Here is a 112843-nt window from a genome sequence, read left to right as displayed (position 1 = left end):
GTCGTGACGACACTCCGCCGCCTGCCGCCCGGTCGGGGCGGGAGCGATCGGGCCGGGAAGTTGCGATCGGTCCTGTGTTCTCGGCGACTTGGGTATGCGCCGGCGCACGCGGTGATAGCGGCGAAGTACTCGCGAAAGATTAGTGGGCGGCGCCGCTATTGCCGGACGGGGTGGCCGGTGGGGGGTAATCGCACGGTGATCATGAATACGGTCGCTTCGATAGTCATGCAGGGCGGGAGGCGGACGCTATCGAGCGAATCAGGACACAAAGGGGCGGCAGGCGTCCGCATTTCGGGCGCAGAACGAGGTCAGGCCACCCCTCGACGGGCACGCTGGGTGACCAAGGTCACGCGGCTGCAATTCGAGGGATGGCCTGAACCAAATGCACGGGAGACGCGCGGGAGAGGTGCGGGATACGTGCCGGAGATCGCTACGGAAGGCGGCCCCGACGAATACCCCGGGTAATGCTCAGAGAAAGCTCAAATCACGCTCGGATTCCGGAGATCAGGGTCCTCAGGAACGGCACGTCGACCTCTTCGAGCGAGCGGACCACGACCCGGCCGGGCAGCGCGGGGATCGGCGTGACGGAGGGCACGGCGACGACCCGGCAGCCGGCCGCCTCCGCGGCGGCGACGCCGGTCGCGGTGTCCTCGATGACCGCGCACAGGGTGGGATCCGCGCCGACGCCGCGGGCGGCGGTCAGGTACGGCTCCGGGTGCGGCTTGGTGCGGGCGACCTCGTCGCCGGCGACGCTGAGGTGGAAGCGGTCGCGGCCGAGGGACTCCAGGACGCGGTCGATGATCCGCCGGTGGGAGGCGGAGACCAGGGCGGTGGGGATGGCGTGCCGGGAGAGTTCGGCGAGGAGCCGCTCGGCGCCGGGCATGAGCGGCACTCCGCGGTCGATGCGCTGCTCGAACCGCTCGTTGAGCAGCACGGTCAGCTCGTCGAGGGTGATGTCGGCGCCGGTGGACTCGATCAGGTACCCGGCGCTGCGCGTCATCGGTCCGCCGACCACGATGTCCCGCCATGCCTCGTCGAGCCGGTGTCCGAGGTCGGCGAAGACCTCGACCTCGGCGTCCCACCAGAAGCCCTCGGTGTCGACGAGGGTCCCGTCCATGTCGAGGAAGACCGCCTGGAGGGCGGAGCTGCCATTGGCGCGGAACAGGGACGCGGGGACCGTACTGGTCATCCGGCACACCTCCATGGAGGGACGGAAAGGCCGGCCCCCACTCCCGGTACGGGGAGGAGGACCGGCCTGCACTGGACCGACAAGTGTACGTCCCGATCTCCGCCGGCGCCGATATTTGACGCCGGCGATCGGCGGAGGGTCATCGGAGCGTCACCGGAGCGTCACCGGGCGTTGAAGTACTTCGCCTCGGGGTGGTGGAGGACGATGGCGTCGGTGGACTGCTCGGGGTGGAGCTGGAACTCCTCGGAGAGGTGCACCCCGATCCGCTCCGGCTCGAGGAGCGCGGCGATCTTCGCGCGGTCCTCCAGGTCGGGGCAGGCGCCGTAGCCGAGGGAGAAGCGGGCGCCGCGGTACTTGAGGGCGAACATGTCCTCGACGGCGTCCGGGTCCTCGCCGCCGAAGCCCAGCTCGGCGCGCACGCGCGCGTGCCAGTACTCGGCGAGGGCCTCGGCCAGCTGCACGGAGAGGCCGTGCAGCTCCAGGTAGTCGCGGTAGGAGTCGGAGGCGAAGAGCTCGGCGGTGGCCTCGCCGATCCGGGACCCGACGGTGACGACCTGGAGTCCGACGACGTCCGTCTCGCCCGACTCCTCGGGGCGGAAGAAGTCCGCGAGGCAGAGGCGGCGGCCGCGGCGCTGGCGGGGGAAGGTGAAGCGGGTCCGCTCGTTGCCCGCGTCGTCGAGGATGATCAGGTCGTCGCCCTTGGAGACGCACGGGAAGTAGCCGTGGACGACGGCCGCCTCCAGCAGGTTCTCGGTGTGCAGGCGCTCCAGCCAGCCGCGCAGCCGCGGCCGGCCCTCGGTCTCCACCAGCTCCTCGTACGTCGGTCCGTCGCCGGCCCGGTTCTGCTTGAGGCCCCACTGGCCCTTGAAGAGGGCGCCCTCGTCGAGCCAGGAGGCGTAGTCCTTGAGCGGGATGCCCTTGACCACGCGGGTGCCCCAGAACGGCGGGGTGGGGACGGGGTTGTCGACGGCGACGTCGGAGCGGCCGCCGGGCTCGGGCTCGTCGACCTGGAGCGCGGCGGTGGCGCCCTTGGCGACCCGGCGCTGCTTCAGCTCGGGGAGTACGGCTCCGGGGACGCCGCGCTTGACGGCGACGAGGGCGTCCATGAGGCGCAGGCCCTCGAAGGCGTCGCGGGCGTAGCGGACCTCGCCCTGGTAGATCTCGTGGAGGTCCTGCTCGACGTAGGCCCTGGTCAGGGCGGCGCCGCCGAGGATGACGGGGTACTTGGCGGCGAGCTCGCGCTGGTTCAGCTCCTCCAGGTTCTCCTTCATGATCACGGTGGACTTCACGAGGAGGCCGGACATGCCGATGACGTCGGCGCGGTGTTCCTCGGCGGCTTCGAGGATGGCGGAGACGGGCTGCTTGATGCCGATGTTGACGACGTTGTAGCCGTTGTTGGAGAGGATGATGTCGACGAGGTTCTTGCCGATGTCGTGGACGTCTCCGCGGACGGTGGCGAGGACGATGGTGCCCTTGCCGTCGGCGTCCGACTTCTCCATGTGCGGTTCGAGGTGGGCGACCGCGGTCTTCATGACCTCGGCGGACTGGAGCACGAACGGCAGCTGCATCTGGCCGGAGCCGAAGAGCTCGCCGACCGTCTTCATGCCGTCGAGGAGGGTGTTGTTGACGATGTCGAGGGCCGGGGTGGTGGTCAGGGCCTCGTCGAGGTCGGCCTCCAGGCCGTTCTTCTCGCCGTCGATGATCCGGCGCTTGAGGCGCTCCTCCAGGGGCAGCGCGGCCAGCTCCTCGGCCTTGCCGGCCTTGAGGGACTTGGCGGTGGCGCCCTCGAAGAGGGCCATCAGCTTCTGGAGCGGGTCGTAGCCCTCGGCGCGCCGGTCGTAGATCAGGTCGAGCGCGGTGGTGACCTGCTCCTCGTCGAAGCGGGCGATCGGGAGGATCTTCGAGGCGTGGACGATGGCGGAGTCCAGGCCGGCCTTCACGCACTCGTCGAGGAAGACCGAGTTGAGGAGGATGCGGGCGGCCGGGTTGAGGCCGAAGGAGATGTTGGAGAGTCCGAGGGTCGTCTGGACGTCCGGGTGGCGGCGCTTCAGCTCGCGGATCGCCTCGATCGTGGCGATGCCGTCCTTCCGCGACTCCTCCTGACCGGTGCAGATGGTGAAGGTCAGGGTGTCGATGAGGATGTCGGACTCGTGGATGCCCCAGTTGCCGGTGAGGTCGTCGATGATCCGCTCGGCGATGGCGACCTTGTGCTCGACGGTACGGGCCTGGCCCTCCTCGTCGATGGTGAGGGCGATGAGCGCGGCGCCGTGCTCCTGCGCGAGGCGGGTGACCTTGGCGAAGCGGGACTCGGGGCCGTCGCCGTCCTCGTAGTTGACGGAGTTGATGACCGCTCGGCCACCGAGCTTCTCCAGACCGGCCCGGATGACGGGCACCTCCGTGGAGTCGAGCACGATCGGGAGGGTGGAGGCGGTGGCGAAGCGGCCGGCCAGCTCCTCCATGTCGGCGACGCCGTCCCGGCCGACGTAGTCGACGCAGAGGTCGAGCATGTGCGCGCCCTCGCGGATCTGGTCGCGGGCCATCTCGACGCAGTCGTCCCAGCGGGCCTCCAGCATGGCCTCGCGGAACTTCTTGGAGCCGTTGGCGTTGGTGCGCTCGCCGATCGCCATGTACGAGGTGTCCTGGCGGAACGGGACGGTCTGGTAGAGCGAGGCGGCGCCGGGCTCGGGGCGCGGGTCGCGCGCGCCGGGCGTGAGGTCGCGGACGCGCTCGACGACCTGGCGCAGGTGCTCGGGGGTCGTACCGCAGCAGCCGCCGATGAGGGAGAGGCCGTACTCGCGGACGAAGGTCTCCTGGGCGTCGGCGAGCTCGGCCGGGGAGAGGGGGTAGTGAGCGCCGTCGGAGGTGAGGACGGGCAGGCCGGCGTTGGGCATCACCGAGAGCGGGATGCGCGAGTGGCGGGCGAGGTAGCGGAGGTGCTCGCTCATCTCGGCGGGGCCGGTGGCGCAGTTGAGGCCGATCATGTCGATGCCGAGCGGCTCCAGGGCCGTCAGGGCGGCGCCGATCTCGGAGCCGAGGAGCATGGTGCCGGTGGTCTCGACGGTGACGGAGACGATGAGCGGCACGTCGGCGCCGAGCGCTTCGAGGGCGCGGCGGGCGCCGATGACGGACGCCTTGGTCTGGAGGAGGTCCTGGGTGGTCTCGACGATGAGCGCGTCGGAGCCGCCGGCCAGCAGGCCCTCGGCGTTCTCCTGGTAGGCGTCGCGCAGGACCGTGTACGGAGCGTGGCCGAGGGTCGGCAGCTTGGTGCCGGGGCCGATGGAGCCGAGGACCCAGCGCTGGCGGCCGTCGGCGGCGGTGAACTCGTCGGCGACGTCGCGGGCGACGCGGGCGCCGGCCACGGACAGCTCGTGGACGCGGTGGGCGATGTCGTACTCGCCGAGGGCGGCGTGGTTGGCGCCGAAGGTGTTGGTCTCGACGCAGTCGACGCCGGCGGCGAAGTACTCGCGGTGGACCGAGGCGACGATGTCGGGCCGGGTGAGGCTGAGGATCTCGTTGCAGCCTTCGAGGTTCTCGAAGTCCTCGAGGCTGGGCTCCTGGGCCTGGAGCATGGTCCCCATGGCGCCGTCGGCGACGACGACGCGGCTGGCGAGTGCGGCGCGGAGCGCGGCGACGCGGCTCCGGCTGTCGGCGGAAGGGGTCGGCAACGAGGCCATGAAGGGGCTCCCTGGGCTGCGACGGCTGTCGGCTTTGCACCCTGGGCACAGGGTGCACGGGGTCAGCGTAACCGTGGTTCGGCCGGGGCGGACACGGTGTCCCACGTGACGGACGGCATCCTGTGTGCGAGGACTCCCGGTGAGGCCCCTTCTTCGAGGACACTGTCAGGTGCGAGGCAAGGTCGGCATCGACCGATAGTGTTCAGCATTGTCGAACGTCGGTATGTGTGCGTACGTGAGGGAGAAGGGCCGGGCGATGGCGAAGAACATCCAGTCGCTTGAACGGGCGGCGGCCATGCTGCGACTGCTCGCGGGCGGCGAGCGCCGGCTCGGCCTGTCCGACATCGCGTCCTCCCTGGGGCTGGCCAAGGGCACGGCCCACGGCATCCTGCGCACCCTCCAGGCGGAGGGCTTCGTGGAGCAGGACGCGCCCTCGGGGCGATACCAGCTGGGGGCGGAGCTGCTGCGGCTCGGCAACAGCTATCTGGACGTGCACGAGCTGCGGGCGCGGGCGCTGGTGTGGACGGACGACCTGGCGCGGTCCAGTGGCGAGAGCGTGCACCTGGGGGTGCTGCACCAGTCGGGCGTGCTGATCGTGCACCACGTCTTCCGGCCGGACGACAGCCGGCAGGTGCTGGAGGTGGGGGCGATGCAGCCGCTGCACTCCACGGCGCTGGGCAAGGTGCTGTCGGCGTACGACCCGGTGGCGCACAGCGAGGTCGTGGAGGTGGAGCGGGAGCCGTTCACGCCGCGTACGGTCACGGGCCTGGCGGACTTCGAGTCGCTGCTGGACATGACGCGGGCGCGCGGCTGGGCGGCGGACGTGGAGGAGACGTGGGAGGGCGTGGCCTCGGTGGCGGCGCCGATCCACGACCGGCGCCGGATGCCGGTGGGCGCGGTGGCGGTCACCGGGGCGGTGGAGCGGCTCTGCCCGGCGGGCGAGCTGCGCCCGGAGCTGGTGGCGGCGGTGCGGGACTGCGCCCGTGCGGTCTCCCGGGACCTGGGGGCGGGCCGCTTCTGAGCCCGCGCCCCCGCGGCCGGTGAGCCGGCCCGCACGGAGAGCGAACCCGTCGGTAACGATCGCGTTATCGGCGGGTTTTTCGTTTCCCAGAGTCTTGACTCGCTGTTAACCCCGGGGCAAAACTTCCGTGCATCGGTCGGCATTGCCGAACACCTACCGGCAATACGCGCTAGAGTGTGGCAGTGCCAAGGGCCGTGGACGCCCTCACACGAGGGCGCGGACCACCGGGGCGAACCGGGGTTCGCCCATCCCCTGGACGAAGGACAAAGGAGTCGCGGGTGTCCAGCTCCGACATCTTCCTCGGCGAGACCATCGGTACCGCCGTACTCATTCTTCTCGGCGGCGGCGTCTGCGCCGCCGTGACGCTCAAGAGCTCCAAGGCGCGCGGAGCGGGCTGGCTCGCGATCACCTTCGGGTGGGGCTTCGCCGTGATGACGGCCGTGTACATGACCGCTTCCCTCTCCGGGGCCCATCTGAACCCCGCCGTCACGGTCGGCATCGCCGTCAAGGACGGCGCGTGGGGCGACGTGCCCGTCTACCTCGCCGGCCAGCTGCTCGGCGCGATGATCGGCGCCGCCCTGGTCTGGGTCGCCTACTACGGGCAGTTCCGGGCCCACCTCACCGACCCGGAGACGGTCGGCGAGAAGCCCGCCGAGGGCCCCGGGCCCGTGCTCGGCATCTTCTCCACCGGCCCCGAGATCCGGAACACCTGGCAGAACCTCGCCACCGAGATCATCGGCACCGTCGTGCTCGTCCTCGCCGTCCTCACCCAGGGTCTGAACGACAGCGGCAAGGGCCTCGGCACCCTCGGCGCCCTGATCACGGCCTTCGTCGTGGTCTCGATCGGCCTCTCGCTCGGCGGCCCGACCGGTTACGCGATCAACCCGGCGCGCGACCTCGGCCCCCGCCTCGTGCACGCCCTGCTCCCGCTGCCCAACAAGGGCGGCTCCGACTGGGGCTACGCCTGGATCCCCGTCGCCGGTCCGCTGATCGGTGGAGCCCTCGCCGCGGGTATCTACCACCTCGCGTTCGCCTGAGCCGTACACCCGTACCCGTAACGCCGAAGAGCCACGAGCCGTCCTTCCCAGACCTCCCTTGGAGCACACCGTGACCGACGCCCACACCGCCGGCCCGTTCATCGCCGCCATCGACCAGGGCACCACCTCCTCCCGCTGCATCGTCTTCGACAAGGACGGCCGGATCGTCTCGGTCGACCAGAAGGAGCACGAGCAGATCTTCCCGAAGCCGGGCTGGGTCGAGCACGACGCCACCGAGATCTGGACCAACGTCCAGGAGGTCGTCGCCGGAGCCATCGTCAAGGCCGGCATCACCGCCGCCGACGTCAAGGCCATCGGCATCACCAACCAGCGCGAGACCACGCTGATGTGGGACAAGCACACCGGCGAGCCCGTCCACAACGCGCTCGTCTGGCAGGACACCCGCACCGACGCCCTCTGCAAGGAGCTCGGCCGCAACGTCGGCCAGGACCGCTTCCGCCGCGAGACCGGCCTCCCGCTCGCCTCCTACTTCTCCGGCCCCAAGGTCCGCTGGCTGCTCGACAACGTCGAGGGCCTGCGCGAGCGCGCCGAGCGCGGCGACATCCTCTTCGGCACCATGGACTCCTGGGTCATCTGGAACCTCACCGGCGGCACCGAGGGCGGCGTCCACGTCACCGACGTCACCAACGCCTCCCGCACCCTCCTGATGAACCTGCACGAGATGGCCTGGGACGAGCGCATCCTCCAGTCCATCGACATCCCGGCCGCCGTCCTCCCCGAGATCCGCTCCTCCGCCGAGGTCTACGGCACCGTCAAGGGCGGCGTCCTCGACGGCGTCCCCGTCGCCTCCGCGCTCGGCGACCAGCAGGCCGCCCTGTTCGGCCAGACCTGTTTCGCCGAGGGCGAGGCCAAGTCCACGTACGGCACCGGCACCTTCATGCTGATGAACACCGGTGACAAGATCATCAACTCCTACAGCGGCCTGCTGACCACCGTCGGCTACCAGATCGGCGACCGCAAGCCGGTCTACGCCCTGGAGGGCTCCATCGCCGTCACCGGCTCGCTCGTCCAGTGGATGCGCGACCAGATGGGCCTGATCAAGTCCGCCGCCGAGATCGAGACCCTGGCCTCCTCCGTCGAGGACAACGGCGGCGCCTACTTCGTGCCCGCCTTCTCCGGCCTCTTCGCCCCGTACTGGCGCTCCGACGCCCGCGGCGTGATCGCCGGCCTCACCCGGTACGTCACCAAGGCGCACATCGCCCGTGCCGTCCTGGAGGCCACCGCCTGGCAGACCCGCGAGATCACCGACGCCATGACCAAGGACTCCGGCGTCGAGCTGACCGCCCTCAAGGTCGACGGCGGCATGACCTCCAACAACCTGCTGATGCAGACCCTCTCGGACTTCCTGGACGCCCCCGTGGTGCGCCCCATGGTCGCCGAGACCACCTGCCTCGGTGCCGCCTACGCCGCCGGTCTGGCCGTCGGCTTCTGGCCGGACACCGACGCGCTGCGCGCCAACTGGCGCCGTGCCGCGGAGTGGACCCCGCGCATGGACGCCGACAAGCGCGACAGCGAGTACAAGAACTGGCTCAAGGCCGTGGAGCGCTCCATGGGCTGGCTCGAAGAAGAGAAGTGACGAGGAGTAGACCGAGATGACCACCCCGCAGACCGTTCCCGCCCTCGGAACGCACCCGGCCGCCGGCTCGCTTCCGACCCGCGCCGAGACCAGAGAGCAGCTTGCCAAGGCGACGTACGACCTCCTGGTGATCGGCGGCGGCATCCTGGGCATCTCCACCGCCTGGCACGCCGCGCAGTCCGGTCTGCGGGTGGCCCTGGTGGACGCCGGCGACTTCGCCGGCGCCACCTCCTCGGCCTCCTCGAAGCTCCTCCACGGCGGCCTGCGCTACCTCCAGACCGGCGCGGTGAAGCTCGTCGCCGAGAACCACTTCGAGCGCCGCGCCGTCTCCCGGCAGGTCGCCCCCCACCTGTCCAACCCGCTCACCTTCTACCTGCCCGTCTACAAGGGCGGCCCGCACGGCGCCGCCAAGCTGGGCGCCGGAGTCTTCGCGTACTCCGCGCTCTCCGCCTTCGGCGACGGCGTCGGCCACCTCCTCTCCCCCGCCAAGGCGGCCCAGGACGTGCCGGAGCTGCGCACCGACAACCTCAAGGCGGTCGCCGTCTACGGCGACGACCAGATGAACGACGCGCGCATGGCGCTCATGACGGTCCGCGCGGCCGTCGACGCCGGAGCCGTCGTCCTCAACCACGCCGAGGCCACCGGACTCCGCTTCACCCAGGGCCGGGTCACCGGCGCCGAGCTCCGGGACCGCATGTCCGGCGAGGAGTTCGGCGTCACCGCGCGGCTCGTCCTCAACGCCACCGGCCCCTGGGTCGACCACCTGCGCCGGATGGAGGACCCCAACGCGGCCCCCTCCATCCGCCTCTCCAAGGGCGCCCACCTCGTCCTCAAGCGGACCGCCCCGTGGAAGGCCGCGCTCGCCACCCCGATCGACAAGTACCGGATCACCTTCGCCCTCCCCTGGGAGGACATGCTCCTGCTCGGCACCACCGACGAGGCGTACGAGGGCGACCCGGGCGAGGTCGCGGTCAACGAGAAGGACACCGCCCAGATCCTGGACGAGGCCGCCTTCTCCATCCGCGACCAGCAGCTCGACCGCTCCCTCATCACCTACGCCTTCGCCGGCCTGCGGGTGCTCCCGGGCGGGCCCGGCGACACCTCCAAGGCCAAGCGCGAGACGGTCGTCACCGAGGGACGCGGCGGGATGCTGTCGGTCGCCGGCGGCAAGTGGACCACCTTCCGCCACATCGGCCGCACCATCATGAAGAAGCTGGAGGCGCTTCCGGGCCACCCGCTGGGCGAGGACTACGAGTCGGTCTCCACGCTCCCGAAGCGGCTGCCGCTCCCGGGCATCGCCAACCCGAACGCGGTCGCCCACCGGCTGCTCGTCGACGGCCCGGCCCCCGGCCCGCGGATGGCCGCCGACACCGCCAAGCACCTGGCCACGCACTACGGTTCGCTCTCCTTCGACATCGCCCGGATGGCGAACGAGAACCCCGAACTGGCCCGCCGGATCCACCCGGACGCCCCGGAGATCTGGGCGCAGGTCGCCTACGCCCGCGACCACGAGTGGGCCGAGACGGCCGACGACGTGCTGCGCCGCCGCACCACCCTGACCATCCGCGGTCTCGCCACCGACGAGATCCGCGGCGAGGTCGACGCGATGCTGCGCGACCGGTAGCCACGGGCGCCACGAGCCGAGGGGCGGTCTTCTCCGGGGAGGGAGAAGGCCGCCCCTCCCCCGTGTCCGGGCCCCCGCACGCGCGCGTGCCCGCGGTCCGTGTGCGGGGCCCCGTTCATGGGTAGTCGATCAAGGCCGCACGGGTTTTCGGGCGTGCCCGAGGGCTGCGGCCGGGCCTCCGGAAAGCCGTAAGGTTGGTCCGTACGACACGAACTTCGAAGAAGGAGGCGCTGGGTGATCGAGCTCGAGGGAGTACCCGAGCTGATCGACCCGGTCATGGTGGCCGCGTTCGAGGGCTGGAACGACGCCGGCGACGCCGCCTCCACCGCGGTCGCTCATCTGGACCGGGAATGGAAGGGCGAGGTCTTCGCGGCGCTCGACGCCGAGGACTACTACGACTTCCAGGTCAACCGTCCGACGGTCTTCCTGGAGAACGGCGTCCGGAAGATCACCTGGCCGACGACCCGGCTCTCCGTGGTCCGGATCGGCGGCGAGAAGCCGCGCGACCTGGTCCTGGTCCGGGGCATCGAGCCCTCGATGCGCTGGCGCTCCTTCTGCAACGAGCTGCTGGGCTTCGCGCACGAACTGGGCGTGGAGATGGTGGTGATCCTGGGCGCGCTGCTCGGCGACACCCCGCACACCCGCCCGGTGCCGGTCAGCGGCGTCACCTCCGACCCGGACCTGGCGCGCACGATGGACCTGGAGGAGACCCGCTACGAGGGCCCGACCGGCATCGTCGGGATCCTCCAGGAGGCGTGCACGCACGCGGGCGTGCCGGCGGTGAGCCTGTGGGCGGCGGTGCCGCACTACGTGTCGCAGCCGCCGAACCCGAAGGCGACGCTGGCGCTGCTGAACCGTCTTGAGGACCTGATCGGGCTGCGGATCCCGCTGGGCGAGCTGCCCGAGGACGCGCGCGCGTGGCAGCTGGGGGTGGACCAGCTGGCGGCGGAGGACAGCGAGGTCGCCGAGTACGTGCAGACGCTGGAGGAGGCCCGGGACACCGCGGAGCTGCCGGAGGCGTCGGGCGAGGCGATCGCCCGCGAGTTCGAGCGGTATCTGCGGCGGCGCGATCCGGGCGCGGGCCCGGGACCCGGCGGTCCGGGGGCCGGTCCCGGAGTGGCGACGGAGAGCGGGGACACCTCGTACCTGCGGGATCCGGGCAGCGGCCGGACCCGGCCGCCGAAGCCCGATCTGGAGCCGGAACGGCCGGAGCAGCCGGAGCAGACGGAGTCCGAGCGGCCGGAACAGGCGGAGTCTGAGCGGCCGGAACAGGCGGAGTCTGAGCGGCCGGGACAGTCGGAGCGGCCGGAGCCCGGGCCTGAGGCCCCCGAGGGGTCCGGCGGGGACGGCGACGAGGACTGAGAGAAACGAGGGAGGGGGATGGCCGGCGGCCATCCCCCTCCCTCGTTTCGTCCGTGCCTACAGGGCGACGCCGAGCAGCGCGTCGACCGTGCGGGAGGCGAGACCGGGGGCGGCCTCGTCGTCGCCGCCGTCCGCCTCCTGGCGGGCGGCCCAGCGGTCGACCGCGGCGAGCGCGGCCGGGGTGTCGAGGTCGTCGGCGAGCGCCTCGCGGACCTCCTCGACCAGGGCGTCGGCGGACGGGCCGTCGGGCCGGGAGACCGCGGCGCGCCAGCGGCCGAGGCGGTCGACCGCGTCCTGGAGGACCTGGTCGGTCCACTCCCAGTCGGCGCGGTAGTGGTGGGCGAGGAGGGCGAGCCGGATGGCGGCCGGGTCGACGCCCTCACGGCGGAGCGCGGAGACGAAGACCAGGTTGCCCTTGGACTTGGACATCTTCTCGCCGTGCAGGGCGACCATGCCGGCGTGGACGTACGCCTTGGCCATGGGGAACTCGCCGGTGAGCGCCTGGGCGTGCGAGGCGCCCATCTCGTGGTGCGGGAAGATCAGGTCGGAGCCGCCGCCCTGCACGTCGAAGCCCATGCCGAGGTGGTCGAGGGCGATGGCGACGCACTCGATGTGCCAGCCGGGGCGGCCCGCGCCGAGGCTGCCGCCGTCCCAGCTCGGCTCGCCCTCGCGGGCGGCCATCCACAGCATCGGGTCGAGCGGGTTCTTCTTGCCGGGACGGTCGGGGTCGCCGCCGCGCTCGGCGGAGAGGTGCCGCATGAGCTCGGTGTCGTAGTGCGAGACCTCGCCGAAGTGCGGGTCGGCCTCGACGGAGAAGTAGATGTCGCCGTCGAGCTCGTAGGCGGCGCCGGAGTCCCGGAGCCGTTCGACCAGGGGGATGATGGACGGTATCGACTCGACCGCGCCGACGTAGTGGCGCGGCGGCAGCATCCGGAGGGCGGTCATGTCCTCGCGGAAGAGGGAGGTCTCGCGCTCGGCGAGGCCGACCCAGTCGATGCCGTCGCGGATCGCGCGCTCCAGGAGCGGGTCGTCCACGTCCGTGACGTTCTGGACGTAGTGCACCTGCCGCTTGGTGTCGAGCCACACGCGCTGGACGAGGTCGAACGCGTTGTAGGTCGCCGCGTGACCCATGTGGGTCGCGTCGTACGGCGTGATGCCGCAGACGTAGATACGGGCGACGGGACCGGGGGCGAGGGTCACTCGTCCGCCGGTCGCGGTGTCGTGGATCCGGAGGTCGCGGCCCTTGCCGGGAAGGGCGGGGACCTCGGAAGCGGGCCAGGCATGCATGACCCGAGCGTAACCGGACAGCCGTTTCGGATACGAACCGGATCCGGAATCTTGTCCGATCATGCGCTCTTGCGGGTGAGCGGCGTGTGTGCATACCCCCCAGGGGTGCGGGGAGCTCCTGGCGGGGGTGGCCGAAAACCGGCGGTTCCTAGACCGGCGGCCAGGGGATCGCGGGCCACTGCCCGGAGGGTTCCGGGTGCCGCCCGGAGGCCAGCAGGGCTTCGACCCGCTCCCGTACGGCGGACACCTCGGCGGCCGTGAGCAGTTCCCCCAGCCGGGTGGCGAGGGGCCCTCCGGGGGCCAGCGCGGCGCCGAGGCCGGTGAGGACCTCCGTGGCCTCCTGGGGCAGCTCCTGGCCCGCCCAGCCCCACAGCAGGGTGCGGAGCTTGTCGTCGACGTGGAAGGAGACGCCGTGGTCGATGCCGTACAGCCGGCCGTCGGGGGCGGGGAGCAGATGGCCGCCCTTGCGGTCGCCGTTGTTCATCACCGCGTCGAGGACGGCGAGGCGGCGCAGCCCGGGGGTGTCGGCGTGGACGAGGAGCGCGGTGCGGCCCTCCCCCACCTCGGCGGGGCCGACGGCCTTCCAGCCCTCGCCGGCCTCCTCGTCCTCGGTGAGGGCGAGCAGCCGGGCCTCCGGGTCGGCCTCGACCCAGAGCTGGACCATGCCCTCGCCGTAGGGGCCGTCACGCAGCACGGTGGGCGGGACGAGACCCCAGCCGGTGGCCTCGGAGAGCTCGTACGCGGCGACCTCGCGCTCGGCGAGGGTGCCGTCCGGGAAGTCCCACAGGGGGCGCTCCCCCGCGACCGGCTTGTAGACGCAGGCGGCCTCGCGGCCCTCGTGGGCGATCGTGCAGTAGAGCACCGCGTTGGACGCCTCGCGGACCTGCCCCCGGACGGTCAGCTCACCGCGGGCGAGCAGCTCGGTGTCCGGCGGGAACTCGGGGCTGCTGCTCATGCTCCGCGGCGGTATCCGTTCTGGCGGGGGCAGACGTGGCCCTCCGGGTCCAGCGGCAGGCTGCACAGCGGGCACGGCGGGCGGCCGGCGTTGACCACGTCCAGGGCCCGCTTGGCGAAGGCGCGGGCCTGGGCGCCGCTGAGGCGGACGCGGAGCATCGGCGGGCCGTTCTCCTCGTCCTGGAGCAGCCGCTCCTCGGCCGCGGCGAGGTCCTCCTCGGAGTCCGCGTCGAGCTCGACGAGGGCCTGGGCCTCGACGATCATGCGCTGCTCCTCGCCGTCCCAGGCGAGCGCCATGGTGCCGACCCGGAACTCCTCCTCTACGGGAGTGTCGAGGGGGGCGGTGTCGGCGATGTCGACGGGGGCCACGGCCGGGACCGGGGCGTTGCCGCCGGTGCGGCGCAGGACCTCGTCGAGGAGTTCGTCGATGCGCTCGGCGAGCGCGGCGACCTGGGTCTTCTCCAGGGCCACGCTGGTGACCCGGCCGGACGCGGACGCCTGGAGGAAGAACGTCCGGCGGCCAGGCAGCCCGACCGTACCGGCCACGAAACGCTCCGGCGGGTCGTAGAGGAACACCTGACGGGACACGCTTCCGGCTCCCTTGACTGTCGACTGTCGTACTGCAACGGCGAGTCCACCCTACTGCGCGGGAGGATCACGGTGCGCCCGCGCCGCCCCCCACCTCGGCCGTCCCACTGGTGTCGGGGGCCTCGCGGGGGGCGAGCGCGGCGAGGTCGCCGGTGTCGCCGAGGCGGACCAGGAAGGGGCGCAGCCGGGTGTAGCGGATCACGGTGAGCGAGCAGGGGTCGACGTGGATCCGCTGGAAGAGGTCGAGGTGGAGGCCGAGGGCGTCGGCGACGAGGGACTTGATGATGTCGCCGTGCGAGCAGAGGGCGTAGACGGCGTCCTCGCCGTGCTCGGCGTCGATCCGGGCGTTCCAGTCGCGGACCGCCTCGACGGCCCTGGCCTGCATGGCGCGCATGGACTCGCCGCCGGGGAAGGCGGCGGCGGAGGCGTGCGCCTGGACGATCTCCATCAGCGGTTCGTCGTTCAGTTCGCTGAGCTTGCGGCCCGACCAGTCGCCGTAGTCGCACTCGTTGACCCGCTCCTCGACGTGCAGCGGGAGCTCCGGGCGGGCGTCCAGAAGCGGCTGGAGGGTCTCGCGGCAGCGCTGGAGGGGGCTGGAGACGGCGGCGGCGAGCGGGATCCCGGCGAGCCGGGCGGGCAGCGCGGCGGCCTGGGCGGCCCCGCGCTCGTCGAGCGCGACACCCGGCGTGCGCCCGGCGAGCAGTCCGGAGGTGTTGGCGGTGGAGCGTCCGTGCCGGACGAGGATCAGCGTGGCCATGACGGCCAGCCTACGGCGCACGCGCGCGTGGAGGGCGGCGAGCGGGGACACGCGCGCGTGGGCGCTGAGAGCGGAGGCACGCGCGTGCGCGGGGGGTGCGCGGCGGGGCGGTGGGCACGCGGGCGTGCGGGGTGGGAGGGTCCGGGGGAGAATACGGCGCGTGATCGTCGACTCTGCCCTCTATCGCGACGGACGCCGGACGGATGGCACCGGCGACCTCTCCCAGGCCCTGGCCGAGGCCCGGGCCTCCGGCGACGCCTTCCTGTGGGTGGGTCTGTACGAGCCGTCGGAGGCCGAGTTCGACCATGTGGCCTCGGAGTTCGCGCTGCATCCGCTGGCCGTCGAGGACGCGCTGAAGGCGCATCAGCGGCCCAAGCTGGAGGTCTACGACGACTCGCTGTTCGTGGTGCTGAAGCCGGTGCTGTACGAGCCGGAGAGCGACCGGGTCTCCTCCGGGGAGCTGATGCTGTTCCTGGGCGACTCGTTCGTGGTGACGGTCCGGCACGGCGAGGGCGCGCCGCTGGCGGCCGTGCGCAAGCGTCTGGAGACCCATCCGGAGGTGCTGCGGCACGGTCCGACGGCGGTGCTGTACGCGGTGAGCGACGCGGTGGTGGACCACTACCTGGACGTGGCGGGCGAGCTCCAGGTGGACCTGGAGGAGCTGGAGGCCGACGTCTTCGCGCCGGGCGGGACCGGGACGGTGAACACGGCGGAGCGGATCTACACGGCGAAGCGGCAGGTGCTGGAGTTCCGGCGGGCGTCGGGGCCGCTGGCGGGGCCGATGGCCCGGCTGACGGCGGGCGCGGTGCCGTTCGTGCACGAGACCGCGCAGCCGTTCTTCCGGGACGTCAACGACCATCTGCTGCGGGCCAACGAGCAGGTGGAGGGGCTGGACCGGCTGCTGTCGGACGTGCTGTCGGCGCACCTGGCGCAGATGGGGGTGCGGCAGAACGACGACATGCGGAAGATCTCGGCGTGGGCGGCGATGGCCGCGGTGCCGACGATGGTGGCCGGGATCTACGGCATGAACTTCGACCACATGCCGGAGCTGCACTGGACGTGGGCGTACCCCGCGGTGATCCTGCTGATGGCCGGGATCGAACTGAGCCTGTACCGCCTGTTCAAGCGGCGCGGCTGGCTGTGAGCCGGCCGCGCCGCGGGCCGGGTCAGAAGGCCGGGGCGGGGGCGGCGGGGCCGCCGAGGGCGTCGAGCCGTTCCGGCATCCGCAGGCTGATCATCTTGTGCCAGCCGGCCGCGCGCTCGTAGGCGTACATGCCGTGGATGCCCGCGGCGAGCGCCGCGCCCTTGGCCTTCGGCCACTTCAGGATGCGGCCCATGTGGCCCATGACGGCGAGGCTGACGTCCCGGTAGATCTGGATCTCGGCGAGCGCCGACTCGCGCAACGTGGTCTGGATGAGGCGGCCGTGGCCGGCCCGGGCGAGCCGGAGCAGTTCCTCGTGGCAGTACGCGAGGTGGTTGGCCTCGTCGTTGTCGATCATGTGGATGGCCTTGCCCAGCTCCGGGTGGTCGCCGAAGTACGTGACGAGCATGTCCATCTGGTCGGCCGCGCGCTGCTCGGTGACCCGGCTGTGGGCGAGGTAGACGACGATGTCCCGCTCGGTCAGCGGCTCGTCGCCGCGGAGCTTCTCGTGGGCGAGGCCGATGCCGCGCTGTTCGAGGAGCATCGTGTAGTCGGTCTCGGGCGGGACGGGGACGGGTTCGAGGCCCCGCTTGCGCAGCAGCGCGTTGAAGATGCGCCCGTGCTTGTCCTCGTCGGCGCCGTGCCGGGTGATCTTCGGGGTGAGGTCCCGCATCGCGGGGGCGACGAGGGCGGCGATCCGGGCGTTCTCCCAGCCGCCCTGCGTCTCGCCGCTGGCGGCGATCGAGCAGAAGAGCCGGAACGCCTCGTCGTCGTCGATGATTTCCTGGAACAGGCTCTTGGCCGTGAGCATCGCTGCCACCTCCATGCGGACGACCGCACTCCGCGCGTCCGGGGAGACCGAGTCAAGTGCGGTCGGGGACGGCGGGCAACAGGAGGACGCCGCGATGTCGGCCGAAAGAGTGAGAGGCGGGGCCGTAACCGGGGGCGCGGTGACGCGTTGAAGGGCATGACGGCCGTGGCGGGGAAGACCCCCGAGCCCCCACCACGGCCGCAGAACGTTCCTCCGCTCCCCGCCCCTCCGGATGCCGCTCCCCTACGCCAGGCCGGCCCGCTCCAGGGCGTCGACGCCCGCGCGCAGGGCGGTGAGTCGCTCGTCGAGGGTGAAGCCGGCGGGGGCGAGGGTCAGGGTGGTGACACCGGCCTCGGCGTAGGCGGTCATGCGGTCCGCGATGCGGTCGACGGTGCCGAGCAGGGCGGTCTGGTCGATCAGGGAGCGCGGCACGGCCGCCGCGGCGCCCGCCTTGTCGCCGGCCAGGTACTTGTCCTGGATCTCGGCGGCCTCCTTCTCGTAGCCCATGCGCCGGGCGAGCTGGTTGTAGAAGTTCTGCTTGCGGCTGCCCATGCCGCCCACGTAGAGCGCGGTGTACGGGCGGAAGACGTCGGCGAGCGCGTCGACGTCCTCGCCGAGGGCGAGCGGCAGCGTGGGACAGACGTCGAAGCCGTCCATGGTCAGACCGGCCTTCGCGCGGCCCTCCCGCAGGGGACGCAGCGCCGTCTCCTCCAGGTGCTCGGCCGAGGGGAAGATCAGCAGGGCGCCGTCGGCGATCTCGCCGGTCTGTTCCAGGTTCTTCGGGCCGATCGCGGCGATGTACAGCGGGATGTGCTCGCGCTGCGGGTGGACGGTCAGCTTGATCGGCTTGCCCGGGCCGCCGGGCAGCGGCAGCGTCCAGTGCTCGCCCTCGTGCGTCAGGCGCTCGCGGGACATCGCCTTGCGGACGATCTCCACGTACTCGCGCGTGCGGGCGAGCGGCTTGTCGAACTTCACGCCGTACCAGCCCTCGGAGACCTGCGGGCCGGAGACGCCGAGGCCGAGGCGGAACCGGCCGCCGGAGAGCGAGTCCAGGGTGGCGGCGGTCATCGCCGTCATCGCGGGCTGGCGGGCCGGGATCTGCATGATCGCCGAGCCGACGTCGATCCGCTCCGTCTTCGCGGCGACCCAGGAGAGCACGGTCGGCGCGTCCGAGCCGTACGCCTCCGCCGCCCAGCAGACGTCGTAGCCGAGCCGGTCGGCCTCCTGGGCGACGGCGAGGTTGTCGCCGTCCATGCCGGCGCCCCAGTAGCCGAGGTTGATGCCGAGCCGCATTTCCACGCACCCCTTACCCATCGGTAACGTCTCTCGGTCCGGACTCTAGCGCGCCCTCCCCGCATCCGTCAGGAGCCGGACGCCACGCCGTCGTCCACAGGTTCTGTCCACAGGGTCTCTCCGCGTGGAGCCCTGGCCAGTAGTGTCCCGCCCATGGAGCAGAGGCATCTCGGACGTACCGGCCTGCGCGTCTCGCGCATCGGGCTCGGCACGCTCACCTGGGGGCGGGACACCGACGAGCACGACGCGGCCGAGCAGTTGAAGACGTTCTGGGACGCGGGCGGCACGCTCGTGGACACCGCCGACGTGTACGGCGGCGGCGAGGCGGAGTACCTCCTCGGGCGGCTCATGGAGCGGCTGGTTCCGCGGCGCGACCTGGTCCTGTCGACCAAGGCCGGCAGCGTCCCCGACCCGGACCGCCGCACCGACGGCTCGCGCGGCCATCTGCTCGCCGCGCTCGACGCCTCCCTCGCCCGGCTCGGCACGGACCACGTCGACCTGTGGCAGCTGCACGCCTACGACCCGTACACACCCCTGGAGGAGTCGCTCCAGGCCCTCGACATCGCGGTACGCAGCGGCCGGGCGCGGTACGCGGGCGTGGCGAACTTCTGCGGCTGGCAGCTCGCCAAGGCGGGCACCTGGCAGCTGGCCGGCGACCGCACCCGGATCGCCGGGGCGCAGCTGGAGTACTCGCTGCTCCAGCGGGGCGTCGAGCGGGAGGTGCTGCCCGCCGCCGTCGACCTCGGCATAGGGCTGCTGCCGTCCTCCCCGCTGGGCCGCGGGGTGCTCACCGGCAAGTACCGCGGCGGCACCCCGGCCGACTCCCGGGGCGCGTCGGAGGCGCTGGCGCCGTTCGTGGAGCCGTACCTCGACGAGGCCGCGAGCCGGATCGTGGAGGCGGTCAGCACCGCCGCCGACGGGCTCGCCACGAGCCCGCTGCACGTGGCGCTCGCCTGGGTCAGGGACCGGCCAGGCGTCACCGCGCCGATCATCGGCGCGCGCACGGCGCGCCAGCTCACGGCCGCGCTGTCGGTGGAGGGCCTTAGTCTTCCTGACGAGATCTGCCGGGCTTTGGACGATGTGTCCGCGCCCGTGCACCGCTATCCGGATCACGACTGGAGCACCTTGTGACCGAGCCTTCCGGGGAGACCGCGCCCGAGGCACCCGAGGACGTGACGCCCGCCGCCGAGGCCGCTGACCTCCCCGAGTCGTCGGACGCCTCCGAGTCCCCCGAGTCCCCCGACGCCCCTGAGTCGGCCGAGACCGCCGAAGCCTCCGAGGCCGCCGACGCCTCCAAGGAGGAGGCGCCGGAGGTGAGCGAGGCGCAGGCGGAGCTGGCGGCGCAGCGGGAGCTGCGGGCCAGGATCGAGGCGCGGAAGGCCGAGAAGTCCGGGACCGTGGAGAGCGGGGCCAAGCTCAGCGGCACGGCCGCCGACCTGCTCGCCGCCGTGCGGGCCGTCGAGGGCGGCTCCGCGTCCGGCGGCGCCTTCTACGAGCCCGCGCCCGAGCCCCCGCGCGCGCCCCGGCCGCCCGAGACCACCGTCCGTCCCGCCCCCGCGGCCCCGCTCGCGCCCACGGCCGGCGCGCTGGCCGGGGTCCGCGAGGTGCTGGCCCGCGGCGGCGCGCCCGAGGCGCTGGCCGGGCAGGTCGCCGCCGCGCTCGGCGAGCAGGCCGCCGAGGCCCTGGCGGAGGACCCGTGGCGGCTGCTGGCCGTCGCCGGAGTGCGGCCGGAGCAGGCCGACGGCTTCGCGCGGGCGCTGCTCGGCAGCGCCTGCGGTCCGGACGATCCGCGCCGGGCCGTCGCCCTGACCGTGTGGCTGCTGGACCGGGCCGCGCTCCAGGGCCACACCGCGCTCACCCTCGACGAAGTGGCCGCCGGGCTCTCCCGGCACGAGGTCCCCGACCCGGAGAAGGCCGTCGGCACGGCGATCTCCGAGGGCGCCGTCCTAGTCTTCCAGGAGGAGGACGCGGAGGAGGCCGGCGTACCGGAGGAGTTCGAGGATTCCGAGGAGGGCGCGGAGCCCGAGGAGGACGGCGGGAGCGAGGAAGGCCCTGCGGAGCCCCCGCTGCTCGGTCTCGACCGGTACGCGCTGGCCGAGGAGAGCCTCGCGGACGGTCTGGCCCGGCTGGTGCGCACGGTCACCGCCGAGGAGTGGGAAGGCGGCGAGCTGGAGCGGGCCGCCGGCGGCCACGGTCTGGTGCTGCACACCGGCGGCGAGGCCGCCCGCGCCGAGCCGCTGGCGCTGGCCGCCGCCGCCCGGGAGCGCGGCCTGCGCGTCCTGGTCACCGTGCACGACGCCGAGCGCCTGGGCGACGAGGAGCGGGCCGCCGGGACGGCGGTGACGCTCGCCGCGCTGCTCTCCGGGACGGCCGGACCGGGCCGGGACGAGGAGGGCTCGCTCGCCCTGGACCTGCTGGTGGTGCTCGACGCGCCGCAGCTGGACGTGGAGACGGGCGCGATGCTCGTCGAGGCCCTCCCGGACGGCTGTCGGCTGGTCCTCAGCGGCGATCCGGACGTCCTCGGGTCGGCCGGTCCCGGCGCGGTGTTCGCCGACGCGCTCGCCGCCCGCGTCTGCCCCCGGGTGGCCTCCCGCCGCCCCGACCCCGGCCCGCTGGGCGAGCTGGTCTCCGGGATCGGCATCGGTGAGCTGAACCAGGTCGAGGCCCCCGGCAAGGAGGTCGTCATCGTCCCCGTGCGGGACGCCGGGGAGGCCGTGCACCGCACGGTCCAGCTGGTCGCGGACTCGGTGCCGCGCGCCTTCGGTCTCTCCGCCGGGGAGACCCGGGTGATCACGGTCGGCCACGGCGGCTCGGCCGGGACGCGCGCGCTCAACACCGCCCTGAAGCAGCGGCTGAACCCCGGCCCCGGCCGCTTCGGCGGCTACGACCCGGGCGACCGGGTGGCGTACGCACCGGCGCCCGGGCGGACGGTGACCGGCACGGTCCTCGGGGCCGACGCCGAGGGCCTGCGGCTGAGCACTGGGGACGGCGAGGTCGTCGTGCCGAAGGAGCGGGTGGAGTCGGCGCTGCGGCACGGCTGGGCGCTGACGGCGCACCAGGCGGCCGGCGGCCGGTGGCCCGCGGTGGTCGTGGTGCTGCCGGGCGACGCGGCGCCGGGCCTGAGCCGGCCCTGGGTCTACACGGCCTTCGGCCGGGCGGAGCGTCATCTGTCGGTCGTGCACGGGGTGGACCAGGCGCTGCCCCGGTCGGTGGCCGAGGTTCTCGCCCCCGCGCGGACGACGCGGCTGCGGCCGCTCCTGACCGCCCTCCTGGCCGCCACCGACGAGGCGTGAGGGCTCCCGCCACCCGCGGGGAGTGAGGGCTGCCGCTTAGCGCGACGCCGGAGGGCCGGGACATCGCCGTCGATGTCCCGGCCCTCCGGCGTCCTCCCCGCGCGCGTCAGCGGTCGGCGCCCCCGCGGACCTCTCCGCCGGCCGCCTCGGTCTCCCGCTTGTCCTCCACGCCGTCCAGGTGATCCGCGTCGTCCTCGTCGTCGAAGACGGAGCTGATGTCGAAGCGGCAGACGATCCGCTCCGGGTCGGCCTGCTCGAAGGGCGCCGCCAGCCACTCCCCCGGTTCCGGGGACTCCCCGGCGGCGGTGACCCAGAGCGTGGAGTCGCCCTCCTCCAGGCCGAACTCCTTGTGCCGGGAGGCGATCTCGTCGGGTTCGTACTCCCCGAAGAGGACGCCGAGCGCGGCGGCGGTGCCGTGCGGCCCGTCCTCGTCGTGGTCGAGGTCGGCGACGCGCCGGGCCTGCGCCACCAGCCGGCGCGGCTCGGCCACGGCGTAGTCACGCCGGATCAGGACGCTCAGGGCGTGCGGTTCGTCAGGTCCGGCGTAGGGCGGCAGCCCGTCGTCGGCCCCGGGGATCTCGAAGGGGGTCACCTCGTCGTAGCGGTCGTAGAGGAGTTCGTCGTAGGTCTCGGCGGCCGCGGCGAGCGCGTTGAACGCCTCGTACACCGCCGTGTCGTCGTCCCCCGTGCGGCGTTCGACCGCCTCGAGGTGACGGTCCAGTGCGGTCTTGACCGCCTCTGCGGCGGCACGTACCTCGGCAGCGGTGGGCTGCGCAGCATCAGACATGGGACAGACGCTATCCGTACCAGGCCGGTGCCCGCACAATAGATGCGATGCCGGAATACGAATTTGTCGACGTGTACGTGCCGCGTGGACTCTCCCGCAAGGAGACCGCGCGGCTTCTGACCGATCATGCCGAGTACGGACACTGGGAGTTGGACCGGCTGGTCCTGCGGAGGGACGGGAGCCGCAGAGTGCGGCTGAAGCGCCGGATCATCCGTCAGATCCGCGCCACCTGGTGACGGACGCGAAAGGGGCCCCGCACGGCGCGGGGCCCCTTCGCGTTCCGGCCGGTCCGGATCAGGCGCCGCGGCGCGAGCGGCGGTAGACCAGCGAGCCGGCGAGGAGCATCCCCGCGGCGGCCGGCACGATCAGGCCGAGCGGCGCGGACGACCCGGTCTCGGCGAGCTCGTCCGACGACGAGGCCGGCGGCGGCGTGAGCTGCGCCCCGGGCTGGTTCGACCCACCGTCCGAGCTGGGCGGCACACCGGGCGAGCCGGGGGTACCGGGAGTGCCGGGAGTCCCCGGCGTACCAGGAGTCCCCGGGGTTCCGGGAGTGCCCGGGGTGCCCGGCGTACCGGGAGTCCCCGGCGTACCAGGAGTGCCGGGGGTACCGGGCGTACCAGGGGTCCCCGGAGTACCGGGAGTCCCCGGCGTACCAGGGGTCCCCGGGGTACCGGGGGTGCCCGGGGTTCCAGGAGTGCCGGGGGTGCCGGGCGTGCCGGGGGTCTCCGGCTCCTCGCCGTAGCCGCCGGGCTCCTCGCCGTACCCACCCGGCTCCTCGCCGTATCCGGTGTCGGGGTTCTGCCCGTTGGCGCAGTCGTTGCCCGTGGTGGGGTTGCCGAGGCCGACGCCCGTGACGTTGTTGCCGCAGACGTTCACGGGCGCTTCGACGGGTACGACCACGGTGTTGCCGGAGGCTACGCCCGGGGAGTCGCTCGCGTGCGCGCCGCCTCCCGCGCCGGGGCGGGCCTGCGCGGGGATGTTGGCGCAGGTGTTGCCCATCGCCGGGTTGAGCACCCCGACGACGTTCACGGTGTTGCCGCAGGCGTTGACCGGGGCGTGGACGGGGACCTGGACGCTGTTCCCGGACGCGACGCCGGGTGAGTTCGTGGCCGAGCCGCTCGCACCGGAATCCGCCTGCGCGATGCCGCCGCCGAGCGCGAAGACGCCTCCGGCCGCCGCGACGGTGATGATGCTCTTGCGCGTGACCTGTCGCATAGCTTGCTTACCTGCCTTCTCGGCAATTCGCCTGATCGGCGTGGGATGAGGGCCACCGGGCCCGTGCCCGGGGCGGAATCGCCACCGGCCCCGGAGTGCATGGCACGCACTCCGGGGCCGGACGGCTCACGCCCTCAAGGGGCGGGGCACAACGTCAGGCGTTGACGCAGGTGTTGCCGAAGGCGGGGTTCAGCAGGCCGATCACGGACACCGTGTTGCCGCAGACGTTCACGGGAACGTGAACCGGGACCTGCACGACGTTGCCCGAGAGGACACCGGGGGAACCGATGGCCGCACCCTGGGCACCCGCGTCGGCGACGGCCATGCCCGCGCCCGCGAGAACGAGACCGCCGGTGGCAGCCGCAGCAGCGACGACCTTCTTGATCATTATTCCTCCTAGTTGACAATGCGGCCCCAGCCGCGGACCGCAACACCTGTAACGAGGGGGAAGGGAGGGGGCTACGAGCCCCCGGGGTCATTCACTCTTTCCGGTCACGATCAAACGCGCTGCCGAATACGGGGGCCCGCCGGCCCCCGGTCGGCACGCGCCGGTCCCCCGGTCAGCAGGCGTCGAGGAAGCGGTCCAGGACGCGCACGCCGAACTTCAGGCCGTCGACGGGGACGCGCTCGTCGACGCCGTGGAACATGCCGGCGAAGTCCAGCTCCGGCGGCAGCTGGAGCGGGGCGAAGCCGAAGCAGCGGATGCCGAGGTCGTCGAAGGACTTCGCGTCGGTGCCGCCGGAGAGCATGTAGGGGACGGCGCGGGCGATCGGGTCCTCGGCGCGCAGGGCGACCTGCATGGCGTCGACGAGGGCGCCGTCGAAGCTGGTCTCCAGGGCCTTGTCGGCGTGCACGTCCTCGCGCTTCACGCGGGGGCCGAGGATCCGGTCGATGTCGGCCAGGAACTCCTGCTCGTGGCCGGGCAGGAAGCGGCCGTCGACGTGGGCGGTGGCCTGGCCGGGGATGACGTTCACCTTGTAGCCGGCGCCGAGCATGGTGGGGGCGGCGGAGTTGCGCAGGGTGGCGCCGACCATCTTGGCGATGCCGCCCAGCTTGGCCAGGGTGGCGTCCATGTCCTCGGGGTCGAGCGGGGTGCCGAGGGCGTCGGACAGCTCGTCGAGGAAGCTGCGGACGGTCTTGGTGACGCGGACCGGCCACTGGTGGCGGCCGAGCCGGCCGACGGCCTCGCAGAGCTCGGTGATGGCGTTGTCGGAGTTGGTCATCGAGCCGTGGCCGGCGGTGCCCTCGACGGTCAGCCGCATCCAGTGCATGCCCTTCTGGGCGGTCTCGACCAGGTAGAGGCGCAGGTTCTCGTTCACCGTGAAGGAGAAGCCGCCGACCTCGCCGATGGCCTCGGTGACGCCGTCGAAGAGGTCCCGGTGCTTGTCGACCAGGTGGCGGGCGCCGTAGGTGCCGCCCGCCTCCTCGTCGGCGAGGAAGGCGAGGACGATGTCGCGCGGGGGCTTGCGGCCGCTGCGCAGCCGGTCGCGGACGACCGCGAGGGTCATCGCGTCCATGTCCTTCATGTCGACGGCGCCGCGCCCCCAGACGCAGCCGTCGGCGATCTCGCCGGAGAAGGGGTGGTGGGTCCAGTCCTCGGCGTTGGCCGGGACGACGTCGGTGTGCCCGTGGATGAGCAGGGCGGGCCGGGACGGGTCCTCGCCCTCGATGCGGGCGACGGTGGAGGCCCGCCCCTTGTGGGACTCGATGATCTTCGGGTCGAGGCCCACCTCGGCGAGCTTCTCGGCGACGTACTCGGCGGCGGCGCGCTCGCCGGGGCCGGAGTGGTCGCCGTAGTTGCTGGTGTCGATGCGGATGAGGTCCCGGCAGAGGTCGACGACCTCGTCCTCACCCGAGACGGTCCGGCCGGTGTTCGACTCGCTCACGCTGCTTCCTCCCACGACGTGCCCCACGTGCTTGCTGGTGGTCGCCCCCATCCTGCCGCGCTCCCGCCCCGGCGGCGCAAGGGCGTCCACCGGCCGACACGCCCCGGACACATGCCGAGACCGGGTGTCCCGGTGGGGCGGAAGGGGCTGGTGGGGCGGGCGAGGGGGTGGTGATCGGCCACCCGAATGTTTGCTATGGTTTTCCTCGTCGGAACGGCCCAGGGCCGCGAGACACACACCCTGTCCGGGTGGCGGAATGGCAGACGCGCTAGCTTGAGGTGCTAGTGCCCTTTATCGGGCGTGGGGGTTCAAGTCCCCCCTCGGACACCAGTGGAAATCCCGGTCGAGTTCACTCGGCCGGGATTTTCGCATGTCGGGACGACGGTGAGGCGGGCGGAGCGGTGCGAAGGAAGAGGGTGCCGGCCGCGCCGCTGCCGCAGCGGGACGGGGTCGATCCCGTACGGCTCCGGCTGCCGCAGGACCCGGAGGGCGCCTGGCCGACCGTGGGGGCGTATCTGCTCGGGCGGTACGGGGCGGCGGTCGGGGCGGAGCGGATCGGCGCGATGCTGGACGCGGGGCGGTTCGTCGGGGCCGACGGGCGGGCGGCGGCGGCCTCGGAGCCGTACGAGCCGGGGCGGTGGCTGTGGTTCCAGCGGGATCTGGCGGCCGAGGAGCGGGTGCCGTTCGAGATCGGCGTCGTGTACCGGGACGAGCGGATCCTGGTGGCGGACAAGCCGCACTTCCTGGCGACGACCCCGCGCGGGCGGCATGTGACGCAGACGGCGGTGGCGCGGCTGCGGGCCGAGCTGGGACTGCCGGCGCTCCAGCCGGCGCACCGGCTCGACCGGCTGACGGCGGGCCTGGTGCTGTTCGTGGTGCGGCCGGAGGACCGGGGGGCGTACCAGCTGCTGTTCAAGGAGCGGCGGGTGCGCAAGGAGTACGAGGCGGTGGCGGCGTACGACCCGGCGGTGGAGCTGCCGGTGACGGTGCGCAGCCGGATCGAGAAGGAGCGGGGGGTGCAGGCCGCCCGGGAGGTGCCGGGCGAGCCGAACGCGGTGAGCCGGATCGAGCTGGTGGAGCGGCTGGGCGGGTACGCGCGGTACCGGCTGCTGCCGGAGACCGGGCGGACGCACCAGCTGCGGGTGCACATGAACGCGCTGGGGCTGCCGATCCTGGACGATCCGCTCTATCCGGTGGTGCGTGAGGACGGGCCGGAGGACTATCGGCGGCCGCTGCGACTGCTCGCGCGGGAGCTGGAGTTCACCGACCCGTTCACGGGCGGGGAGAGGCGGTTCGTCAGCCGCCTCTCGCTCAGTGGCCCCGCTTGAGCCACTCCTCCAGGTGCGGGGCCTCCGCGCCGATGGTGGTGGAGTCGCCGTGGCCGGTGCGGACGACGGTCTCGGGCGGGAGGGTGAGGAGCTTCTCCCGGATCGAGTCGACGATCGTGGGGAAGTCCGAGAAGGACCGGCCGGTGGCGCCGGGGCCGCCCAGGAAGAGGGTGTCGCCGGTGAGGACGGTGCCCAGGTCGGGGGCGTACAGGCAGACCGCGCCGGGGGCGTGGCCGGGGGTGTGGAGGACCCTCAGGTCGGTGCCGGCGATGGTGAGGACCTGCCCGTCGGCGAGTTCGCCGTCGGGGGTGTGGTCGGGGTGGGTGAGCTTCCACAGCGGCTGGTCGGCGGGGTGGAGCAGGATGCGGGCGCCGGTGGCGGCGGCGAGCGCGGGGGCCGCGCCGACGTGGTCGTCGTGGGCGTGGGTGCAGACGATGGCGCGCAGGGTGCGCCCGTCGAGGGCGGCGAGGATCGCCTCGGGGTCGTGGGCGGCGTCGATGACGATCGCCTCGGTGTCGTCGCCGACGATCCAGACGTTGTTGTCGACGTCCCAGGTGCCGCCGTCGAGGCTGAAGGTGCCGGAGGTGACCAGGTGGTCGATGCGGGCGGTCATCAGAACACCACCACCGAGCGCAGGACGTCGCCCTCGTGCATGCGGGCGAACGCCTTCTCGACCTCGTCGAGGGCGATGGTCTCGGTGACGAAGGCCCCGAGGTCGATGCGGCCCTGCCGGTGCAGGTCGATGAGCATCGGGAAGTCGCGGGACGGCAGGCAGTCGCCGTACCAGGAGGACTTGAGCGAGCCGCCGCGGCCGAAGACGTCGAGCAGCGGCAGTTCGAGCCGCATCTCGGGGGTGGGGACGCCGACGAGGACGACCGTGCCGGCGAGGTCGCGGGCGTAGAACGCCTGCTGGTACGTCTCCGGGCGGCCGACGGCCTCGATGACGACGTCGGCGCCGAAGCCGCCGGTGAGGGCGCGGATCGCCTCGACCGGGTCGGCGGTGCGGGAGTCGACGGTGTCGGTGGCTCCCATCTCCTTCGCCTTGGCCAGTTTTCGCTCGTCGATGTCGACGGCGATGACCTTCGCGGCTCCGGCGAGGCGGGCACCGACGATCGCGGCGTCGCCGACGCCTCCGCAGCCGATGACGGCGACGGTGTCGCCTCGGGAGACGTTCCCGGTGTTGATCGCGGCGCCGATGCCGGCCATCACGCCGCAGCCGAGGAGTCCGGCGATCTCGGGGGCGACGGCCGGGTCGACCTTGGTGCACTGGCCGGCGGCGACGAGGGTCTTCTCGGCGAAGGCGCCGATGCCGAGGGCCGGGGAGAGCTCCGTGCCGTCGAGGAGGGTCATCCGCTGCTTCGCGTTGTGGGTGTCGAAGCAGTACCAGGGGCGGCCGCGGCGGCAGGCGCGGCACTGGCCGCAGACGGCCCGCCAGTTGAGGATCACGTAGTCGCCGGGGGCGACGTCGGTGACTCCCTCGCCGACCGACTCCACGATGCCCGCGGCCTCGTGGCCGAGCAGGAAGGGGAAGTCGTCGTTGATCCCGCCCTGCTTGTAGTGCAGGTCGGTGTGGCAGACGCCGCACGCCTGGACGCGTACGACGGCCTCGCCGGGGCCCGGATCGGGGACGACGACGGTCTCGATCCGCACCGGCTCGTTCCGACCGGGGGCGATGACCCCCCGCACGTGCTGTGGCATCGCTGACTTCCCTTCGCCCGAGAGGATCTTGTAGACCTCCTGCGTACCACTATCTCCCGATAAAAGGCGAGACCCCCGCAGGCCGTGCCTGCGGGGGTCCGCCGCTCCCGTGGGGGGAGTTCTGGGGGTGGCCGCTCAGTCGCGGTGACCGGCGGTCTCGCGGACCCGGCGGCGGACCAGGAACCAGCCGCCGACGAGGGCCGCGGCGATCAGCGGCAGGCAGTTCACGGTGGTGCGGCCGATGCCGCCGTCCATCCACATCAGGACGACGACGGAGGCGAGGAAGACCAGGGTCACGATCTGGGTGTACGGGGCCCAGGGCAGCCGGTAGGCGGGGCGGACGAGGCGGCCCTGCCCGGCGCGGCGGACGAAGAGCAGCGAGCAGACCATGATCATGGCCCAGGTGCCGATGATGCCGATGGAGGCGAAGTTCAGCACCAGCTCGAAGGCGTTCTCCGGCATCACGAAGTTCAGGAAGACACCGGCGACGCCGAAGGCTGCGGTGAGCAGGATGCCGCCGTAGGGCACGCCGCCCTTGTTCATGACGCCGGTGAACTTGGGCGCGGAGCCGGCCAGCGACATGGAGCGCAGGATGCGGCCGGTGGAGTACAGGCCGGAGTTGAGGCTGGAGAGGGCGGCGGTGAGGACGACGAGGTTCATCACGCCCGCGGCGCCGGGGATGCCCAGCTTGTCGAAGACGGTGACGAAGGGGCTCTGGTCGCCGGAGTAGGCGGTGTACGGGAGGATCAGCGCGAGCAGCACGACCGAGCCGACGTAGAAGAGGCCGACGCGCCACATGATCGAGTTGATCGCCTTCGGCATGATCTTCTCGGGGTTCTCGGTCTCGCCCGCGGCCACGCCGCACAGCTCGACGGAGGCGTAGGCGAAGACGACGCCCTGGATGAGCAGGAGCATCGGCATCATGCCGTTGGGGAAGAGGCCGCCGTTGTCGGTGATGTTGGCGAGGCCCGGGGTGGAGCCGCCGACGTCGTGCGAGGTCACGATGAGGAAGATGCCGACGAGCATGAAGGCGACGAGGGCGGCGACCTTGACGATCGCGAACCAGAACTCCATCTCGCCGAAGTACTTCACGGAGATGAGGTTGGCGGCGAGGACGACCGCGAGGGCGATCAGGGCGAGGATCCACTGCGGGACGTCGCTGAACATCGACCAGAAGTGGGCGTAGGTGGCCGCGGCGGTGATGTCGGCGACGGCGGTGGTCGACCAGTTGAGGAAGTAGAGCCAGCCGGCCGTGTAGGCGCCCTTCTCGCCCATGAACTCACGGGCGTAGGAGACGAAGGCGCCGGAGGACGGGCGGTAGAGCACCAGCTCGCCGAGGGCCCGGACCACGAAGAAGGCGAAGACGCCGCAGACCGCGTACGCGATGAAGAGCGAGGGGCCGGCGCTGGCCATCCGGCCGCCGGCGCCGAGGAAGAGCCCGGTGCCGATCGCGCCGCCGATGGCGATCATGTTGATGTGCCGGGACTTGAGGTCCTTGCGGTATCCGGCGTCGCCGGCGTCGACGTGGGGGGAGGCGGCCGTGCCCGCCGGGGCGGCGGACAGCGGCTCGGCCGCGGTGACGCGGTCACTCATGGAGTTGTTCGCCTTCGTGAGGGGGTGGGGGCTGTGCGTACCCGCCGCGCCCGGGGTCCCTTCGTGGGGGTCGCCCCTTGCACGGCCAGCCGACATCCTCACGGCAAGACGCGCTCACTGACTGTGAGCGAACTCACTGAACGCCCGTATTTGAGCTAGTTCAGAGCTTACGCAGCGCCGTCACGGGGCCAGCACGTCCAGCTCCTTGAGCGCGCCGACGGCGATCTCGCGGGTCAGCGCCTCGGCGCGGACGGCGTCGCGCTCCCGGACGGCCTCGGCGACCTGGACGTGGAGGGTGACGGCCGCCGGGTCGGGGTCCTCGAACATCACGTGGTGGTGGGTGCGGCCGGTGAGGACCTCGGCGACGACATCGCCGAGGCGGGCGAACATCTCGTTCCCCGAGGCGTTGAGCACGACCCGGTGGAAGGCGATGTCGTGGACCAGGTACGCCTCCAGCTGCCGGCCGCGCGAGGTGGCGACCATGCCGAGGGCCTGCTCGGTGAGTTCGCGGCACTGCGCCGGGGTGGCGTACAGGGCGGCGAGACCGGCGGCGACGGGCTCGACGGCGGAGCGCAGCACGGTGAGGGAGCGGAGCTGGCGGGGGCGGTCGGCGCCGGCGAGGCGCCAGCGGATGACCTGGGGGTCGTACACGTTCCAGCTCTCGGTGGGCAGGACCGTGACGCCGACCCGGCGGCGGGACTCCACCAGATGCATCGACTCCAGGACGCGGACGACCTCGCGGACGACGGTGCGGGAGACGTCGAAGTCCTGGGCGAGCTCGTCGGTGCGCAGGACGGTGCCGGGCGGGTGCTCCCCCGCGGTGATGGCGAGGCCCAGGGTGGCGAGCACGTGCGAGTGGAGTCCCTGGGCCGATGTCGTCATGGGGATCAGCCTATGCGCGGCCGCGCCGGTGATCACACCGGAGAGCGGGACGGGGGCCCGGCGGGGCACACCCGGGAATGAAAAGTATGACTTTTATGTCACAGGCTCTTGAATACGTCGTACTCAATGGGTTTCATGAGCGCGACGGATCGATGTCGAAGAAGACAGCGAGGCACCCCCCATGAGCTCCACCCCCCACCCCGCCGCACCCCCGGTCGTCGTCGTCATGGGCGTCGCCGGGACGGGCAAGACCACGATCGGCCCGCTGGTCGCCGGCGCCCTCGGCCTGCCCTACGCGGAGGGCGACGACTTCCACCCGGCGGCCAACGTGGCCAAGATGTCGGCCGGCGTCCCGCTCGACGACACCGACCGGGAGCCGTGGCTGGACGCCATCGGCGCCTGGGCGCACGAGCGGGCCGGGCTCGGCGGGGTGGTGAGCAGCTCCGCGCTGAAGCGGATCTACCGGGACCGGCTGCGCGCGGCCGCCCCCGGGATCGTCTTCCTCCACCTGACCGGCGACCGGGAGCTCATCGAGGGCCGGATGGCGGCGCGCAAGGGGCACTTCATGCCCACCGCGCTGCTCGACTCGCAGTTCGCCACCCTCCAGGAGCTGGAGGAGGACGAGGCGGGCGTCGCCGTCGACGTCTCCGGGACGCCCGAGGAGATCGCCGTACGGGCGGTCGCGGCGCTGCGCGCGTACCAGCGGCCGGTGCCCCTCTCCTGAGCCCCTTCTCTCTTTCCTGAGCCGCTTCCCCTACCCCTCTTTTTCCTCCTGCCCCCCTCAACCCCCAAGGGACCCACCGTGACCAGTCTCAGCGTCGAGATGCTGGCAGCGGACGCCGCCGAACCGATCACCTCGGCGGGCAACGCACAGCTGGGCATCGCCGTGCTCGCCGGCATCGCCGTCATCGTCCTGCTCATCACCAAGTTCAAGCTGCACGCGTTCCTGGCCCTGACCATCGGCTCGCTCGCGCTCGGCGCGTTCGCCGGGGCGCCGCTCGCGGACACCATCAAGTCCTTCAGCTCCGGGCTCGGCAACACCGTGGCGGGCGTGGGCGTGCTGATCGCGCTCGGCGCGATCCTCGGCAAGCTGCTCGCCGACTCGGGCGGCGCCGACCAGATCGTCGACACGATCCTCGCGAAGGCGAGCAGGCGCTCCATGCCGTGGGCGATGGTGCTGATCGCCTCGGTGATCGGGCTGCCGCTCTTCTTCGAGGTCGGCATCGTGCTGCTGATCCCGGTGGTCCTGATGGTCGCCAAGCGGGGCAACTACTCGCTGATGCGGATCGGCATCCCGGCCCTCGCCGGTCTGTCGGTGATGCACGGGCTCATCCCGCCGCACCCCGGGCCGCTCGTCGCGATCGACGCCGTCGGCGCCAACCTCGGCGTCACCCTCGCTCTCGGTCTGGTCGTCGCGATCCCGACCGTGATCATCGCGGGCCCGGTCTTCTCCCGGTACGCGGCCCGCTGGGTGGACATCCAGGCGCCCGAGCACATGATCCCGACGCGTCCGTCCGAGGACCTGGAGAAGCGCCCCGGCTTCGGCGTCACGGTCGCGACCGTCATGCTGCCGGTCGTCCTGATGCTGGTGAAGGCGCTCGTCGACATCGTGGTCGACGACCCCGAGAACGCCGTGCAGAAGGTCACCGACGTCATCGGCTCGCCGCTGATCGCGCTGCTGGCCGCCGTCATAGTGGCCCTGTTCACGCTGGGCCGCGCGGCCGGCTTCACCAAGGAGCGGCTGTCCTCGACGGTCGAGAAGTCCCTCGCCCCGATCGCGGGTGTGCTGCTCATCGTCGGCGCGGGCGGCGGCTTCAAGCAGACGCTGATCGACATCGGCGTCGGCCAGATGATCCTGGACCTCTCCAAGGACTGGTCGATCCCGGCCCTGCTCCTGGCCTGGCTGATCGCGGTCGCCATCCGGCTCGCGACGGGCTCCGCCACGGTCGCGACGATCTCGGCGGCGGGCCTGGTGGCCCCGCTGGCCGCGGGCATGTCGACCGGTGAGACGGCGCTGCTCGTGCTGGCGATCGGTGCGGGTTCGCTCTTCTTCAGCCACGTCAACGACGCCGGTTTCTGGCTGGTGAAGGAGTACTTCGGCATGAACGTCGGCCAGACGATCAAAACCTGGTCGGTGATGGAGACCATCATCTCGGTGGTGGCGCTGGTGTTCGTGCTGCTGCTGTCGCTGGTGATGTAGCGGCGGGTGGCTGTGTCGCGCGGGGCCCCCGGACCTCCTTGGAGAGGTCCGGGGCCCTGTGCGTGCTCGCTACGCCGTCGCCGCGGCCGCCGCCCGGCCCGCCGCCCGGCCGGAGAAGACGCAGCCGCCGAGGAAGGTGCCTTCGAGGGAGCGGTAGCCGTGGACGCCGCCGCCGCCGAAGCCGGCCGCCTCGCCGGCCGCGTACAGGCCGGGAAGGGGTTCGCCGGTCTCGGTGAGGACGCGGGAGGAGAGGTCGGTCTGGAGGCCGCCGAGGGACTTGCGGGTGAGGATGTTGAGGCGAACGGCGATGAGCGGGCCGGCCTTGGGGTCGAGGATGCGGTGCGGGGCGGCGGTACGGATCAGGCGGTCGCCCAGGTAGCCGCGGGCGCCGCGGATCGCGGTGATCTGGAGGTCCTTGGTGAAGGGGTTGGCGACCTCGCGGTCCCGCGCGGTGAGCTCGCGGCGCAGCGCGGTCTCGTCGATGAGGTCCTGGCCGGTGACCCGGTTCATGCCGCGGACGAGGGCGGCGAGGTCGTCCTCCACGACGAAGTCGGCGCCCTTGTCCATGAACGCCCGGACGGGGCCGGGGACGTCGGCGCGGGCGCGTCCGAGGACGTCGCGGACGGACTTGCCGGTGAGGTCGGGGTTCTGCTCGGAGCCGGAGAGGGCGAACTCCTTGCCGATGATCCGCTGGTCGAGGACGAACCAGGTGTGGTCGTGGCCGGTCCGCATGATGTGTTCGAGGGTGCCGAGGGTGTCGAAGCCGGGGAAGAGCGGGACCGGGAGCCGCTTGCCGGTGGCGTCGAGCCAGAGGGAGGAGGGGCCGGGCAGGATGCGGATGCCGTGCCGGGCCCAGATGGGGTTCCAGTTCTCGATGCCCTCGGTGTAGTGCCACATCCGGTCGCGGTTGACGTGGCGGGCGCCCGCCTTCTCCGCGATGCCGAGCATCAGGCCGTCGACGTGGGCGGGGACGCCGGAGAGCAGCTTCTCGGGCGGGGTGCCGAGGCGGGCGGGCCACTGGGCGCGGACCAGGTCGTGGTTGCCGCCGATGCCTCCGGTGGTGACGATCACCGCCTGCGCCCTCAGCTCGAAGGAGCCGGTGGCGGTGCGGCCGCTGGCGGTGCCGCGCTCGGCGTCGGAGGGCTCCAGGATCTCGCCGGTGACCGTGTCCAGGGCGCCGCCGGTGCGGCCGAGCGAGGTGACGCGGTGGCGGAAGCGGAAGGTGACGAGGCCCCGCGCGACGCCCTCGCGGACCTTCGCCTCGAAGGGGGCGACGAGGCCGGGGCCCGTACCCCAGGTGATGTGGAAGCGGGGGACGGAGTTGCCGTGCCCGGTGGCGTCGTAGCCGCCGCGCTCGGCCCAGCCGACGACGGGGAAGAAGCGGACCCCGCGCGCGTGCAGCCAGGAACGCTTCTCGCCGGCCGCGAAGTCGACGTACGCCTCCGCCCAGCGGCGGGCCCAGTCGTCCTCGGGGCGGTCGAAGCCGGCGGTGCCCATCCAGTCCTGGAGGGCGAGGGCGTGGCTGTCCTTGACGCGCAGCCGGCGCTGTTCGGGCGAGTCGACGAGGAAGAGCCCGCCGAAGGACCAGTGGGCCTGGCCGCCGAGGGACTGTTCGGGCTCCTGGTCCAGGAGGATCACGGACCGGCCGGCGTCGACCAGTTCGGCGGTGGCGACGAGACCGGCGAGGCCGGCCCCGATCACGATCACATCGGCGTCGTAGGACATGGACCGCATCTTGGATACACGGATGTATCGAGTCAACCGTTCGGGCTTGGCGGAACCCTTTCCGTTTTCTAATGTCGAGCATTAATATGGAGGTATGGCAAGGACGTCAGGGCCCGAGACCCGGGACAAACTGATCCGCGCGGCGGAGGAACTCTTCGCGGCCCAAGGGGTCGACGGCGCGCAGCTGCGGGACATCACCCGGCTCGCCGGGCAGGCGAACCCGTCGGCCGTGCAGTACCACTTCGGCTCCCGCGCCGGGCTCCTCGACGCGGTCATGGCCGGCCGGCTGGCCCGGACCGAGCAGGTGCTCGTCGCCCTGCCGCCCGCCGCCGAGGACGCCGGCGTACGCGAGCTGATCACCGCCCTCGTCACCGCCGAGGCGAGCGAGCTGGGCACCGAGCGGGGCTGCCGCTGCCTGCGCGTCTCCGCGCAGCTCAGCCACGAGAGCGGCGTCCGCACCCGCACCCCGCACCCCACCCTCGCCGGCACCGCCTACTGGGCGCTGATCGAGCGCCTCGCCGGGCGGCTGGCCGCCGACGGGCTGCCCGAGCCGCTGCTCCTGGAGCGCCTCGACCTCGCCCTCACGGTCGTCGGCGCGGCGCTCGCCGACCGGGCCCGGCAGTACCTCGACGGGACGGAGCCGCTCACGGACGAGCCGCTCTTCCTCGCCGACCTCGTCGAGACCACCACCGCGCTTCTCCGGGCCGCACAGCCCCGGAGCGTCTGAATCTCCACCCCGCACCACCCCGAAAGGACCTCCCATGAACGACCTCACCGGCAAGACCGTCCTGATCACCGGCGGCGCCCGCGGCCTGGGCGCCGAGGCGGCCCGCCAGGCCGTCGCCGCCGGGGCGAACGTGGTCGTCACCGACGTCCTCGACGAGGACGGCGCGGCGACCGCCGCGAGCCTCGGCGAGCGCGCCCGCTTCTTCCACCACGACGTCACCTCCGAGGAGGAGTGGGCGGCGGCCGTCGCCTACGCCGTCGCCGAGTTCGGCGGTCTGCACGGCCTGGTGAACAACGCCGGCATCTCCACCGGCACCCTCCTGGAGACCGAGAGCGTCGAGCACTTCCGCAAGGTCCTCGACATCAACCTCACCGGCGTCTTCATCGGCATGAAGGCCGCCATACCGGCGATGAAGGAGGCCGGCGGCGGCTCCATCGTCAACATCTCCTCCGCGGCGGGCCTGATGGGCCTCGCGCTCACCGCCGGCTACGGCGCCTCCAAGTGGGGCGTCCGCGGCCTCACCAAGATCGGCGCGGTGGAGCTGGGCACGTCGCGGATCCGCGTCAACTCGGTCCACCCGGGCATGACGTACACCCCGATGACCGCCGCGGTCGGCATCCAGCGCGGCGAGGGCATGTACCCGAACACGCCGATGGGCCGGGTCGGCGAGGCCGACGAGATCGCCGGCGCGGTCGTCTTCCTGCTCTCGGACGCGGCCTCGTACGTGACGGGCGCCGAGCTCGCCGTGGACGGCGGCTGGACCACCGGGCCGACGGTCAAGTACGTCATGGGTCAGTGAGGTCGCTGCGGCCCGGGTTCTGTGGGTCGGCTGGTTTCATGGGCGCATGAGCGCCTCCGATGAAGTACGGGACGAAGTACTGGACGCAGTACGGGACGAAGTACTGGACGTCGTCGACGAGCAGGACCGGGTGATCGGGCAGGCCCCGCGCGGTGAGGTGTACGCGCGGGGCCTGATCCATCGCTGCACCTTCATCCGGGTACGGGACGCCGAGGGGCGGCTGTTCGTCCACCGCAGGACCCCGGACAAGCTCGTCTTCCCGTCGATGTACGACCTCTTCGTCGGCGGGGTCGTCGGCGCGGGCGAGTCCTACGACGACGCGGCGCTGCGCGAGGCCGAGGAGGAGCTGGGTGTCTCCGGGCTCCCCCGGCCCGACTTCCTCTTCTCGTTCCTGTACGACTCCGAGGGCGTGGCCGGGAAGTGGTGGTCGGCCGTGTACGAGGTCCGCTGCGACCTGCCGGTGCGGCCGCAGCCCGAGGAGGTGGCCTGGCACGCCTTCCTCACCGAGGAGGAGCTGCGGGAACGGCTGCCGGGGGCGCCGGGGGCCTGGGAGTGGGTGCCGGACGGGCTCGCGGCGTACGAGCTGCTGGTGGCGGGGCGGAACGAGGGACGGAAGGAACTGGAGGGTCAGGGCGGTGCGGGAGGGGCGGGCCGTTAGGGTGCCGGGGTGAGCCGATTCGTACAGAGCCTGCGGCTGTGGTTCGCGCCGCAGCGGATCCGGGACGAGGGCGAGACCCCCGACTACCGCTTCTCCCTCGCCAACGAGCGGACCTTCCTCGCCTGGATCAGGACCGCGCTCGCGCTCATCGGCGGCGGCTTCGCCGTCGACCAGTTCCTGCCGGACCTGCGCTGGGCGGTCCGGGTCGGGCTCGCGCTCGCACTGCTCGCCGCCGGTGTGCTGTGCGCGCTGCGCGCGGTGAACCACTGGATCCGCTGCGAGCGGGCCATGCGACGCGGCGAGGACCTGCCGGTCTCCCGCTTCCCGGCGGTGCTGAGCCTCACCGTGGCCGTGGTCGCGGTCGCGATGGTGGTCCTCGTCCTCTTCGGCCGGGCCGGGTAGTGGGCGGTCCGGCGGGCGGGGAGGGGGACGGGGGCGGGTCGCCGGGGCATGGGCCTGAGCCGGCCGGGGCCGACGAGGCCCGCGATCCGGGGCTCCAGCCGGAGCGGACGCGGCTCGCCTGGCGGCGCACGACGCTGTCGTGCACGGTCGTCGCGGTGCTCGGGATCAAGCTGGCCTTCATGGACGACGCGACGGCGGCGGGAGTGACGGGCCTGGCCCTCTCCGCCCTGCTGTGGATCGCCTTCCTGGCCGTGGCCCACCGCCGCATCCGCACCCTGGACGCCACCCGGCCCCGGGTCCTGTCGGCACGCGCCGCCCTGCTGGCCACTGGGTGCACGGTGGCGCTGGCGGTGTGCGGGGCGGCGCTGATCTGGTGAGGTGGGCTGGTGAGCCTGGCCGCGCCTCAGTGAACTGGGCCGGTAAGCCCGGCCGTGCCTGCGGGGCGGTGGGCCGGTGAGTTCGGCCGTGTCTACGGGACCGTGACGACGACCTTGCCCTGGAGGCCGCCTTCGGCGTTGGCTCGTTGTGCTTCGGCGGCTCGTTCCAGGGGGAAGGTCTTCGCTACGCGGATGTCCAGGACGCCCTCGTCGGCCAGGTCGGCCAGGGCGCTCAGGTCGGCGGCGTCGGGGCGGACCCAGTAGTAGAGGCCGCCCAGGGCCAGGACCTCGCCGTCGGCGATGGAGGCGAGGCGGCCGCCGGGGGCCAGCAGCTTCGCCGCGTGCGGGAGGAAGGGGCCGCCGAGGGTGTCCAGGACGGCGTCGACGCCGTGCGGGGCGAGCTCCCTGACCTGGTGGGTGAAGGTCTGCTCGTCGAAGAGGACCGGCTCGGCGCCGAGCGCCGTCACCCGCTCCCGGCCGGACTCGCGGACGGCGCCCAGGACCCGGCAGCCGAGGTGCCGGGCGATCTGGACGGCCATCGAGCCGACGCCACCGGCCGCGGCGAGCACCAGGACCGTCTCCCCCGCCCGCACCGAGAGCGCGCTGTGCAGGGCCTGGTAGGCGGTCAGCCCGACCAGGGGCAGCGCGGCGGCCTCCTCGAAGGAGCAGCCGCGGGGCTTGCGGGCGAGGGTGCGGACGGGGGCGGAGACGTACTCGGCGAAGGTGCCGTGGGCGAGGAAGTCCTCGCGGACGTACCCCATGACCTCGTCGCCCTCCGCCCACTCCGTGACGGAGACGCCGGGCCGGACGACGACGCCGGAGACGTCCCAGCCGGGGACGACGGGGAAGACCGCGTCGATCATCCCGTCGAGGTAGCCGGCCTGCGCCTTCCAGTCGACCGGGTTGACGGCCGCTGCCCGCACCCTGACGAGGACCTCGTCGGGCCCCACCTTCGGGTCGGGCAGCTCGCCGTACTCCAGGACCTCGGGGCCGCCGTAACGGCGGTAGCTGATCGCCTTCATGGCTCCGACCCTCGGCGGGCCCGGGACGCTCCGCAAGCCGGGAGGGGCGGGCGGGGGCCGGGGGGCGGGTTCCCGGGGGGGGGGGGAGCGGGATGCCGGGGCCCGGGGGTGGGATCCCGGGGGCCGGGGGTGGGATCCCGGGGGCCGGGGGTGGGATCCCGGGGGCCCTGTCCCCGGGAACGGGCACCCCGGCGGGCCGGCCGGTGGCAGGCTGCCCCCTGACGCGTCGATCTTCTTCCCCGGGGGAGCCCTGTGCCTGCCACCGACCCGTACGTGGTCACGCTCGCGCCGCACGTCCACGCCTACGTCCAGCCCGATGGCGGCTGGTGTCTGAACAACGCCGGTTTCCTCGGCGACGCGGGCGAGTCCCTGCTCGTCGACACCACCGCCACCGAGCGCCGCGCCCTGCTGCTGCGCGACGCCGTACTCGCCGCGGGGCTGCCGCTGCCGCGCACGGTCGTGAACACCCATCACCACGGGGACCACACCTACGGGAACGGCGTGTTCCGGCCAGAGGCACGGATCGTCGGGCACGAGAACTGCCGGTCCGAGCAGCTGAACGCGGGCCACCAGCTGCACCTGCTGTGGCCGCAGACCGACTTCGGCCAGGTCGAGATCACGCCGCCCGACGTCACGTACCGGGACCGCATGACCGTGTACGTGGGTGGGATCGAGGTGCGGCTGCTGCACCCGGGGCCCGCGCACACCACGGGCGACTCGATCGTGCACCTGCCGGAGCAGGGCGTGGTCTTCACCGGGGACCTGGTCTTCCAGGGCGGGACGCCGTTCCTGCCGATGGGCTCGCTGGCCGGCTCGCTGCGCGCGCTCGCCCTGCTGCGGTCGCTGGACGCGGAGCGGGTGGTGCCGGGGCACGGGCCGGTGACGGACCCCAGCGCGTACGACGCCACCGAGCGCTATCTCCTGTGGGTGGCGGAGCTGGCCGCCGAGGGGCACGCGAAGGGCGAGCCGCCGCTGGAGACCGCCCGCCGGACGGACCTGGGCGAGTTCGGCGCGTGGCGTGAGAGCGAGCGGCTCGTGGCGAACCTGCACCGGGCCCACGCGGAACTGGACGGTCTCCCGGAGGGCCACCCGCTCGACCCGGTGGCAGTCTTCGGCGACATGGCGGCGATGAACGGCGGGGTGGCGGTGGCCTGCCACGCGTGAGCCGGCCGCGGGGCGCCTGACGCGGCGCGGGACGGCCGGATCGCGGGCGTACGCGCGCGTGCGTCCGGTCGCCGTGACCGGGCGTACGCGCGCGTGCCTCCGGCCGCGCGGGCAGCCTGACGCACGGCGCGGCATGGCCGGATCGCCGGGCGTAAGCGCGCGTGCGTCCGGGCACGCGGGGCCGCCGGACCAGGCCAGGGCCGCGGGTCAGGGCGTGGTAAGGCGTCCGGGCGCGCGCGGGGCCGCCTGAGGCACGGCGCGAGACGGCCGGATCGCCCGGCGTACGCGCGCGTGCGTCCGGGCTCGCGGGACGGCTGGATCGCCGGGCGTACGCGCGCGTGCCTCCGGGCGCGCGCGGCCGCCTGACGCACGGCGCGAGACGGCCGGATCGCCGGGCCTACACGCGCGTCCGGTCGTGCGGGCCGCCTGAAGCACGGCGCGGGACAGCCGGATCGCCGGGCCGACGCGCGCGTGCGTCCGGTCGCCCTGAGCGGGCGTACGCGCGCGTACGCCCGGCCTCGCGTGCCCTCGCGCGCGTGGGGCCTGCCGTGTGCCGGTGCCCGCGAGGGGCCAAGAGGGGCGGCGGGTACGGACGAGGGGAGGCCCCCCCCGGGCCGGGCGCCCGGGCCCCCGTGTTTCGGGAGCCCTCTGGACGACATACCGACTGGTCGGTCATCATGAACGCCGACCGACCGACCCACCGGAGGTACGCCCGATGAGCCACGCCGCCCCGCCACCCGGCCTCGATCCCGAGCGCCTGCGCCGCCATCTGGAGCGCGAGCGGCCCGGACTGGTCGCCGGGCCCCTCGAAGCCCGGCTGATCGAGGGCGGCCGCTCCAACCTCACGTACGTCGTCACCGACGGCACCGGCCGCTGGGTGGTGCGCCGCCCGCCGCTCGGGCACGTGCTGGCCACCGCGCACGACATGAAGCGCGAGCACCGGGTCATCAGCGCCCTCGGCGGGACCTCGGTGCCGGTGCCGGGCACGGTGCTGCTGTGCGAGGACGAGGAGGTGCTCGGCGCGCCCTTCTACGTCATGGAGTTCGTCGAGGGGACCCCGTACCGCTCCGCCTCCCAGCTCGCCCCGCTGGGCCCTGAGCGCACCCGCGGCGCCGTCCTCGGCCTGGTCGACACGCTGGTCGACCTGCACGCGGTGGAGCCGGAGGCCGTCGGTCTCGGCGACTTCGGCCGGCCGGAGGGCTTCCTCGACCGGCAGCTCCGCCGCTGGGGCAAGCAGCTCGCCGCCTCCCGGGGGCGCGACCTGCCCGGCATCGAGGAGCTGCACGCGTCACTCGGCCGCGCGCTGCCCGGCTCCCCCGCGCCGACCGTCGTGCACGGCGACTACCGGCTCGACAACGTCCTGGTCGGCGCCGACGACCGGATCGAGGCGGTCCTCGACTGGGAGATGTCCACCCTCGGCGACCCGCTGACCGACCTGGGCCTCCTCGTCATGTACAGCACCCCGCTGGACCTGCCCGGCTCGCCGATCTCGACGACCGCGACCGCCGCGGGCCACCCGGCCGCCGCCGAACTGGTCGAGCGCTACGCCGCCCGCTCCGGCCGGGACGTCTCCGCCCTCTCCTGGTACACGGCCTTCGCCTGGTTCAAGCTCGCCGTGATCCTGGAGGGCATCCACTACCGCTACACCCTCGGGCAGACCGTCGGCGCCGGTTTCGACCGCATCGGCGACCTCGTCCCCGTCTTCATCGAGCACGGCCTGACCACCCTTCAGGAGGGCTGAACCGCCATGGACTTCTCCTACGACGCACGCACCGAGGAGCTGCGGGCCCGGCTGCTCGCCTTCATGGACGAGCACGTGTACCCCGCCGAGGCCGTCGCCCACGAGCAGCGGGCCGACCTCGCCTCGCCATGGGACGAGCCGCCGGTGGTGGCGGAGCTGAAGGCCGAGGCCAAGCGGCAGGGCCTGTGGAACCTCTTCCTCCCGGACGAGGGGTACGGGGCCGGGCTGACGAACCTCCAGTACGCGCCGCTCGCCGAGATCACCGGCCGCAGCCCGCAGCTCGCACCGACCGCCCTCAACTGCGCGGCCCCGGACACCGGGAACATGGAGCTGCTCGCCCAGTTCGCCGACGAGGCGCAGAAGAAGCAGTGGCTGGAGCCGCTGCTCGCGGGCGAGATCCGGTCCGCCTTCGCGATGACCGAGCCCGACGTGGCCTCCTCCGACGCGACGAACATCGAGACCCGGATCCGGCGGGACGGCGACGCGTACGTCGTCGACGGGCGCAAGTGGTACATCTCCGGGGCCATGAACCCCGATTGCAAGGTCTTCATCGTGATGGGCAAGACCGACCCCGACGGGACGGACCTCCGCCGCCAGCAGTCGATGATCCTGGTCCCCCGCGACACCCCCGGCGTCGAGGTACGGCGGGCGATGCAGGTGTACGGCTACGAGGACCACTACCACGGCGGCCACGCCGAGGTGGTCTTCGACGGCGTCCGCGTCCCCGCCTCGCACCTCATCGGCGAGGAGGGTGGCGGCTTCGCCATCGCGCAGGCGCGGCTCGGCCCCGGTCGGATCCACCACTGCATGCGGCTGATCGGCATGGCCGAGCGGGCGGTGGAGCTGATGTGCCGGCGGGCCGTCTCCCGTACCGCCTTCGGCAAGACCCTCGCCCAGCAGGGCGTGGTGCAGAACTGGATCGCGGACGCGCGCGTGACCATCGAGCAGCTGCGCCTGCTCGTCCTCAAGACGGCCTGGCTGATGGACACCGTCGGCAACAAGGGCGCCCACACCGAGATCCAGGCCATCAAGATCGCCACCCCGCGCGCGGTGGTGGACATCATCGACAAGGCGGTGCAGGCGCACGGCGCCGGCGGCGTCTCGCAGGACTTCCCGCTCGCCGAGCTGTGGGCGGCGGCCAGGACCCTGCGACTCGCGGACGGGCCGGACGAGGTGCACCAGCGGTCGCTGGCCCGCCGCGAGCTGAAGCGCTACCTCTGACGGCTCACGGCCGCAGGGCCCGCAGCAGGAGGTCGGCCAGGTGGTCGGCGACCTGCTGCGGGGTCATCGGGCCGTCCGGGCGGTACCACGTGGACAGGTGGTGCACGGAGCCGAAGTGGTAGTCCACGACGAGGTCGGCGGGCGTGGCGGAGGAGAAGACGCCCGCCCGCTGGCCTTCCTCCACGAGGGCGCGGAAGCGCTCGTGGTAGCGGCGGCGCTCGGAGCGGACCTGCTTGTTCTTCTCCGGGCTCAGGTGGTGCATGGAGCGGAAGAAGATCGACGCGTCGTCGAGGTTCTCGATGGTGGTGACCACGACGTCGGCGGCGGCGGAGCGCAGGCGCTCCTCGACGGGCGCGTCGGCGTCCGCGAAGTCGTCGAGCCGCTCCTGCTGGAGGCGGAGCACGCGCGCGTACACCTCCTGGAGGAGGTCCTCCTTGGAGCCGAAGTAGTGGTAGAGCGCGCCCTTGGTGACGCCCGCCGCCTCGACGATCTCCTGGACGGAGGTGCGGTCGTAGCCCCGCTCGGCGAAGAGCCGGGTGGCGGCGGCGAGGAGCCTCTGGGGGACGGGAGAGCCGTCCCCGTCCGTCGTCCTGGCCATGCTCCGCCGCCTTCCGGTCCTCCGGCCCCGTCCCTGGCGGTCGGGGCCTCCGTCGGTAGATCTTCCCATCCGTCGCCGGGTGCGCTAGCGCGCGCCCGCCTCCCAGTGCCGCTGGAGCTTGTTCATGCCGCCGATCCAGCGTTCCGGGTCGTCCGCGCGGTTGCGGTAGAAACCGGCCACCTCCGGGTGCGGAAGGACGAGGAAACGGTCTTCCCCGATGGCGTCGAGGAGGGCGTCGGCGACGGTCTCCGGCTCGACGGCGGTCGGGACGAGCACGAGGTCGCCGGCCGAGCCGGTGGCCGCCAGCATGTCGGTGCGGACGCCCTGCGGACAGATGGCGTGGACCTTGAGACCACGGTGGCGGTAGGTGAGGGAGAGCCATTCGGCGAAGGCGTAGGCGCCGTGCTTGGAGACGCTGTACGGGGCAGCGCCGATCATGGTGAGCAGGCCGGCGGCCGAGACGGTCGAGACGAAGCGGCCGGTGCCGCGCTCCAGCCAGTCGGGGAGCAGGGCGCGGGCCGCGCGGACGTGGGCCATCACGTTGACGTCCCAGGCGGCGGCCCAGACGGCCTCGTCGGCGAAGGCGTCGCCGGCGGAGGCGAGTCCGGCGTTGGCGCACCAGATGTCGACGGTGCCGCCGAGGGCGTCGCGGGCCTCGTCGACGATCGCGGAGGCGTCGCCGGGGACGGCGAGGGCGCCGAGTTCGTCGGCGACGGCCTTGGCCCGGACGGGGTCGAGGTCGTTGACGACGACGCGGGCGCCCTCGGCGGCGAAGCGCCGGGCGAGGGCGGCGCCGATGCCGCCGCCCGCTCCGGTGACGACGACGGCGGCGCCCCGGACCTCGTGCGTGCCCGCGTTCATGGACCCCTCCAGGGTGGTGCGGCTCGGTCACCGCTCCGGTGACACCGGGCAGACTAACCGGTCGGTATGGACGGTGGAAGACCTCGGAGGGAACGACGGAGGGCTCCGGTGGGGACGACGGAAGGCTCGGAAGGTTCCGGCTCACCGCCTTCCGCACGCCTCGTTCCCCCGGGGCGTCAGGAGCGCTAGCCTGCGTGCCCATGTCACGCATGAGGCGGTTGAAGCTGTCGCGTCGGGATCTGCTGGCGGCCGGAGGGGCCCTGACCGCGGGAGGGGCGCTGGCCGCGACCGCCTCCCCCGCCGCGGCCGACCCCGGGCGGGCGCACGCGCGCGTACGGACCGGATTCGAGCGGCTGGCGGCCGACGGGTACGCCCTCCTGGCCGGCGAACGGGTCGGCGTGGTCACCAACCCGACCGGGATCACGGCGGACGCCCGGCACCTGGTGGACGTCATGCACGCCGACGAACGGGTGGACCTGGTGGCCGTGTTCGGCCCCGAGCACGGCTTCCGGGGCACCGCACAGGCGGGCGGCTCGGAGGGCCGGTACGACGACCCGGCGACCGGGCTGCCGGTCCACGACACGTACCTGAAGAGCGGGCAGGCGCTGGCCGACATCTTCACCGCCTCCGGTGTCGACACGGTCGTCTTCGACATCCAGGACGCGGGCGCCCGCTTCTACACGTACATCTGGACGCTCTACGACTGCATGGTGGCGGCGGAGCTGGCCGGGAAGCGGTTCGTGGTCCTGGACCGGCCGAACCCGGTGAGCGGCCGGGCGGCCCTCGGCCCCGTCCTGGACCGGGCCTTCGCCACCTTCGTCGGCCGCGAGCCGATCGCGCAGGCGCACGGCATGACGGTGGCGGAGCTGGCGCTCCTCTTCAACGCCGAGTTCCTGGCCCGTCCGGTGGAGCTGGAGACGGTACGGATGTCGGGCTGGCGGCGCCGGGACTTCTTCGACGCCACGGGGCTGCCGTGGGTGCCGCCGAGCCCGAACATGCCCACCCCGGAGACCGCGCTCGTCTACGCGGGCACCTGCCTCTTCGAGGGCACCAACCTCTCCGAGGGCCGGGGCACCACCCGCCCCTTCGAACTCCTCGGCGCGGAGGGCGTCGACCGCCGTTGGGCGGAGGCGGCGAACGCCCTGGACCTGCCCGGAGTCCGCTTCCGCGAGGCGTACTTCGCGCCGAGCTTCTCCAAGTTCCAGGGCCGCACGGTCGGCGGCGTCCAGCTCCACGTCCACGACCGCGAGTCCTTCGACCCAGTACGCACCGGGATCGGGCTCCTGGTCACCGCCCGCTCCTCCTGGTCCGGATTCGCCTGGCGCCCCGACCACTGGATCGACAAGCTCACCGGCTCCACGCGCGTGCGTACGCTGGTCGACGCGGGCGCGGACACCGACGAGGTCGTGGGCGCCTGGGCCGAGGACCTGGCGGCCTTCCGGGCGGTGCGACGGGAGCACTTGCTGTACCGGTGAGTTCCGAGCATGGCCGGCAAGGTCCGAACAGAGCCTGTGAGGTCCGAATAGCGCCCGTGAGGTCCGAGTAGGGCCCGTGAGGTCTGACTTTGGCTGGATCCGGGCATGCTGCCCGGGGGTTGCCGGTATCGGGCCCCTGGGCGCTTCCTCGACGGGGAGGGACGGGCGGGCCGTGAGCGGGATGAGTGTGGATCCGTACCGGGAGATCGTCCTCGACAGGGACGGTGACGGCCCGGCGGGGCAGGCGGCCGAGCTGGTCGCGCTGGCGCGGCGGGGGGTGACGGATCTGGTGGTGTTCGCGCACGGGTGGAACAACTCTCCGTCCGGCGCGACCCGCCTGTACTCCGACTTCTTCGAGCCCTTCCCCGGGCTGCTGGCGCCGGGAATCGAGGTGGGGTACGCGGGCGTGGTCTGGCCCTCGATGATGTTCACGGACGAGCCCGTGCCGGATTTCCGGGCGCTGGTGACGACGCTGCCGGAGAAGGAGCGGGCGATCGTCCGGCTGACCGAGCTGCTGGCACTCGCTCCGCCGGAGGAGGCGGCGTTCGCGGAGTTCGGGGCGCTGCTGCGGGAGTTGGCGGACGTGGACGACGAGGGCTTCGCCGCCGCCGGCGGGGCGCCGGATTTCCTGGCGCCGGAGTTCCTGGTGGCGGATCCCCTGGAGACGTGCGCGGTGTTCACGGCGGCCCTGGAGGGGACGACTCCGGAGGCGGTGTTCGGGGGCGGGCTCGGGCGGCTGTGGAAGGGCGGCCGGGAGGCGCTGCGGCAGGCCACGTACTACGTGATGAAGCGGCGGGCGGGGCAGGTGGGCGAGCGGGGGCTCGGGCCGCTGCTCGCGGAGGTGGCGCGCCGCGCGCCGGGGCTGCGGGTGCATCTGGTGGGGCACAGCATGGGCGCCCGGCTCGTGGCGTACGCGCTGCGCGGGCTGCCGGGGGCGCTGCGGCCGGTCCGTTCGATGACGCTGCTCCAGGGCGCCTTCTCGCACTACGCGTTCGCCGCGCGGCTGCCCCACGACCCGGGCCGGTCGGGGGCGCTGAGGGACATGCAGCTGCGGGTGCGGGGGCCGGTGGTGGCCTGCCACTCACGGCACGACACCGCGCTCGGCGTCCTGTATCCGCTGGCCTCCCGCGCGGCCGGGGACTCGGCGTCCCTGGCGGAGCCGCTCGGCCGGCTCGTGGCGCGCGACCCGCGGTGGGGCGCGATCGGCTGGGACGGCGTCCAGGGCGTGCCGGGAGCGGCGCGACGGACGCTGGCGACGGTGCTGCGGGACGGAGTACCGCTCTCGGGCTGCGTGAGCGTGGACGCCGCGGAGGTCGTCGGCTCGCACAGCGACGTCCGACGGCCGGAACTGGCCCGGGTGGTGGTCTCGGCAGCCCGAATAGGCCGCCGGTAGGGGCGGACTGGGCGGCCGGGGCGGCCGGGGCAGGGCGCGGGTGGGGGCCGGTACGGACAGAAGCGCAGGCAGGCAGGGGCGCGGGCAGGGAACGGACCGGATCGGGGTGCGGGCAGGGAGCGGACCGGATCGGGCGCCGGTGGGGCGTTTCCAGCCCCTCGGGTCGTGGCGAGTTCACGCCGTGGAGGCGGGTGTTCCGCATCCGGGCGGAACACGGTGGCGCCTTCGTTCGTCCCTCTGGTACCGCGGATGCGCGAACGACCAGCGACGGAGGTGGCGAGCGATGGCCGGTTTCCGGAGTCTCGCTAGACAGGTGCGTGATCAGGGTTGCGACACGGCACTGCGCAGGTACTCCCTGCGCAAGTGCCTGGAGAGGTTCGCTCCCTACGGGCACCGGGCGACCTGGGACCACCTGTGCCGCAGGCACGGGTTCGGACCCGACGACCGGGAGCTCGACCCGGCGCGGCTGGTGGCCGCGCTGGAGGAGTTGGAGGAGGCGCGGGCCGTCTGGCTCGCGTACGAGGACGAGTTCGCCGCCCGGCGGCGGCGCGAGAAGCACGGCGGGCTGCGCGCCCTGGGGGCGCTGGACGACTGGCACCGGGACGTGTGGGGTGGCAACGGGGTGGTGCGGTGCGGCGATCCGGCCGTCCACCCGACGGATCCGCTGCCGGAGGTGGTACGGCGGCTGGTGACGGCGCTGGAGGACGCCCCCGGGGAGGCGTGCCCGGTGTGCGCGGGGGCGCGGATCGCGTGGACCGGCGGTCCGGAGGAGGGGGCCTGGTACGGCCCGGTGTGCGCGGACTGCGGGGTCGAGTTGCCCCGCGCGGTCCTCACCCAGGGAGCGCTGGCCCGGGCGCGCGGGACGCGCGACCGCCCTCTGGCTCCGGCGGCGTGACGCGGCCGGGGGGAGGCAGGTGCTCCAGGCGGCGCTGAACGGCACGTGGGGGCCCGGGGAGTCGGCGGTGGTGCCGCGTGATCCGGCGGGCCTCGCCGAGGCCGCGGCGGACGCCGTGGCGGCGGGCGCGCACGAGGTACGGATCCGGCCACGGACGCCCTGCGGCGGCGGTTCGCTCTCGCCCCGGGTGGTGGGGCCCGCGCTGACGGCGGTGCGGGGAGCCGTACGCGTACCGGTGACGGTGGCGGTGGACGCGTGGGCCGAGCCCGATCCCGCGCGGCGGGTCGCGCGGATCCGGTCCTGGGAGACGCTTCCTGACCTGGCGTGGGTGGCCTGGCACGAGCCGGGCGCCGAGGAGACGGCGGCGGCGCTGGCGCGCGGGGTGGCCGTGGAGGCGGGGCTGCGGGCCGGCACGGCGGGCCCGGCCCTGTTCGCCCGCTCCCCTTCGGCGGCCCGGGTGCGGCGGATCGTGGCGGAGCTCCCGGACACGGCCCGCGCGGCGGAGCCGTGGGCCCGGGCGGCGGCGGACGGCCCCGGCGGGGTGCCCGTCCTGCTGTGCGGGACCGGCGCGGCGGCCTGGCCGGTGCTGCGGCTGGCCCGACGGCTCGGTCTGGCCGCCCGGATCGGCCTGGAGGACACCCTCTTCCTGCCGGACGGCACCCGCGCCCGCTCCACGGCGGAGCAGGTACGGGCCGCGCTGTCCGGTACGCCCCAGGTCTCGTCCTAGATCCTGGCCTACGCCTCGTTCTCCGTCTCGTCCTGGGTCTCGCGGCTCAGGGGCAGCAGACGGGAGCCGGCCATCCGCTCGCCGAAGACGTCGTCGGGGTTGGAGAGGACGCAGGTCTCCAGGGAGAGGCAGCCGCAGCCGATGCAGTCCGTCAGGTGGTCGCGGAGCCGGCCGAGCTGCTTGATGCGGTCGTCGAGTTCGGACCGCCAGGTGGCGGAGAGCCGGGACCAGTCCTCCCGGGTCGGGGTGCGCTCCTCGGGCAGTTCGGAGAGCGCGTCACGAATGGTGGCGAGGGGGATGCCGACGCGCTGGGCGGCGCGGATGAAGGCGACCCGGCGCAGGGCGTCACGCCCGTAACGACGCTGGTTTCCGGCCGTACGGCGGCTGCCGATGAGCCCCTTCGCCTCGTAGAAGTGGAGGGCGGAGACGGCGGCCCCGCTGCGGGCGGAGAGCTGGCCGACGGTGAGCTCGTGGATCTTCTCGGGAATCTGCGGCACCCCTCGAACCCTACTGGTCCGTTGACACCGCGACCCCCACCCCACATGCTGAGCAAGCGCTTAGACACAAACCGTTGGGTATGTCGTACGAGAAGGGACCAGGGACATGGCCGAGCCGAGGATCTTCACCTCCGCCGAGGAGCTGCGCGCGGGGGTCGGCGAGCAGCTGGGGCACAGCGACTGGCTGGAGGTGGACCAGAAGCGGATCGACCTCTTCGCCGATGCCACCGGCGACCACCAGTGGATCCACGTGGACCCCGAGCGCGCCGCCTCCGGCCCCTTCGGTTCCACGATCGCGCACGGCTATCTGACCCTCTCCCTGCTGCCGCTGTTCGTGCCGCAGGTGCTGCGGGTCGAGGGCATGAAGATGGGCCTCAACTACGGCACGGAGAAGGTGCGTTTCCCCGCGCCGGTCCCGGTCGGCTCGCGGCTGCGCGCCACGGCGGTGCTGACGAAGGTCGAGGAGGCCGGCGGCGGGGTGCAGGTCACCGCGAAGGTGACCGTGGAGCGCGAGGGCGGCGACAAGCCGGTGTGCGTCGCCGAGTCGGTCTCGCGCTACTACTTCTGAGCCCGGTACCCCACCATGCGCAGCACGAGGTCGGCGTAGAGCGCGCCGACCTCGTCGGGCGTCCGGCGGCCCTCCGGGTTGAACCAGCGGGCGACGTCGATGCAGAGGGAGAGCACGGCGACGGTGGTTCCGGCCACGTCCGTCTGGTCGAACTCGCCCGCCGCCACGCCCTCCTCGATGATCCGGCGCACGCTCGCGTCGGTCTCCCGGCGCAGCTCGACGATCTCGGCGCGGTGCTCGGGACCGAGCGCGTCCAGCTCGTACTGGACGACCCGGGCCGTGGTGTGGTGCTCGGCGTGCCAGCGTACGAAGGAGCGCACGGCGTCGGCCAGCCGGTCGGCGGCGGCGCCGTCGCGCAGCTCGGCGGCCCGGAGGATCTCCAGGGCCTTGTCGTGACCGATGCGGCTGATCCGGTGGAGCAGCTCTTCCTTGGTCTTGTAGTGGATATAGAGAGCGGCGGGACTCATACCGGCCCGGCCCGCGATGTCGCGGGTGGTGGTGGCGTGGTAGCCGCGTTCGGCGAACGCCTCGACGGCCGCGACCAGCAGCCTCCGGGCGGCCTCGGGCGTGACCTCGCCCCAGGGCACGTCCTCGCCGCCGGGCGTCTGCTCCGCCGTGCTCATCCCACACTCCTCCTCGGACCGGTCAGGACGAACACCATACAACGAAGCTGAGCAAGCGCTTAGAGATCGGGACGTCCGGTTCCGGGGAGGGCGGGCGCTCAGAGCTTCTGCCGGAAGGGGGCTCAAAGCTTCTCTGGAAGGCGCTCAGAGCTTCTGCTGGAAGGGGTCGTGCTCGGCGAGGAGCTTCTCCAGGCGGGCCTGGTCCACCCTGCTGACGATCCGGTCCGACTCCTGCCGGTCGCGGACCACCTTCGCGAGGGTGAAGGCGGAGGTGGTGAGGTAGAGGACGGAGACCGCGAGGAAGGCGCGCACCCAGGCGCTCGCCTCCAGCTGGTAGATCCCGATGGTGACCGCCGCGCCGGCGACCGCGAAGGAGATGACGGCCTGCGCGTGGTACGCGTTCGTGTTCTGCTGCTTGACCTGTGACTCGCTCATGGGGACAGCATCGGGCGGATGTGGCGGTCGCCACATCCGCCGGGATACTCAGGTCGGGTGGGGTACGGGACTCAGTGCTGGGCTCAGTACGGGGATCGGTACGGGGCTCGGTACCGGGATCGGTACGGGGCTCGGTACCGGGATCGGTACGGGGCTCGGTACCGGGATCGGTACGGGCTCGGTACCGGGATCGGTACGGCGCTCGGTACCGGGATCGGTACGGCGCTCGGTACCGGGATCGGTACGGCGCTCAGTTCGGCGCTCAGAAGGCGGAGACTCCCGTGAGCGCCCGGCCGATGATCAGCTTCTGGATCTGGCTGGTGCCCTCATAGAGGGTCATCACGCGCGCGTCCCGCACCAGCTTGCCGACGGGGTACTCGTCGATGTAGCCGTAGCCACCGAAGACCTGGAGGGCGTTGTTGGCGCAGCGGACGGCGGCCTCGGAGGCGTACAGCTTGGCCTGGGAGGCGGCGGTCGCGAAGTCCTCGCCCCGGTCGATCAGGTCGGCGACGCGCCAGGTCAGCAGCCGGGCGGCGTCCACGTCGACGGCGATGTCGCTGAGGAGTTCCTGCACGAGCTGGTACGAGGCGATCGGCTTTCCGAACTGCTCGCGCTCCCCCGCGTAGCGCACGGCGGCGTCCAGGGCGGCCTGGGCGATGCCGACGCAGCCTGCGGCGACCGACATCCGGCCCTTGGCGAGGGCGGACATGGCGACGGAGAAGCCCTTCCCCTCGGGGCCGAGCATCGCGGAGGCGGGGACGCGCACGCCCTCCAGGGAGAGTTCGGCGGTGGCCTGGCCGCGCAGACCGAGCTTGCCGTGGACGGCGCGGCGGGTGAGGCCGGGGGTGTCGGTGGGGACGAGGAAGGCAGAGACGCCCTTGTGGCCGGGGGTGTCGTTGGTGCGGGCGAAGAGCAGGACGACGTCCGCCCAGGTGCCGTTGGTGATGAACATCTTGGAGCCGTCGACGACGTAGTCGTCGCCGTCGCGCACGGCCCGGGTGCTCAGGTTCCCGGCGTCGGAGCCGGTGCCGGGCTCGGTGAGGCCGAAGCAGCCGAGGGCGTCGCCGGAGGTGAGCCGGGGCAGCCAGGCCCGCTTCTGCTCCTCGGTGCCCCAGGAGGCGATGGTCTTGGCCACCAGGCCGAGGGAGACGGAGACGATCCCGCGCACGGAGGAGTCGCCGCGCCCCAGCTCCTCGGTGACGAGGCAGTACGCGAGGTGGTCGCCGCCCGAACCGCCGTACTCCTCGGGAATCGTGAGCCCGAGGAAGCCGACCGCGCCGAGCTTCTTCACGATGCCCCGGTCCACCTCCTCCGCGCGGTCCCACGCGACCGCGTGCGGGGTGACCTCGCGGGCGACGAAGTCCTCGGCGAGCCGCCGTACGTCCCGCTGCTCCTCGCTCAGCGCCAGATCCACGGTGCCACCTCACCCATCCCTTTAATTACCACTGCTAGTTTTATCGGTGCGGGCCTACTATGTGCGCCATGGCCCGACCGCGCAAGCCCCTGCTCAGCCGAGAACGCATCGTCGAGACGGCGGGCGCGCTCGTGGACGCGGAGGGCCTGGCCGCCCTCTCGACGCGGCGGCTCGCGGCCGAGCTCGGGGTGAGCGGGCCCTCCCTCTACAACCACTTCCGCACCAAGGACGAGATCCTGGACGCGGTCGCGGACTCGGTGAGCGCCAAGATCGACCTGTCGATGTTCGAGCCGGACGACCCCCGCGACTGGCGCACCGCCCTCCACGACTGGGCGCTCTCCTACCGGGCCGCCCTCGCCGACCATCCGCAGATCGTCCCCGTCCTCGCCCAGGGGCCCGGCCGCCGCCCGGCGGGGCTCAAGGTCGCCGACGCGGTCTTCGGCGCGATGGTCCGGGCCGGCTGGCCGCCCGCCCAGGCCACCCACATCGGCGCCCTGATGCGGTACTTCGTCACGGGCTCCGCCCTCGGTTCCTTCGCGCGCGGCTTCGTCGACGACGAGACGGCGTACGACCCCGCCGACTACCCCCACCTCGGCCAGGCCCACCGCCTAGCGGAGCACCGCGAGAAGGTCGACGAGGGCGCCTTCGCGACCGGCCTGCGGGCCCTGCTGGACGGCCTGGGGGCGCAGTACGAGAAGAACGCACACGTTTCGGGAGGGACCGAAGCGTGAGCGGGGGATGCGGGGACCCCTGTCGGGGAGCGGGCGCTGCGGCGGGAGCTGGGGATCGATGCGGACGCGGTGCGGTGAGATGGGGTGGCGTGGGGTGAGGTGAACGGGGGTGCGGTGAGGCGGGGGCCCGGTTTCCCGGGGGCACCGGCCTCGCGGGGCGGCCGCGCGATATTGCGGTGTGGGCCGAAGGGTGGGCGTCCTACCTTCGGGGCATGCCGAATTCCGCTTCCTCCGCCCGGCCGGCGCTCGCCGCCGCCGGGGTCACCGTCGTCCTGTGGGCGTCCGCCTTCGTCTCCATCCGCAGCGCCGGGGCCGCGTACTCCCCCGGCGCGCTCGCCCTCGGGCGGCTGCTCTCCGGAGTGCTCGTCCTCGGAGCCGTACTCCTGATCCGGCGCGAGGGGCTGCCGCCCCGGGCCTCCTGGCCGGGGATCCTCGTCTCCGGGCTGCTCTGGTTCGGCGTGTACATGGTGGTGCTGAACTGGGGTGAGCAGGAGGTCGACGCCGGTACGGCGGCGATGCTGGTCAACATCGGGCCGATCCTGATCGCCCTGCTCGGCGCCCGCTTCCTGGGCGAGCGGCTGCCGCCGCGCCTGCTGGCGGGCATGGCGGTGTCGTTCGCGGGCGCGGTGGCCGTGGGTCTGTCGATGTCCGGCGAGGACGGGCACGCCTCGGTGCTGGGCGTCGCGCTCTGCCTGCTCGCGGCGGTGGCGTACGCGGGCGGGGTCGTGGCGCAGAAGCCGGCGCTCGCCCACGCGAGCGCGCTCCAGGTGACGACGTGCGGCTGCGCGATCGGCGCGGCCGCCTGCCTCCCGTTCGCCGGGCAGCTGGTGACGGAGGCGGCGCGGGCGCCGCTGTCGGCGACCGCGAACATGGTCTACCTCGGCGTGTTCCCGACCGCTCTCGCCTTCACGACCTGGGCGTACGCGCTGGCGCGGACGACCGCGGGGCGCATGGGAGCGACCACGTACGCCGTGCCCGCCCTGGTGGTCCTGATGGCCTGGGCGCTGCTCGGCGAGCTGCCCGGGGTGCTGACGCTGGTGGGCGGCGCGCTATGCCTGGCGGGGGTGGCGGTGTCCCGGTCCCGGCCGCGCGTCACCGCTCCCCCGGCGACCTCAGGGGCGGGCGCCGGTCTGGAGGAGGCCGCGGGCGAACGCCGCCAGTGAGGCGCCGATCCGCTCGACGGGGAGCCCGAGTTCGTGCCGCTGGAAGGCGAACAGCTCGGGCGCGAGCGGGGCGAGCGCGGTGTCGACGAGGGCGTCGGGGTCCTCGGCTCCCTGCGCGACGAGCAGGGTCCGGACATGGACCCGCCAGAAGCCGTACGCGCCGGTGCGGAAGCGCTCGGGGCCGGTCTCCGCGCCGAGCGCCAGCGGCAGGTGCTTCTCCAGCAGGTCGAGCATCGCGAGGTAGAACGCGGCGAGCCGCTCCCCCGCGGGCGCTCCGGGGCCCAGCGGCGGCGGCCCGTAGACGAGCTGGCCCTGGAGCAGGCGCTCGTGCTCGTCGAGCAGCGCCACCGCGACCGAGGCCGGGTCGGGGAAGCTCCGGTAGAGGGTGGCGCGGCCGACGCCGGCGGCCTTGGCGATGCGGTCCATGGTGACCGTCCGGGGGTCGCCCTCGGCGAAGAGCCGCTCGGCCGCGGCGAGGATCTGGGCGCGGTTGCGCTCGGCGTCGGCGCGGCGGCGGGGGGCGGTCGTCGAACGCGGGCCGGATGCCGGGCTCGGGGCGGATGCCGGGCGCGGGGCGGATGCCGGGCGCACGCCGGAGGCCTGGAGGTCGGCCCCGATCAGGAGGCCGTCGGCCGCCAGCAGGTCGCCGGCCGCCAGCAGGTCGCCCGCGGCGAGGGGGTCGCCGGCCGACCCGACCGCGCCGACCGCGCCGATCAGGTCGCGCTCGACGCGGGTGGGGCGGTCCGCCGGACGGGGGGCCGCCTCGTCCGGCGTCTGCGCGCTCCGCCCGGGCGCGGCCTGCGCGGCCTGCGCCGAGTCCGCCGGGTCCGCCGGGTCCGGCCCGGTGCCGTGCCGCTCGTCGTCGCTCATGGATCCGACCCTACTTCCCTTTCACCCAAACGGACGCCTTGTCCGCTTGAGCGTGTCCGTGGCACTCTAAATGGACACGACGTCCACTTATGGCGTTCGTTGCCCCGTCCTGCCCAGCAGTTCCACGAGGGAGATCCCGGATGCACACCGCACTGCTCGCCGTCGCCCTGCTCGTCGGCTGCCTCCTCGCCGTCCAGGCGTCGGCGAACCTCCAGCTCAACTCGGCCGTCGGCACCCCGTACGGCGCCTCGACGCTCCAGCTCGGCATCGCCACCGCCCTGCTGGCCGCGCTCGCGCTCGCCGCCGGGACCCTCGGCGTGCTGGACAGACTCCCCGACGTGCCGACGTGGCAGTTACTCGGCGGACTGGCCAGTCCGCTCTACATCACCAGCGGCATCCTTCTCTTCCCCCGGCTGGGCGCCCTGGCGAGCGTCGGACTCTTCGTCACCGGGCAGATGTTCGCCTCGCTCGCCCTGGACCACTTCGGTCTGTTCGGCCTGGAGCGGCAGGGCCTCAGCGCCGGGATCGTCCTCGGCGCCGCCGCCGTCCTCGCCGGCATCGTCGTGATCATCCGCGGCGGGCGCGGCTCGGCCTCTGCCGGCGCCCCCGGGCTTTCGGCCGCCGCCCGTGCGGGCTGGCTCGCCCTCGGAATCGTCGCGGGCGGGGTCCTGCCGGTGCAGGGCGCGGTCAACGCCCAGCTGCGGGAACGGCTCGACGCTCCGCTCGCCGTCGCCGTCATCAGCTTCGCCGTCGCGACCTTCGCCATCGCCGTCGTCCTGCTGGTGCTCCGGGCCACCCGCCGCACCCCGGCACCGCGCGTCGCCCCGCTGAAGGGGATGCCCTGGTGGGGCTGGCTCGGCGGGGCCTGCGCCGCCGTGTACGTGACGGGCACCTTCCTCCTCATACCCGCCATCGGCGCGGCCGTGACCATCGCGCTGACCGTGACGGGTCAGCAGCTGACCTCGGCCCTCATCGACCACAAGGGGCTCTTCCGGCTGCCCCGGCGCCCCCTCACCCGGCCGCGCGCGCTCGGTCTCGCCCTGCTGCTCGCCGGCTCGCTCACCATCCAGCTCGCCTGAACCCGGCACCGCACCCCGCCCCAACCCAGCCCCGCCCCACCCAGTCCCGTCCCGTCCCGTCCCGCCGAGAGGACACGCCCATGCCCGAGAACCTGCCCGAGAACACCGCCACGTCGGCGGGCACCGCCGCGCGGACCGGCACCGCCGCGCGGACCGGCACCACCACGCCCGCCGCCGTCGAGACCCCGCCGCCCGGAGTCGTCGTCGTCCACTCGGACCTCTGGTGCTCGTTCGCCCACCTCGCGATCCACCGGCTGCACACCACCCGGGCCCGGCTCGGGCTGGAGGACCGGGTCGCCTTCGACCTGCGCGCCTTCCCGCTGGAACTGCTCAACGACGCGCCGAGCCCGCGCCCGGGCACGGACAGCGAGGTGGCCCGGATCGCGTCGCTGGAGCCGGACGCCGGCTGGCAGTTGTGGCAGGCCAAGGACTGGCTCTACCCGTCCACGACACTGCCCGCGCTCGAAGCCGTGCTCGCCGCCAAGGAGCAGTCCCTGCGCGCCTCCGAACTCCTCGACCGTGGGCTGCGCCGGGCCTTCTGGGCCGACTCCCGGTGTATCAGCAACCGGCGGGTGATCCTGGACGTGGCGAAGGAGACCGGCGCGGTCGACGCGACGGTCCTGGAGGAGGCGCTGGACGAGGGCAGGGCCCGGCGCGCGCTCGCCCGCCAGACGGCCCTGGCGCGGACGGACGCGATCCGGTGCAGCCCGCACCTGTTCCTGCCCGACGGCACCGATGTCGCCAACCCGGGCGTCGAGGTGACCTGGGAGGGCGCGTACGGCGTCGGCTGGCCGGTGGTGACCGGCGACGACCCGGGGGTGTACGAGGACATCCTGCTGCGGGCCGCCGCCTGAGGCGTACGCGTGTCCCGGGGTCAGAAGACGACGAGGGCGCGGCCTCCCTTGCCCGCGAGCATGGCGTCGAAGGCGCCGGGGATGCCCTCCAGGGTGATCCGCTCGGTGACGAGCGCGCCCAGGTCGAAGCTGCCGTCCCTGATGTGCCCGGCGATGACGGGCAGGTCGGCGGCCGGGTCCGAGTTGCCGTACACGCAGCCGGCGAGGGTGCGGCCCCAGTGGAAGAGTTCCAGCGCGTGGAAGGAGACCTGCTGGTCCTTGCCGCCGATGCCGACGACGGTGGTGCGGCCGCCACGCCGGGTGGACTCCCAGGCGGTACGGATGGTGACGGCGCGGCCCACGCACTCGACGGCCACGTCGACGCCGTGCCCGCCGGTCAGCTTCCGGATCTCCCGGGCGGTGGTCTCCGAGGCCACGACGTACTCGGTGGCTCCGGCGGCCCGCGCCAGCTCCTCCTTCTCCGGGGAGACGTCCACGGCGACGATCGTCGACGCCCCGGCGATCCGGGCGGCCTGGAGGGTGGCGAGGCCGACGCCGCCGACGCCGAAGACGGCGACGGTCTCGCCCGCCCGGACCCGGGCGGAGTGGTGCACGGCGCCCCAGCCGGTGAGGACGGCGCAGCCCAGCAGCGCGGCGTCGGTGAGCGGTACGCCCTCCGGGACGGGCAGCACGCAGTTCGCGGCGACGACCGTCTCCTGGGCGAAGGCGGCGACGTTGAGGCCCGGGTGCAGTTCACGCCCGTCGGCGGCGCGGGCGTGCACGTTCGCCGAGCCGTTCAGGGCGTTGACGCAGAGCCAGACCTCGCCGAGCGAGCAGGGGTGGCAGGCGCCGCAGGACGGCGCCCAGTTGAGAACAACGCCGTCGCCGGGGGCGACGTGGGTAACGCCCTCGCCGACGGAGACGACGGTGCCGGCGCCCTCGTGCCCGAGGACGGCCGGGACGGGGACGCGCATGGTGCCGTTGGACAGCGACAGGTCGGAGTGGCAGACGCCGGCCGCGGCGAGCCGGATCCGGACCTGGCCGGGGCCGGGCTCGGGCAGCTCGATGCGGGTGAGCTCCAGCGGGGCGCCGACGGCGGGCAGGACGGCGGCACGGATCACGGGTGGCTCCCTTTCTGCGGGGTCGGGGCGGTGGGCGGGCCGGGCCTCAGAACTGGAGGGACCTGGTCTGGAGGTACTCGGCCAGGCCGTGCGCGCCGAGCTCGCGGCCGACGCCGGAGCGCTTCCAGCCGCCGAAGGGGGCGAGCGGGTTGAACCGGCCGCCGTTGATGTCGACCTGGCCGGTCTCCATGCGGCGGGCGAAGGCGACGGCCTCGCTCTCCTCGCCCCAGACGGCGCCGCCGAGGCCGTACTCGGTGCCGTTGGCGATCGCCAGGGCCTCGTCCTCGTCCTCGTACCGGAGGATCGAGACGACCGGGCCGAAGATCTCCTCCTGGGCGATGGTCATCTCCGGGGTGACGTCGGCGAAGACCGTCGGGGAGACGTAGTAGCCGGTCTCCAGCGGGGCCTCGGGGCCGCCGGCGACGAGCCGGGCGCCCTCCTCGACGCCCTTCGCTATGTAGCCGCGGACGCGGTCGCGCTGGCGGGCGCTGACCAGCGGGCCGAGGCGCTCGCCGGGCTCGTACCTGGCGGCGGCCTCGGCTGCGAGGGCGACGGCCTCCTCGTACCGGTCGGCGGGGACCAGCATCCGGGTCCAGGCGCTGCACGTCTGGCCGGAGTTGGCCATGACGTTGCCGACGCCGACGGCGACGGCCTTGGCCAGGTCGGCGCTGGGCAGGATGACGTTGGCGGACTTGCCGCCGAGTTCGAGGGCGACCCGCTTGACCGCGCCGCCGGCGAGCGCGCCGATGCGGCTGCCGACGGCGGTGGAGCCGGTGAAGGAGACCAGGTCGACGCCGGGGTGCTCGGCGAGGGCCTGTCCCGCGACGGTGCCGAGGCCGGTGACCAGGTTGAAGACGCCCGCCGGGAGGCCCGCCTCGTGGACGGCCTCGGCGAAGAGCTGGGCGGTGAGCGGGGTGTCCTCGGCGGGCTTGAGGACGGTGGTGCAGCCGGCGGCGAGGGCCGGGGCGACCTTGGCGACGATCTGGTGGAGCGGGTAGTTCCAGGGCGTGATGGCGCCGACGACGCCGACCGGCTCCGCGTAGACGGTGGAGTTGCCGACCTTCTCCACGAAGGGGTGGGTGGCGGCGAGTTCGGCGTACGTGCCGGCCACGGCGACCGGGAGTCCGGCGTGCACCGCAGCGGCGAGCTTCGGCGGGGCGCCGAGTTCGGCGGTGACGGTGGCGGCGATCTCCTCGGCGCGGGCGGCGAGCGCGTCGCGCAGGGCGGCGATCCGGGCGGCCCGCTCGGCGGGCGGGGTGGCGGACCAGCCGGGCAGCGCGGCGCGGGCGGCGCGCACGGCGGCGTCGACGTCCTCGGCGGTGCCGGCGGGCACCTGGGCGATGACCTGCTCGGTGGCGGGATCGACGACGGGGATCGTCTCGGAGGAGGCCGCGGGCCGCCACTCCCCACCGATGTACATCGCGTCGTGGGCCTTCATCCGCTTCCCCATTCCCTCTGCACTCGACCGCTCGCCTGCGGCGGGCCGATGCGCTCGGCTCCGCCCACCCAAACTAGCGCTGTTAGTTTTAGGGCGCCAGGGTCCGCCGCAGTGGGGCGGATCTCATCGTGCGACGGCCCGTCGCACGGAGGGCCGGACGGGCGGGGCGGGGGCCACGCGGAACGGCCCCGCACCGGGGGCCGCGCGGCCCCGCTGGGGGCGACGGTACCCGAAACGGGGCCGGTGGGCGGCCGCTGTCGTTCAGATCGTCCGGTCGACCGCGGTGAGGTGGGCGAAGACGACGATGTTGGCGTCGTAGCCGGAGCCCCGGTCGTAGGCTCCGCCGCAGGTCAGCAGGCGCAGTTCGGGCCGGCCGGTGGAGCCGTACACCTCCTTGTCGGGGAAGGCGGACTTCGGGTAGGTGCGCACCTTGTCCACGGTGAAGACGGCGACCCGCCCGTCGGCGCGGGCGACCCGGACGGTGTTGCCGGGGCCGAGCGAGGCGAGGTCGAGGAAGACGGCCGGTCCGGTACGGGTGTCCCGGTGCCCGACCACCACGGCCGTGCCGCGCTCGCCGGGCGCCGGACCGCGCGCGTACCAGCCGACCTTCCCCGGATCGTCGACCGGCGGCACGCCCAGCCGCCCCGCCTTGTCCAGCCCGATGTCCACGGACCGCGCCTCGATGGTGATCGCGGGCACGGCGACGAGGGTCGGACGCGAGCGGGCGAGCGGGGCGGGCAGGGCGGGCGGCTTCTCCGGAGCCCGCGCGCGGGCCCCGCCGGCGGAGGCACCGGTGCTGCCGGACTTCGTCTCGGTGCCGCCCGACCGGGTGTCGGTACGGCTCCGGGGCGCGTCCTCTCGGTCGCCGTCACGGGTGCCGGAGGGAGCCGCGGGGGCTCCGGCACCAGGGCCGGACTCCGCGTCCGACGCCCCGGCGTCGGACTTGGCGTCGGCCCCGGCGGCGGTCTGCCGGTCGGTGTCCCCGTCCCCGCTCCACCACACGCCCCCGGTCACCAGGACCGTGGTCACGGCCACGGTCCTGGTGAGCCGGAGGAGCCGTCGCCTCCGGCGCGAGAGACGGGCGTTACGCCGCGCCATCGTCGCGGCGGCGCGAGCGACGGATCAGCACCAGGCCGACGGTGCCCGCGAGGCCGGCGGCCACGGCCGCGCCGACGCCGAACGCGGAGGCGTCCTCGTCGGCCGCGATCTCGGCGCTGCCGCCGCCACCGGCGCCGACCGGGCCGTGCGGGGGCTTGTGCTGGCCGTTGCCGCCGTTCCCGCCGTTGCCGTTGCCGCCGTTGCCGTTCTCGTTGCCGCCGTACGGGCAGTGGACCTGGAAGACCTTGTGCTTGCCGACGCCGTTCTGGCCCTGGAAGGTCCAGGTGAGCTTGTACATGCCGTCGGGCAGGGCGAGCGGGGCGCTGTGTCCGGTGCCGGTGGGAAGCGTGAGCTTCCCGTCCAAGTCGGGGTCTCCCGCCCTGTCTGGCTGGGGCACGATCTTCCACTGGACCTGCTGATCCTTGTCGAAGTCGAAGGCGGCGAGGTAGAAGTGGCACACCTTCGGCTCGTTGCGGCGGTCGTCGTACGGGGTGCCCATCTTGTGGATCTTCACGTCACCGTTGTCGCCGGGTGCGGCGTAGGCGGCGGGGGCGCCGCCGAGGAGGGCGAGGCCGCTTAGGCCGGCGAGGGCGAGACCGGTGGCGGCGGCGAAGGGCCGGGCGGTGCGAGCGAGCATGCGGGTTCCTCCACGAGGATGTCGTCGGACAGGTGAACCGATAATCCGACTATCCGTCACGTCATGAACACGTACGGTAGCGACATGCTCGCGCCGCTCCCCCGGTCCCCCGTCCGGCCCAGGCCCCGCCCACCCCGGGCCGCGCGTCAGGCGATTCCGGATCAGACGATTCCGAAGAGGAGCGCCGCCGCGAGGACGACCAGCGAGGTGAGGGCGGCCCACTTCACGGTGAAGCGCGTGTGGTCGCCGAACTCCACCTTGGCCATGCCGACCAGCACGTACACGGCCGGGACCAGCGGGCTCGACATGTGCAGCGCCTGCCCGGCGAGCGAGGCGCGGGCGATCTCCAGCGGGGAGACGCCGTGGGCGGCGCCGGCCTCGGCGAGGACGGGCAGGACGCCGAAGTAGAAGCCGTCGTTCGACATGAAGTAGGTGAGCGGCAGGCTCAGCACACCGGTGACCAGCGCCATGTGCGGGCCCATCGCGTCCGGGATGGCGCCGACCAGCCAGTCGGCCATGTGCTTGACCATGCCGGTGCCGGTGAGGACACCGGTGAAGACCGCGGCGGCGAACACCATGCCGGCGACGTTGAGGACGTTGTCCGCGTGGGCCGCGAGCCGCTCCTTCTGCTCGGCGGGGCGGGGGAAGTTCACGGTGAGCGCGAGGGCGGCGCCGATGAGGAAGAGGACCGGGATCGGCAGCAGTTCGAGGATCATCGCCGCGAGCAGACCGACCGTGAGGGCGGCGTTGAACCAGTACAGCCGGGGCCGCAGGGTGGCCCGGTTCGGGTCGAGCACCTGGGAGCCGGGGGCTGCGAAGTCGTCGTCCGCCGCACCGGCTGCCTCCTCGGAGGGGGCGTCGCCGGACGCGCCCGCCGCGCCGCCCGTCCGCCGCCCCGCGCGGCCCTCGCCCGCGCCACTCCCGCCGCCGGCGCCCACGAGGACGGTCTCGCTGTCGGCCTCGTTGGCGAGCGCCTCGTCCAGGGTGAGGTAGCCGATCCGCTTCCGCTCGCGGCGGCCGAGGACGTACGCGAGGGCGATCACGAAGAGCAGACCGACCCCGAGGGCCGGGATCATCGGGACGAAGATGTCACCGGCGTCGAGCTTGAGCGCGGTCGCCGCACGGGCGGTGGGACCGCCCCAGGGCAGGGTGTTCATCACGCCGTTGGCCGTGGCCGCCACGCCGGTGAGGACGACGAGGCTCATGCCGAGCCGCTTGTAGAGCGGGTACATCGCCGAGACGGTGATCATGAAGGTGGTGGAGCCGTCGCCGTCGAGGGAGACGATCGCGGCGAGCACCGCCGTACCGACGACCACGCGGACCGGGTCGGCCTTGCAGAAGCGCAGGATGGCCCGGACGATCGGATCGAAGAGGCCGACGTCGATCATGACGCCGAAGTAGACGATCGCGAACATGAGCATCGCCGCGGTGGGGGCCAGCTTGCCCACGCCGTCGATGACGTAGTCGCCGAGCTGCGCGCCCTGCCCGACCGCGACGCAGAACAGGACGGGGATCAGGACGAGCGCCGCGATCGGCGACATCCTCTTGGTCATGATCAGGACCAGGAAGGTCGCGATCATGGCGAAGCCGAGGACGGTCAGCATGGAGGCACCTCACGTTCACCGTTGAACAGCCGCCGAGCGGCGGTCCGGATGACCGTAGGTGCCCCCTTCCGGCCTCAACAAGGGGTCGACGCGTGAGCAATACGAGCAGAACCCCAGGTCACAGCCGTGCCGCCGGTTCCAGCGGGGTCACCTCCACCGGGAAGCCGTTGAGGACGGCGGTCCCGGAGAGCGGGTCGAGCAGGGAGCCGTCGAGGAGCTGGTTGACGTTGACCCCGGGCCGGGCGGCGGCCACGCTCAGCCGGGTGCCGGGGCGGTCGTGGCCCCAGCCGTGCGGCAGGCTGACGACGCCGGGCCGCATCGCGTCGGTGACCTCGACCTCCACCGTCAGCTCGCCGCCCTCGCCCTTGATCCGGGCGGGGGCGCCGTCGGCGAGCCGCAGCCGGCCGGCGTCCTCCGGGTGCACCTGGAGGGTGCACCGGTTGGAACCCCCGTTGAGCGCGGGCGTGTTGTGCAGCCAGCTGTTGTTGGACCGCAGATGGCGGCGGCCCACCAGCTGGAGCGTCCCCGGCTCCGGTACGGCGGTGAGGGCGGCCCGCAGCCGGGGCAGGTCGGCGGCGATCGGGGCCGGAAGGAGCTCGATCCGGCCGCTGCGGGTCCTCAGGACCTCGTCCAGGCGGGGCTTGAGCGGGCCGAGGTCGATGCCGTGCGGCCGGGCCTTCAGCTCGTCGAGGGTGAGTCCGTACGGGCCGAGGCGCAGCATCAGGTCGAGCCGCCGCTCGGCTCCGCTCGCCCCGGAGAGCCCGGCGGCGAACTCCTTCGGGTCGGCGCCGTAGGCGGGCGAGTACGGCTGGGCGACGGCCCTGGCGAGGGTGGCGTCGACGGCCAGATCGTCGACGGCCGAGGGCGGAGCGCCGTGCATGCCGGAGGCGGCGAGGACCAGCCGGGCGTGGATCTCGCACTCGTCCATCCGGCCGGCTTCGAGGGGGACGGCGGCCGGGGTGTAGCGGACCTGGTCGCGGACGGCGAACGCGTTGAAGGCGAAGTCGAAGTGGGCGCTCTGGGAGGGCGGCGGCGGGGGCAGCAGGACGTCGGCGTGGCGGGTGGTCTCGTTGAGGTAGGGGTCGACGCAGACCATCAGGTCGAGGGTGTCGAGGGCGGCGTCGAGCCGGATCCCGTCGGGGGCGGAGAGGACGGGGTTGGCGGCGATGGTGACGAGGGCCCGGATGCGGCCCTCCCCCGGGGTGTCGATCTCCTCGGCGAGGGCGGCGAGCGGGAACTCCCCCTTGACCTCGGGGTGTCCGGAGACGCGGCTGCGGCGGCGGCCGAGGAGGAAGCCGCGGCCGGGACCGGCGGGACGGGGCGCCGGGGCGGTGGCCGAGCGGGGGAAGAGGGCGCCGCCGGGCCGGTCGAGGTTGCCGGTGAGGACGTTGAGGACGTCGACGAGCCAGTTGGCGAGGGTGCCGTGGGCCACGGTGGAGCTGCCCATCCGCCCGTAGACGGCGGCGGTGGGCGCGGCGGCGAGTTCCCGGGCGACGGCGCGGATGGTGCCGGGGTCGAGTTCGCAGGCGGGTGCGACGGCCTCGGGGGTGAACTCCCGTACAGCGTCCCGGACCTGGTCGATCCCCTCGGCGCGGTCGGCGAGCGGGCCGGGGTCGGTGAGGTCCTCGGCGAAGAGGGTGTGGACCAGGGCGGCGAGGAGGAGGGCGTCGGTGCCGGGGCGGGGGGCGAGGTGGCGGTCGGCGAGGCGGGCGGTGCGGGTGCGGCGGGGGTCGACGACGGTGAGGGTGCCGCCGCGCCGGCGCAGCGCGGCGAGCCGGCCGGGGAAGTCGGGGGCGGTGCAGAGACTTCCGTTGGAGTCCAGCGGGTTGGCTCCGAGGACCAGGAGGTGGTCGGTCCGGTCCAGGTCGGGCACGGGGACGGCGAAGGGGTCGCCGAAGAGGAGGCCGCTGGAGACGTGCTTGGGCATCTGGTCGAGCGTGGAGGCGGTGAAGAGGTTGCTCGTGCCCGTGGCGCGGAGGAGGAGGGGCGGGTAGAGCGCTCCGGCCATCGTGTGGACGTTGGGGTTGCCCAGGACGATGCCCAGGGAGTCGGGGCCGTAATCCTCGATGATCGGGCGGATTCTCGCCGCGATCGTGTCGAACGCCTCCTCCCAGCTCGCCTCCCGCAGCCGGCCGTTGTCGCGGACGAGCGGGGTGCGCAGCCGGTCCGGGTCGCCGTCGACCTGGGGGAAGGCGGCGCCCTTCGGGCAGACGAAGCCGCGGCTGAAGACGTCGTCGCGGTCCCCGCGGGCGCCGGTGACCCGGCCCCCGTCGAGGGTCAGGACGAGTCCGCAGGTCGCTTCGCAGAGGGGGCAGATGCGCGGGGCGATGGGCATGGCGTCTCCCGTGGGCGGTGGCGGGGCGGCGGCTCGCGGTGAGCATACCGACCGGTAGGCACGTGCGGGAGGGGTGCGACGGCGGGTGGGAGTGACCGGGGGGGGCGGTCAGGCGGAGAGGGAGGGGGCGAGATAGGCGTGGAGCAGTTCGCGGGTCTCGTCGATGAGCGCCGGGTCGCCCTCGGGGGCGGCGCGGAAGGCGAGGCGGACGAGGGTGTCGGCGGTCTCGACGCCGACGAGGACCTTGCGCCGCAGCGCCTCGTCGGCGGTGCGGCCGAGGTGGGTGGCGAGGAGGCCGCAGAGCCGCTCGGCGACCTGCCCGTTGGGGTCCTCGGCGGCCCCTCCCCCGGGCTCCTCGGCGGCGGGCACGCCGAAGTCGACGAGGGCGAAGCCGGGGACGCTCCGCTTCATCGCGATGAACTCGTCGAGGACGCCGTCGATCGCGGCGTGCGCGTCGAGGACCGGCGTCCGCTCGAAACGGGCGGCGATCCGCTCGGCGTACCGGTCGAGGTTGCGGTGGGCGAGGGCGGCGACCATGGCCCGCTTGTTGCCGAAGAAGCGGTAGACCGAGCCGATCGGGACGCCGGCGCGGACGGCGACGGCCCGGGTGCTCAGCTGTTCGTAACCGGTCTCGTCGAGGAGGCCGGCGCAGGCGTCGAGGATGCGGGCGAGCCGTTCGGCGCTGCGCTGCTGGACGGGGGTGCGGCGGAGCGCGGGGGGCGCGACCTGCGGGCGGGTCTGGGGCACGGGGTCCATGATGCCGCTCCGATCCTGTTCAGGCGATGAGCAGTCCGATGCCGCCGAGGGTGTAGGCGATCATCAGCGCGAACAGCGGGAGCTGTCCGGCGACGGCTCGGGCGGGCGGGAAGAGGCGGACGGACCGGTCGTGGGCGGCGATGACGCCGAGGACGTGACCGGTGACGATCGAGGCGACCTGGAGGACGGCGAGGCCCCCGGGGCCCAGTGGTGGAGCGGGTGAGGGGGCGTTGTCAGTGCCTGCTGCCATCATGACGGTGCGTGGTCCTTCGACCGCAAGGAGTGAGAAGTAGTGCGCGGTGAGATAGCCGAGCGCGATGGGCAGCAGCGAGTGGGCGAAGGAGGTGAGGGGCGTGGCGAGGTCGCGGTTCAGCAGACGCAGGGTGCCGGCGCAGAGTCCGTAGCAGGCGGCGGCGAGGGCCACGGCGGCGAGGAGGCCGAGGGTGGCGGTGGCGGTCGGGCCGAGGGAGGAGGTCTGGAGGGTGGTGATCCACCGGGGGTTGTCGGAGAGGCCGTCGTAGGCGGTGGTGCCGAGGAGGACGCAGACGGTGCCGACGAGTCCGGGGGTCTCGGGGGTGGAGTCGAGGCCGTTGAAAGGGGAGCGGAGCACGAGCCGGCCGTCGGCGCGGCGGCCGAGCGGGGAGAGCCGGGCGAGGAGGGAGGAGTAGACCTCGAAGGGGTCGGCGTGGGCGAACCAGTCGGCGCCGTGGCGGGCGGCGCCGAGGAGCTGGACGGCGAGGTGGACGGCGAGGGCGGTGAGGAGGACGGAACGGGAGGTGTTGTCGGGGGCGACGAGTTCGAGCCAGGCGAAGAGGAGGAGTCCGGCGGCGGCGGGGCGGATGCCGACGGCGGCGGGGACGGGCCGGGGGTCGCGGGGAGGCCGGAGGGAGAGGAGGGCGCGCAGCGGGTTGAGGAGGCGCCAGACGGGGCCGAGGAGGAGGGAGGCGGGGACGAGTCCGACCCAGAGGAGGACGTAGAGGGCGCCGGGGGCGGGGTTGCGGTCGGGGTCGTCGGGGCCGAGGAGGAGGTGGGCGAGGAAGAGGAGGGCGAGCGCGGCGCCGAGGAGCCGGAGGGCGGTGCGGGTGGCGGGGGCGTCGGCGAGGCGCTGGACGGCGGCGGGCAGGGGGCGGCCGGCGCGGTCGCCGCGGAAGCGGGAGGTGGACCAGAGGAGGGCGAGGCCGAGGAAGGAGACGAGGAGGGCGGTGAAGGCGCCGGCGTACGCGTAGAAGGGAGAGAGCGGCAGGTCGTGCTGGGCGCCGACGCCGTGGGCGAGCGGGAGGGGCGGGGCCTGGACGGCCGTCATCGGACCACCAGTTGGGTGAGCACGAGTCCGGACTCGTGCGTCTCCACCTCGAAGAGGCCGGTGCGGTCGGTGGTCAGGGTGAGGCTGGCCGGGGTGCCGGGGGCGAGGCTCGCCTCGCGGTCGTAGCCGTGGACGTGCACGGTGTCGGCGCGGTCGGAGGTGACGCGCAGGGTGACCCGCTCCCCCTTCTTCACTTCGACCCGGGAGGGGGCCGGCTCGACGGTCGAGCCGGTGACGCGGATGTCGAGGATGCGACCGGTGGGGGTGGCCGTGGGAGTGGGAGTGGGGTTGGTGGTCGGGGTGGGTGCGGAGGAAGGGGGTGGGGTCGAGGGGGTGAGGGGGAGGGTGGTCTGGACGGGGGTGCCGGCGACGGACCAGACGGTGTGGTCGTCGGCGTGGAGGCGGACGGTGAGGGTGCGGGCGCCGGGCGGGACGTGGAACCAGGGGCCGTAGGCGCGGGCGGTCGCGCGCCCGTCGACGAGGAGGCGGGCGTGGCCCCGGCCGGTGAGGGCGGCGCCGCCGGTGGACTCGGGGGTGAAGCGGAACCTCTCCACGGTGAGGTGGACGTTCCAGCCGCCCTCGGTGTCCGGGTGGGCCTCGGCGCGGACGGCGGGCGCGTCGGCGGCGGGGAGGTCGCGGAGGCGGTGGCCTGAGTCGTCGCGGGCCGCGAGCAGGGTGCCGTTCGAGCCGGTGGCCTGCTCGTGGCCGGTGCCCGGCTTGTGGTGGGTGGTGGCCCGGCCGCCGCAGCCGGCGGCCAGGAGCAGGACGGCCGTGAGGGCGGCCGCCGTGAGCGGGGCGGTACGGCGGCGGGGCGCCCGGCCCGCCGTCCGGCCGGGCGTCAGGGGGCGGGGCGGGCGCGGGGTCGCGTGGCGGGGCGTGCGGCGGGGCGTGCGGCGGGTCATGCGGTGGCCTCCTCGGGGTCCTCGGCCGGGCGTGCGGGGGTGTCGGCGGGGGTGGCGGGGTCGGGGGTGGGGCGGGCGCCGGCGGCGACGACGGCCCAGAGGACCCAGACGACGCCGAGGAGGAGGCGGAGCCAGGCGGGGCTGAGGGGGATGCCGGGGATCATCAGGACGGCCTTGTCGAAGGCGTCGAGGAGGGTGAGGAGGCCGAGGACGACCGTGGTCCAGGCGAAGACCGGGCGGGTGCGGCGCAGGAGGAGGCCGGTGGCGGTCCACCAGGCTCCGGTGAAGAGGAGGGCGAGGGCGGGGACGTAGGTGGAGGCGAGGGTGAGGGTGGAGCCGGCGACGTCGAGGGCGAGTCCGGCGAGGCCGGTGACGAGGGCGGCGGCGGCGAGACGGCGGCCTCGGAGCCGTCGCCACCACAGGGCGGTGCCGACGAGGGCGAGGAGGAGGGAGGCGGCGAGGGCGATCTGGGTCTCGACGCGCTGGAGGCCGCGGGCGCCGTACCAGTCGCACCCGGCGGGGAGCCGGCGGGCCTGGACGTTGTAGTCGGCGCAGACGAGGAGCTGGGCGAGCTTGACGGGCTCGCCGACGAGGCGGGCGGTGGCGCCGGAGACCTCGCCGCGGGCTGTGCCGCAGGCGGGCAGGGAGCGGGGGCTGGAGGCGCCGGTGTCGTCCTGCCAGCAGTTCTCGCGGCCCTGGCCGTCCCACCAGACGTCGGTGCGGTTGGGGCGGGAGTTGCCGGCCTTGTCGGTGCCGAGGCGGTTGTTCGCGTAGCGGTTGTGATGGGAGGTGTCGGTCTGCTTGGCCCAGGCGGATTCGCCCCGGATGAAGGCGGGGACGGCGTTCAGGTAGAAGGCGGTGCGGTCGTGGCCGTAGATCCAGTTGTCCTCGTAGAGGTTCCAGTTGCCGCCTGCGGTGATGATGCCGGTGCCGGGCGGCATGGAGATCTGGGGGCAGACGACGCCGTTCTCGTAGCCGCGCTCGGCGGGCGGCTTGGCGCAGGTGCCGTCGGCGACGTGGCGGTAGTAGTCCTGGTTGTTGTCGTGGATCAGGTTCCGCTCGAACTTGGCGTGGTTCTGCGGGAGTCCGGGGTGGCCGGGGAAGGCGGAGTCCATGGAGGCGCCGCCCATGTTGTGGTCGAACTCGTTGTCGTGGACCCAGACGGAGTCGCCGGCGGTGCCGGAGTAGCCGACCATGTTGTGGTGGCTGCGGCAGCCGGTGATCTCGATGGAGTAGCGGGGGACGTCGTAGCCGCGCCCGTCGTTGATGTTCGAGGCCGAGCCGGGGTAGATGCCGGAGTCGCCGTTGCCGTAGGACTCGCAGTCCTTGTAGAGGCCGTGGTCGGAGGCGAAGGTGAGGAAGCCGTACTCGTCGTTCCAGCGGGTGAGGACGTCGTCGATGACGAAGCCGTCGGCGGCGAGGACGTACAGCGAGTTGAAGGTGGTGCGCTGGGCGGTGAAGTTGCGGAAGTAGATTCCGTCGGACTTGTCGGCCCGGATCGCGTTGAGCTTCGTGTACTTGGCGTCGATGACGACGTCGAGGCGGGAGGCGCCGGTGCCCTCGATCTGGAGGTCCTTCTTGCCGAGGATCGCGACGAGGTTCTGGTTGTGCGGGCACTGGGCCTGCTGCTCGTACGACAGGACCTGGTAGCCGAAGGAGGACTTCGGGGCCTTCAGGGAGGCGCAGGCGCCGGTGGGGGCGGGGAGCGAGGGCTCCTCCTCGTACAGGCCGGGCAGGATCGCGATGGTGGTGCCGGGCTTGTCGACGGCGTCGACGGCCTGCTGGAGGTGGCGGAAGCCGGAGCGGCCGCAGCGGGCGAAGAGCTCCAGGTTGCGGGCCTTGAGGTCGGCGGGGAAGCCGGCGACGCGGCGTTCGAAGTCGGCCCGGTCCGTCTTGCAGACGAGGAGGTCGGGCTCGCCCGCGCGGTACTCCGGCACGCTGCCGGAGCCGTCGGGGAAGGTGACGGGCCGCTCCTCGTGCGCCTGGGCGCCGGGGGCGGTGAGCAGGGCCGCGGCGAGCACCGCGAGCACGACCGAGAGCACGGAGACGAGCCTTCTGGTCCACGACATGGCCGCGAGAGTAGAGCATTGTTCATCTTTTTGACCCCACCGTGCGCGAAGCGATCGCAGGCCCTTCACCCCCGCCCCGTTGACGGGAGCGGTCGCGGAATCCTACGGTCATCCATAGGATTCTCTTCGGGACAGGTTCAGGACAGGAGCGGGCGATGACGACCGAGCAGGCCAGGAAGACGGCCGAGGCGCTCAGCTACAGCACCGGATTCGGCAACGAGCACGGTTCGGAGGCGCTCCCCGGCGCCCTGCCGGAGGGCCGCAACTCGCCGCAGCGCGCCCCGCTCGGGCTCTATGCCGAGCAGCTCAGCGGCAGCGCGTTCACCGAGCCGCGGGCGCACAACCGCCGCTCGTGGCTGTACCGGATCCGCCCCTCGGCGGCCCACCCGCCGTTCGTCCGCACCGACAACGGCGCCGTGCGGACCGCGCCCTTCACCGAGACGGTCGCCGACCCGAACCGGCTGCGCTGGAACCCGCTGCCGGACCCGGCGCCGGGCACCGACTGGCTGGCCGGCCTGTGGACCGTCGGCGGCAACGGCGACGCGACGCAGCGGGCCGGCATGGCCGTGCACCTCTACCACGCCAACGCCTCCATGGAGCGGGTCTTCGGCAACTCCGACGGCGAGCTGCTGATCGTCCCCGAGCGCGGCGGCCTCCTCCTCCGCACCGAGCTGGGCCTGCTGGCCGCCCGCCCCGGCGAGGTGGCGCTGATCCCGCGCGGCGTCCGCTTCCGCGTGGAGCTGCTGGACGAGACCGCGCGGGGGTACGTCTGCGAGAACTACGGCGCCCCGTTCCAGCTCCCCGACCTCGGCCCGATCGGCGCCAACGGCCTGGCGAACGCCCGGGACTTCCGCGCCCCGGTCGCCGCGTACGAGGACGTCGAGGGCCCGGTGGAGGTGGTCAACAAGTTCTGCGGCAACCTCTGGACGGCGACGTACGGCCACTCGCCGCTCGACGTCGTCGCCTGGCACGGCAACCACACCCCGTACGTCTACGACCTGCACCGCTTCAACGTCATCGGGACGATCTCCTACGACCACCCCGACCCGTCCATCTTCACCGTCCTCACCTCGCCCTCCGACACCCCCGGCCTGGCCGGCGTCGACTTCGTGGTCTTCGCGCCGCGCTGGCTGGTCGGCGAGGACACCTTCCGGCCGCCGTACTTCCACCGGAACGTGATGAGCGAGTACATGGGCCTGATCGAGGGCGCGTACGACGCCAAGGCGGAGGGCTTCGTGCCGGGCGGCGGCTCGCTGCACAACATGATGTCCGCGCACGGCCCCGACCGGGAGACCTTCGACAGGGCGAGCGCGGCCGAGCTGAAGCCGCAGAAGATCGACGACGGTCTGGCCTTCATGTTCGAGACCCGCTGGCCGGTGACGGCCACCGCGCAGGCCGCCGGCGCGGACCACCTTCAGCGGGGCTACGACGACGTGTGGCAGGGTCTGGAGCGTCATTTCCGGCCGTAGGGTCCGGGCCCGCGGGGTCCGTTTCCGGCCGTAGAGTCCGCTCAGCCGTCCCACCGCGCCGTCGTACGGAGAACGCCGTGACCGCCTTCGCTCCCGACTCGCTGGTCCTGAACCGCAAGCTGCCGCTGTGGTACCAGGTCTCGCAGTCCCTGCGCGCCTCCATACTGGGCCGCACGCCCGACGCCTCGCTGCGGCTGCCCACCGAGGAGCAGCTCGCCGCGCACTACGGCGTCAGCGTGCTGACCATGCGCCAGGCGCTGAAGGAGCTGGAGGAGGAGGGGCTGATCAGCCGGCACCGGCGGCGCGGCACCTTCATCGAGCCGGGCGCCCGGCGCTCGACCCCGCGCCGGCTGCTCGGCTCGATCGACGCGATCGTGGCGCAGCAGTCCGGCGAGCGGACCACGGTCCTCGGCCACGGGCCGGAGCCGGTGCCCGGCGAGCTCGCCGAGTACTTCCCGGACGTGGCCGAGGTCATGACGTACCGGCGGCTGCGCTCCGACGGGGAGAGCGACGAGCCGACGAACTGGGCGGAGAACGCGGTGCGGCCCGAGTTCGCCGCCGCGATCGACCCGGCGGACCTGGAGCGGTGGCCGATGACGAAGGTCCTGCGGGACGTCGTCGGCGTGCGGATCAGCCGGATCACCGACACGGTCGAGGCACGGCTGGCCGACCCGGAGACGGCGGAACTCCTACGAGTCCCCCTGCTCTCCCCGATCCTCCACTACACCGGCGTCACCTACGCCGAAGACGGCCGAGTAGTCGACGTAGCCCGCATCCGCTACCGCGGCGACCGCTTCTCCTTCACGGTGACGGTCGAGGCCCACTGAACGCGGGGGGGCCTGCGTTGTGGGCGCCGAGCCCCGCAGGCGCCGAGCCCCGCGGGCGGCTGCTTTTCCGGCGCCTGCCCCTAGGGGCGCCGGGCCCGCGGGCGCCTGCCCGGCGGGGGGCGAGCCCCGCAGACGCTCGACCCCGTCAGCTCCTGCCGCGCGAGCGCTGGCCCCGCGGACGCCCGGCCCAACGACCGCTGGCCCCGTACGGACAGCGGTCGTTAGCATGCGGGGCGTGACAGAGGTTCCTCGGCGGCAGGCATCGGTACCGGACGACGACACGCCCCTGCTCGACGAGCTGATGCCGTGGTCGGTGGCGCCGCTGCGGTTCGGGCGGGCCTGGGTGGCGGCGCCGGACGTCCGTACGCTGCGCGGGCGGTGGGACCGGCTGGTGGCGGCGGAGGGTGGCGAGCGGGAGGCGCTGTTCCGGCCTAGCCGGGCGCGCACGACGGGGACGGCCGTGGCGGCGCTGCCGGGGCAGCGGACGGGGACGGGGCGGTTCGTCCGCGAGTCCGGGCCCTGCCCCGAGCCGGTACGGGTGCTGTCCGGGCCCTTCGACGAGCAGTGGCTGCTTCCCGACCACCGGCTGCTCGACACCGCCCGGCCCGAGCTGTGGCGGGTGGCGGGCGAGCCGCAGCTCTTCGTCGTGGAGCAGGGGTACTTGCCCGGGGCCGCCGGGCCTCCGCTGCTGGTGACCGGCGCGCTGCCCGAGGGGCGTTCCCCGGCGGGACGCCCGGGCCGCATCCGGCCGCTGTTCCGGCGCCCCGGCGGCGAGGAGCCGAACCTGGCGCCGGGGCTGTCCGGATTCCTCCGTGAGCGGTACGGGCCCGGGGCGGGCAATCCGGTGGCGTGGGCGGCCTGGGCCGCGGCCGCTGCCGTCCCCTCCCCCTCAGGGTGCCGGGTGCCGCTGCCCGCGGGCCCGGAGGCGTGGGCGGCGGGCGTGGCGCTGGGCCGGGAGCTGTTGGACGTGCAGTTGCGGGGCGCGCTGACGGGGGCGCGGCCGCGGTTGCCCGGCGGGCGGCGGCCCTATGTACGGGCGGCGCTCCCGGCGCGGCCCGAGGAGCTGGCGTACGACCCCGAGGGCGAGGTGCTGAGCGTCGGCGAGGGCCGGGTCTCCCCCGTCCCGGAGGCGGCCTGGGAGTACCGGGCGGGCGGGGTGCGGGTCCTGGAGCAGTGGTTCGCGCGCCGGACCGCGCCGGCCGAGCCGGGCTCGCTGGAGGCGATGGGTCCCGCGGCCTGGCCCCAGGAATGGACCTCCGAACTCCTCGACCTGATCACCGTCCTGTCGCTCCTCGGCGCCCGCGAGCCGGACCGCGCCCCGTTCACCACCACCGCCGGCGGCCCCGGCCGGGCAGCCCTCCACACGGCCGGAATCCTGCCCGTCCCACCCCACTCCCGCCGCCCGGCCTCAGTACTCGACCACCAGGAGGAAGGCCCGGAGGGCCAGTTCATGCTCCTGTGACGGGGCGCGGGGGCCACCGGTTCACACCGCCGCGACGGCCCCTCGCGGCGGTTCACGCAGGCGTGACAGCTCCCCGGGCCGGTTCACCCTGGCGCGGCGGACGCCCGGGACTGTTCACGCAGGCGTGACGGGTCCCCGGGCCGCTTCACGACGACGACGCGGCCCGGGACCGACACGCGTCGCCGTGAAGGCCCCCGGGCCAGCCGCGCTGGCACGACGGACCCCCGGAACGGTTCACGCAGGCATGACGGATCCCCCGGCCGTTTCACGACGGCACAACGCGGCCCGGGACCGGCACACGACGCTGTGAAGGCCCCCCGGGCCGGTCACGCTGGCGCGACGGACCTCCGGAACGGTTCACGCAGACGTGACAGCTCCCCGGGCCGGTTCACGATGGCGCGACACGGCCCGGGACCGCCACACGCCGCCATGAAGGCCCCCAGGCCAGTCATGCCAGGCGGGACGGCTCCCCGAGCCGGCACACGACGGCGCGACGGCCCTCGGGCCGGTTCGCGGCGGCCGGCAGGCCGGCCGGGGCGGTTCATGGCGGCGCCGACCGACCGGCCGGGCCAGGGCGCAACAGCGCCTACGGACCGGCCGAGCCGCTCAACGACCGCCCCTCAGAGCCCCCGCCCGGGTCCTCCGTGGCGAAGGAGTTCAGGAGGCGGGTGATGCTCATTGCGAAGATCTCGTCGCGGTCTACGGGGGTGGGGGACTCCGCCAGGAGGGCGGCCAGGTGGGGGTAGGGGCCGGTGGTCAGTTGGGATTTCAGGTAGGCGGCGCGGACGGTCTGTTCCTGTTCCTCGGACCAGGGGAGGCCGCGGGCGCGTTCGGCTACGGCCTGTTCGTTGCGGACGGTGGCCATGACCGTGCCGTTGACCATGGCGATGAGCTGCATCTTGAGCCCGGCGGGGACGTCGAGCGGTTCCAGGCAGCCGAGGGACCACTCCAGGTAGCGCAGGGCGTTCGGGCTGAAGCCGTAGGCGGTGGTCATGACCCGGGAGAGCCACGGGTGCCGGTACATGATCGCGCGAGTCTGGTGCGCGAGGGCGGTCATGTCGGCGCGCCAGTCGCCGCTGGGCCGCTCCGGGAGGGCGTACTCGGCGCTCGCCGCGTCGACCATCAGCTCGTACAGGTCCTCCTTGCGGGGGACGTAGTTGTAGAGCGACATCGTGCCGCAGCCGAGCTCGGCCGCGATGCGCCGCATGGAGACGGCGTCGATGCCGTCCGCGTCGGCGATGCGGACGGCGGCGTCGACCACGTCCTGCCTGCTGAAGGCCGGTTTCGGGCCGCGGCCCGCGCGCTCGGGGCGCGACCAGATCACTTCGGGTTCGGCCGCTCGGCCCGCCATCTCATCACCTCGCCCCCATCGTAGTTACGTACAGCGTACGTAGTGAGGTACGGTGCCGCCATGACAACTACGTACGCTGTACTTAGTGAGGGTCTGGAGAAGCGCTACGGCGAGGTCCACGCGCTGCGCGGGCTCGACCTCGCGGTGCCCGAGGGCACGGTCTGCGGCCTCCTCGGGCCCAACGGCGCCGGGAAGACCACCGCCGTCCGGATCCTCACCACGCTGCTCTCGCCCGACGCCGGCAGCGCCCGGATCGCCGGGCACGACCTGGTCCGCGACCCGGCCGGGGTACGTCGGCGGATCGCCGTCACCGGTCAGTACGCCTCCGTCGACGGCGACCTCACCGGCGCCGAGAACCTGCGCCTCTTCGCCCGGCTGCTCCGCCTCCCGCGCGCCCGGGCCGACGAGCTCCTGGAGGAGTTCGGCCTCGCCGGGGCGGCGGACCGGCCGGCCCGCACCTACTCCGGCGGGATGCTCCGCCGGCTCGACCTCGCGGCCGGTCTGCTCGCCCGCCCCGCGGTCCTCTTCCTCGACGAGCCGACCACCGGGCTCGACCCGCGCAGCCGCAACGCGATCTGGGACGCGGTGCGCGGGCTCGCCGAGCAGGGCACCACGGTCGTCCTCACCACCCAGTACCTGGAGGAGGCGGACCGGCTCGCCGACGACATCGTCCTCGTCGAGGACGGCCGGGCCGCCCACCGGGGCACCCCCGCGGAGCTGAAGGCGCTGGTCGGCAGCCGGGCGGAGGTCGTCCTCGCCGGGGGCGGGCCGCTGGAGCCCGCCGCGGCGGTCCTGGACCGGTTGACCGGTTCGGCGCCGGTGCTCGACGCCGAGCGCCGTACGGTCGGCGCGGTCACCACCGACCCGACCCTCACCCTGCCCCGGCTCGTGCGCGAGATCGACGCCGCAGGGATCCACATCGTCGACGCCTCGCTGCGTCCGCCCACCCTCGACGAGGTGTTCCTGCGCCTCACCGGACGGAAGGAGACCGCCGCGTGAACGCGCTCGCCCTCGAAGGGTCCGCCCTGGTCGGCCGCAGCCTGCGACGGATCCGGCACGCCCCGGCCATCACCGTCATGACCCAGACGATGCCGATCGTCTTCCTGCTCTTCTTCGGGTACGTCCTCGGCGGCGCGCTCGCCGTGCCGGGCGCCGAGTACCGCTCCTTCCTGGTGCCGGGGCTGCTGGTCGCGACGGCGGCGGGCGGGCTGATGACGGGCATGTTCCAGGCCGCCCAGGACACCCACCGGGGCGTCATGGACCGCTTCCTGACACTGCCGATGAGCCGGACGGCGGTCCCGCTCGCGCAGGCCGTCGCCGATCTCCTCGTCTGCGCCGTCGGCACCGTCCCGCTGGTCCTGGTGGGGCTCGCCATGGGCTGGCGGATCGAGGGCACCGCCCTGGAGGCCGCGGGGGCCTTCGGGCTGCTGCTGCTCTTCCGCTTCGCGACCACCTGGGCGGGGATCCTGCTCGGTCTCGCCTCCGAGAGCGAGGAGGCGGCGGGGCAGCTCGGCAGCGCGACGTTCATGCTGCCGCTGCTGTCCAACGCGTACATCCCCACCGACGGCATGCCCGGCTGGCTGCGGACGGTCGCCGAGTGGAACCCGATCTCCGCCGTCGCGACCGCCGTGCGCGCGCTCTTCGGCAACGCGCCCGTGCCGGCCGAGGCGGCCTGGCCGGTGGCCCACCCGGTGGCGGGCTCGCTGCTGTGGTCCCTCGGCCTCCTCGCGGTCCTCGCCCCGCTCGCCGTCCGCCGGTACGCGCGCCGCTGAGCCGGCCGCAACGGGGGCGGGGGCGGAGTGATCGAGGTCCTGATGACAGGGGCCTGCCGGGCGCGGTAGGCAGGCGGCATGAGCACTCAGCCACTCCCCCTGGAGGGGATCACGGTCGTCTCCGTCGAGCAGGCGGTCGCCGCACCCTTCGCCACACGTCAGCTCGCCGACCTCGGCGCCCGGGTGATCAAGATCGAGCGCCCGGACGGCGGCGACTTCGCCCGGGGGTACGACACGGCGGCCCGGGGGCTGGCCTCGCACTTCGTCTGGTGCAACCGCGGCAAGGAGTCGGTCGCCGTCGATCTGAAGGACCCGCGCGGACTCGCCCTGGCTCGGCGGCTGGTGGCGGGCGCCGACGTCTTCGTGCAGAACCTCGCGCACGGGGCGGCGGCCCGGCTGGGCCTCGACGCGGCCACCCTCTGCGCCGCGCACCCGCGGCTGGTCGCGGTGGACGTCTCCGGCTACGGACCGGACGGCCCGTACGCGCACCGGAGGGCGTACGACATGCTCGTCCAGTGCGAGACCGGGCTCGTCTCGGTCACCGGCACGCCCGGACAGCCCGTCAAGTCCGGCATCCCGGCCGCGGACATCGCGGCCGGGATGTACGCGTACTCGGGCGTCCTCGCCGCGCTCGTCCGGCGCGGCCGGACCGGTCTCGGCGGGCCCGTGGAGGTGTCGCTGTTCGACGCGCTGGCCGAGTGGATGGGCCACCCCCTGCACCACGGGGCGCACGGAGGTACGGCCCCGGCGCGCACGGGGCTCGCGCACGCGGTGATCGCGCCGTACGACGCCTATCCGACGGCCGACGGCGGTCTCGTGCTGCTCTCGGTGCAGAACGACCGCGAGTGGCGGCGCCTCGCCGAACAGGTCCTGGAGCGGCCGGAACTGGCCGACGACCCCGCCTTCGCGACGAACACGGCCCGGGTCGCGGGCCGCACCGCGACCGACGCGGCAGTGGCCGCCGCCCTAGCCGCCCTGCCGACGGAGAAGGCCCTGAACCGCCTGGACGCGGCCGGCATCGCCTGCGCCCGCCTCAACTCGGTAGCCGACCTCCTGACCCACCCCCAACTGTCCTCCCGCAACCGCTGGCGCCCCGTCGACTCCCCCGCCGGCCCCCTCCCCTCCCTCCTCCCACCCCTCGTCTTCCCGGACACCCCAGAAGCCCCCATGGGCCGCATCCCAGCCCTCGGCGAATCCACGGACCCTGTCCTCGCGGAACTGGGCGTACCTGCGGAGGAGGTGAAGGATCTGCGGGCGGCGGGCGTGATCGCCTGAGGGGGGCGGCGGCCGGGCGGCGAGGGCCAGGCGGCGAGCGCCGGTGGGCGGCGGGTGTGATCGCTTGACCGGGGGCCGGGCGCCCGGGGCCGGGAGTCATGGGCGAGTGCCGAGTGCCGAGGGCTGGGAGCCGGGTGCAGGACGCCGCAGCCGCCCACCGGGCGCCGGCGGGCGGTGCGCCTGGCCGGGGGGCCGCGCGCCACGGGCCGATGGGCGAGGGCAGGGGGCCTGGCGTTGGTGGGTGTGGGTGAGCGCCGGGCGGGTGGGGATGCGTCCGGCGCTCTCGTTATTGGGTGGGTGTGGTGGAGCTGGGTGGGGTTAGTGGCGGGTGCCGAAGAGGGTGCGGCGGAGGCGGCGGAGGGGGGCGAAGAGCGAGACGCGGGCGCGGCCGCCGTGCGGGCTCTGGACCGGTGCCTCCGGTCGACGTGTCGTCAGTTCCCGCATGAGCAGGGTCGCCTCGGCGACCTCGCGCTGGGGCACGGCGGGACCGCCGAGCACCGCGAGATGGCGGTCGAGGCGCGAACTGGTCGCGCTGCTCCCGCAGGTGATGGCAGGCACGCGCGGCCTGCTGCGCATCGTTATCTGTTCCATGTCACTCCCCACCCGTACGAGGGCACCCGGCCCGGGCAGGTTAACCCTATCGCCCCATAGTGACACGCGTGTATCCCGCCGACAGGATTGACGGCACTCGTACGGGGGTTGACGGTCACTCTATGAATACGTGTGATTCCAGGGCGAGTTGGACAGGGTTCGAACACCTGCCGAACCGTCATGAACCATCCTGCACCCCGGCCGCCCGCCCGCGGCCCCGCGGCCCGGTGTGATCTACGACACCGGGGGCCGGTCGGGTGGCTCGCCACCCGCCGGGGTGACGGCTACCGTGGGGCCATGACGCTGATCGCGGGCCGCTACCGGCTGCTCGACGCCCTCGCGGAGGGCGCGGCGGGGATCGTCTGGCGCGCCCGGGACGAGGCGCTCGGCCGCGAGGTGGCCGTCAAGGAGGTGCACGCCCCGCCGGGGACGCCCGAGGCGGAGGAACGGCTGCTGTACGCGCGCGTGGAGCGCGAGGCGCGGGCCGCCGAGGCCATCTCCGGCCCCGGTGTGGCCGAGGTGTACGACGTGGCCGTGGAGAACGGCCGGCCCTGGATCGTGATGGAACTGATCCGCGGGCTGACGCTCGCGGAGACCCTGGAGGCCGGCGGACCGCTGCCCGACCGGGAGGCGGCGCGGGTCGCGCTCGGGGTGCTCGCGGCGCTGCGAGCGGCGCGCGAGGCCGGTGTCCCCTATCGCGAACTGGGCCCGGACCGGGTGCTGCTGGCGAACGACGGGCGGGTGGTGGTCACGGGCGTGGCCACCGGGACCTCGGCGCCGGGCGACGCGCCGGACACGCCTCCGCCGGGCCCGGAGGAAGACGCGCGGTCACTGGGCGCGCTGCTCGCCGGGACGGTGGCCGATCCGGCCTCGGGGCCTCTGGCGCCGGTGATCGAGGGCCTCGCGGACGCGGACGCGGGCGTGCGGGCCGGGGCCGTACGGGAACTGGAGCGGACGGCCGGGCCCGGGGAGCGGCCGCGTGGGGACGCGGCGGCCGACGGGGCGCCGGAGCGCGCATCCGGGCGACCGGGCGATCGGGAGCACGACGGCTCGGACGGCGTGCGCGGGGCGCGTACACGGACGAAGGAGAGCGCGGGCGCGCGGAGGAGACGGGGACCCCGCCGGGGCGCGGTGATCGCGGCCGGGATCGTCGGGCTTCTGCTGATCGTGGCGGCGCTGGTCTGGCAGGCCGTCAGGGACGGGGATCCGGGCGCCGGTCCGGGCGGGGGCGGGGCATCGAGCACCGCTCCGGCCGTTTCCGGCGCCGCGGGTACGGGTGCGCGGGTGGGGGGACCCGAAACTACGCCGCGCTCCTGAAGCTCGGCAGGTAGCCGCCCGACTGGCCGGCGGCCGTCGGGTGGTAGGACTCGCCGATGTTGAGCCAGTTGACGCTGTGCAGCCAGGCCGAGCCGGAGCAGATCTCGTGTCCGGTGAAGGCCGGGACGACGGTGGCGAAGGTGAAGCCGTGGTCGGCCGCGCGCTTGGCGACGGCGGCGTTGAGGTGGTCGGAGGCTCCGTTGATGGCCCTGCGCTCGTTCTCGCTGAGGCCGGCGATGCAGTTGCCGTTCAGCTGGTAGAAGCGCGGGTAGCCGAGGACGACGACGTGGGCGGCGGGGGCCTTGGCGCGAATGGCGTCGTACACCGCGTCGAGCCGGGCGGGCAGCGTGGAGTCGACGTACCCCTTCGCCTGGTTCACCCGGTTGACGCACGTGGTCTCCGACTGGAGCACACAGGTCGTCATGACGTCGGCGAAGCCCGCGTCGTTGCCGCCGATGGTGATCGAGACGAGGTCGGTCGCGGAGGAGAGCGGGCCGAGCTGCTTGCCGGTGACGTCGGTGGTGACGGCGCCGGAGCAGGCCGTGAAGGAGAAGGAGGAGGGGGAGTTGGCGTTGGCCCAGAGGCGCGGGTACGCCTTGGTGGAGCGCTTGCAGTCGCCGCTGGCGCTTTCGTAGCTGCCGGCGCCGACGCCGGAGGAGTAGGAGTCGCCGAGGGCGACGTAGTCGAGGGCGGCGGACTCGGCGGCCTGCGCGGCTCCCGCCCCGGTGAGGGCGAGGACGGAACCGAGCAGGAGCGAGGACGCGAAGGCCGCGCATCGCGACAGTTTCATGGAACCTCCCTGTAGCAGGATCTCTGCGCTACCAGGAAGTAGCATCGGATCCGCCACTCCGGAAGTGTTCATGTCAAAACTGACCCTGGAGAGTGAGTGAACATCCCTCAGGAGCCAACAGTTTTCGGCCACCTGAGGAACCGGAGGATCCTCTTTCGTTTTCTGCTCGAACGGGATCGCGACACAGGCGCACGAATCCACCCAGGAGGGTGATAAAACCCCACCGCTCCCACCGCGGAAGCGGACTGATCGAATCCGATCGAAAAGCGAGCGCTCACGAACGCCGTTCGCTCGCCAAAGTGCCAGAAACCGGGCCGCTCAAGCGGGACTTGCCATACAGTCCCATTCATCAATACCGTCGTACATCTCACCCGCATCGGTTCATCAGCAAGGCGGCTCAGGGGAGGGCGCTGGCGTCGCGATGATCCCGGAGCGGGGCGCGGTAGGGGGGTGCCGTGCTCGGTGTGTCCAGACGCGCCGAGTCGCGGGTACCGCGCAGCCAGTCATGCCAACTCGCCGGTCTCGCAAGGAGATCGCTTCCGCGCGGGGATGGCGAGAACCCCCCTTTCGAACCGGACACACGATCGGGCCGCCCCAGGGGTGGGCGGCCCACCGGACGAGAGGGAGACCGATCCATGAGCTCGTTCCTGCGCCCGGCCGCCACGGGCCACGAATTCACCGAGACGAGCCGAATAGCGGCCCAGTACCGGGCCATCACTTCACATCTGGCGATCACTCCCCCGGTGAGTGTCGTCATTCCCGCGATGAATGAAGCGGAAAATCTTCCGTACGTGTTCAAGACACTGCCGGAATGGATTCACGAAGTCGTCCTTGTCGACGGAAATTCGACGGACGACACCGTCGAGGTGGCCAAGGCACACTGGCCCGGCGTCAAGGTCGTCAAGCAGGTCGGCAAGGGCAAGGGCGACGCGCTGATCAGCGGCTTCGCCGCCTGCACCGGCGACATCATCGTGATGGTCGACGCCGACGGCTCCGCCGACGGCCAGGAGATCGTCTCGTACGTCTCCGCCCTCGTCGGGGGCGCCGATTTCGCCAAGGGCTCGCGCTTCGCGAACGGCGGCGGCACCGACGACATGACCGGTATCCGCCGGCTGGGCAACTGGGCGCTGTGCTCGCTCGTCAACCGCAAGTTCGGCGCCCGCTACACCGATCTCTGCTACGGCTACAACGCCTTCTGGAAGCACTGCCTCGACAAGATCACCCTCGACTGCACCGGTTTCGAGATCGAGACCCTCATCAACATCCGGGTCGTCAAGGCCGGCCTGAAGGTGCAGGAGGTGCCGAGCCACGAGTACCTGCGGATCCACGGGGTCAGCAACCTCAACGCGGTGCGCGACGGGATCCGGGTCCTCAAGGTGATCCTCCGGGAGAAGCGCGTCACGAGGTCCGCCCGGGCGCTCCGGCGGCCCGCCGCGTTCTCGGTCAACGTCCCCCGGGGAGAGGTCTCTTGAGCGACCGCACGACCCGGCCCCGCTTCTCGGTGGTGATCTGCGTCTACACGGAGGAGCGGTGGGGGGACATCCTCGCCGCCGTCGACTCCGTCCGGAAGCAGTCGCTGCCGCCGCTGGAGACGCTGCTCGTCGTCGACCACAACGAGCGGCTCCTGGACCGGCTCACCGAGGAGTTCGCGGACGCACGCGCCCGCGAGGAGGTGCGGGTGCTCGCCAACGCGGGCCCCCGCGGGCTCTCCTCCGGCCGCAACACCGGGATCGCCGCGGCCCGCGGCGAGCTCGTCGCCTTCCTCGACGACGACGCGGTGGCGGAGCACGACTGGCTCCACCACCTCGCCGACGGCTACGCGGACCCGGAGGTCGTCGCCGTCGGCGGGCGCACGCTGCCCGTCTGGGCCTCCGGGCGCCGGCCCGTCTGGTTCCCCGAGGAGTTCGACTGGGTCGTCGGCTGTACGTACCGGGGGCTGCCCCCGGGCCGGGTGCGGGTGCGCAACGTGCTCGGCGGCAACGCCTCGTTCCGGCGCACCGCCTTCGACGCGGCGGGCGGCTTCGCCACCGGCATCGGCCGGGACGGCGACCGGCGCCCGCTCGGCTGCGAGGAGACCGAACTGTGCATCCGGCTCGCGAACGCGGTGCCGGGCGCGGTCCTGCTCATCGACGACCGGGCGGTCATCCACCACAAGGTGCCCGCCGTCCGCGAGCGCTTCGCCTACTTCCGCACCCGCGTCTACGCCGAGGGCCTGTCGAAGGCGCTCGTCGCCCAGAGCGTCGGCGCGGGCAAGGGCCTGGAGTCCGAGCGGCGCTACACCAGCCGGGTCCTGCCCGCCGGGGTCCTGCGCGGGCTGCGGGACACCCTGCTCGGCCGCCCGGGCGGCGCGGGCCGCGCCGGCGCGATCGTCACGGGCGTCGCGCTCGCCGCCGGCGGCTACGCCCTGGGCACCCTCCGCGCCCGCCGCGGCGGCTCCCCCACCTTCTCCTGGGGCCCGATCACCCCGGAGGACGTACCCCCGGGCACCCGGGACACCCCGACGAACCGCGCCCCCGCGACGAAGGGGACGGCCGCGTGAGCGCGACGGGCGCGGGCGCGGCCGGACTCGGGCCCGGGCCCGAGAAGGCGACGGGCGCGGGGGCGGAGCACGTACCGGAGGCCGTACGGGAAGCCGGGTCCGGGCACGGGCCCGCACCCAGGCCCGAATCCGGGCATGGGCCCGAGTCCGGGGCCGAGTCCCGGTACGGGTACGGGTACGCGCCCGAGGTCGGGTACGGCGCCGGGCCGGAGTCCAAGGCCGGGGCCAGGCCCGGGTACGGGGCCGGGGCCAGGCCCGGGTACGGGGCCGGGGCCGAGGCCGAGGCCCGGTACGGGTACGTGCCCGAGGCCGAGTACGGCGCCGGGCCCGAGTCCGGTGCCGGGTACGAACCCGGGCGGAAGTCCGGTGCCGGGTACGGCGCCAGGCCGAAGTCCGGTGCCGGGTACGGCGCCGGGCCGAAGTCCGGTGCCGGGTACGAGGCCAGGCCCGGGGCCGGGTACGGCGCCGGGCCGGAGTCCGGTGGCGGGTACGAACCCGGGTACGGGGCCGGGCGCGAGGTCGCGTCCGGACACCGGGACCGGGACCCCAGCGGGCCCGCCCCCGTGCCGATTCTCATGTATCACGCGGTCGCGCCGGAGCCTGCGGCTGCGACCTTGGGGTTGTCCGTCACGCCTGAGGCGTTTGCGGCGCAGATGGAGGTGGTGGCGGGGCTCGGGTTCACGCCGGTCACTACCGCCGCGCTGGGGGGTGCTTGGCGGCGGGGGGTGGAGTTGTCGGGGCGGCCGGTGCTCGTCACGTTCGACGACGGGTACGAGGGGGTGCATCGGTACGCGCTGCCGGTGCTCGCGCGGCACTCCTTCGTGAGCACCGTCTTCGTCACCAGCGGCTGGCTGCCCGGCCGGCACGCCACCGGCGGGGCCCTCGACACCATGCTCTCCTGGGGGCAGGTGCGCGAACTGGCCGCCGCCGGGACCGAGATCGGCGGGCACAGCCACAGCCACCCGCAGCTCGACCAGCTCGACGCGCGGCGGCTGCGGTTCGAGGCGCTGCGCTGCCGGGAGCTCGTCGGCGAGGAGCTCGGCACCGCGCCGGACTCCTTCGCCTACCCCTACGGCTACTCCAGCCGCCGGGTCCGCGCCGCCGTCCGGGAGGCCGGCTTCGCCCAGGCCCTCGCGGTCGGCAACGCCCTCGCGCGCCGCCGCCAGGGGCCGTACGCGCTGGAACGGGTGACCGTGCGCCGCTCCACCACCGTCGAGGAGTTCACCCGCCTCGTCGAAGGACGGGCCCTCGGGCGGAACTTCGCCGCCGACCGGGCGCTGACGAAGGGGTACGCGCTCGCCCGCCGGGCCCGCGGCGCGCTGCGCGGGCACTGGATCTAGCCGCGCGGGCACGGGATCCAGGGGACCGGCGGACGGCGCGGCCCGCCGGGGCAAAACCCCGTGCGCCGCCCGGGCGGTTGGCGGATCATGGCGGCATGCCAGACACCCCCGCCGTACCGTCCGGGCCCCGCAGCGCGCTGCCGGTCGTGGTCAACCTCGACGACAGCGACTCGCCGGGCGACGTCATGGACGCGCTCTTCCTCGACCGGTTCACCACCGGGGAGCAGCCGCACTCGCACGGCGTCACCCTGGACCGGGCCCGGGCCGACGCGAGCCTGCTGCCGCCGGGCGCCCGGGTGCTGTGGGGGTCCAAGGAGGAGGACCGCAGCTCCGTCCTCGCCGAGGGCGAGGGGTGGACGATCCTCTCCTCCCGCTGGAAGCACCGCGCCGACGTCACCGTGACGGCGACCGACCCGGAGCTGGCCGCCCGGGTCCTCGCCGAGGCCACCGAGGGCGCCAAGGACGAGCCCGAGCCGGAGCCCGAGGACGTCACCATGGGCTTCTGGTACCTGGCCCCGCAGCGCGGACCGCGCCGGATGACCCGCCGGATCAGCGCGGACACCTGGGACGAGGCGCGGCCCAACTACACGGCGCCGGTGGCCGGCGCGATGGACCGGCTGATGAAGCTGACCCCGGAGGACGTCACCGGGCGGCTCCTGCTGCTGCACGGCCCGCCGGGCACCGGCAAGACCTCCGCGCTGCGCACCCTCGCCCGGTCCTGGCAGGACTGGTGCCAGGTCGACTGCGTGCTCGACCCCGAGCGGCTCTTCAACGACATCGGCTATCTCATGGACATCGCCATCGGCGAGGACGGCGACGGCACCGAGAAGGAACGGTGGCGGCTGCTGCTCCTGGAGGACTGCGACGAGCTGATCCGGGGCGGCGCGAAGGAGGCCACCGGCCAGGCGCTCTCCCGGCTGCTGAACCTGACCGACGGTCTGCTCGGCCAGGGGCGGAACGTGCTGGTGGGGCTCACCACCAACGAGGACCTGGAGCGGCTGCACCCGGCCATCGTGCGCCCGGGCCGCTGCCTGGCGCGGATCGAGGTCGGGCCGCTCACCCGCGCCGAGTCGGTGGCGTGGCTGGGGCGGGACGAGGGCGTGCCGGGCGAGGGCGCCACACTGGCGGAGCTGTTCGCGCTGCGGCGCGGGGCCTCCCCTTCGGACCTCCCGGACCAGCGCACCCCGGCCGCCGGTCTCTATCTGTAAGCCCTGTAAGGGTGGTGAGGGGCGCGAGGGGTGCGAGAGCGGTGAGGGCGCGGTGAGGGCGCGGTCCGCCGGAGGGCGTCCCCCCCGGCGGACCGCCGGCCGTCACTCGGAGTCGTACGCGGCCCTCAGCGCGTCCCGCACGGCCGCCTCGGCCTCGTCCCGGGTGAGCCCCAGGCGGTACGCCTCCTCCGCGTACTGCGCGGCGGCGGAGGCGGCGCGGCGGCTGGCGGCGTCGCCCGCCGCGGCGACGAAGGTGCCGTGCCGGCCCCGGGTCTCGATGACCCCGTCGGCCTCCAGGGCCTTGTACGCCTTCGCGACCGTGTTCGCGGCGAGCCCCAGCTGTTCCGCGAGTCCCCGGACCGTCGGCAGCTTGTAGCCGACCGGGAGTCTGCCCGACCGGGCGCGCTCCGAGATCTGGGCGCGCAGCTGTTCGTAGGGGGCGGTGGTGGACTGGTGGTCCACGTCGAGTGTCAGTGTCACCCACCCGATTCTGCCCCCACCCCACCGGAAAATGGGAGGCGGCGGCGCGGCCCCGGCCGTAGCGTGCGGCCCCATGACTGTGATCGTCCGTGACGTACGCCCCGACGACGCCGAGCCCTTCGCCCGCGTCCGGCGCGCGGCCCTCCCGTACATGCTGGCCACCGCGGAGCAGGTGGCGTTCGACTGGGCGCACGCCCACCCCGACTCCCACGCCCGGCCGCTGGTGGCGGTGACCGAGAACGGCGAGGTGATCGGGACCGCCCAGGTCTCGCTCGCCCATGACTCCCCCGAGCCCGGCATCGGCCGCCTCAACGTGTATGTGGACCCGGCCCGTCAGGGTCTCGGCGCGGGGGCGCTGCTGGTGCGCACGGCCGAGGAGCACCTGGCCGAGCGGGGGGCGACGGCGCTCTACAGCTGGGTCCTCGACGAGCCGGCGAACCGCGGCTACGCGGAGCGGCGGGGGTACGCGCCGAGCCGGTCGGCGCACTTCCTGCGGCTGGACCTGACGGCGGGTCTGCCGCCGCTCCAGGCGCCGCCGGCCGGTGTCGAGCTGCTGTCGGCCGAGGAGTTCGCGGCGGACCCGCGGCCGGTCTTCGAGCTCGACGCGGCGACCACCGCCGACGAGCCGAGTGACGTCGTGGTCGAGATCGACGACTACCCGCACTGGCTGGAGACGACCTGGAACCACCCGCTGCACGACCGGGCGCTGACGACGGTGGCGGTGGTGGACGGGGTGCCGGCCGCCTTCAGCGCCGCGCAGACCGACGGGCTCGGACGGTACTCCTCCGGGATGACGGGTACGGCTCCGGGCTTCCGCGGCCGGGGGCTGGCGAAGCTGGCGAAGAACGCGTCGCTGCACCGGGCGCGGGAGGCGGGCTGCACGGAGGCGTTCACCGGGAACGACGCGGGGAACGAGCCGATGCTGGCGATCAACGAGTGGTTCGGATACGCGATCGGTGCGACGGAGGTGCGGTATGTCAGGGCGCTCGGTTGAGGTGGCGCTGTGGAAGGCCGGGCGGCTGAAGATCCGCTATCCCGCCGAGGTGGTGACGGAGTCGCCGACGCGGCTCTCGGTGCGGGCGCCGTGGGCGGCGGAGGGGGTGCGGGACTTCGGGTTCGTGCGCTTCGAGCCGGGTGACGTCTTCGTCGAGCACTACTGGAGCGACCGCTGGTTCACGGTCAAGGAGGTGTGGTCGGCGGAGGGCGCGCTCAAGGGCTGGTACTGCGACATCACCCGGCCGGCCGAGTTCGGGGCGGCCGGGGTGTCGGTCGAGGACCTGGATCTGGACCTGTGGGTGTCGGCGGACGGCAGCGAGGTGCTGCGGCTCGACGAGGACGAGTTCGCGGCGAGCGGTCTGGCCGTCTCCGACCCGGAGGCGGCCGAGCGCGCCGTGACCGCCCTCGACGACCTGGAACGGCTGGGGCGCCGGGGCCTGCGGGAGCTGCTCGAAGCCTAGGCCGGTCCTTCCGGGCCCTCCCGGTCAGGCCGAGTCCTTCCGGGTCAGGCCGGGTCCTTCCGGGTCAGGCCGGATCCTTCCGGGTCAGGCCGGATCCTTCCGGGTCAGGCCAGGATCACGGGCGCCGTCTCGATGGTGAGGAAGGCGGGGGCGGGGAGGCCGAGGCCGGCGTCGGGGACGAGCTGCATGAGGGTGCTCTGGACGCGGGCCTCGCCTGGCTGGTAGCCGGGGTCCTTCACCACCGCGGTGTTGGTCCAGGTGCGGAGGAGGCCGTCGCAGACGGCCCGGGTGCCGCCGATGCTGGCGGAACGGTCCTTCTGGACGAGGGTGGAGCTGACGAAGACCGGGCCCGCGCTGTCGTCGAGGCAGCGGTAGGTGCCGGAGAGAGTGATCGTTCCGTCGGCGCCGAGCAGGCCGGCCGGGTCGACCGCGAGGAAGTTCGCGAGCCGTCCGGCCGGATCGGCCTGCTGGGCCCGCTCGGCCTGCTCGGCCTGTCCGGCCTGCTCGGCCTGTCCGGCCTGTCCGGCCTGTCCGGCCTGTCCGGCCTGTTCGGTCGTGAAGCCGTCCGCCCCTCCCGCGTGGGCGAGAGGGGCGGCGGTCACGGCGAGGAGCGCGGTGGCCGTGGCGGCGAGGGCGAGTCGGACGCGCATGGGGGGTGTCCCTTCGGGGGTGGGGGGAGATGTCGCCCGCCAGGGATACCGGATCCAGCCGCCCGATGTCCGAAACTCACTCCTTCATCGGCGCGTTGGCCGGACCGCGCGCCGATCGTCGTACGGTCGTACGCTCCCCGCCTCAGGACGCGGTACGGCGCCGGGTCACTGCCTTCCGCAGCAGCGGCCACACCAGCAGGAGCAGCACGATCGCGTAGACGGTCACCGAGAACGGGGTGTTCACCAGGCCGGTGACGGAGCCGTCGCTGATCTGGAGCGCGCGGCGCAGCTGCTGCTCGGCGGCCGGGCCGAGGATGACGCCGATGACCGCCGGCAGCACCGGCAGGCCGTAGCGGCGCATGCCGAGGCCGAGGAGCCCCACCACCAGGAGGACGACCAGGTCGAGGGCCTCGCCGCCGACCGCGTACGCGCCGACGGCGGCGAAGAACAGGATGCCGGCGTAGAGGTACGGGCGCGGGATGCGCAGCAGTTTCGCCCAGACGGGCGCGAGCGGCAGGTTGAGCGCGAGCAGCAGGACCATGCCGACGAAGAGCGAGGCGATCAGGCCCCACACCAGCTCGGGCTCCCGCTCGAAGAGCAGCGGTCCCGGCTGGATGCCGTACTGCTGGAAGGCGGCGAGCATCACCGCGGCGACGGCGGTCGTCGGCAGGCCGAGCGTCAGCATGGAGACGAGGGTGCCGGCGGCGGAGGCGGACGCGGCCGACTCGGGTCCGGCGACGCCCTCGATCGCGCCTTTGCCGAACTGGTCCTTGTGCTTCGAGAGCCGCTTCTCCGTCACGTACGACAGGAAGGTCGGGATCTCCGCGCCGCCGGCCGGGATCGCGCCGAACGGGAAGCCGAGGAACGGGCCGCGCAGCCACGGCTTCCAGGTGCGCCTCAGATCCTCGCGGCCCAGCCACGGGCGCCCGACGGGGACGGGGCGGCCGGCGGTGCGGCGCAGATGGGCGGCGACCCAGAGGGCCTCGCCGATGGCGAAGAGGCCGACCGCGACGATGACGACGTCGACGCCGTCGGCGAGCTGGAGCGAGCCGAAGGTGAGCCGCTGCTGGCCGGTGAGCTGGTCGAGGCCGACCAGGCCGATGGTGAGGCCGATGAGCAGCGAGGCGACGCCGCGGATCCGGGAGGAGCCGAGGACCGAGGTGACCGCGATGAACGCGAGGACCATCAGGGCGAAGTAGTCGGGTGCGCCGATGTCGACGGCGAGGGACGCGACGGTGGGGGCGAGGACGACCAGCAGCATCGTGCCGATCATGCCGCCGGTGAAGTGGCCGATGGCGGCGGCGGCGAGCGCCTGCGCGCCCCGCCCGGCCTTGGCCATCGGATGGCCTTCCATGGCGGCGACCACGGCCGCGCTCTCGCCGGGGGTGTTGAGCAGGATCGACGTGGTGGAGCCGCCGAACATGGCCCCGTAGTAGATGCCGGCGAACATGATGAAGGCGCCGGTCGGTTCGAGGCCGTAGGTCACCGGGAGCAGCAGGGCGACGGCCATCGCCGGACCGATGCCGGGCAGCACGCCGATCGCGGTGCCGAGGAGCACGCCGACGGCGGCCCACAGCAGGTTGACCGGGGTGAGGGCGGTCCCGAAGCCGTCCATCAGGGAGTTGAGGGATTCCATGGGTCAGAGCACTCCCATCAGCGGCCCGCCGGGCAGCGGAACGCCCAGCAGGCGGTCGAAGACGCCGTAGGTGAGGAGGGAGAGGACGGCCGCGATCAGCGGGTCGCGGGCGGGGTGGCGGCTGCCGAGGGCGTAGGCCGCGCCCCAGAAGAGGAGGGCGCCGGCGACCGGGAAGCCCAGCGGGCCGATGAGGACGGCGAAGCCGAGGAAGACGCCGACGAGCAGCAGGACGGTGCGCCAGTCGGCGGGGGCGGCGAGGTCGATGTCCTCGCCGCCCTCGGCCTCGCCGCGGCCGCCGTGCAGCACGTCGACGGTGAGGAGGACGGCGACGGCGACGAGGCCGCAGCCGACGAGCAGGGGGACGGTGGCGGGGCCGACGGGGCCGCGGGCGGAGACGTCGACGTCGAGGGTGAGGGCGTCCGTGAGGACGAGGACGCCGAGCAGGAGCAGCAGGACGCCGACGCCGAGCTCGGAGCGGTCCTTGAGCCGGTTCTTGAAAGAGGGCTTTCCGGGGGTGGTCACAGTCCCAGCTCCTTCAGCACCGTATCGACGCGGGTGTTCTGTTCGGTGAGGAAGGCGCCGAACTCCTCGCCGGGCAGGAAGGCGTCGGTCCAGCCATGGGTCTTCAGGGACTCGCGCCACTGGGGCGAGTCGTGCAGCTTGGTGACGAGGGTGACGAGCTTCTCCCGCTCGGCGTCGGTGAGGCCGGGCGGGGCGACGATGCCGCGCCAGTTGGTGAACTCGGTGTCGAGCCCGGCCTCGCGGAGGGTGGGGGCGTCGAGACCGGGGACGCGCTCGGCGCCGGTGACGGCGAGCAGGCGCAGCTCGCCGGACTTGATCTGGTCCAGGTACTCGCCGACGCCGGAGACGCCGAAGGCGACCTTGTCGCCGAGGATGGAGGCGAGGAGTTCGCCGCCGCCGTCGAAGGGGATGTAGTTGACCTCCTTCGGCGGGATGCCGGCGGCCTGGGCCATCAGCATCGGCGCGAGGTGGTCGGGGCCGCCGGGCGAGGAGCCGCCGCCGACGGGCAGCTTCCCGGGGTTCTCCTTCCAGGCGGCGAGCAGCTCCTGGATGGTCGTGTACGGGGAGTCCTTGGAGACGACGACGATGTCCTGCTCCTCGGTGAGCCGGGCGATCGGGGTGGTGTCGGCGAGGGTCCGGGGGGTCTTGTTGGTGTGGACGGCTCCGACGACGCCGAGGCCCATCGACATGGCGACCCGCCCGTCGCCGCGCTCGCCGACGAGCCGGGTGAGGCCGACGGTGCCGCCCGCGCCGGGCAGGTTGAAGACCTCGATGTCGCCGGTGAGACCGGCTTCCTCGGCGTTCTTCGCCGCGGTGCGGGCGGTGATGTCGTAACCGCCGCCGGGAGTGTTGGGGACCATGAACCGCAGGCCGGGAATGTCGGTGCCGGTGTCGGAGCCGCTGCCGGGGGTGAGCAGCGGCGGCCCCACGAGCACCAGCAGCGCCGCCCCGAGCAGGGCGAAGGGGGTGCGAAGACGCACGAGGCCGCCTCTCGGTGGTTGGGGGGTGGAAGGGGTTTCCGGGCAGGGCCCGGGAAACGTGAAGTGGGCCACATGTTGCCCGCGCGTTAAGAAGCTGTCTCTCTTCCGCAACCAACGGACGTTGTGGTCCTTGTGGTCTCCACCTACCGTGTGCGGCGTGACGAAGGTGCTGGTGGTCGACGACGACTTCATGGTGGCCAAGCTGCACAGCCGCTATGTGTCGGCCGTGCCGGGCTTCTCCGTCGTCGGTGTCGCGCACACCGGCGCGGAGGCGCTGCGCGCCGCCCACCGCCTCCGCCCCGACCTGGTGCTCCTGGACATCTTCCTGCCGGACATGGACGGCATCGGGGTGCTGCGCGAGCTGCGCGGGGCCGGTCTCGCCGTGGACGCGCTCTTCATCACGGCGGCGCGGGACGCGGGCATGGTCCGGGCGGCGCTGCGGGCCGGCGCCCTGCACTACCTGATCAAGCCCTTCAACCAGGCGGCGCTCCACGAGCAGCTGCGCCACGCGGCGTCCCTGCGCACCCGCCTCGACGGCCTGGACGAGGCCCGGCAGGAGGACGTGGACCAGATCTTCGGCACCCGCCCGCCCGGCTCCCGCGAACTCCCGAAGGGCCTCGCCCCGCACACCGCGGACCTCCTGGAGGGCATCCTCCGCGCCCACCCGGAGGGCCTCTCGGCCACCGAGTGCGCCGAGGCCGGCTCCCTCTCCCGCGTCAGCGCCCGCCGCTACCTCGAACACTTCGCCACCACGGGCCGCGCCGAGGTGACCCTCCGGTACGGAGGAACGGGCCGCCCGGAACGGCGCTACCGGCCGGCGGGGTGAGGGGCCGTCATGACGAGCGGGCGGCTGTCCGGTACCGCTGGAGAAGCGCTTCGGCGCGGACCGTCCAAGGGTGCGCAGGGCCCAGTAGCCGGATCCGGCCCTCCACCACCATCTCCCCCAGCTCGATCGCTTCGTCGTGTCGTCCCAGGGCGTCAAGAATGACGCCGAGTGTCTGTCGCGTGTTGAGCAGCAGGGGATGGCCCGGAGCGAAGCGCTCGTACCCGGAGAGGGCTTCGCGGGCATGAGGCAGCGCTTCCAGCGGGCGCCCCGCGGCGGAGAGCACGTACGCGTAGTTCAGTTCGGCGGTGAACCTCATGAGGTGGCCCTCCCTCGTGGCACCGCGCCAGCCCTCGATGACAGCAGGACCCGTCGCGATGATCTCGTCCCGCTCCGGCAGCGCGGCCGCGTCGGGGTGACCGGCCGCCTCCAGGACGTACAGGGACGCGATGAGCGTGAGGGGGTGGGAGGGCCCGAGTGCTGCTTCCCTGCCTTGAGCCACCCGCTTCAGCAGGCTCAACGACTCCTCGAACCGCCCGAGGTTGCTGAGTGCGCCCGTCAGGCGCAGACATGCCTCCAGGGTGTCGAGAGCGTCGGGCCCGAACGCCTGCTCACATGCGTCGAGCGCCTCCCGGCACTCGCGCTCGGACTCCTCGAACCGTCCGAGCCGGAAGAGAATGCGCCCCACACGTATGCGGAGCCTGAGGACGAGCGCACTGTCGGCCGGCAGGCAAGGAGTGACGATGTCGAGGGCGTCCCTCGCCAAGGTGAGTGCGGAAGCGTAATCCCCCGACCTGTGCACGGCGGTGACGAGCCTGAGGACACAGTCGGTAGCGTCTTCGACAGCCGCCGCGCCGGCATTCCAGCCGACCACGCGCCGTAGGAAGGCGATGACGTGAGGAGCGAGCAGGACCGTCCTGGGGTCCTGCTCGCCGTGTTCAGGCACCTCGGGCAGAACGGCCTTGAGGAGACGGGTGGCCGTCGTGGCGAACCGCTCCCGCTGCTCGGCAGGGGTCGCCCTGGCCACGCTGTCGAGGACGATCCCGTGGACCCGCAGGCAGCGTACCCGGCCCGGTACGAGTTCGGTCAGCGAGTGATCGAGGAGGCCGCGGAGGGCGGATTCGACGCGGGACGGGTGGAGTTCCGTACCGAGGTCGGCCCCGGCGACGAGGGCGAGCGGGAGCGGGTCACCGGCCCAGCAGGCCAGCAGACGCAACAACGCGGTGGCTTCGGGGAGGCCCTGAGCGGTGAGGGCGTCGAGGGACAGCTGCCAGGTGCGGCTGAGCAGATGGCGGGACTCCGCGCCGGTCTCGGCGCCCTGGTCGATGAGTTCGATGGGGTGGTGACCGGCCGCGCCGTCGAGCCCATGCCGGTAGTCCGTGAGGTTCCACGGATCGATGATCTGGTGAGCGAGGAATCCGCCGGCCAGGGTGAGCGCCAGGGGGAGGCAACCGAGGCGGTCGGCGACCTCCGCCGCTTCCTCCGCGCTTCCCGCGTGGGGAGCGAGGTCCTGGAGCACGAGCGCGGCGTCCTCCCGGGGGAGGACGCCGAACTGCAGCAGCTCGGCACCCGGCCACCAGTGGGCCGCCGCCTGTCGGGTGGTGACGACGACGATGCCGGTGGGGCTCGTACGCAGCCACCCGCCGTCGCGGAGCACGGCGGGGGTGTCGGCGTTGTCCAGGACGAGCAGCCATGGCCGGTCGGAGGCGTCGAGGTACTGCCAGACGAGGTCGGCGGCGGGGCGCAGCCCGCTCCGGGCGCCCGTGAGCTCGGCGTCGGTGGCACCCCGGTCGGCGGCGACGGCGAGCATGCCCCCGCGGAGGGAGGCCGGATCGGAGGCGTTGACCCAGAATCCGATCCGGCCGGTGTGGTCGACGGCGTGGCGGAAGAGGGTGTGGGCGACGGCGGTCTTGCCGCATCCGCCCATGCCGTGGAGGACGTAGACGCCGTTGCCTACACCGGGCTCGACGGCGGCCCGCAGGCGGTCCATCTCCCCGACGCGGTCTCGGAGCACGACGGGCGCGCGGCCGACCGCCGGGTGGCGTACCGAGTCGGGGCCCGCCCACTCTGGGGCGTGGTGATGGTGCTCGATGATGTGCTGGTCACCCGATGCCTGGTAAACCCGTCCGTGCCCGTCGGCACGTCCGTCGTTGGCGCCGGTCATGACGGGCCGATGTGCTGGTCGCGTCCCGCCTGGTACACGCGGGCGTGTCCGGAGGCGGTGGCGTGCTGGGTCACTGCCGGGGCGTCGGGCGTGACGGGCCTGAGCTCGTCGAGGAGTGTGCGGAGCACCGCGGCCTCCTCGGGGTGGGCCACGAGCAGCCGCCGGATGCGGCCCTGCCACTCCACACCCAGTTCGCCGCCGGTTTCGAGGTCACCGGCCTCCCGCGCGGACAGCAGCTCCGTGCGGGTCACTTCCAGCTCGGCGGAGATCGCCTCGGCCCGATCAGGCTCGGCACGGCGCCACAGCGAGGTGATGCCGTCGCTGATGCGCTGCCATGCCTCGGTCGTCAGCAAAGTGACCAAGGTCGTCCCCGCCGTGCCCGCAAGTACGGCCAACTCCGCGTCCACGAACCGCCCCCATTCCGTTGTCGCTTGTCGGCCAGGGTATCCAGGCGGACCCGGCCGTCACAAAGGATTCCCGCCGACCCCGACCGTCGGCACGGTCTGCCTGAGTCGCTTCTTAGCGGCACCTTAAAGCGGTCCTAAGAAACGTCATCTGCCCTTCTCCGGGGCCTTTTTCGGGGATTTCGGGGGCTAGCGTGCGGGGCAACCCCCCACACCACCCTCGTGTCTGGAGTGTTCCCCCATGACGTCTCGTCGTACGGCCGCCGTTCTCACCGCCTCGGCCGCGGTCGCCCTCGCCGGGCTCGCCGGCGGTCCCGCGTACGCGCACGGGTCGATGACCGATCCGGTGAGCCGGGTCGCGGCCTGTTACGCGGAGGGGCCGGAGTCGCCGTCGTCGGCGGCGTGCAAGGCGGCGGTGGCGGCGAGCGGGGCGCAGGCGTTCTACGACTGGAACGCGGTGAACATCGCGAACGCGGCCGGGCAGCACCGGCAGTTGATCCCGGACGGGAAGCTGTGCAGCGCGGGCAACGACAAGTACAAGGGCCTCGACCTGGCCCGGGCGGACTGGCCGTCGTCGAAGCTGGCGTCCGGGAAGCACACCTTCCGGTACAAGGGGACGGCGCCGCACAAGGGCACGTTCGCGCTGTACGTGACGAAGGACGGGTACGACGCCTCGAAGCCGCTGGCCTGGTCGGACCTGGAGGCGCAGCCGTTCCTGACGGTGACCGACCCGGGGATGCAGGGCGGCGACTACGTCTTCGAGGGGACCGTTCCGGAGAAGTCGGGCCGCCACCTGATCTACTCGATCTGGCAGCGGTCCGACTCCCCCGAGGCGTTCTACACCTGCTCCGATGTGGTCTTCGGAGCGGAGCAGCAGGGCGGCGGGGGTACGGCTCCGACGACGCCGGCCACCGCGACGGCCACTGCGACCGCGACCGCGACCGCCACCACGTCGGCCGATCCTTCCGCCACCGCGCCGAGTGCCACGGCGTCCGCCACCGAGGCCCCCGCCACGCCCGCGCCGACCGCCTCCGCGCCCTCCGACGAGCAGATCGAGGCGGGCCGGGAGCACTCCACCGTCGAGCACGGCGGGCACGGGGACGCCGACGCGTCCACCGGGCCCGAGGCGAAGGCGACGACGCCGGCGCCCGCGCCCGCCCCCGCCGGTGGGGCCGTGGAGCTGGCCGAGACCGGCGGGGACGGCACGACGCCGTACCTCGCCCTCGGCGGCGCCGGCGTGCTGGCGGTCGGCGCGGCCGTGCTGTTCGGGGCGACCCGGCGGACGCGGCGCGGCTAGCCGATCACCGACAGGCAGGTGGTCGGGGTCGCGCGGGCCGGGTCGAGGGCGTTGGCGACCTCGTGGAAGGTGACCCGGTCCACCGTGCCGATGGCCACGTGCTCGGAGAGGTCGAGCGCGCACTTGTCCTGGATGAGGACGTTGGTGACGTCCGGGCCGCTCAGGAACTGCGAGCGGTAGGGCGTGACGACCTGGTCGTACTTGGTCGCGATGACGTGGTAGCGGACGCCGGGCACGGTGTCGCCGCCCGCGTTGAGCTTCGTGAGGAAGGCGGAGCCGGCGATCTGGTCGGCCAGGCCCGGCGTCGTGGACCTGATGAGGTCCTCGGCGCCGGGGAAGTGCGGCAGGAGCTTGGTGAGGCCGAGCAGGGTGGTGCCGTGGTTGTCGGGGGCGATGCCGACGAGCGCGTTCACCTTCTCGGCGCCGCCGAGGAACTTGAGGTACCAGCGGGGCATCATGCCGCCCTGCGAGTGTCCGACGAGGTCGGCCTCGGGGGCACCGGTGGCGGCGAGGACCCGGTCGACGAAGACGTCGAGCTGGCCCGCGGACTTCTCGATGGGGCCGAGGCCGTGGAAGAAGGGCACGTTCGGCAGCTGCCCGTAGTCGAGCGAGTAGACGCAGTAGCCGCGGTTCACCAGGTAGGGGGCGAGGGCCAGCCAGTTGTCGACGGAGTTCCCGAGGGTTCCGTGGACGAGGACGACCGGGCGCGGGTGGGCGGCGGAGGGCTTGCAGGACCAGTCGTTCCAGCCCCGGCTCGGCGCGGCGGCCTGGGCGGTGGTGGCCTGGGCGGTGGCGGTGGGGGCGAGGACGGCGGCGACCATCAGGAGCAGGACGGACAGCGCTCTGGCGAGGTGCTTCCAGGGGGTCCTGGGGTTCCTGAAGGAGGTCCGGGAGGTCCGGGAGGCCAGGGGATTCCGGGGGTTCCGGGGCAGCATCGGGCGATCTCCTTGCGGCTCAAGGGGATGGTGGGGGTGCTGTGCCCTGCGGTCCGGACCACAAGTGGGGATGCTCTCCGGCCACGTTACGCACGGGTGTTACCCGCTGGGAAGTTACGCGTCGGTAAAACCTGGCGTATCGTCAGATCGACTCCGTACGGCGGGAGTTCAGGCCGCCAGGGAGCCGGGGACGATCGCCCGGGGACCGAACCGCGCCCGCGCCCGGTCGGCCACCTCCTCGATCCGGCGGGCCTTCTCGTCCGCCGGGTCGAAGGTGAGCTGGTGCCCGGCCCGTTCGGCGGGCCCGAGGCCCTCGGCGCGGAGCGCGATGCCCCGGACGCGGGCCCGCTGGAGGCCGAGGGAGTCGTGGAGCGCGTACGCGAGGGCGGTGAGCGCGGCCGTGTGCCCGGTCGGTTCGGGCAGGGTGCGGCTCCGGCTGGTGGTGCTCCGGTCGGCGTACCGCACGGTGAGCGCGAGGGACCGGCAGACCTGGTCCTCGGTCCGCAGCCGGGCGCCCAGTTCGCCGGCGAGCGAGAGCAGCGCCCGGCGCTGTTCCGTACGGTCGAGTTCGTCGTATGGGAAGGAGCGCTCGGCGGCCATCGACCGGGAGGCGGCGTTCGGCACGACGGGGGTGCGGTCGATGCCCCGGGCCCGTTCCCACAGGTCGCGGCCGGCCTTGGCGCCGACGAGCCGCTGGAGCACGGCGAGCGGGGCGTCGGCGACCCGTCCTGCGGAGTCGAGTCCGTAGCCGCAGAGGGTGCGGGCGGTGGCGCGGCCGACGCCGTCGAGGGCGACCACGGGGCGGTCGCGCAGGAAGGCCGCCGGGTCGTCGACGGTCAGGGTCCGGCCGGGGCGGGCCTCGCGGGCGGCCATGCGGGCGAGCATCGGGTTGGGTCCGGCCCCGATGACGCAGTCCACGCCGTACAGGGCGAGGGCCCGGACGCGGATCACGGCGGCGAGCTCGGCCGGGGTGCGGTCGAAGTAGCGCAGCGCGCCGCGCACGTCGGCGAGCGCCTCGTGCGGCGGGGCGGCCTGCACGACGGGGGTGAACTCGCCGAGCAGCTCGACCAGTCGGGGGAAGAGCGACTCCTCCGCGGCCTCCGGGCGGAACCGTACGCAGAGGATCATCCGGCGCTCCCCGGGCTGCTGTGCCAGAGCTTGCGCGCCGGGGTCGCGGCGCCCTCCCCGGCGGGCCGGAGGTCGGCCCAGGGGTTCATCTCGTAGCCGGTCCCCATGCGGATCCGGCGCCCGTTGTCGGTGCTCTCCCCGGGGGCGGACGCCGCTTCCGCGAGCCGCTCCCCGACCGCCTCCAGCCCGCCGGAGGCCCGTAGTTCGGCCAGTTCGGCGAGGTTCCAGGCGGCGGCGCCGACGACGCTGACGCTGCGCGGGCCGCGCCGCTGCACCACGCCCCTGACCAGGAGCAGCCAGGAGTGGAAGACGGTGTGGGCGCACCGCTCGTGGGCGTCGTCGAAGAAGGCGAGGTCGACGAGGCCGGTGCCGTCGTCGAGGGTGGTGAAGATGACGCGCTTGCCGGAGCGGATCGGCGGGGTCTGGGTGGCGGCCTTGGCGCCCGCGACCAGGACGGTCCTGCCGTGCGGGGTGGAGCGCAGCCGGTCGGCGGAGACGGCGCCGAGTTCGCGGAGGAAGGCGTGGTGGTCGCCCATGAGGTGGCGGGAGGCGTCCATGCCGAGGACGCCGAGCTCGGCGCTGAGGCGCTCCGACTCGTCGAGGTCCGGCAGGCCGACGGGCGCGGTCTTGCGGCCCTGGGCGAGCGGGAGCTGTCCGCCGTAGGAGGCGGCGCCGCGCTGGGTGCGGTGGAGTTCGGTGAGGTGCAGGAGGAGGTCGCGGCGGTTGGCGCCGAAGGCGTCGAGGGCGCCGACCTGGGCGAGGCGTTCGGCGACGGGTTTGCTGGGGCGGGCGCGGTCCCAGAAGTCGAGCAGGGAGGCGTAGGGGCGGCCGGTCTCGATGCGGGCGGACTCGGCCTCGCTGATGCCGTGGACGTCGGTGAGGCCGAGCCGGAGCCCCCACACCGGAGGCTTCTCGGACACCAGTTCGATACGATGGGCGACCGCCGACCGGTTCACGTCCAGCGGCAGCACCGGCACCCCGCGCCGGCGGGCGTCGGCGAGCAGCAGCCGCTTGGGGTACATGCCGGGGTCGTGGGTGAGCAGCCCGGCGTAGAAGGCGGCCGGGTGGTGGGCCTTGAGCCAGGCCGACTGGTAGGTGGGCACGGCGAAGGCCACCGCGTGCGCCTTGCAGAAGCCGTACGAGCCGAAGGCCGCGACGATCTCCCAGGTGCGGGCGACGACCTCGTCCGCGTACCCCCGGCGCTTCGCCAGCTGGGCGAACCACACCTCGATCCGGCCCTGCGACTCGGGGTGCGAGAGCCCGCGCCGCACCTGGTCGGCCTCGGCCCGGTCGCAGCCGGTCATGATCCGTACGATCTCGATGATCTGCTCGTGGAAGACGACCACGCCGTACGTCTCCTTCAGGGTGCCCTCCAGGTCGGGGTGGGGGTAGCGGACGGGGGCGCGGCCGTGCCGGGCCTCGATGAAGGGGCGGACCATGTCGGCGGCGACCGGGCCGGGGCGGAAGAGCGAGATGTCCACGACGAGGTCGTGGAAGGTCTCGGGCTGGAGCCGGCCGACCAGGTCGCGCTGGCCGGGGGACTCGATCTGGAAGCAGCCGAGGGTCTCGGTGGAGCGGATCAGGGCGTACGTGTCGGGGTCGCCGGCCGGGACGGCGTCGACGTCCGGCCGGGTGCCGGTGGCGCGTTCGACCTCGGCGACGGCGTGGGCCATCGCGGACTGCATGCGCACGCCGAGCACGTCGAGCTTGAGCAGTCCGAGGTCCTCCACGTCCTCCTTGTCGAACTGGGACATGGGGAACCCCTCGCCGCTGGTGGGGACCACGGGGGTGCGGGTGAGCAGCGAGGCGTCGGAGAGGAGCACTCCGCAGGGGTGCATGGCGATGCCGCGCGGGAGCGCGTCGAGGGCTTCGACCAGCTCCCAGAGGCGGCCGAACTTGTCCCGTTCGCCCGCGAGTTCGCGCAGTTCGGGGAGTTCGTCGAGGGCGGCGAGGGCGTCCCGGGCGCGGATGTGCGGGAACGCCTTGGCGATCCGGTCGGTCTCGGCCGGGTCCATGGAGAGGGCGGCGCCGACGTCCCGGACGGCGTGGCGGACGCGGTAGGTCTCGGGCATGGAGACGGTGGCGACCCGTTCGGCGCCGAAGCGGCCGATGATCGCCCGGTAGACCTCCAGGCGGCGGGCGGACTCGACGTCGATGTCGATGTCGGGCAGGGCGGTGCGGCGCTTGGAGAGGAAGCGCTCCATGAGCAGGCCGTGCTCGACGGGGTCGGCGTGGGCGATGCCGAGGAGGTGGTTGACGAGGGAGCCGGCGCCGGAGCCGCGGGCGGCGACCCGGATCCCCATCCCCCGTACGTCGTCGACGACCTGGGCGACCGTCAGGAAGTAGGTGGCGAAGCCGTGGTGGGCGATGATGTCGAGCTCGCGGTGCATCCGGTCCCAGTAGGCGCCCCGTTTCTCGTAGCCCTTGAGGACCATGCCGGCGGCGGCCCGGGAGGCGAGGACGCGCTGGGCGGTGCGGTGCGCGGCGCCGACGAGGTGCGGCTCGGGGAAGTGGGCGGAGCCGATGCCGAGGTCGTCCTCGGGGTCGACCAGGCAGGCGGCGGCGGTCTCCGCGGTCCGTTCGAGCAGCCGGCGGGCGGCGTCGGCGCGGAAGCCGGCGGCCTCGGCGATCCGCTCGGCGGCGGCCGTCATCGCGTCGGCGTCCTTGAGCCACGCCTCGCCGCTGTCGAGGCCCTTGCGGGGGTCGACGGGGACGAGCAGGCGGGCGGCGTCGAGGACGTCGGCGACCGGGCCCTGGCCGGGGTCGGCGTAGCGGACGGCGTGGGAGAGGACGGGCGTGACGCCCTGTTCGGCGGCGAAGCCGAGGGTGCGGGCGGCGAGCCGCAGGGAGCCGGGGCCGGTGCCGGGGCGCCCGTGGTCGACGGCGGCGAGGCGGAGCGCGTCGCCGTACCGCTCGCGCCAGGGGGCGAGCAGCCGGGCGGCGCGGTCGGGGCGGCCGGCGGCGAGGGCGCGGCCGACGTCGGAGTCGGGGCCGAGCAGGACGAAGAGGCCGGTGCCGGGGTCGGCGGAGGCGGGCAGCACGGGCCGGCCCTCCCCCGCGCGGGCGTGGGCGGCGGTGACGAGGGCGCAGAGGGAGGCCCAGCCGGTCCGGGAGCGGGCGAGGAAGACGGCGCGGGGCGCGGACTCGTCGACGAAGGCGCCGCCGCGCACGGGGACCCGGCGGGCGGAGGAGGCCCTGCCGGCGGAGGAGGCACGGCCCGTCCCGTCGGCGGGGCCGGCCGGAAGGGTCAGGGGCTCATGGGCGAGGTCGACGCCGAAGAGGGGGCGGACGCCCTCCTTCTCGCACGCCTTGGCGAAGCGGACCGCGCCCGAGAGGCTGTCGCGGTCGGTCAGGGCGAGGGCGTCCATGCCCCGCTCGGCGGCGCGGGCGGCGAGGGTTCCGGGGTGGGAGGCGCCGTACCGCAGGGAGTACCCCGAGGCGGTGTGCAGATGGGTGAAGCCCGTCATGGCGCACCTCCCGCGCTTCCTGCTCCGGCGGTGCTTCCGCACCGGTATTCGTACAGACGTTCCCACCCCCGCACTCCACAGTAACCCATTTCGAACGCACGTACGATAAGCGGAGCGCAGCCGACCCCATCAGCCGTTCGGCCGCTCCCCACCTGTGGAAACGCCCCCGCCGCCGGAGCCTGGGGGGCATGAGTCTCGTCGACGAACTGAAAAGCGCCGTCACCCCCCGAGCCGCCCTGCTCGTCGTCGGGGTCTTCGCCCTCCAGCTCCTCTTCATCACCTCGTACGTCGGGGCCCTGCACAACCCGAAGCCGACGGACGTGCCCTTCGGCGTGGTCGCGCCCCCGCAGGTCTCCGCCGTCCTGATGGGCGAGCTGGAGAAGCTGCCGGGCGACCCGCTCGACCCGCAGACGGTCGCCGACGCGGACGAGGCCCGCGACAAGATCATGAACCGCGAGATCGACGGGGCCCTGATCCTGAACCCGGCGGGCCGCACCGACACCCTGCTCGTCGCCTCCGGCGGCGGCACCGTCCTCTCCTCCGCCCTGGAGAAGATCTTCACCCAGGTGGAGGCGGCCCAGCAGCGGGAGGTGCGGACGGTCGACGTGGCCCCCGCCTCGCCGCGGGACTTCGACGGGCTCTCGGCCTTCTACTTGGTGGTCGGCTGGTGCGTCGGCGGCTACATCTGCGCCGCGATCCTCGCCATCAGCGCCGGCTCCCGGCCGGCCAACCGCGAGCGGGCGGTCATCCGGCTCGGCGTCCTCGCGCTCTACTCCGCCCTCGGCGGTCTCGGCGGCGCGGTCATCGTCGGCCCGGTCCTGGGCGCCCTGCCCGGCTCCGTCGCCGCCCTGTGGGGACTCGGCACCCTGGTCGTCTTCGCGGTCGGCGCGGCCACCCTCGCGCTCCAGTCGGTCTTCGGGATCGTCGGCATCGGCCTGGCGATCCTGCTCATCGTCGTCGCGGGCAACCCGAGCGCCGGCGGCGCCTTCCCCTCGCCGATGCTGCCGCCGTTCTGGAAGGCGATCGGCCCGGCCCTGCCGCCGGGCGCGGGCACCTGGGCGGCGCGCTCGATCGCGTACTTCAAGGGCAACGACATGACCGCCTCGATGCTGGTGCTCTCCGCCTGGGCGGTGGTCGGCGCCGCGGTCACGCTGGTGATGTCCTCGCTGAAGCGGAAGCCGGAGGGCGAGCCGATCGCCGCGGAGCTGGGCGAGCCCCGCGCCTGACCCCGGCCGCGGCACGAGGAGGCCCCCGCCGCCGCGGGGGCCTCCTCACGCGCTCCGGGACTACTCGCCGTAGTACGCCCGGGTCATCAGCTCCTTCATGTCCTCGATCATCGGCATCCGCGGGTTGGCCGGGGCGCACTGGTCGGCGTAGGCGTTCATCGCCTGCTGCGGCAGGGCCTCCATGAAGGCCGCCTCGTCGACGCCCTCGGCCTGGAAGCCGGCCGGGATGCCGCACCGCTCGCGCAGCTCCTCGACGGCCCGGGCGTAGGACTCCACGCCCTCCGCCGGGGTCGCGGCCGGCAGGCCGAGCATCCGGGCGATCTCCTGGTAGCGCTCCGGCGCCCGGTAGACCTCGGCCTTGGGCCACGGCACGGCCTTGTGGGTGACGGTGCCGTTGTGCCGGATCACGTGCGGCAGGAGCAGCGCGTTGGTGCGTCCGTGGGCGACGTGGAAGGTGTTGCCGAGGGTGTGGGCCATGGCGTGGACCAGGCCGAGGAAGGCGTTGGCGAAGGCCATGCCGGCGATGGTGGACGCGTTGTGCATCTTCTCGCGGGCCTCGGGCGCCTTCGCGCCCTCCTTCACGCAGGTCTCCAGGTTCTCGAAGACGAGCCGGATGGCCTGGAGGCACTGCCCGTCGGTGAAGTCGTTGGCGTAGGCCGAGACGTACGCCTCGGTGGCGTGGGTCAGGGCGTCGAAGCCGGAGTCGGCGGTGACCTTCGGCGGGAGGTTCATCGGCAGCACCGGGTCGACGATGGCCACGTCGGGGGTGAGCGCGTAGTCGGCGAGCGGGTACTTCTGGGCGGCCTCCGGGTCGGAGATGACGGCGAAGGGGGTGACCTCGCTGCCGGTGCCGGAGGTGGTCGGGACGGCGACCAGGCGGGCCTTCTCACCGAGCTTCGGGAACCGGTAGGCCCGCTTGCGGATGTCGAAGAACTTCTCCTTGGTGTCCGCGAACTCGACCTCGGGCCGCTCGTACATCAGCCACATGATCTTCGCCGCGTCCATCGGGGAGCCGCCGCCGAGGGCGACGATGGTGTCCGGCCGGAAGTCCCGCATGGCGGCGGCCCCGGCCTGGACGGTGGCGAGCTCGGGGTTGGGCTCGACGTTGTCGATGACCTGGATCGCGACGGGCTCGGCGCGGCCGTTGAGGATGTCGGTGACCTTCTGGACGAAGCCGATCTCGCCCATGGTCCGGTCGGTGACGAGGGTGACCCGGTGGACGTCCTCCATCTCGCCGAGGTAGCGGATCGCGTTGCGCTCGAAGTAGATCTTCGGCGGGATCTTGTACCACTGCATGTTGGTGTTGCGCCGTCCGATCCGCTTGACGTTGATCAGGTTGACCGCGGTGACGTTGTCGGAGACCGAGTTGTGCCCGTAGGAGCCGCAGCCGAGGGTGAGGGAGGGGAGGAAGGCGTTGTAGACGTCGCCGATGCCGCCGAAGGTGGAGGGGGCGTTGACGATGACGCGGATCGCCTTGACCCGCTTGCCGAACTCCTCGGCGAGCGCCTCGTCCTCGGTGTGGATGGCGGCGCTGTGCCCGAGGCCGTGGAACTCGACCATGGCGGCGGAGAGTTCGAGGCCGTGCTCGGTGCTGTCGGCCTTGAGGGCGGCGAGGACCGGGGAGAGCTTCTCGCGGGTGAGCGGCTCGCTCTCGCCGACCTCGGCGCACTCCGCGAGGAGGATCGAGGTGCCCTCGGGGACCTCGAAGCCGGCCTGCTCGGCGATCCACACCGGGGACTTGCCGACGACGGCCGCGTTGAGCTTGGCGCCGCCGCAGTTGCTGCCGAAGGCGGTGACGCCGAAGAGGTACTCCTCCAGCTTGGTCTTCTCGGCGGCGGTGACGACGTGGGCGCCGAGCCGCTCGAACTCGGCGATGCCCTCCTCGTACACCTCCTTGTCGAGGACGACGGCCTGCTCGGAGGCGCAGATCATGCCGTTGTCGAACGCCTTGGAGAGCACGATGTCGTGGATCGCGCGCTGGAGCTTGGCGTCCTTGGTGACGTAGGCGGGGACGTTTCCGGCGCCGACGCCGAGGGCGGGCTTGCCGCACGAGTAGGCGGCCTTGACCATCGCGTTGCCGCCGGTGGCGAGGATGGTGGAGACGCCGTCGTGGTGCATGAGGAGGCCGGTGGCCTCCATGGAGGGCTCCTCGATCCACTGGACGCAGTCGGCGGGCGCTCCGGCGGCGACGGCGGCGTCGCGGACGATCCGGGCGGCCTCGGCCGAGCACCGCTGGGCGGAGGGGTGGAAGGCGAAGACGATCGGGTTACGGGTCTTGAGCGCGATCAGCGCCTTGAAGACGGTCGTCGAGGTGGGGTTGGTGACCGGGGTCATCGCGCAGACGACGCCGACGGGCTCCGCGATCTCGGTGATGCCGTTCAGCTCGTCACGGGAGATGACACCCGCGGTCTTCAGCCCGGCCATCGAGTTGGTGACGTGCTCGCAGGCGAAGAGGTTCTTGACGGCCTTGTCCTCGAAGAGCCCGCGGCCGGTCTCCTCGACGGCGAGCCGGGCCAGCTCGCCGTGGGCGGCCAGCGCGGCGAGCGACGCCTTCTTCACGATGTGGTCGACCTGCTCCTGGTCGAAGGTCTCGAACTCCGCGAGCGCTCCGAGCGCCCGCCCGACGAGTCCTTCCACCATCTCCTTGGCCTCCATCACAGGCCCTCCTTCACCGGTCCCTTACTTCTTCGATGTCTCCATTCGACACCCGATGACCTGCGAAAAGGGGCGCGGAAAGACCCTTGGGGCGGGGCCGGAAGTCCTTTTGTGAACGGATTCACAAGATCTTGGAAGGGGGTGCCCCCGGCTGGACAGCACAGCCGGGGGCACGGGTCAGGCGGTGAGCACCCGCCGCTCCCCCGCCTCCACCGCGAGGTCGAGGGTGTTCCCCGGCGGCGGGAAGGGGCAGATGAAGTGGTCCGCGAAGGCGCACGGCGGGAGCAGCGCCCGGTTGAGGTCCACCGTCACCGTGCCGTCCTCCGCCGGCGCCGCCGGGCGCAGGAACCGGAAGCGGAAGGTGGACCGCCCGCCGGTGGCGTCCGCGAAGACCGCCCAGAGCGAGCCGTCCTCCTCCACCGCGACCTGGAGCGCGTGCACCCGCCCTTCGAGCTCGAAGACGACCTCGCCGGCCAGCCCGAGCCCGCGCTCCTTGCCGTCCGCGTTCTCCACCCGGACGCTGCGCGCCTCCTCGTACGGCCGGTAGACCCCCGGCACCGCCCAGCGCGGGTCGTACGGCGTGGCCTCGATACCCCGGAAGGCCCGCCGCGCCGCCGACTCGGGGTCGAAGTCCCGTACCGCCCACAGCCCTTCGCGGCGCAGCACCACGATCCGGCGCCCCGCCGACTCGACCCGGGACTCGTGGATCGGCGCGTGGTCGGCGGTGAGCCGGACGGTGCCGGTGAAGGGCTTGCCGTCGACGGTGATCCCGTCCTCGGCGCCCGCCGTCAGGACCACCTCGTCGCCGTCCTCCCGCCACTCCCCCGGCAGGTCCGGCAGCCGGCCCTCGGGGAAGTCCGCGAGCCAGTGCGTGCCGGTGAGGGAGAGCGGCCCGTACGAGGAGGCCACCGCCGCCTCGCGCCGCTCGTGCCAGTGCTGCCACTCCTCGGCGGCGTCGGTGGTCTCGCTGCTGCTCGTGGTGTCGCTCATGGTGTTCCACCCTTCCACACCGACGCCGGAACCCCGAGGTGCGACCGAAGCGTCGTGCCGGCGTACTCCGTACGGAAGACGCCCCGTTCCTGGAGCATCGGCACCCCGCCGGGGGTGAGGCACGGGACCAGGACGAAGCCGTCGGCGGCGTTCCGTGGCCACGTGCCCCTCCAGGGCGCCGGCGACCGACTCGGGGGTGCCGACGAAGGAGTGGCGGTCATGGGGTACGGGATAGGGCCCGGCGTACGGGAACGGGCTTCGGTACTGCGGCGGAAGCGGGTGCGCGGTAGCGCGTACGGCGACGGGCTCGGGGTCGCGGTAGCGCGTACGGCCACCGGCACGCGCGCGTACGACCACCGGCGTGGGTGCGCGTACCGCCACGGGCGCGGATGCGCGTACCGCCACCGGCAGGGCCGCGCGTACGACGACCGGCACGGCGCGCGTACGGCCACCGGCGTGGATGCGCGTACGGCGCCCGGCGCGGTAGCGCGTAGGGCCACCGGCGCGGTAGCGCGTACGGCCACCGGCGTGGGTGCGGCTACGGGCACGGCCACCGGCACGCGCGCGTGCGCGACCGGCATGGGCGCGCGGTGGGTTCAGGCGTGTGGGGCCGGGGTGGTTGGGCGACAGGGGGCGTTGCGTAGGAAGGTGAGGGCGGCGCGGGCGGCGGCGTCGTTCTGGGTGAAGGCGAAGCCGCCGGTCCGGGGGCGGGTGAAGCCGCCGCCCGCCCCGGCGGTGGTGTACGGGCCGAGGGCGATCCGGCGCGGGTGCGGGCGCCCGTCCCGCTGGGTGATCCGCCCGTCGGCGGGGTCGACGGCGAGCAGCCCGCCGGGGTTGGTCCGGGCGCCGTCCTCGTACAGTCCGCGCAGCAGCGGCCCGGCGGCGCGGGTGACGGTGGAGAGCTCCAGGCGGGCCTCGACCAGGGCGCGGGCCTCGGTGACCGCCCCGGGCACGGCGGGCGAGGAGGCCCGGAAGACGCCGCGCCGCCCGTCGGCCTCGACGGCGAGACGGGGGCCCAGGAAGCGGACGACGCCCGCCTCGGAGAGGGCGAGCAGCCGGCGCAGCCGGGGCGCCGGCGGGCCGGACGCGAGGTAGCTGAAGTAGCCGTGCCACCAGCCGCCGGTGTCGATCCGGTCGGCGATCCGGACGAGCTGCGCGTAGACGGAGTCGAGGGCGGCGAAGACGGCGGCGTCGGCGCTGTGGGCGGGGTCGTGGCGGCGCGTCAGATCGGCGGTGACGTACGCGCGCAGCTCCGCCTGGAGCGCGTCGGCGCTCGTGACGCGCAGCCCGTCGAGCGGGTGGTCGAGGGCCTCGGGATCGAAGCGGTCGGCCGGGTCGGGGACGGCGGCGGCGGCGAGCGCGCCGAGGGCGGGGGCGCCCGGCGCGGCGGCGGTCCAGTCGGCGGCGAACGCGCTCCAGGCGCGGGCGGTGCGCTCCGGGTGGGCGGTGAAGAGGCGGTGGTAGTGGGCCCAGCCGAGCTCCTTGGCGATGTGCGGCCAGACGTCGCGCCGGAGGTCCAGCGGCCCGCCCCCGCCGAGCAGCGCCCCGACCTGCTCGGGCCCGAAGAAGCGGGGCAGCGGGGGCGGCTCGCCGTCGAGCGCGTAGCCGAGTTTGGAGTGGTACGGGACGCCCCTGCGGGAGCCCGCGTACAGCACCGGTTCGCGGCCCGAGGGCACGTACACGAGCGCGTCCTCGGGGCCCTCGTAGCGGCCGCCGCGCCCCTCGGTGAGCAGCACCATCAGGTCGACGAAGGCGAGGCCGAGACCCCGGACGAGGACGGGGGCGCCGGCCGGGAGGGCCCTGAGGTCGAGGTCGGCGGTGGGCCCCGGCGGCACGTGGACGAGGCCGTGGCGGGCGGCGAAGGCGGCCAGTTCCCTCTGTTCGGCGTCGGGTTCGGCGTCGAAGTGGCCCAGCGCGAGGACGACGAGGTCGGCGGGGAGGGGCTCGGCGCGGCCGGCGAGCCGCACCCGCTGCCGGCCCTCGCGCGGGCCGTCGACGCGCAGCGCGGTGGTGCGGTGCTCGTGGAGGGTGACGGTGGCGGGCAGCGCGGACCGGGCCCGCTCGTACGCCCAGCGCAGGTAGGCGCCCTGCTCCGGGCGGGTGGCGAAGCGGCGGCCGTCGGTCCCGGACCATTCGGCGAGCGTGGGTCCGGGGCGTACCGGCCCTTCGAGGGGGACGGTCTCGTCGGTGAAGACGGTGACGTCCCCGGCCCGGGAGTTCATCCAGAGCAGCGGGGACTGGGCGGTGCGCCAGATCCGGCCGGGGCCGGGCGGGTACGGGTCGACCAGGTGGACGTCGAGCGGCCGGTCACCGTACAGCTCGGGCAGACCGGCGGCGAGCCGCTCCAGGAAGCCGGTGCCGCGCGGACCGGCGCCGACGATCACCAGGGAGGCGGCGCTCACCGGCGGGGCCACGAGAAGGGTGAGGAGGAGGACATGCGAAGGCTCCATGACTGCCGGAAGCACGCCGGGCCCCTCAGCCCGGTGTCCTCCCTGCGAGGCTACGGGGCGAGGCGCGACTGTCAAGTCCCGCTGATGCAACGGCTGTTGGGCGGAGTACCGCACGTGGCGTGCGTCTCCTACCGATTGACTGGGGAAGGGATGCCTGTTCCACACCCGTTCCCCCTCCTCGTTCCCTCCCGCCGGTCAGCAGTTGCAATCACAGCAGCAGCCGTCGCAGCAGCCGCCATCCTCGCCGCAGGAGCTGCAACACTCGCATCCGTCGCAGCAGCTTCCGCAGTCGCACTGTTTGCAGAGGCCGTCCTTGCGCTCCCGTCTCCACGGGTCCTCGTAGGTGCCGCAGCACATCTGGCAGGTGCAGGCGAGTCCCACCCAGACCGCGCAACCGGCTATCAGCCCGCGCCGGTTGCGGGGCGGTCCCGGCGGGAAGGGCCCGCCACCCCCGCCCGGTCCGCCGGGGCCGGGGTTCCAGGGCCCGCCGGGCCCCGCCGGTCCGCCGGGACTCGGCGCGTACGGGTTGCCGGGCCCGGGCCCGGGGCCGTACGGGCTCGCCTGGCCCGGCCCTTCGGGTGCGTACGGGTTGCCGGGCACCGGCCCGTGGCCGTGCGCGGGGGCGCCGCCGTGGGAGCAGGTGGTGGTGCCGAAGGCGCGGTCGACCGAGACGCGCAGCTCGTGCGCGAGGAGCTGGTGGACGAGCTTGCCGTCGGTGAACTCGGCGTCCCGCAGCGCCAGCCGGATGCCGTGCAGGGCGTCGTCGGCGAGCCGGCGGGCCTCGTCGCGGGAGGTGCCGGTGGCGGTGAGCGGGTTCCAGGCGCCGCTCTCCGCGTCGGCGCTCTGGTCCTCGACGGCGTCCAGGAGATGGGCGAGACGCCCGAAGAGCCGGCCCGCCTCGGCGAGCGGTTCGGCGTTCCCGGGCCGGCCGGCGAGGAGCGCGGTGTGCGCGAACGCGGCGGCGGTGGCCGTCTCGGTGGGCTCGGTGACGACGAGGAGCGGGGTGCCGGGCCCGGCGAGCGCCTCGATCCCGGTCTGGCGGTCCACGGCATCGACGAGGAGCGCGGTGTCGAAGCCGACCGCGTGGCCAACGCGGGCACCGGCCTTGTCCCAGGAGCGGGCGACCCGGCGGGCCGCGGCGGCGACCGGCCGGCGGGCCAGCAGGCCGTCCCGGTCGGCGACATGGTCGCGCACCTTGGCCGAGGCGAGGACGAGCGAGACCGCGGCGGCGAGCCGGGCGCCCTCGCCGCGCGCGACGGGCGCGGTGCGCATGGCGCGCAGCGGGCAGGGGCCCGCGGTGCGGCGTCCCGAGTCGGTGACGCCGGTCTGAGCCTCCGTCAGGACCGAGACGATGAGCCCGTCGTAGTTGGTGACGACCCGGGCGAACTGGCCGTGGTCGGCGCGGAGAGCCAGACACAGACCGCAGAGGTGGGCCATCCACTGGGTCTTCAGGTGGTCGGTGAGCCGGTGCGTGCAGGGTCTGACGATTCCGAACAATGCGATCCCCCGTGATGCGGTGCGAGAGCGTGTCGCGCGCGGAGCGCGCGACGGGCCGCGCGGGGTCCCCGGAGGGCGTTCCCGAGGAACCGCCGGTCGGCCTCGCGGCATCGTAGCGAGGGGGGCGTTCACCCGTACGCGCCCGACGTCACCCTTCTGGACCGACTTTCATATTTTCAGCAACATGGCTCCCCATCAGCCCCCGCATACCCCACGTTTCCTGACGAATCGCCAGGAAACGGGCCTCACGTTCTGCACCAGTACCGTCACGAATCCCCTGCGCGGCGCCTATCCACTTGGCGCGCGATCCGCATCATGGACGACGATAGGGATTGCGGAACCACAAGTGACCGCAGTGACCGCGTGAAAGGAGGCGTCCATGGGATCGGTGCGCAAGGCGAGCGCCTGGCTGGGACTCGTCGAGGACAACGACGAGCGTTACTACGACGACGAGTACGCCGACGGTGCCGAGAGCGGCGACGCCTGGGTGACGGACCCCCGCGTCCGGGTCGCCACGGACACCGCCGAGGAGCGGGGCCGCCGGATCGCCACCGTCTCGCCGGACGGCTTCCGGGACGCCCGGGGCATCGGGGAGCTCTTCCGGGCCGGTGTCCCGGTGATCGTGAACCTCACCGCCATGGAGCCGAACGACGCCAAGCGGGTCGTGGACTTCGCCGCCGGCCTCGCCTTCGGACTGCGCGGCTCGATCGAGCGCGTCGCCACCCGGGTCTTCCTGCTGACCCCCGCGGACACGGAGATCGTCAGCGGCGAGTCCGGCCGCCGTAAGCAGGACGGTTTCTTCAACCAGAGCTGACGCCCGCTCGCCCGCACGACACGCCGCCCCACCCCGGATCGCGACCCGATCCCGCCCCCCGACGCCCCCCGGCCCGGACCCGCCCAGCGGATCCGGGCCGGCCGCCGTCGAGGCCCGTACGACAGGCGCCCACCGGACCCGCCACCCCGAACGCCCCGCCCGACCGGCCTGACCCGATCCGGCCCGCCCGCCTCATTCCGCCCCGGCCCGATCCCCCCGACCCGGCCCGATCCCGCCGACCCGCTAGGCCCGATCCCGCCGGTCAGGCCCTAGCGGGTCCTCGTGGCCGCGCCGCTCATCGTGCCCGCCGCGTCGCCGCCCGGCAGCGGCCGGGACGGCGCCTGGGGTGCGGCGCCCTGAGCCGTGTCGCCCGGGGACCCGACCGGCTGCCCGGGCACCATCGCCGACCCGGCACCCCCGTCCCGTACCGCTCCCGCAGCCGGCGCCGACGGAGCCGCGGCACTCCCGGTCACCGCACTCCCGGTCTTCGCGGCAGCGGCCGCGGCCTCCGCCTCCGCCTCGGCCTCCGCCGCCGCCGTCGCTTCCTCCACCGCCGCCTCGACGTCGACCGGGCACTCCATCACCCGGGGCAGTCGCAGGGCCATCGCCGCTCCGGCGAGCAGCAGGCCCGCGCTCACGAAGAGCGTGAGGTGCAGTCCGCCGACGAAGGCGTGGCGCGCGGCCGTGTGGAGGGCCTCACCGGCCGCGCCGCCGAGGCGGTCGGCGACCTGGTACGCCTCGCCGAGCGAGTTCGCCGCGGCGCCGCTCGCCTCCGCCGGCACCCCGGAGACGTGCGCGAGGCCGGGGGCGTACGCCGCGTTCATGACGCTGCCGAGCAGGGCGATGCCC

At 73.5% G+C, this 112843-nt stretch carries 99 protein-coding genes, 1 tRNA gene and 1 pseudogene (1 of these 101 running past the window's edge); 47 read left to right on the top strand and 54 right to left on the bottom strand.

Annotation, left to right across the window (positions count from 1 at the left end; all coding sequences use genetic code 11):
* Positions 1-484: 484 nt before the first annotated feature.
* Together ACFXMG_RS20895 and metH are read right to left on the bottom strand one after the other, a co-directional pair.
* Complete coding sequence (locus tag ACFXMG_RS20895; RefSeq protein WP_383829333.1) at positions 485-1189, bottom strand: HAD family hydrolase; 705 nt, start codon at positions 1187-1189, stop codon at positions 485-487.
* 161 nt (positions 1190-1350) lie between these two features.
* Positions 1351-4863 (bottom strand): methionine synthase, encoded by a 3513-nt coding sequence (gene metH, locus ACFXMG_RS20890; protein WP_383829336.1) that lies wholly within the window; start codon positions 4861-4863, stop codon positions 1351-1353.
* Positions 4864-5119: 256 nt separating this feature from the next.
* Here metH and ACFXMG_RS20885 point away from each other — a divergent pair, with 256 nt between their 5' ends.
* From ACFXMG_RS20885 to ACFXMG_RS20865, 5 genes are all read left to right on the top strand, one after another.
* Complete coding sequence (locus tag ACFXMG_RS20885) at positions 5120-5884, top strand: IclR family transcriptional regulator (protein WP_383829339.1); 765 nt, start codon at positions 5120-5122, stop codon at positions 5882-5884.
* A 278-nt stretch (positions 5885-6162) separates the two neighbouring features.
* Entirely contained in the window at positions 6163-6921 is a 759-nt protein-coding gene (locus ACFXMG_RS20880) for an MIP/aquaporin family protein (RefSeq protein WP_383829341.1), read from the top strand.
* Between the two features lie 70 nt (positions 6922-6991).
* Positions 6992-8518: a glycerol kinase GlpK gene (glpK, locus tag ACFXMG_RS20875; protein ID WP_383829344.1), complete on the top strand. Its 1527-nt coding sequence runs from the start codon at positions 6992-6994 to the stop codon at positions 8516-8518.
* Between the two features lie 16 nt (positions 8519-8534).
* Positions 8535-10142, top strand: a complete 1608-nt coding sequence (locus ACFXMG_RS20870; RefSeq protein WP_383829347.1) for an FAD-dependent oxidoreductase — start codon at positions 8535-8537, stop codon at positions 10140-10142.
* A gap of 234 nt (positions 10143-10376) precedes the next feature.
* Positions 10377-11504 (top strand): PAC2 family protein, encoded by a 1128-nt coding sequence (locus tag ACFXMG_RS20865; protein ID WP_383829350.1) that lies wholly within the window; start codon positions 10377-10379, stop codon positions 11502-11504.
* Between the two features lie 57 nt (positions 11505-11561).
* Here ACFXMG_RS20865 and mshC read toward each other — a convergent pair whose 3' ends face one another.
* The 4 genes from mshC to ACFXMG_RS20845 all read right to left on the bottom strand — a co-directional run bounded on the left by mshC (position 11562) and on the right by ACFXMG_RS20845 (position 15090).
* Entirely contained in the window at positions 11562-12791 is a 1230-nt protein-coding gene (mshC, locus tag ACFXMG_RS20860; RefSeq protein WP_383830661.1) for a cysteine--1-D-myo-inosityl 2-amino-2-deoxy-alpha-D-glucopyranoside ligase, read from the bottom strand.
* Positions 12792-12939: 148 nt separating this feature from the next.
* Positions 12940-13746 (bottom strand): SCO1664 family protein, encoded by an 807-nt coding sequence (locus ACFXMG_RS20855; protein ID WP_383830658.1) that lies wholly within the window; start codon positions 13744-13746, stop codon positions 12940-12942.
* On the bottom strand, positions 13743-14333 hold the full coding sequence (locus ACFXMG_RS20850) for a DUF3090 domain-containing protein (RefSeq protein WP_383830656.1): 591 nt from the start codon (positions 14331-14333) through the stop codon (positions 13743-13745). Before ACFXMG_RS20850 ends, ACFXMG_RS20855 begins: the two co-directional genes overlap by 4 nt.
* A 67-nt stretch (positions 14334-14400) precedes the next feature.
* Positions 14401-15090: a histidine phosphatase family protein gene (locus tag ACFXMG_RS20845; RefSeq protein ID WP_383830653.1), complete on the bottom strand. Its 690-nt coding sequence runs from the start codon at positions 15088-15090 to the stop codon at positions 14401-14403.
* A gap of 151 nt (positions 15091-15241) precedes the next feature.
* On the opposite strand from ACFXMG_RS20845, the gene corA reads away from it, so the two are divergent.
* Positions 15242-16234, top strand: a complete 993-nt coding sequence (gene corA, locus ACFXMG_RS20840) for a magnesium/cobalt transporter CorA (RefSeq protein WP_383830664.1) — start codon at positions 15242-15244, stop codon at positions 16232-16234.
* Positions 16235-16256: 22 nt separating this feature from the next.
* Here corA and ACFXMG_RS20835 read toward each other — a convergent pair whose 3' ends face one another.
* Together ACFXMG_RS20835 and ACFXMG_RS20830 are read right to left on the bottom strand one after the other, a co-directional pair.
* The gene (locus ACFXMG_RS20835) at positions 16257-17042 is read right to left on the bottom strand and encodes a ferritin-like domain-containing protein (RefSeq protein ID WP_383830651.1); all 786 of its coding nucleotides are present in this window, start codon (positions 17040-17042) and stop codon (positions 16257-16259) included.
* A 243-nt stretch (positions 17043-17285) separates the two neighbouring features.
* The gene (locus ACFXMG_RS20830; RefSeq protein WP_383830648.1) at positions 17286-18335 is read right to left on the bottom strand and encodes an LLM class F420-dependent oxidoreductase; all 1050 of its coding nucleotides are present in this window, start codon (positions 18333-18335) and stop codon (positions 17286-17288) included.
* Between the two features lie 153 nt (positions 18336-18488).
* On the opposite strand from ACFXMG_RS20830, the gene ACFXMG_RS20825 reads away from it, so the two are divergent.
* Complete coding sequence (locus tag ACFXMG_RS20825) at positions 18489-19466, top strand: aldo/keto reductase (RefSeq protein ID WP_383830645.1); 978 nt, start codon at positions 18489-18491, stop codon at positions 19464-19466.
* Complete coding sequence (locus tag ACFXMG_RS20820; RefSeq protein WP_383830642.1) at positions 19463-21628, top strand: helix-hairpin-helix domain-containing protein; 2166 nt, start codon at positions 19463-19465, stop codon at positions 21626-21628. Before ACFXMG_RS20825 ends, ACFXMG_RS20820 begins: the two co-directional genes overlap by 4 nt.
* Positions 21629-21734: 106 nt before the next feature.
* On the opposite strand, the gene ACFXMG_RS20815 is transcribed toward ACFXMG_RS20820, so the two are convergent.
* Positions 21735-22415, bottom strand: coding sequence for a hypothetical protein (locus ACFXMG_RS20815; RefSeq protein ID WP_383818200.1), 681 nt, complete (start codon positions 22413-22415; stop codon positions 21735-21737).
* 47 nt (positions 22416-22462) lie between these two features.
* On the opposite strand from ACFXMG_RS20815, the gene ACFXMG_RS20810 reads away from it, so the two are divergent.
* On the top strand, positions 22463-22651 hold the full coding sequence (locus tag ACFXMG_RS20810; protein WP_383818201.1) for a DUF5703 family protein: 189 nt from the start codon (positions 22463-22465) through the stop codon (positions 22649-22651).
* 58 nt (positions 22652-22709) lie between these two features.
* Here the strand turns inward: ACFXMG_RS20810 and ACFXMG_RS20805 are convergent, their stop codons facing one another.
* The 3 genes from ACFXMG_RS20805 to ACFXMG_RS20795 all read right to left on the bottom strand — a co-directional run bounded on the left by ACFXMG_RS20805 (position 22710) and on the right by ACFXMG_RS20795 (position 25516).
* On the bottom strand, positions 22710-23630 hold the full coding sequence (locus ACFXMG_RS20805) for a chaplin (RefSeq protein WP_383818203.1): 921 nt from the start codon (positions 23628-23630) through the stop codon (positions 22710-22712).
* 154 nt (positions 23631-23784) lie between these two features.
* Complete coding sequence (chpH, locus tag ACFXMG_RS20800) at positions 23785-24018, bottom strand: chaplin ChpH (protein ID WP_015032475.1); 234 nt, start codon at positions 24016-24018, stop codon at positions 23785-23787.
* Positions 24019-24190: 172 nt separating this feature from the next.
* Complete coding sequence (locus tag ACFXMG_RS20795; RefSeq protein WP_383818205.1) at positions 24191-25516, bottom strand: M20/M25/M40 family metallo-hydrolase; 1326 nt, start codon at positions 25514-25516, stop codon at positions 24191-24193.
* A 242-nt stretch (positions 25517-25758) separates the two neighbouring features.
* Here ACFXMG_RS20795 and ACFXMG_RS20790 point away from each other — a divergent pair.
* Both ACFXMG_RS20790 and ACFXMG_RS20785 read left to right on the top strand, forming a co-directional pair.
* A tRNA-Leu gene (locus ACFXMG_RS20790) sits at positions 25759-25846 on the top strand.
* 86 nt (positions 25847-25932) lie between these two features.
* Positions 25933-26844: an RluA family pseudouridine synthase gene (locus ACFXMG_RS20785; RefSeq protein WP_383818207.1), complete on the top strand. Its 912-nt coding sequence runs from the start codon at positions 25933-25935 to the stop codon at positions 26842-26844.
* Here the strand turns inward: ACFXMG_RS20785 and ACFXMG_RS20780 are convergent.
* The 4 genes from ACFXMG_RS20780 to ACFXMG_RS20765 all read right to left on the bottom strand — a co-directional run bounded on the left by ACFXMG_RS20780 (position 26828) and on the right by ACFXMG_RS20765 (position 31017).
* The gene (locus ACFXMG_RS20780) at positions 26828-27457 is read right to left on the bottom strand and encodes an MBL fold metallo-hydrolase (protein WP_383818209.1); all 630 of its coding nucleotides are present in this window, start codon (positions 27455-27457) and stop codon (positions 26828-26830) included. The genes ACFXMG_RS20785 and ACFXMG_RS20780 overlap by 17 nt on opposite strands.
* Positions 27457-28542 (bottom strand): S-(hydroxymethyl)mycothiol dehydrogenase, encoded by a 1086-nt coding sequence (locus tag ACFXMG_RS20775; RefSeq protein WP_383818210.1) that lies wholly within the window; start codon positions 28540-28542, stop codon positions 27457-27459. The genes ACFXMG_RS20780 and ACFXMG_RS20775 overlap by 1 nt, the downstream gene beginning before the upstream one ends.
* A 135-nt stretch (positions 28543-28677) precedes the next feature.
* Positions 28678-30135, bottom strand: coding sequence for an amino acid permease (locus ACFXMG_RS20770; protein ID WP_383818212.1), 1458 nt, complete (start codon positions 30133-30135; stop codon positions 28678-28680).
* Between the two features lie 180 nt (positions 30136-30315).
* A complete protein-coding gene (locus tag ACFXMG_RS20765; RefSeq protein WP_383818213.1) occupies positions 30316-31017 on the bottom strand; it encodes a FadR/GntR family transcriptional regulator in 702 nt (233 codons plus the stop codon).
* Positions 31018-31198: 181 nt separating this feature from the next.
* Between ACFXMG_RS20765 and ACFXMG_RS20760 the strand changes: the two genes are divergently transcribed.
* Entirely contained in the window at positions 31199-31741 is a 543-nt protein-coding gene (locus tag ACFXMG_RS20760) for a gluconokinase (protein ID WP_383818215.1), read from the top strand.
* A gap of 78 nt (positions 31742-31819) precedes the next feature.
* Positions 31820-33217 (top strand): gluconate:H+ symporter, encoded by a 1398-nt coding sequence (locus tag ACFXMG_RS20755; RefSeq protein ID WP_383818217.1) that lies wholly within the window; start codon positions 31820-31822, stop codon positions 33215-33217.
* Positions 33218-33286: 69 nt separating this feature from the next.
* On the opposite strand, the gene ACFXMG_RS20750 is transcribed toward ACFXMG_RS20755, so the two are convergent.
* Positions 33287-34942: an FAD-binding dehydrogenase gene (locus ACFXMG_RS20750; protein ID WP_383818218.1), complete on the bottom strand. Its 1656-nt coding sequence runs from the start codon at positions 34940-34942 to the stop codon at positions 33287-33289.
* Between the two features lie 94 nt (positions 34943-35036).
* Between ACFXMG_RS20750 and ACFXMG_RS20745 the strand changes: the two genes are divergently transcribed.
* Genes ACFXMG_RS20745 through ACFXMG_RS20725 form a run of 5 tightly spaced genes read left to right on the top strand, consistent with a single transcriptional unit; the run spans position 35037 to position 37905 of the window.
* Positions 35037-35669, top strand: coding sequence for a TetR/AcrR family transcriptional regulator (locus ACFXMG_RS20745; protein WP_383818220.1), 633 nt, complete (start codon positions 35037-35039; stop codon positions 35667-35669).
* Between the two features lie 34 nt (positions 35670-35703).
* Positions 35704-36468, top strand: coding sequence for a glucose 1-dehydrogenase (locus ACFXMG_RS20740; RefSeq protein ID WP_383818221.1), 765 nt, complete (start codon positions 35704-35706; stop codon positions 36466-36468).
* A gap of 46 nt (positions 36469-36514) precedes the next feature.
* A complete protein-coding gene (locus ACFXMG_RS20735; RefSeq protein ID WP_383818223.1) occupies positions 36515-37126 on the top strand; it encodes an NUDIX hydrolase in 612 nt (203 codons plus the stop codon).
* Between the two features lie 9 nt (positions 37127-37135).
* Positions 37136-37528, top strand: a complete 393-nt coding sequence (locus tag ACFXMG_RS20730; RefSeq protein WP_043223890.1) for a YidH family protein — start codon at positions 37136-37138, stop codon at positions 37526-37528.
* On the top strand, positions 37528-37905 hold the full coding sequence (locus ACFXMG_RS20725) for a DUF202 domain-containing protein (protein ID WP_383818224.1): 378 nt from the start codon (positions 37528-37530) through the stop codon (positions 37903-37905). The genes ACFXMG_RS20730 and ACFXMG_RS20725 overlap by 1 nt, the downstream gene beginning before the upstream one ends.
* A 92-nt stretch (positions 37906-37997) precedes the next feature.
* Here ACFXMG_RS20725 and ACFXMG_RS20720 read toward each other — a convergent pair whose 3' ends face one another.
* The gene (locus ACFXMG_RS20720; RefSeq protein WP_383818225.1) at positions 37998-38927 is read right to left on the bottom strand and encodes an NADP-dependent oxidoreductase; all 930 of its coding nucleotides are present in this window, start codon (positions 38925-38927) and stop codon (positions 37998-38000) included.
* A gap of 252 nt (positions 38928-39179) precedes the next feature.
* Here ACFXMG_RS20720 and ACFXMG_RS20715 point away from each other — a divergent pair, with 252 nt between their 5' ends.
* The 3 genes from ACFXMG_RS20715 (at position 39180) to ACFXMG_RS20705 (ending at position 43053) form a co-directional block, all read left to right on the top strand.
* Positions 39180-40091 carry an MBL fold metallo-hydrolase gene (locus ACFXMG_RS20715; protein WP_383818226.1) on the top strand — a complete coding sequence of 304 codons (912 nt, stop codon included), beginning with the start codon at positions 39180-39182 and terminating at the stop codon, positions 40089-40091.
* A 715-nt stretch (positions 40092-40806) separates the two neighbouring features.
* Positions 40807-41832: a phosphotransferase family protein gene (locus tag ACFXMG_RS20710; RefSeq protein WP_383818227.1), complete on the top strand. Its 1026-nt coding sequence runs from the start codon at positions 40807-40809 to the stop codon at positions 41830-41832.
* Positions 41833-41838: 6 nt separating this feature from the next.
* Positions 41839-43053, top strand: coding sequence for an acyl-CoA dehydrogenase family protein (locus ACFXMG_RS20705; protein ID WP_383818228.1), 1215 nt, complete (start codon positions 41839-41841; stop codon positions 43051-43053).
* A gap of 4 nt (positions 43054-43057) precedes the next feature.
* On the opposite strand, the gene ACFXMG_RS20700 is transcribed toward ACFXMG_RS20705, so the two are convergent.
* Both ACFXMG_RS20700 and ACFXMG_RS20695 read right to left on the bottom strand, forming a co-directional pair.
* Positions 43058-43651, bottom strand: a complete 594-nt coding sequence (locus ACFXMG_RS20700; RefSeq protein WP_383818229.1) for a TetR/AcrR family transcriptional regulator — start codon at positions 43649-43651, stop codon at positions 43058-43060.
* A gap of 84 nt (positions 43652-43735) precedes the next feature.
* Positions 43736-44512 carry an SDR family oxidoreductase gene (locus ACFXMG_RS20695; protein WP_383818230.1) on the bottom strand — a complete coding sequence of 259 codons (777 nt, stop codon included), beginning with the start codon at positions 44510-44512 and terminating at the stop codon, positions 43736-43738.
* 218 nt (positions 44513-44730) lie between these two features.
* On the opposite strand from ACFXMG_RS20695, the gene ACFXMG_RS20690 reads away from it, so the two are divergent.
* From ACFXMG_RS20690 to ACFXMG_RS20675, 4 genes are all read left to right on the top strand, one after another.
* Positions 44731-45987: an exo-beta-N-acetylmuramidase NamZ domain-containing protein gene (locus ACFXMG_RS20690; protein ID WP_383818331.1), complete on the top strand. Its 1257-nt coding sequence runs from the start codon at positions 44731-44733 to the stop codon at positions 45985-45987.
* Between the two features lie 181 nt (positions 45988-46168).
* A complete protein-coding gene (locus ACFXMG_RS20685) occupies positions 46169-47380 on the top strand; it encodes a serine-threonine protein kinase (protein ID WP_383818333.1) in 1212 nt (403 codons plus the stop codon).
* Between the two features lie 283 nt (positions 47381-47663).
* Positions 47664-48275, top strand: a complete 612-nt coding sequence (locus ACFXMG_RS20680) for a hypothetical protein (RefSeq protein ID WP_383818231.1) — start codon at positions 47664-47666, stop codon at positions 48273-48275.
* Between the two features lie 19 nt (positions 48276-48294).
* Positions 48295-49002, top strand: a complete 708-nt coding sequence (locus tag ACFXMG_RS20675) for a 3-keto-5-aminohexanoate cleavage protein (RefSeq protein WP_383818233.1) — start codon at positions 48295-48297, stop codon at positions 49000-49002.
* A gap of 8 nt (positions 49003-49010) precedes the next feature.
* Here ACFXMG_RS20675 and soxR read toward each other — a convergent pair whose 3' ends face one another.
* On the bottom strand, positions 49011-49499 hold the full coding sequence (soxR, locus tag ACFXMG_RS20670) for a redox-sensitive transcriptional activator SoxR (protein ID WP_383818235.1): 489 nt from the start codon (positions 49497-49499) through the stop codon (positions 49011-49013).
* A 106-nt stretch (positions 49500-49605) separates the two neighbouring features.
* Between soxR and ACFXMG_RS20665 the strand changes: the two genes are divergently transcribed.
* Positions 49606-50067 carry a MaoC family dehydratase gene (locus ACFXMG_RS20665; RefSeq protein WP_360318841.1) on the top strand — a complete coding sequence of 154 codons (462 nt, stop codon included), beginning with the start codon at positions 49606-49608 and terminating at the stop codon, positions 50065-50067.
* Here ACFXMG_RS20665 and ACFXMG_RS20660 read toward each other — a convergent pair.
* The 3 genes from ACFXMG_RS20660 to ACFXMG_RS20650 form a co-directional block, all read right to left on the bottom strand.
* A complete protein-coding gene (locus ACFXMG_RS20660; protein ID WP_383818236.1) occupies positions 50058-50690 on the bottom strand; it encodes a TetR/AcrR family transcriptional regulator in 633 nt (210 codons plus the stop codon). The genes ACFXMG_RS20665 and ACFXMG_RS20660 overlap by 10 nt on opposite strands.
* Before the next feature lie 144 nt (positions 50691-50834).
* Positions 50835-51125 (bottom strand): YiaA/YiaB family inner membrane protein, encoded by a 291-nt coding sequence (locus tag ACFXMG_RS20655; RefSeq protein ID WP_383818238.1) that lies wholly within the window; start codon positions 51123-51125, stop codon positions 50835-50837.
* 262 nt (positions 51126-51387) lie between these two features.
* A complete protein-coding gene (locus ACFXMG_RS20650; protein ID WP_383818239.1) occupies positions 51388-52539 on the bottom strand; it encodes an acyl-CoA dehydrogenase family protein in 1152 nt (383 codons plus the stop codon).
* A gap of 68 nt (positions 52540-52607) precedes the next feature.
* On the opposite strand from ACFXMG_RS20650, the gene ACFXMG_RS20645 reads away from it, so the two are divergent.
* A complete protein-coding gene (locus ACFXMG_RS20645; RefSeq protein ID WP_383818240.1) occupies positions 52608-53270 on the top strand; it encodes a TetR/AcrR family transcriptional regulator in 663 nt (220 codons plus the stop codon).
* A 212-nt stretch (positions 53271-53482) separates the two neighbouring features.
* The gene (locus ACFXMG_RS20640; protein WP_383818242.1) at positions 53483-54433 is read left to right on the top strand and encodes a DMT family transporter; all 951 of its coding nucleotides are present in this window, start codon (positions 53483-53485) and stop codon (positions 54431-54433) included.
* Here the strand turns inward: ACFXMG_RS20640 and ACFXMG_RS20635 are convergent.
* A complete protein-coding gene (locus tag ACFXMG_RS20635; RefSeq protein ID WP_383818334.1) occupies positions 54383-54913 on the bottom strand; it encodes a TetR/AcrR family transcriptional regulator in 531 nt (176 codons plus the stop codon). The genes ACFXMG_RS20640 and ACFXMG_RS20635 overlap by 51 nt on opposite strands.
* Before the next feature lie 530 nt (positions 54914-55443).
* Between ACFXMG_RS20635 and ACFXMG_RS20630 the strand changes: the two genes are divergently transcribed.
* Positions 55444-56382, top strand: a complete 939-nt coding sequence (locus ACFXMG_RS20630; RefSeq protein WP_383818244.1) for a DMT family transporter — start codon at positions 55444-55446, stop codon at positions 56380-56382.
* Positions 56383-56462: 80 nt separating this feature from the next.
* Positions 56463-57236 (top strand): DsbA family protein, encoded by a 774-nt coding sequence (locus ACFXMG_RS20625; RefSeq protein ID WP_383818245.1) that lies wholly within the window; start codon positions 56463-56465, stop codon positions 57234-57236.
* 20 nt (positions 57237-57256) lie between these two features.
* Here the strand turns inward: ACFXMG_RS20625 and ACFXMG_RS20620 are convergent, their stop codons facing one another.
* From ACFXMG_RS20620 to ACFXMG_RS20575, 10 genes are all read right to left on the bottom strand, one after another.
* Complete coding sequence (locus tag ACFXMG_RS20620; protein ID WP_383818247.1) at positions 57257-58336, bottom strand: Zn-dependent alcohol dehydrogenase; 1080 nt, start codon at positions 58334-58336, stop codon at positions 57257-57259.
* 46 nt (positions 58337-58382) lie between these two features.
* Entirely contained in the window at positions 58383-59774 is a 1392-nt protein-coding gene (locus tag ACFXMG_RS20615; RefSeq protein ID WP_383818248.1) for an aldehyde dehydrogenase family protein, read from the bottom strand.
* Between the two features lie 261 nt (positions 59775-60035).
* Positions 60036-60803 carry a class F sortase gene (locus ACFXMG_RS20610; RefSeq protein ID WP_383818249.1) on the bottom strand — a complete coding sequence of 256 codons (768 nt, stop codon included), beginning with the start codon at positions 60801-60803 and terminating at the stop codon, positions 60036-60038.
* 55 nt (positions 60804-60858) lie between these two features.
* On the bottom strand, positions 60859-61509 hold the full coding sequence (locus tag ACFXMG_RS20605) for a hypothetical protein (protein ID WP_383818250.1): 651 nt from the start codon (positions 61507-61509) through the stop codon (positions 60859-60861).
* A gap of 161 nt (positions 61510-61670) precedes the next feature.
* Positions 61671-63113 carry a CitMHS family transporter gene (locus ACFXMG_RS20600; RefSeq protein ID WP_383818252.1) on the bottom strand — a complete coding sequence of 481 codons (1443 nt, stop codon included), beginning with the start codon at positions 63111-63113 and terminating at the stop codon, positions 61671-61673.
* A gap of 118 nt (positions 63114-63231) precedes the next feature.
* Positions 63232-65448 (bottom strand): molybdopterin oxidoreductase family protein, encoded by a 2217-nt coding sequence (locus ACFXMG_RS20595; protein WP_383818253.1) that lies wholly within the window; start codon positions 65446-65448, stop codon positions 63232-63234.
* 108 nt (positions 65449-65556) lie between these two features.
* The gene (locus ACFXMG_RS20590) at positions 65557-66204 is read right to left on the bottom strand and encodes a TetR family transcriptional regulator (protein ID WP_383818255.1); all 648 of its coding nucleotides are present in this window, start codon (positions 66202-66204) and stop codon (positions 65557-65559) included.
* Positions 66205-66223: 19 nt separating this feature from the next.
* Complete coding sequence (locus ACFXMG_RS20585) at positions 66224-67507, bottom strand: hypothetical protein (protein WP_383818257.1); 1284 nt, start codon at positions 67505-67507, stop codon at positions 66224-66226.
* Positions 67504-68409, bottom strand: coding sequence for a hypothetical protein (locus ACFXMG_RS20580; protein WP_383818258.1), 906 nt, complete (start codon positions 68407-68409; stop codon positions 67504-67506). Before ACFXMG_RS20580 ends, ACFXMG_RS20585 begins: the two co-directional genes overlap by 4 nt.
* Positions 68406-70478 carry a right-handed parallel beta-helix repeat-containing protein gene (locus ACFXMG_RS20575; protein WP_383818259.1) on the bottom strand — a complete coding sequence of 691 codons (2073 nt, stop codon included), beginning with the start codon at positions 70476-70478 and terminating at the stop codon, positions 68406-68408. Before ACFXMG_RS20575 ends, ACFXMG_RS20580 begins: the two co-directional genes overlap by 4 nt.
* A gap of 155 nt (positions 70479-70633) precedes the next feature.
* Here ACFXMG_RS20575 and hmgA point away from each other — a divergent pair, with 155 nt between their 5' ends.
* From hmgA to ACFXMG_RS20560, 3 genes are all read left to right on the top strand, one after another.
* Complete coding sequence (gene hmgA / locus ACFXMG_RS20570; RefSeq protein WP_383818261.1) at positions 70634-71947, top strand: homogentisate 1,2-dioxygenase; 1314 nt, start codon at positions 70634-70636, stop codon at positions 71945-71947.
* Positions 71948-72024: 77 nt separating this feature from the next.
* Positions 72025-72774, top strand: a complete 750-nt coding sequence (locus tag ACFXMG_RS20565) for a GntR family transcriptional regulator (RefSeq protein WP_383818263.1) — start codon at positions 72025-72027, stop codon at positions 72772-72774.
* 226 nt (positions 72775-73000) lie between these two features.
* Positions 73001-74236 carry a type ISP restriction/modification enzyme gene (locus ACFXMG_RS20560; RefSeq protein WP_383818265.1) on the top strand — a complete coding sequence of 412 codons (1236 nt, stop codon included), beginning with the start codon at positions 73001-73003 and terminating at the stop codon, positions 74234-74236.
* 586 nt (positions 74237-74822) lie between these two features.
* Here the strand turns inward: ACFXMG_RS20560 and ACFXMG_RS20555 are convergent.
* Positions 74823-75587 carry a TetR/AcrR family transcriptional regulator gene (locus ACFXMG_RS20555; protein ID WP_383818267.1) on the bottom strand — a complete coding sequence of 255 codons (765 nt, stop codon included), beginning with the start codon at positions 75585-75587 and terminating at the stop codon, positions 74823-74825.
* A gap of 60 nt (positions 75588-75647) precedes the next feature.
* Between ACFXMG_RS20555 and ACFXMG_RS20550 the strand changes: the two genes are divergently transcribed.
* From ACFXMG_RS20550 to ACFXMG_RS20540, 3 genes are all read left to right on the top strand, one after another.
* Positions 75648-76586, top strand: coding sequence for an ATP-binding cassette domain-containing protein (locus ACFXMG_RS20550; protein ID WP_383818268.1), 939 nt, complete (start codon positions 75648-75650; stop codon positions 76584-76586).
* Complete coding sequence (locus ACFXMG_RS20545; RefSeq protein ID WP_383818270.1) at positions 76583-77359, top strand: ABC transporter permease; 777 nt, start codon at positions 76583-76585, stop codon at positions 77357-77359. Before ACFXMG_RS20550 ends, ACFXMG_RS20545 begins: the two co-directional genes overlap by 4 nt.
* A 78-nt stretch (positions 77360-77437) precedes the next feature.
* Positions 77438-78634: a CaiB/BaiF CoA transferase family protein gene (locus ACFXMG_RS20540; protein ID WP_383818271.1), complete on the top strand. Its 1197-nt coding sequence runs from the start codon at positions 77438-77440 to the stop codon at positions 78632-78634.
* Between the two features lie 318 nt (positions 78635-78952).
* Here the strand turns inward: ACFXMG_RS20540 and ACFXMG_RS20535 are convergent, their stop codons facing one another.
* Positions 78953-79225, bottom strand: a complete 273-nt coding sequence (locus ACFXMG_RS20535) for a hypothetical protein (RefSeq protein WP_383818272.1) — start codon at positions 79223-79225, stop codon at positions 78953-78955.
* A 297-nt stretch (positions 79226-79522) separates the two neighbouring features.
* On the opposite strand from ACFXMG_RS20535, the gene ACFXMG_RS20530 reads away from it, so the two are divergent.
* Positions 79523-80542 (top strand): hypothetical protein, encoded by a 1020-nt coding sequence (locus ACFXMG_RS20530; protein ID WP_383818274.1) that lies wholly within the window; start codon positions 79523-79525, stop codon positions 80540-80542.
* Here ACFXMG_RS20530 and ACFXMG_RS20525 read toward each other — a convergent pair.
* Positions 80526-81332, bottom strand: a complete 807-nt coding sequence (locus ACFXMG_RS20525) for an SGNH/GDSL hydrolase family protein (protein ID WP_383818276.1) — start codon at positions 81330-81332, stop codon at positions 80526-80528. The two genes, ACFXMG_RS20530 and ACFXMG_RS20525, sit on opposite strands and share 17 nt — an antisense overlap.
* Positions 81333-81967: 635 nt before the next feature.
* On the opposite strand from ACFXMG_RS20525, the gene ACFXMG_RS20520 reads away from it, so the two are divergent.
* From ACFXMG_RS20520 to ACFXMG_RS20505, 4 genes are all read left to right on the top strand, one after another.
* Entirely contained in the window at positions 81968-82804 is an 837-nt protein-coding gene (locus ACFXMG_RS20520; protein WP_383818278.1) for a glycosyltransferase family 2 protein, read from the top strand.
* Positions 82801-83871, top strand: coding sequence for a glycosyltransferase family 2 protein (locus ACFXMG_RS20515; protein ID WP_383818280.1), 1071 nt, complete (start codon positions 82801-82803; stop codon positions 83869-83871). The genes ACFXMG_RS20520 and ACFXMG_RS20515 overlap by 4 nt, the downstream gene beginning before the upstream one ends.
* A 575-nt stretch (positions 83872-84446) precedes the next feature.
* Positions 84447-85211, top strand: a complete 765-nt coding sequence (locus tag ACFXMG_RS20510) for a polysaccharide deacetylase family protein (protein ID WP_383818336.1) — start codon at positions 84447-84449, stop codon at positions 85209-85211.
* 95 nt (positions 85212-85306) lie between these two features.
* Positions 85307-86419, top strand: coding sequence for a DUF5925 domain-containing protein (locus ACFXMG_RS20505; RefSeq protein WP_383818282.1), 1113 nt, complete (start codon positions 85307-85309; stop codon positions 86417-86419).
* Positions 86420-86521: 102 nt separating this feature from the next.
* Here the strand turns inward: ACFXMG_RS20505 and ACFXMG_RS20500 are convergent, their stop codons facing one another.
* The gene (locus ACFXMG_RS20500) at positions 86522-86899 is read right to left on the bottom strand and encodes a GntR family transcriptional regulator (RefSeq protein WP_383818283.1); all 378 of its coding nucleotides are present in this window, start codon (positions 86897-86899) and stop codon (positions 86522-86524) included.
* Positions 86900-86972: 73 nt separating this feature from the next.
* Here ACFXMG_RS20500 and ACFXMG_RS20495 point away from each other — a divergent pair, with 73 nt between their 5' ends.
* Complete coding sequence (locus ACFXMG_RS20495) at positions 86973-87893, top strand: GNAT family N-acetyltransferase (protein WP_383818284.1); 921 nt, start codon at positions 86973-86975, stop codon at positions 87891-87893.
* Positions 87874-88356, top strand: coding sequence for a DUF402 domain-containing protein (locus tag ACFXMG_RS20490; RefSeq protein WP_383818286.1), 483 nt, complete (start codon positions 87874-87876; stop codon positions 88354-88356). The genes ACFXMG_RS20495 and ACFXMG_RS20490 overlap by 20 nt, the downstream gene beginning before the upstream one ends.
* 104 nt (positions 88357-88460) lie before the next feature.
* Here the strand turns inward: ACFXMG_RS20490 and ACFXMG_RS20485 are convergent, their stop codons facing one another.
* The 4 genes from ACFXMG_RS20485 to ACFXMG_RS20470 all read right to left on the bottom strand — a co-directional run bounded on the left by ACFXMG_RS20485 (position 88461) and on the right by ACFXMG_RS20470 (position 92144).
* Complete coding sequence (locus ACFXMG_RS20485; protein WP_383818287.1) at positions 88461-89006, bottom strand: DUF6299 family protein; 546 nt, start codon at positions 89004-89006, stop codon at positions 88461-88463.
* Between the two features lie 142 nt (positions 89007-89148).
* Positions 89149-90642 carry a tripartite tricarboxylate transporter permease gene (locus ACFXMG_RS20480; RefSeq protein ID WP_383818289.1) on the bottom strand — a complete coding sequence of 498 codons (1494 nt, stop codon included), beginning with the start codon at positions 90640-90642 and terminating at the stop codon, positions 89149-89151.
* Positions 90643-90645: 3 nt separating this feature from the next.
* Positions 90646-91164: a tripartite tricarboxylate transporter TctB family protein gene (locus ACFXMG_RS20475; protein WP_383818291.1), complete on the bottom strand. Its 519-nt coding sequence runs from the start codon at positions 91162-91164 to the stop codon at positions 90646-90648.
* On the bottom strand, positions 91161-92144 hold the full coding sequence (locus ACFXMG_RS20470) for a Bug family tripartite tricarboxylate transporter substrate binding protein (protein ID WP_383818292.1): 984 nt from the start codon (positions 92142-92144) through the stop codon (positions 91161-91163). The genes ACFXMG_RS20475 and ACFXMG_RS20470 overlap by 4 nt, the downstream gene beginning before the upstream one ends.
* 157 nt (positions 92145-92301) lie before the next feature.
* Between ACFXMG_RS20470 and ACFXMG_RS20465 the strand changes: the two genes are divergently transcribed.
* The gene (locus ACFXMG_RS20465; protein WP_383818294.1) at positions 92302-92970 is read left to right on the top strand and encodes a response regulator; all 669 of its coding nucleotides are present in this window, start codon (positions 92302-92304) and stop codon (positions 92968-92970) included.
* A 7-nt stretch (positions 92971-92977) separates the two neighbouring features.
* Here the strand turns inward: ACFXMG_RS20465 and ACFXMG_RS20460 are convergent, their stop codons facing one another.
* Together ACFXMG_RS20460 and ACFXMG_RS20455 are read right to left on the bottom strand one after the other, a co-directional pair.
* Entirely contained in the window at positions 92978-95131 is a 2154-nt protein-coding gene (locus ACFXMG_RS20460) for a tetratricopeptide repeat protein (RefSeq protein WP_383818296.1), read from the bottom strand.
* Positions 95128-95538, bottom strand: coding sequence for a hypothetical protein (locus ACFXMG_RS20455; RefSeq protein WP_383818297.1), 411 nt, complete (start codon positions 95536-95538; stop codon positions 95128-95130). The genes ACFXMG_RS20460 and ACFXMG_RS20455 overlap by 4 nt, the downstream gene beginning before the upstream one ends.
* A 238-nt stretch (positions 95539-95776) precedes the next feature.
* On the opposite strand from ACFXMG_RS20455, the gene ACFXMG_RS20450 reads away from it, so the two are divergent.
* Positions 95777-96832 carry a lytic polysaccharide monooxygenase gene (locus tag ACFXMG_RS20450; RefSeq protein ID WP_383818298.1) on the top strand — a complete coding sequence of 352 codons (1056 nt, stop codon included), beginning with the start codon at positions 95777-95779 and terminating at the stop codon, positions 96830-96832.
* On the opposite strand, the gene ACFXMG_RS20445 is transcribed toward ACFXMG_RS20450, so the two are convergent.
* The 3 genes from ACFXMG_RS20445 to ACFXMG_RS20435 form a co-directional block, all read right to left on the bottom strand.
* Positions 96829-97653, bottom strand: coding sequence for an esterase/lipase family protein (locus ACFXMG_RS20445; protein WP_383818338.1), 825 nt, complete (start codon positions 97651-97653; stop codon positions 96829-96831). The two genes, ACFXMG_RS20450 and ACFXMG_RS20445, sit on opposite strands and share 4 nt — an antisense overlap.
* 282 nt (positions 97654-97935) lie before the next feature.
* A complete protein-coding gene (locus tag ACFXMG_RS20440; RefSeq protein ID WP_383818300.1) occupies positions 97936-98895 on the bottom strand; it encodes a hypothetical protein in 960 nt (319 codons plus the stop codon).
* Positions 98892-102362 carry a DNA polymerase III subunit alpha gene (locus ACFXMG_RS20435; RefSeq protein ID WP_383818302.1) on the bottom strand — a complete coding sequence of 1157 codons (3471 nt, stop codon included), beginning with the start codon at positions 102360-102362 and terminating at the stop codon, positions 98892-98894. Before ACFXMG_RS20435 ends, ACFXMG_RS20440 begins: the two co-directional genes overlap by 4 nt.
* Before the next feature lie 188 nt (positions 102363-102550).
* Between ACFXMG_RS20435 and ACFXMG_RS20430 the strand changes: the two genes are divergently transcribed.
* Positions 102551-103588: a DUF3533 domain-containing protein gene (locus ACFXMG_RS20430; RefSeq protein WP_383818303.1), complete on the top strand. Its 1038-nt coding sequence runs from the start codon at positions 102551-102553 to the stop codon at positions 103586-103588.
* 60 nt (positions 103589-103648) lie between these two features.
* Here the strand turns inward: ACFXMG_RS20430 and adhE are convergent, their stop codons facing one another.
* From adhE to ACFXMG_RS20405, 5 genes and pseudogenes are all read right to left on the bottom strand, one after another.
* A complete protein-coding gene (gene adhE / locus ACFXMG_RS20425; protein ID WP_383818305.1) occupies positions 103649-106243 on the bottom strand; it encodes a bifunctional acetaldehyde-CoA/alcohol dehydrogenase in 2595 nt (864 codons plus the stop codon).
* 177 nt (positions 106244-106420) lie between these two features.
* Entirely contained in the window at positions 106421-107233 is an 813-nt protein-coding gene (locus tag ACFXMG_RS20420) for a DUF1684 domain-containing protein (RefSeq protein WP_383818306.1), read from the bottom strand.
* Positions 107230-107449: pseudogene (locus tag ACFXMG_RS20415) on the bottom strand (F420-dependent methylene-tetrahydromethanopterin reductase); the annotation flags it as partial. The pseudogene ACFXMG_RS20415 and the gene ACFXMG_RS20420, both read right to left, overlap by 4 nt.
* Before the next feature lie 380 nt (positions 107450-107829).
* Entirely contained in the window at positions 107830-109683 is a 1854-nt protein-coding gene (locus ACFXMG_RS20410) for an FAD/NAD(P)-binding protein (protein WP_383818308.1), read from the bottom strand.
* 195 nt (positions 109684-109878) lie between these two features.
* Positions 109879-111180: a DUF5685 family protein gene (locus ACFXMG_RS20405; RefSeq protein ID WP_383818309.1), complete on the bottom strand. Its 1302-nt coding sequence runs from the start codon at positions 111178-111180 to the stop codon at positions 109879-109881.
* A 379-nt stretch (positions 111181-111559) separates the two neighbouring features.
* Between ACFXMG_RS20405 and ACFXMG_RS20400 the strand changes: the two genes are divergently transcribed.
* Positions 111560-111994 carry a cell division protein SepF gene (locus tag ACFXMG_RS20400; protein WP_383818311.1) on the top strand — a complete coding sequence of 145 codons (435 nt, stop codon included), beginning with the start codon at positions 111560-111562 and terminating at the stop codon, positions 111992-111994.
* A gap of 269 nt (positions 111995-112263) precedes the next feature.
* Here ACFXMG_RS20400 and ACFXMG_RS20395 read toward each other — a convergent pair whose 3' ends face one another.
* A protein-coding gene (locus ACFXMG_RS20395; protein ID WP_383818313.1) for an MFS transporter crosses the window boundary here: on the bottom strand, positions 112264-112843 show its 3' end. It continues 1256 nt past the right edge of the window; 580 of the gene's 1836 nt are visible here — the last part of the coding sequence; its start codon lies beyond the right edge, outside the window — the gene reads right to left on this strand; it ends in the stop codon at positions 112264-112266.

Origin of the sequence: Streptomyces sp. NPDC059201, from assembly GCF_042754585.1 — a bacterium.
Classification (GTDB): Bacteria; Actinomycetota; Actinomycetes; order Streptomycetales; family Streptomycetaceae; genus Streptomyces.
This window is presented reverse-complemented; position numbering and strand designations above follow the sequence as displayed.

Excerpts from the sequence above, each read along its gene's own strand:
- ACFXMG_RS20895 (WP_383829333.1), bottom strand. The coding sequence starts at position 1,189 with ATGACCAGTACGGTCCCCGCGTCCCTGTTCCGCGCCAATGGCAGCTCC.
- metH (WP_383829336.1), bottom strand. The coding sequence starts at position 4,863 with ATGGCCTCGTTGCCGACCCCTTCCGCCGACAGCCGGAGCCGCGTCGCC.
- ACFXMG_RS20885 (WP_383829339.1), top strand. The coding sequence starts at position 5,120 with ATGGCGAAGAACATCCAGTCGCTTGAACGGGCGGCGGCCATGCTGCGA.
- ACFXMG_RS20870 (WP_383829347.1), top strand. The coding sequence starts at position 8,535 with ATGACCACCCCGCAGACCGTTCCCGCCCTCGGAACGCACCCGGCCGCC.
- mshC (WP_383830661.1), bottom strand. The coding sequence starts at position 12,791 with ATGCATGCCTGGCCCGCTTCCGAGGTCCCCGCCCTTCCCGGCAAGGGC.
- ACFXMG_RS20855 (WP_383830658.1), bottom strand. The coding sequence starts at position 13,746 with ATGAGCAGCAGCCCCGAGTTCCCGCCGGACACCGAGCTGCTCGCCCGC.
- ACFXMG_RS20845 (WP_383830653.1), bottom strand. The coding sequence starts at position 15,090 with ATGGCCACGCTGATCCTCGTCCGGCACGGACGCTCCACCGCCAACACC.
- ACFXMG_RS20835 (WP_383830651.1), bottom strand. The coding sequence starts at position 17,042 with ATGCTCACGGCCAAGAGCCTGTTCCAGGAAATCATCGACGACGACGAG.
- ACFXMG_RS20830 (WP_383830648.1), bottom strand. The coding sequence starts at position 18,335 with ATGCGGCTCGGCATCAACCTCGGCTACTGGGGCGCCGGCATGGACGGC.
- ACFXMG_RS20825 (WP_383830645.1), top strand. The coding sequence starts at position 18,489 with ATGGAGCAGAGGCATCTCGGACGTACCGGCCTGCGCGTCTCGCGCATC.
- ACFXMG_RS20815 (WP_383818200.1), bottom strand. The coding sequence starts at position 22,415 with ATGTCTGATGCTGCGCAGCCCACCGCTGCCGAGGTACGTGCCGCCGCA.
- ACFXMG_RS20810 (WP_383818201.1), top strand. The coding sequence starts at position 22,463 with ATGCCGGAATACGAATTTGTCGACGTGTACGTGCCGCGTGGACTCTCC.
- ACFXMG_RS20805 (WP_383818203.1), bottom strand. The coding sequence starts at position 23,630 with ATGCGACAGGTCACGCGCAAGAGCATCATCACCGTCGCGGCGGCCGGA.
- chpH (WP_015032475.1), bottom strand. The coding sequence starts at position 24,018 with ATGATCAAGAAGGTCGTCGCTGCTGCGGCTGCCACCGGCGGTCTCGTT.
- ACFXMG_RS20780 (WP_383818209.1), bottom strand. The coding sequence starts at position 27,457 with ATGACCGCCCGCATCGACCACCTGGTCACCTCCGGCACCTTCAGCCTC.
- ACFXMG_RS20775 (WP_383818210.1), bottom strand. The coding sequence starts at position 28,542 with ATGCCACAGCACGTGCGGGGGGTCATCGCCCCCGGTCGGAACGAGCCG.
- ACFXMG_RS20770 (WP_383818212.1), bottom strand. The coding sequence starts at position 30,135 with ATGAGTGACCGCGTCACCGCGGCCGAGCCGCTGTCCGCCGCCCCGGCG.
- ACFXMG_RS20765 (WP_383818213.1), bottom strand. The coding sequence starts at position 31,017 with ATGACGACATCGGCCCAGGGACTCCACTCGCACGTGCTCGCCACCCTG.
- ACFXMG_RS20760 (WP_383818215.1), top strand. The coding sequence starts at position 31,199 with ATGAGCTCCACCCCCCACCCCGCCGCACCCCCGGTCGTCGTCGTCATG.
- ACFXMG_RS20750 (WP_383818218.1), bottom strand. The coding sequence starts at position 34,942 with ATGTCCTACGACGCCGATGTGATCGTGATCGGGGCCGGCCTCGCCGGT.
- ACFXMG_RS20745 (WP_383818220.1), top strand. The coding sequence starts at position 35,037 with ATGGCAAGGACGTCAGGGCCCGAGACCCGGGACAAACTGATCCGCGCG.
- ACFXMG_RS20740 (WP_383818221.1), top strand. The coding sequence starts at position 35,704 with ATGAACGACCTCACCGGCAAGACCGTCCTGATCACCGGCGGCGCCCGC.
- ACFXMG_RS20735 (WP_383818223.1), top strand. The coding sequence starts at position 36,515 with ATGAGCGCCTCCGATGAAGTACGGGACGAAGTACTGGACGCAGTACGG.
- ACFXMG_RS20720 (WP_383818225.1), bottom strand. The coding sequence starts at position 38,927 with ATGAAGGCGATCAGCTACCGCCGTTACGGCGGCCCCGAGGTCCTGGAG.
- ACFXMG_RS20710 (WP_383818227.1), top strand. The coding sequence starts at position 40,807 with ATGAGCCACGCCGCCCCGCCACCCGGCCTCGATCCCGAGCGCCTGCGC.
- ACFXMG_RS20705 (WP_383818228.1), top strand. The coding sequence starts at position 41,839 with ATGGACTTCTCCTACGACGCACGCACCGAGGAGCTGCGGGCCCGGCTG.
- ACFXMG_RS20700 (WP_383818229.1), bottom strand. The coding sequence starts at position 43,651 with ATGGCCAGGACGACGGACGGGGACGGCTCTCCCGTCCCCCAGAGGCTC.
- ACFXMG_RS20695 (WP_383818230.1), bottom strand. The coding sequence starts at position 44,512 with ATGAACGCGGGCACGCACGAGGTCCGGGGCGCCGCCGTCGTCGTCACC.
- ACFXMG_RS20685 (WP_383818333.1), top strand. The coding sequence starts at position 46,169 with ATGAGTGTGGATCCGTACCGGGAGATCGTCCTCGACAGGGACGGTGAC.
- ACFXMG_RS20680 (WP_383818231.1), top strand. The coding sequence starts at position 47,664 with ATGGCCGGTTTCCGGAGTCTCGCTAGACAGGTGCGTGATCAGGGTTGC.
- ACFXMG_RS20665 (WP_360318841.1), top strand. The coding sequence starts at position 49,606 with ATGGCCGAGCCGAGGATCTTCACCTCCGCCGAGGAGCTGCGCGCGGGG.
- ACFXMG_RS20660 (WP_383818236.1), bottom strand. The coding sequence starts at position 50,690 with ATGAGCACGGCGGAGCAGACGCCCGGCGGCGAGGACGTGCCCTGGGGC.
- ACFXMG_RS20655 (WP_383818238.1), bottom strand. The coding sequence starts at position 51,125 with ATGAGCGAGTCACAGGTCAAGCAGCAGAACACGAACGCGTACCACGCG.
- ACFXMG_RS20645 (WP_383818240.1), top strand. The coding sequence starts at position 52,608 with ATGGCCCGACCGCGCAAGCCCCTGCTCAGCCGAGAACGCATCGTCGAG.
- ACFXMG_RS20640 (WP_383818242.1), top strand. The coding sequence starts at position 53,483 with ATGCCGAATTCCGCTTCCTCCGCCCGGCCGGCGCTCGCCGCCGCCGGG.
- ACFXMG_RS20630 (WP_383818244.1), top strand. The coding sequence starts at position 55,444 with ATGCACACCGCACTGCTCGCCGTCGCCCTGCTCGTCGGCTGCCTCCTC.
- ACFXMG_RS20625 (WP_383818245.1), top strand. The coding sequence starts at position 56,463 with ATGCCCGAGAACCTGCCCGAGAACACCGCCACGTCGGCGGGCACCGCC.
- ACFXMG_RS20615 (WP_383818248.1), bottom strand. The coding sequence starts at position 59,774 with ATGAAGGCCCACGACGCGATGTACATCGGTGGGGAGTGGCGGCCCGCG.
- ACFXMG_RS20605 (WP_383818250.1), bottom strand. The coding sequence starts at position 61,509 with ATGCTCGCTCGCACCGCCCGGCCCTTCGCCGCCGCCACCGGTCTCGCC.
- ACFXMG_RS20600 (WP_383818252.1), bottom strand. The coding sequence starts at position 63,113 with ATGCTGACCGTCCTCGGCTTCGCCATGATCGCGACCTTCCTGGTCCTG.
- ACFXMG_RS20595 (WP_383818253.1), bottom strand. The coding sequence starts at position 65,448 with ATGCCCATCGCCCCGCGCATCTGCCCCCTCTGCGAAGCGACCTGCGGA.
- ACFXMG_RS20590 (WP_383818255.1), bottom strand. The coding sequence starts at position 66,204 with ATGGACCCCGTGCCCCAGACCCGCCCGCAGGTCGCGCCCCCCGCGCTC.
- ACFXMG_RS20585 (WP_383818257.1), bottom strand. The coding sequence starts at position 67,507 with ATGACGGCCGTCCAGGCCCCGCCCCTCCCGCTCGCCCACGGCGTCGGC.
- ACFXMG_RS20580 (WP_383818258.1), bottom strand. The coding sequence starts at position 68,409 with ATGACCCGCCGCACGCCCCGCCGCACGCCCCGCCACGCGACCCCGCGC.
- ACFXMG_RS20575 (WP_383818259.1), bottom strand. The coding sequence starts at position 70,478 with ATGTCGTGGACCAGAAGGCTCGTCTCCGTGCTCTCGGTCGTGCTCGCG.
- hmgA (WP_383818261.1), top strand. The coding sequence starts at position 70,634 with ATGACGACCGAGCAGGCCAGGAAGACGGCCGAGGCGCTCAGCTACAGC.
- ACFXMG_RS20560 (WP_383818265.1), top strand. The coding sequence starts at position 73,001 with ATGCGGGGCGTGACAGAGGTTCCTCGGCGGCAGGCATCGGTACCGGAC.
- ACFXMG_RS20555 (WP_383818267.1), bottom strand. The coding sequence starts at position 75,587 with ATGGCGGGCCGAGCGGCCGAACCCGAAGTGATCTGGTCGCGCCCCGAG.
- ACFXMG_RS20550 (WP_383818268.1), top strand. The coding sequence starts at position 75,648 with ATGACAACTACGTACGCTGTACTTAGTGAGGGTCTGGAGAAGCGCTAC.
- ACFXMG_RS20540 (WP_383818271.1), top strand. The coding sequence starts at position 77,438 with ATGAGCACTCAGCCACTCCCCCTGGAGGGGATCACGGTCGTCTCCGTC.
- ACFXMG_RS20535 (WP_383818272.1), bottom strand. The coding sequence starts at position 79,225 with ATGGAACAGATAACGATGCGCAGCAGGCCGCGCGTGCCTGCCATCACC.
- ACFXMG_RS20530 (WP_383818274.1), top strand. The coding sequence starts at position 79,523 with ATGACGCTGATCGCGGGCCGCTACCGGCTGCTCGACGCCCTCGCGGAG.
- ACFXMG_RS20525 (WP_383818276.1), bottom strand. The coding sequence starts at position 81,332 with ATGAAACTGTCGCGATGCGCGGCCTTCGCGTCCTCGCTCCTGCTCGGT.
- ACFXMG_RS20520 (WP_383818278.1), top strand. The coding sequence starts at position 81,968 with ATGAGCTCGTTCCTGCGCCCGGCCGCCACGGGCCACGAATTCACCGAG.
- ACFXMG_RS20510 (WP_383818336.1), top strand. The coding sequence starts at position 84,447 with ATGTATCACGCGGTCGCGCCGGAGCCTGCGGCTGCGACCTTGGGGTTG.
- ACFXMG_RS20505 (WP_383818282.1), top strand. The coding sequence starts at position 85,307 with ATGCCAGACACCCCCGCCGTACCGTCCGGGCCCCGCAGCGCGCTGCCG.
- ACFXMG_RS20495 (WP_383818284.1), top strand. The coding sequence starts at position 86,973 with ATGACTGTGATCGTCCGTGACGTACGCCCCGACGACGCCGAGCCCTTC.
- ACFXMG_RS20490 (WP_383818286.1), top strand. The coding sequence starts at position 87,874 with ATGTCAGGGCGCTCGGTTGAGGTGGCGCTGTGGAAGGCCGGGCGGCTG.
- ACFXMG_RS20485 (WP_383818287.1), bottom strand. The coding sequence starts at position 89,006 with ATGCGCGTCCGACTCGCCCTCGCCGCCACGGCCACCGCGCTCCTCGCC.
- ACFXMG_RS20480 (WP_383818289.1), bottom strand. The coding sequence starts at position 90,642 with ATGGAATCCCTCAACTCCCTGATGGACGGCTTCGGGACCGCCCTCACC.
- ACFXMG_RS20460 (WP_383818296.1), bottom strand. The coding sequence starts at position 95,131 with ATGACCGGCGCCAACGACGGACGTGCCGACGGGCACGGACGGGTTTAC.
- ACFXMG_RS20450 (WP_383818298.1), top strand. The coding sequence starts at position 95,777 with ATGACGTCTCGTCGTACGGCCGCCGTTCTCACCGCCTCGGCCGCGGTC.
- ACFXMG_RS20445 (WP_383818338.1), bottom strand. The coding sequence starts at position 97,653 with ATGGTCGCCGCCGTCCTCGCCCCCACCGCCACCGCCCAGGCCACCACC.
- ACFXMG_RS20440 (WP_383818300.1), bottom strand. The coding sequence starts at position 98,895 with ATGATCCTCTGCGTACGGTTCCGCCCGGAGGCCGCGGAGGAGTCGCTC.
- ACFXMG_RS20435 (WP_383818302.1), bottom strand. The coding sequence starts at position 102,362 with ATGACGGGCTTCACCCATCTGCACACCGCCTCGGGGTACTCCCTGCGG.
- ACFXMG_RS20430 (WP_383818303.1), top strand. The coding sequence starts at position 102,551 with ATGAGTCTCGTCGACGAACTGAAAAGCGCCGTCACCCCCCGAGCCGCC.
- adhE (WP_383818305.1), bottom strand. The coding sequence starts at position 106,243 with ATGGAGGCCAAGGAGATGGTGGAAGGACTCGTCGGGCGGGCGCTCGGA.
- ACFXMG_RS20420 (WP_383818306.1), bottom strand. The coding sequence starts at position 107,233 with ATGAGCGACACCACGAGCAGCAGCGAGACCACCGACGCCGCCGAGGAG.
- ACFXMG_RS20410 (WP_383818308.1), bottom strand. The coding sequence starts at position 109,683 with ATGGAGCCTTCGCATGTCCTCCTCCTCACCCTTCTCGTGGCCCCGCCG.
- ACFXMG_RS20400 (WP_383818311.1), top strand. The coding sequence starts at position 111,560 with ATGGGATCGGTGCGCAAGGCGAGCGCCTGGCTGGGACTCGTCGAGGAC.